General features: G+C 68.0%; 100 protein-coding genes and 1 pseudogene (1 of these 101 running past the window's edge). 49 read left to right on the forward strand and 52 right to left on the reverse strand.

Going from position 1 to position 115,343, the window contains the following annotated elements; all coding sequences use genetic code 11:
* Positions 1-63 precede the first annotated feature (63 nt).
* The 3 genes from N5095_RS17780 to N5095_RS17790 form a co-directional block, all read right to left on the reverse strand.
* The gene (locus N5095_RS17780; RefSeq protein ID WP_267624507.1) at positions 64-1,449 is read right to left on the reverse strand and encodes a polysaccharide deacetylase family protein; all 1,386 of its coding nucleotides are present in this window, start codon (positions 1,447-1,449) and stop codon (positions 64-66) included.
* A 629-nt stretch (positions 1,450-2,078) separates the two neighbouring features.
* Entirely contained in the window at positions 2,079-4,019 is a 1,941-nt protein-coding gene (locus tag N5095_RS17785) for a glycosyltransferase family protein (protein ID WP_267624508.1), read from the reverse strand.
* Between the two features lie 509 nt (positions 4,020-4,528).
* Entirely contained in the window at positions 4,529-4,723 is a 195-nt protein-coding gene (locus N5095_RS17790) for a hypothetical protein (protein ID WP_267624509.1), read from the reverse strand.
* A 259-nt stretch (positions 4,724-4,982) separates the two neighbouring features.
* On the opposite strand from N5095_RS17790, the gene N5095_RS17795 reads away from it, so the two are divergent.
* The gene (locus N5095_RS17795; protein WP_267624510.1) at positions 4,983-6,950 is read left to right on the forward strand and encodes a hypothetical protein; all 1,968 of its coding nucleotides are present in this window, start codon (positions 4,983-4,985) and stop codon (positions 6,948-6,950) included.
* A 212-nt stretch (positions 6,951-7,162) separates the two neighbouring features.
* On the opposite strand, the gene N5095_RS17800 is transcribed toward N5095_RS17795, so the two are convergent.
* Entirely contained in the window at positions 7,163-8,134 is a 972-nt protein-coding gene (locus N5095_RS17800; protein WP_267624511.1) for a DUF1616 domain-containing protein, read from the reverse strand.
* A gap of 902 nt (positions 8,135-9,036) precedes the next feature.
* On the opposite strand from N5095_RS17800, the gene N5095_RS17805 reads away from it, so the two are divergent.
* Positions 9,037-10,335, forward strand: coding sequence for an orc1/cdc6 family replication initiation protein (locus N5095_RS17805; protein ID WP_267624512.1), 1,299 nt, complete (start codon positions 9,037-9,039; stop codon positions 10,333-10,335).
* 502 nt (positions 10,336-10,837) lie between these two features.
* Here the strand turns inward: N5095_RS17805 and N5095_RS17810 are convergent.
* The 3 genes from N5095_RS17810 to N5095_RS17820 all read right to left on the reverse strand — a co-directional run bounded on the left by N5095_RS17810 (position 10,838) and on the right by N5095_RS17820 (position 12,940).
* Positions 10,838-11,260: a hypothetical protein gene (locus N5095_RS17810; RefSeq protein ID WP_267624513.1), complete on the reverse strand. Its 423-nt coding sequence runs from the start codon at positions 11,258-11,260 to the stop codon at positions 10,838-10,840.
* Positions 11,261-11,537: 277 nt separating this feature from the next.
* A complete protein-coding gene (locus N5095_RS17815; protein WP_267624514.1) occupies positions 11,538-12,146 on the reverse strand; it encodes a DUF8160 family protein in 609 nt (202 codons plus the stop codon).
* Positions 12,143-12,940, reverse strand: coding sequence for a ParA family protein (locus N5095_RS17820; RefSeq protein WP_267624515.1), 798 nt, complete (start codon positions 12,938-12,940; stop codon positions 12,143-12,145). The genes N5095_RS17815 and N5095_RS17820 overlap by 4 nt, the downstream gene beginning before the upstream one ends.
* A gap of 1,174 nt (positions 12,941-14,114) precedes the next feature.
* Here N5095_RS17820 and rpiA point away from each other — a divergent pair.
* The 4 genes from rpiA to N5095_RS17840 all read left to right on the forward strand — a co-directional run bounded on the left by rpiA (position 14,115) and on the right by N5095_RS17840 (position 19,566).
* Positions 14,115-14,987 (forward strand): ribose 5-phosphate isomerase A, encoded by an 873-nt coding sequence (gene rpiA, locus N5095_RS17825; protein WP_267624516.1) that lies wholly within the window; start codon positions 14,115-14,117, stop codon positions 14,985-14,987.
* 84 nt (positions 14,988-15,071) lie between these two features.
* Positions 15,072-16,115 carry a sensor histidine kinase gene (locus N5095_RS17830; protein WP_267624517.1) on the forward strand — a complete coding sequence of 348 codons (1,044 nt, stop codon included), beginning with the start codon at positions 15,072-15,074 and terminating at the stop codon, positions 16,113-16,115.
* A gap of 211 nt (positions 16,116-16,326) precedes the next feature.
* Positions 16,327-17,169 (forward strand): ferritin-like domain-containing protein, encoded by an 843-nt coding sequence (locus tag N5095_RS17835; protein WP_267624518.1) that lies wholly within the window; start codon positions 16,327-16,329, stop codon positions 17,167-17,169.
* A gap of 207 nt (positions 17,170-17,376) precedes the next feature.
* Positions 17,377-19,566, forward strand: a complete 2,190-nt coding sequence (locus N5095_RS17840) for a M14 family metallopeptidase (RefSeq protein WP_267624519.1) — start codon at positions 17,377-17,379, stop codon at positions 19,564-19,566.
* A 38-nt stretch (positions 19,567-19,604) separates the two neighbouring features.
* On the opposite strand, the gene N5095_RS17845 is transcribed toward N5095_RS17840, so the two are convergent.
* Positions 19,605-20,471 carry a fumarylacetoacetate hydrolase family protein gene (locus N5095_RS17845; RefSeq protein WP_267624520.1) on the reverse strand — a complete coding sequence of 289 codons (867 nt, stop codon included), beginning with the start codon at positions 20,469-20,471 and terminating at the stop codon, positions 19,605-19,607.
* Between the two features lie 361 nt (positions 20,472-20,832).
* On the opposite strand from N5095_RS17845, the gene xacF reads away from it, so the two are divergent.
* Positions 20,833-22,284, forward strand: coding sequence for a 2,5-dioxovalerate dehydrogenase (gene xacF / locus N5095_RS17850; protein ID WP_267624521.1), 1,452 nt, complete (start codon positions 20,833-20,835; stop codon positions 22,282-22,284).
* Between the two features lie 504 nt (positions 22,285-22,788).
* On the opposite strand, the gene N5095_RS17855 is transcribed toward xacF, so the two are convergent.
* The 3 genes from N5095_RS17855 to rdfA all read right to left on the reverse strand — a co-directional run bounded on the left by N5095_RS17855 (position 22,789) and on the right by rdfA (position 27,456).
* Entirely contained in the window at positions 22,789-24,453 is a 1,665-nt protein-coding gene (locus N5095_RS17855) for a PGF-CTERM sorting domain-containing protein (RefSeq protein WP_267624522.1), read from the reverse strand.
* Positions 24,454-24,816: 363 nt separating this feature from the next.
* On the reverse strand, positions 24,817-26,763 hold the full coding sequence (locus N5095_RS17860) for an archaea-specific SMC-related protein (RefSeq protein ID WP_267624523.1): 1,947 nt from the start codon (positions 26,761-26,763) through the stop codon (positions 24,817-24,819).
* Positions 26,764-26,814: 51 nt separating this feature from the next.
* Positions 26,815-27,456 carry a rod-determining factor RdfA gene (rdfA, locus tag N5095_RS17865; protein ID WP_267624524.1) on the reverse strand — a complete coding sequence of 214 codons (642 nt, stop codon included), beginning with the start codon at positions 27,454-27,456 and terminating at the stop codon, positions 26,815-26,817.
* Positions 27,457-27,730: 274 nt separating this feature from the next.
* Here rdfA and N5095_RS17870 point away from each other — a divergent pair, with 274 nt between their 5' ends.
* The 3 genes from N5095_RS17870 to glmS all read left to right on the forward strand — a co-directional run bounded on the left by N5095_RS17870 (position 27,731) and on the right by glmS (position 31,894).
* Positions 27,731-28,012: a PadR family transcriptional regulator gene (locus N5095_RS17870; RefSeq protein ID WP_267624525.1), complete on the forward strand. Its 282-nt coding sequence runs from the start codon at positions 27,731-27,733 to the stop codon at positions 28,010-28,012.
* Positions 28,013-28,798: 786 nt separating this feature from the next.
* Positions 28,799-29,374: a DUF7344 domain-containing protein gene (locus tag N5095_RS17875; protein WP_267624526.1), complete on the forward strand. Its 576-nt coding sequence runs from the start codon at positions 28,799-28,801 to the stop codon at positions 29,372-29,374.
* 702 nt (positions 29,375-30,076) lie between these two features.
* Entirely contained in the window at positions 30,077-31,894 is a 1,818-nt protein-coding gene (gene glmS, locus N5095_RS17880; RefSeq protein ID WP_267624527.1) for a glutamine--fructose-6-phosphate transaminase (isomerizing), read from the forward strand.
* 862 nt (positions 31,895-32,756) lie between these two features.
* Here glmS and N5095_RS17885 read toward each other — a convergent pair.
* The 3 genes from N5095_RS17885 to N5095_RS17895 all read right to left on the reverse strand — a co-directional run bounded on the left by N5095_RS17885 (position 32,757) and on the right by N5095_RS17895 (position 38,861).
* On the reverse strand, positions 32,757-35,651 hold the full coding sequence (locus N5095_RS17885; protein ID WP_267624528.1) for a CARDB domain-containing protein: 2,895 nt from the start codon (positions 35,649-35,651) through the stop codon (positions 32,757-32,759).
* 153 nt (positions 35,652-35,804) lie between these two features.
* The gene (locus tag N5095_RS17890) at positions 35,805-37,736 is read right to left on the reverse strand and encodes a hypothetical protein (protein ID WP_267624529.1); all 1,932 of its coding nucleotides are present in this window, start codon (positions 37,734-37,736) and stop codon (positions 35,805-35,807) included.
* A gap of 81 nt (positions 37,737-37,817) precedes the next feature.
* The gene (locus N5095_RS17895) at positions 37,818-38,861 is read right to left on the reverse strand and encodes a DUF1616 domain-containing protein (protein WP_267624530.1); all 1,044 of its coding nucleotides are present in this window, start codon (positions 38,859-38,861) and stop codon (positions 37,818-37,820) included.
* A 1,614-nt stretch (positions 38,862-40,475) separates the two neighbouring features.
* Between N5095_RS17895 and N5095_RS17900 the strand changes: the two genes are divergently transcribed.
* Positions 40,476-41,804 (forward strand): hypothetical protein, encoded by a 1,329-nt coding sequence (locus tag N5095_RS17900; RefSeq protein ID WP_267624531.1) that lies wholly within the window; start codon positions 40,476-40,478, stop codon positions 41,802-41,804.
* A 202-nt stretch (positions 41,805-42,006) separates the two neighbouring features.
* Here N5095_RS17900 and N5095_RS17905 read toward each other — a convergent pair whose 3' ends face one another.
* Positions 42,007-42,375 (reverse strand): hypothetical protein, encoded by a 369-nt coding sequence (locus N5095_RS17905; RefSeq protein ID WP_267624532.1) that lies wholly within the window; start codon positions 42,373-42,375, stop codon positions 42,007-42,009.
* A gap of 132 nt (positions 42,376-42,507) precedes the next feature.
* Positions 42,508-43,053, reverse strand: a complete 546-nt coding sequence (locus tag N5095_RS17910) for a hypothetical protein (protein WP_267624533.1) — start codon at positions 43,051-43,053, stop codon at positions 42,508-42,510.
* Between the two features lie 55 nt (positions 43,054-43,108).
* Here N5095_RS17910 and N5095_RS17915 point away from each other — a divergent pair, with 55 nt between their 5' ends.
* On the forward strand, positions 43,109-43,540 hold the full coding sequence (locus N5095_RS17915) for a hypothetical protein (RefSeq protein ID WP_267624534.1): 432 nt from the start codon (positions 43,109-43,111) through the stop codon (positions 43,538-43,540).
* A 133-nt stretch (positions 43,541-43,673) separates the two neighbouring features.
* A complete protein-coding gene (locus N5095_RS17920; RefSeq protein WP_267624535.1) occupies positions 43,674-43,826 on the forward strand; it encodes a DUF7563 family protein in 153 nt (50 codons plus the stop codon).
* Between the two features lie 324 nt (positions 43,827-44,150).
* Here the strand turns inward: N5095_RS17920 and N5095_RS17925 are convergent, their stop codons facing one another.
* Positions 44,151-45,776, reverse strand: coding sequence for an alkaline phosphatase family protein (locus N5095_RS17925; protein ID WP_267624536.1), 1,626 nt, complete (start codon positions 45,774-45,776; stop codon positions 44,151-44,153).
* 238 nt (positions 45,777-46,014) lie between these two features.
* Here N5095_RS17925 and wecB point away from each other — a divergent pair, with 238 nt between their 5' ends.
* The 8 genes and pseudogenes from wecB (at position 46,015) to N5095_RS17965 (ending at position 55,666) form a co-directional block, all read left to right on the forward strand.
* Entirely contained in the window at positions 46,015-47,079 is a 1,065-nt protein-coding gene (wecB, locus tag N5095_RS17930) for a non-hydrolyzing UDP-N-acetylglucosamine 2-epimerase (RefSeq protein ID WP_267624537.1), read from the forward strand.
* Positions 47,080-47,272: 193 nt separating this feature from the next.
* Positions 47,273-48,175, forward strand: coding sequence for a polysaccharide deacetylase family protein (locus N5095_RS17935; RefSeq protein WP_267624538.1), 903 nt, complete (start codon positions 47,273-47,275; stop codon positions 48,173-48,175).
* A gap of 195 nt (positions 48,176-48,370) precedes the next feature.
* Positions 48,371-49,348 (forward strand): glycosyltransferase, encoded by a 978-nt coding sequence (locus tag N5095_RS17940; RefSeq protein ID WP_390203514.1) that lies wholly within the window; start codon positions 48,371-48,373, stop codon positions 49,346-49,348.
* A gap of 263 nt (positions 49,349-49,611) precedes the next feature.
* Entirely contained in the window at positions 49,612-51,324 is a 1,713-nt protein-coding gene (locus tag N5095_RS17945) for an alkaline phosphatase family protein (RefSeq protein WP_267624540.1), read from the forward strand.
* A 325-nt stretch (positions 51,325-51,649) separates the two neighbouring features.
* Positions 51,650-52,654, forward strand: a complete 1,005-nt coding sequence (locus N5095_RS17950; RefSeq protein WP_267624541.1) for a GNAT family N-acetyltransferase — start codon at positions 51,650-51,652, stop codon at positions 52,652-52,654.
* 116 nt (positions 52,655-52,770) lie between these two features.
* Positions 52,771-53,064 carry a hypothetical protein gene (locus N5095_RS17955; RefSeq protein ID WP_267624542.1) on the forward strand — a complete coding sequence of 98 codons (294 nt, stop codon included), beginning with the start codon at positions 52,771-52,773 and terminating at the stop codon, positions 53,062-53,064.
* Between the two features lie 122 nt (positions 53,065-53,186).
* A pseudogene (locus N5095_RS17960) lies at positions 53,187-53,766 on the forward strand (IS6 family transposase).
* Positions 53,767-54,199: 433 nt separating this feature from the next.
* A complete protein-coding gene (locus tag N5095_RS17965) occupies positions 54,200-55,666 on the forward strand; it encodes an oligosaccharide flippase family protein (RefSeq protein ID WP_267624543.1) in 1,467 nt (488 codons plus the stop codon).
* Between the two features lie 755 nt (positions 55,667-56,421).
* Here N5095_RS17965 and N5095_RS17970 read toward each other — a convergent pair.
* A complete protein-coding gene (locus N5095_RS17970; protein ID WP_267624544.1) occupies positions 56,422-57,510 on the reverse strand; it encodes a DUF354 domain-containing protein in 1,089 nt (362 codons plus the stop codon).
* A gap of 197 nt (positions 57,511-57,707) precedes the next feature.
* Between N5095_RS17970 and N5095_RS17975 the strand changes: the two genes are divergently transcribed.
* A complete protein-coding gene (locus tag N5095_RS17975) occupies positions 57,708-58,277 on the forward strand; it encodes a metal-dependent hydrolase (RefSeq protein ID WP_267624545.1) in 570 nt (189 codons plus the stop codon).
* Positions 58,278-58,499: 222 nt separating this feature from the next.
* On the opposite strand, the gene N5095_RS17980 is transcribed toward N5095_RS17975, so the two are convergent.
* On the reverse strand, positions 58,500-59,633 hold the full coding sequence (locus N5095_RS17980; protein WP_267624546.1) for a glycosyltransferase family 2 protein: 1,134 nt from the start codon (positions 59,631-59,633) through the stop codon (positions 58,500-58,502).
* A 469-nt stretch (positions 59,634-60,102) separates the two neighbouring features.
* The gene (locus tag N5095_RS17985; RefSeq protein ID WP_267624547.1) at positions 60,103-60,684 is read right to left on the reverse strand and encodes an acyltransferase; all 582 of its coding nucleotides are present in this window, start codon (positions 60,682-60,684) and stop codon (positions 60,103-60,105) included.
* Between the two features lie 370 nt (positions 60,685-61,054).
* On the opposite strand from N5095_RS17985, the gene N5095_RS17990 reads away from it, so the two are divergent.
* Complete coding sequence (locus N5095_RS17990; protein ID WP_267624548.1) at positions 61,055-61,945, forward strand: hypothetical protein; 891 nt, start codon at positions 61,055-61,057, stop codon at positions 61,943-61,945.
* A gap of 258 nt (positions 61,946-62,203) precedes the next feature.
* Here N5095_RS17990 and N5095_RS17995 read toward each other — a convergent pair whose 3' ends face one another.
* From N5095_RS17995 to N5095_RS18015, 5 genes are all read right to left on the reverse strand, one after another.
* The gene (locus tag N5095_RS17995; protein WP_267624549.1) at positions 62,204-63,133 is read right to left on the reverse strand and encodes a DUF7537 family lipoprotein; all 930 of its coding nucleotides are present in this window, start codon (positions 63,131-63,133) and stop codon (positions 62,204-62,206) included.
* 152 nt (positions 63,134-63,285) lie between these two features.
* Positions 63,286-64,302 carry a GNAT family N-acetyltransferase gene (locus N5095_RS18000; RefSeq protein WP_267624550.1) on the reverse strand — a complete coding sequence of 339 codons (1,017 nt, stop codon included), beginning with the start codon at positions 64,300-64,302 and terminating at the stop codon, positions 63,286-63,288.
* Positions 64,303-64,466: 164 nt separating this feature from the next.
* Positions 64,467-65,987: a nucleotide sugar dehydrogenase gene (locus N5095_RS18005; protein WP_267624551.1), complete on the reverse strand. Its 1,521-nt coding sequence runs from the start codon at positions 65,985-65,987 to the stop codon at positions 64,467-64,469.
* Positions 65,981-66,991, reverse strand: coding sequence for a Gfo/Idh/MocA family protein (locus tag N5095_RS18010; RefSeq protein WP_267624552.1), 1,011 nt, complete (start codon positions 66,989-66,991; stop codon positions 65,981-65,983). The genes N5095_RS18005 and N5095_RS18010 overlap by 7 nt, the downstream gene beginning before the upstream one ends.
* Complete coding sequence (locus tag N5095_RS18015) at positions 66,984-68,207, reverse strand: DegT/DnrJ/EryC1/StrS family aminotransferase (protein WP_390203516.1); 1,224 nt, start codon at positions 68,205-68,207, stop codon at positions 66,984-66,986. The genes N5095_RS18010 and N5095_RS18015 overlap by 8 nt, the downstream gene beginning before the upstream one ends.
* Positions 68,208-68,434: 227 nt before the next feature.
* On the opposite strand from N5095_RS18015, the gene N5095_RS18020 reads away from it, so the two are divergent.
* Positions 68,435-68,989, forward strand: a complete 555-nt coding sequence (locus N5095_RS18020; RefSeq protein ID WP_267624554.1) for a DUF7344 domain-containing protein — start codon at positions 68,435-68,437, stop codon at positions 68,987-68,989.
* 640 nt (positions 68,990-69,629) lie between these two features.
* Here N5095_RS18020 and N5095_RS18025 read toward each other — a convergent pair.
* Entirely contained in the window at positions 69,630-69,905 is a 276-nt protein-coding gene (locus N5095_RS18025) for a PadR family transcriptional regulator (protein ID WP_267624555.1), read from the reverse strand.
* Positions 69,906-69,982: 77 nt separating this feature from the next.
* Entirely contained in the window at positions 69,983-70,477 is a 495-nt protein-coding gene (locus tag N5095_RS18030) for a winged helix-turn-helix domain-containing protein (RefSeq protein WP_267624556.1), read from the reverse strand.
* A gap of 457 nt (positions 70,478-70,934) precedes the next feature.
* On the opposite strand from N5095_RS18030, the gene N5095_RS18035 reads away from it, so the two are divergent.
* From N5095_RS18035 to N5095_RS18045, 3 genes are all read left to right on the forward strand, one after another.
* The gene (locus N5095_RS18035; protein ID WP_267624557.1) at positions 70,935-71,507 is read left to right on the forward strand and encodes a DUF7344 domain-containing protein; all 573 of its coding nucleotides are present in this window, start codon (positions 70,935-70,937) and stop codon (positions 71,505-71,507) included.
* Positions 71,508-71,585: 78 nt separating this feature from the next.
* On the forward strand, positions 71,586-72,176 hold the full coding sequence (locus tag N5095_RS18040; protein ID WP_267624558.1) for a hypothetical protein: 591 nt from the start codon (positions 71,586-71,588) through the stop codon (positions 72,174-72,176).
* Positions 72,177-72,442: 266 nt separating this feature from the next.
* Positions 72,443-72,955 (forward strand): DUF7344 domain-containing protein, encoded by a 513-nt coding sequence (locus tag N5095_RS18045; protein ID WP_267624559.1) that lies wholly within the window; start codon positions 72,443-72,445, stop codon positions 72,953-72,955.
* Between the two features lie 59 nt (positions 72,956-73,014).
* Here the strand turns inward: N5095_RS18045 and N5095_RS18050 are convergent, their stop codons facing one another.
* The 5 genes from N5095_RS18050 to N5095_RS18070 all read right to left on the reverse strand — a co-directional run bounded on the left by N5095_RS18050 (position 73,015) and on the right by N5095_RS18070 (position 78,904).
* Positions 73,015-73,233, reverse strand: a complete 219-nt coding sequence (locus N5095_RS18050) for a hypothetical protein (RefSeq protein WP_267624560.1) — start codon at positions 73,231-73,233, stop codon at positions 73,015-73,017.
* A 466-nt stretch (positions 73,234-73,699) separates the two neighbouring features.
* Positions 73,700-74,494 carry an SDR family NAD(P)-dependent oxidoreductase gene (locus N5095_RS18055; RefSeq protein WP_267624561.1) on the reverse strand — a complete coding sequence of 265 codons (795 nt, stop codon included), beginning with the start codon at positions 74,492-74,494 and terminating at the stop codon, positions 73,700-73,702.
* A gap of 535 nt (positions 74,495-75,029) precedes the next feature.
* Positions 75,030-75,911 carry an MBL fold metallo-hydrolase gene (locus N5095_RS18060; RefSeq protein WP_267624562.1) on the reverse strand — a complete coding sequence of 294 codons (882 nt, stop codon included), beginning with the start codon at positions 75,909-75,911 and terminating at the stop codon, positions 75,030-75,032.
* 81 nt (positions 75,912-75,992) lie between these two features.
* Entirely contained in the window at positions 75,993-77,150 is a 1,158-nt protein-coding gene (locus tag N5095_RS18065) for a hypothetical protein (RefSeq protein WP_267624563.1), read from the reverse strand.
* A gap of 386 nt (positions 77,151-77,536) precedes the next feature.
* The gene (locus N5095_RS18070; protein WP_267624564.1) at positions 77,537-78,904 is read right to left on the reverse strand and encodes a hypothetical protein; all 1,368 of its coding nucleotides are present in this window, start codon (positions 78,902-78,904) and stop codon (positions 77,537-77,539) included.
* A gap of 227 nt (positions 78,905-79,131) precedes the next feature.
* Between N5095_RS18070 and N5095_RS18075 the strand changes: the two genes are divergently transcribed.
* Complete coding sequence (locus tag N5095_RS18075; RefSeq protein WP_267624565.1) at positions 79,132-79,410, forward strand: hypothetical protein; 279 nt, start codon at positions 79,132-79,134, stop codon at positions 79,408-79,410.
* 45 nt (positions 79,411-79,455) lie between these two features.
* Here the strand turns inward: N5095_RS18075 and N5095_RS18080 are convergent, their stop codons facing one another.
* The 4 genes from N5095_RS18080 to N5095_RS18095 form a co-directional block, all read right to left on the reverse strand.
* The gene (locus tag N5095_RS18080) at positions 79,456-80,625 is read right to left on the reverse strand and encodes an enolase C-terminal domain-like protein (RefSeq protein WP_267624566.1); all 1,170 of its coding nucleotides are present in this window, start codon (positions 80,623-80,625) and stop codon (positions 79,456-79,458) included.
* 58 nt (positions 80,626-80,683) lie between these two features.
* Positions 80,684-81,733: a phosphotransferase family protein gene (locus tag N5095_RS18085; protein WP_267624567.1), complete on the reverse strand. Its 1,050-nt coding sequence runs from the start codon at positions 81,731-81,733 to the stop codon at positions 80,684-80,686.
* Positions 81,730-82,434 carry an HAD family hydrolase gene (locus N5095_RS18090; RefSeq protein WP_267624568.1) on the reverse strand — a complete coding sequence of 235 codons (705 nt, stop codon included), beginning with the start codon at positions 82,432-82,434 and terminating at the stop codon, positions 81,730-81,732. The genes N5095_RS18085 and N5095_RS18090 overlap by 4 nt, the downstream gene beginning before the upstream one ends.
* A gap of 105 nt (positions 82,435-82,539) precedes the next feature.
* Entirely contained in the window at positions 82,540-82,794 is a 255-nt protein-coding gene (locus N5095_RS18095; protein WP_464368999.1) for a DUF7999 family protein, read from the reverse strand.
* Between the two features lie 369 nt (positions 82,795-83,163).
* On the opposite strand from N5095_RS18095, the gene N5095_RS18100 reads away from it, so the two are divergent.
* The 3 genes from N5095_RS18100 (at position 83,164) to N5095_RS18110 (ending at position 86,947) form a co-directional block, all read left to right on the forward strand.
* A complete protein-coding gene (locus N5095_RS18100) occupies positions 83,164-84,981 on the forward strand; it encodes a polysaccharide deacetylase family protein (protein ID WP_267624570.1) in 1,818 nt (605 codons plus the stop codon).
* Positions 84,982-85,415: 434 nt separating this feature from the next.
* Positions 85,416-86,519: a pyruvate dehydrogenase (acetyl-transferring) E1 component subunit alpha gene (gene pdhA / locus N5095_RS18105; RefSeq protein WP_267624571.1), complete on the forward strand. Its 1,104-nt coding sequence runs from the start codon at positions 85,416-85,418 to the stop codon at positions 86,517-86,519.
* 47 nt (positions 86,520-86,566) lie between these two features.
* Positions 86,567-86,947 carry a PaaI family thioesterase gene (locus N5095_RS18110; RefSeq protein ID WP_267624572.1) on the forward strand — a complete coding sequence of 127 codons (381 nt, stop codon included), beginning with the start codon at positions 86,567-86,569 and terminating at the stop codon, positions 86,945-86,947.
* 272 nt (positions 86,948-87,219) lie between these two features.
* Here the strand turns inward: N5095_RS18110 and N5095_RS18115 are convergent, their stop codons facing one another.
* Entirely contained in the window at positions 87,220-88,242 is a 1,023-nt protein-coding gene (locus tag N5095_RS18115; protein WP_267624573.1) for an LLM class flavin-dependent oxidoreductase, read from the reverse strand.
* Positions 88,243-88,353: 111 nt separating this feature from the next.
* Between N5095_RS18115 and N5095_RS18120 the strand changes: the two genes are divergently transcribed.
* Positions 88,354-88,995 (forward strand): SOUL family heme-binding protein, encoded by a 642-nt coding sequence (locus N5095_RS18120; protein WP_267624574.1) that lies wholly within the window; start codon positions 88,354-88,356, stop codon positions 88,993-88,995.
* A gap of 43 nt (positions 88,996-89,038) precedes the next feature.
* On the opposite strand, the gene N5095_RS18125 is transcribed toward N5095_RS18120, so the two are convergent.
* Positions 89,039-90,289 (reverse strand): M24 family metallopeptidase, encoded by a 1,251-nt coding sequence (locus N5095_RS18125; RefSeq protein ID WP_267624676.1) that lies wholly within the window; start codon positions 90,287-90,289, stop codon positions 89,039-89,041.
* Positions 90,290-90,616: 327 nt separating this feature from the next.
* Here N5095_RS18125 and N5095_RS18130 point away from each other — a divergent pair, with 327 nt between their 5' ends.
* The 5 genes from N5095_RS18130 (at position 90,617) to N5095_RS18150 (ending at position 93,855) form a co-directional block, all read left to right on the forward strand.
* Positions 90,617-91,336, forward strand: a complete 720-nt coding sequence (locus N5095_RS18130; RefSeq protein WP_267624575.1) for an EthD domain-containing protein — start codon at positions 90,617-90,619, stop codon at positions 91,334-91,336.
* 10 nt (positions 91,337-91,346) lie between these two features.
* Positions 91,347-91,964 carry an HD domain-containing protein gene (locus tag N5095_RS18135; protein ID WP_267624576.1) on the forward strand — a complete coding sequence of 206 codons (618 nt, stop codon included), beginning with the start codon at positions 91,347-91,349 and terminating at the stop codon, positions 91,962-91,964.
* A 70-nt stretch (positions 91,965-92,034) separates the two neighbouring features.
* Entirely contained in the window at positions 92,035-92,433 is a 399-nt protein-coding gene (locus N5095_RS18140) for a cupin domain-containing protein (RefSeq protein WP_267624577.1), read from the forward strand.
* A gap of 64 nt (positions 92,434-92,497) precedes the next feature.
* The gene (locus N5095_RS18145) at positions 92,498-93,196 is read left to right on the forward strand and encodes an Ig-like domain-containing protein (protein ID WP_267624578.1); all 699 of its coding nucleotides are present in this window, start codon (positions 92,498-92,500) and stop codon (positions 93,194-93,196) included.
* Complete coding sequence (locus N5095_RS18150; protein ID WP_267624579.1) at positions 93,193-93,855, forward strand: Ig-like domain-containing protein; 663 nt, start codon at positions 93,193-93,195, stop codon at positions 93,853-93,855. The genes N5095_RS18145 and N5095_RS18150 overlap by 4 nt, the downstream gene beginning before the upstream one ends.
* Positions 93,856-93,879: 24 nt before the next feature.
* On the opposite strand, the gene N5095_RS18155 is transcribed toward N5095_RS18150, so the two are convergent.
* The 4 genes from N5095_RS18155 to N5095_RS18170 all read right to left on the reverse strand — a co-directional run bounded on the left by N5095_RS18155 (position 93,880) and on the right by N5095_RS18170 (position 97,650).
* Positions 93,880-94,845: an NAD-dependent epimerase/dehydratase family protein gene (locus N5095_RS18155; protein ID WP_267624580.1), complete on the reverse strand. Its 966-nt coding sequence runs from the start codon at positions 94,843-94,845 to the stop codon at positions 93,880-93,882.
* A 246-nt stretch (positions 94,846-95,091) separates the two neighbouring features.
* The gene (locus tag N5095_RS18160) at positions 95,092-95,454 is read right to left on the reverse strand and encodes a cupin domain-containing protein (RefSeq protein ID WP_267624581.1); all 363 of its coding nucleotides are present in this window, start codon (positions 95,452-95,454) and stop codon (positions 95,092-95,094) included.
* Between the two features lie 43 nt (positions 95,455-95,497).
* A complete protein-coding gene (locus N5095_RS18165) occupies positions 95,498-97,297 on the reverse strand; it encodes a thiamine pyrophosphate-binding protein (RefSeq protein WP_267624582.1) in 1,800 nt (599 codons plus the stop codon).
* Entirely contained in the window at positions 97,297-97,650 is a 354-nt protein-coding gene (locus N5095_RS18170; RefSeq protein ID WP_390203518.1) for an EthD family reductase, read from the reverse strand. Before N5095_RS18170 ends, N5095_RS18165 begins: the two co-directional genes overlap by 1 nt.
* 140 nt (positions 97,651-97,790) lie before the next feature.
* Between N5095_RS18170 and N5095_RS18175 the strand changes: the two genes are divergently transcribed.
* The 3 genes from N5095_RS18175 (at position 97,791) to N5095_RS18185 (ending at position 100,698) form a co-directional block, all read left to right on the forward strand.
* The gene (locus N5095_RS18175) at positions 97,791-98,621 is read left to right on the forward strand and encodes an IclR family transcriptional regulator (RefSeq protein ID WP_267624583.1); all 831 of its coding nucleotides are present in this window, start codon (positions 97,791-97,793) and stop codon (positions 98,619-98,621) included.
* Between the two features lie 271 nt (positions 98,622-98,892).
* Positions 98,893-99,585, forward strand: a complete 693-nt coding sequence (locus N5095_RS18180) for an alpha/beta fold hydrolase (protein WP_267624584.1) — start codon at positions 98,893-98,895, stop codon at positions 99,583-99,585.
* A 192-nt stretch (positions 99,586-99,777) separates the two neighbouring features.
* A complete protein-coding gene (locus N5095_RS18185) occupies positions 99,778-100,698 on the forward strand; it encodes a DUF7260 family protein (protein ID WP_267624585.1) in 921 nt (306 codons plus the stop codon).
* A 67-nt stretch (positions 100,699-100,765) separates the two neighbouring features.
* Here N5095_RS18185 and N5095_RS18190 read toward each other — a convergent pair whose 3' ends face one another.
* A complete protein-coding gene (locus N5095_RS18190) occupies positions 100,766-101,155 on the reverse strand; it encodes a DUF7344 domain-containing protein (RefSeq protein ID WP_267624586.1) in 390 nt (129 codons plus the stop codon).
* 221 nt (positions 101,156-101,376) lie between these two features.
* Here N5095_RS18190 and N5095_RS18195 point away from each other — a divergent pair, with 221 nt between their 5' ends.
* Both N5095_RS18195 and N5095_RS18200 read left to right on the forward strand, forming a co-directional pair.
* Positions 101,377-101,574 (forward strand): hypothetical protein, encoded by a 198-nt coding sequence (locus tag N5095_RS18195; RefSeq protein ID WP_267624587.1) that lies wholly within the window; start codon positions 101,377-101,379, stop codon positions 101,572-101,574.
* On the forward strand, positions 101,567-102,583 hold the full coding sequence (locus tag N5095_RS18200; RefSeq protein WP_267624588.1) for a transcription initiation factor IIB: 1,017 nt from the start codon (positions 101,567-101,569) through the stop codon (positions 102,581-102,583). The genes N5095_RS18195 and N5095_RS18200 overlap by 8 nt, the downstream gene beginning before the upstream one ends.
* 43 nt (positions 102,584-102,626) lie before the next feature.
* Here the strand turns inward: N5095_RS18200 and N5095_RS18205 are convergent, their stop codons facing one another.
* A complete protein-coding gene (locus N5095_RS18205; protein ID WP_267624589.1) occupies positions 102,627-103,283 on the reverse strand; it encodes a DUF7344 domain-containing protein in 657 nt (218 codons plus the stop codon).
* Between the two features lie 308 nt (positions 103,284-103,591).
* Here N5095_RS18205 and N5095_RS18210 point away from each other — a divergent pair, with 308 nt between their 5' ends.
* Together N5095_RS18210 and N5095_RS18215 are read left to right on the forward strand one after the other, a co-directional pair.
* Complete coding sequence (locus N5095_RS18210) at positions 103,592-104,053, forward strand: restriction endonuclease (RefSeq protein ID WP_267624590.1); 462 nt, start codon at positions 103,592-103,594, stop codon at positions 104,051-104,053.
* Positions 104,054-104,405: 352 nt separating this feature from the next.
* On the forward strand, positions 104,406-105,044 hold the full coding sequence (locus N5095_RS18215; protein WP_267624591.1) for a DUF6517 family protein: 639 nt from the start codon (positions 104,406-104,408) through the stop codon (positions 105,042-105,044).
* A gap of 20 nt (positions 105,045-105,064) precedes the next feature.
* On the opposite strand, the gene N5095_RS18220 is transcribed toward N5095_RS18215, so the two are convergent.
* The 5 genes from N5095_RS18220 to N5095_RS18240 all read right to left on the reverse strand — a co-directional run bounded on the left by N5095_RS18220 (position 105,065) and on the right by N5095_RS18240 (position 108,541).
* Positions 105,065-105,484, reverse strand: a complete 420-nt coding sequence (locus tag N5095_RS18220; protein ID WP_267624592.1) for a universal stress protein — start codon at positions 105,482-105,484, stop codon at positions 105,065-105,067.
* 159 nt (positions 105,485-105,643) lie between these two features.
* Positions 105,644-105,961 carry a MarR family transcriptional regulator gene (locus N5095_RS18225; protein WP_267624593.1) on the reverse strand — a complete coding sequence of 106 codons (318 nt, stop codon included), beginning with the start codon at positions 105,959-105,961 and terminating at the stop codon, positions 105,644-105,646.
* Positions 105,962-106,076: 115 nt separating this feature from the next.
* A complete protein-coding gene (locus N5095_RS18230; protein WP_267624594.1) occupies positions 106,077-106,820 on the reverse strand; it encodes a beta-ketoacyl-ACP reductase in 744 nt (247 codons plus the stop codon).
* A 316-nt stretch (positions 106,821-107,136) separates the two neighbouring features.
* Positions 107,137-107,619 (reverse strand): HTH domain-containing protein, encoded by a 483-nt coding sequence (locus N5095_RS18235; protein WP_267624595.1) that lies wholly within the window; start codon positions 107,617-107,619, stop codon positions 107,137-107,139.
* Positions 107,620-107,788: 169 nt separating this feature from the next.
* Positions 107,789-108,541: a MaoC family dehydratase gene (locus N5095_RS18240; RefSeq protein ID WP_267624596.1), complete on the reverse strand. Its 753-nt coding sequence runs from the start codon at positions 108,539-108,541 to the stop codon at positions 107,789-107,791.
* A 175-nt stretch (positions 108,542-108,716) separates the two neighbouring features.
* Between N5095_RS18240 and N5095_RS18245 the strand changes: the two genes are divergently transcribed.
* The 5 genes from N5095_RS18245 (at position 108,717) to N5095_RS18265 (ending at position 112,610) form a co-directional block, all read left to right on the forward strand.
* Positions 108,717-109,046, forward strand: a complete 330-nt coding sequence (locus N5095_RS18245; protein ID WP_267624597.1) for an AbrB/MazE/SpoVT family DNA-binding domain-containing protein — start codon at positions 108,717-108,719, stop codon at positions 109,044-109,046.
* Positions 109,039-109,521: a hypothetical protein gene (locus N5095_RS18250; protein WP_267624598.1), complete on the forward strand. Its 483-nt coding sequence runs from the start codon at positions 109,039-109,041 to the stop codon at positions 109,519-109,521. The genes N5095_RS18245 and N5095_RS18250 overlap by 8 nt, the downstream gene beginning before the upstream one ends.
* 123 nt (positions 109,522-109,644) lie before the next feature.
* Positions 109,645-110,202, forward strand: coding sequence for a poly(R)-hydroxyalkanoic acid synthase subunit PhaE (locus N5095_RS18255; protein WP_267624599.1), 558 nt, complete (start codon positions 109,645-109,647; stop codon positions 110,200-110,202).
* A gap of 1 nt (position 110,203) precedes the next feature.
* Entirely contained in the window at positions 110,204-111,739 is a 1,536-nt protein-coding gene (locus N5095_RS18260) for a PHA/PHB synthase family protein (protein WP_267624600.1), read from the forward strand.
* 49 nt (positions 111,740-111,788) lie between these two features.
* A complete protein-coding gene (locus N5095_RS18265) occupies positions 111,789-112,610 on the forward strand; it encodes an alpha/beta fold hydrolase (protein ID WP_267624601.1) in 822 nt (273 codons plus the stop codon).
* Between the two features lie 30 nt (positions 112,611-112,640).
* On the opposite strand, the gene N5095_RS18270 is transcribed toward N5095_RS18265, so the two are convergent.
* The 3 genes from N5095_RS18270 to N5095_RS18280 all read right to left on the reverse strand — a co-directional run.
* Entirely contained in the window at positions 112,641-113,063 is a 423-nt protein-coding gene (locus N5095_RS18270; RefSeq protein WP_267624602.1) for a universal stress protein, read from the reverse strand.
* 289 nt (positions 113,064-113,352) lie between these two features.
* Complete coding sequence (locus N5095_RS18275) at positions 113,353-114,168, reverse strand: IclR family transcriptional regulator (protein WP_267624603.1); 816 nt, start codon at positions 114,166-114,168, stop codon at positions 113,353-113,355.
* 236 nt (positions 114,169-114,404) lie between these two features.
* A protein-coding gene (locus N5095_RS18280; RefSeq protein WP_267624604.1) for a M20 family metallo-hydrolase crosses the window boundary here: on the reverse strand, positions 114,405-115,343 show its 3' portion. Its footprint extends 303 nt past the window's final position; only the last 939 of its 1,242 coding nucleotides appear in the window; the start codon falls outside the window, past its right edge — the gene reads right to left on this strand; its stop codon occupies positions 114,405-114,407.

Below are 115,343 nucleotides of genomic sequence, written 5' to 3' on the forward strand. Positions count from 1 at the left end.
GGTGGGTGGGTGGGGGTATAGGTGGGGGTGATACGAGGAGACAGCTACGGCGTGTCTGGCCGTTCAGACGCCGTCGAGGCGGGTGAGGTCCTTCGGCTGGGCGACCTCGACCTTCCCCTGGTCGACGTACTTCTGGACCCGCTTACACATGTTGCGGAACTCCGACTTCGTGTTGGTGAACTCGTCGCCGTCGTCCACGCCGTGCATGTAGATGGTGTAGAGGCCCTTGTACGCGGCCGCCTCCTTCAGCTGGTTCTCCACGGCGTCGGCCGTGTCCGGCCGGGAACGGTTGACGAACCCGCGGTTGAGGATGGCCGACTGCGAGAGCCCCTTCTCGCTCCCCTTGAACGCGAGGAAGCCGAAGTCGTGGTTCTGCTCGACGGTCTCGAGCAGCGAGCGGTCGACCTGCCCGCCGGGGTACATGAAGGAGTTCACCGGACCGAGCCCGCGCTCCTTGATGATGCGCTTCGAGTACTCCACCTTCTTCTTCTGGGCGGACGGGTCCATCCCGGCGAGGGCGGAGAAGTCGTTGCTGTGGCTCGCGAACTCCCAACCGGCGTTCTTCATCTCGTCGAGCTGGGACTGGTTGAGCCGACCGCTGTCGCCGATGGCGTCGGCGATGACCCCGACGGTCCCCTTGAAGCCGAACTCCTGCATCACCGGGAAGATGTCGGTGTACAGCGAGGGGGTGATGTCGTCGAAGGTGAACAGCACCTTCCCCTTCTTCGCCTGCTTGGGCGTAAACCGGAGGTCGTCGATGAGGTAGTCCGGCGCCGTCCCGTCGATGTTGTCGACGGTGATCATCATCGTCTCGGCTTTCAGCGTCGTCCCCGCGGCGTCGTTGATAGAGGGCTGGACGCGCAGCCAGCCGTCGGGGTGGCCCGGAACGGGGTTGATCTGCTGGATGAGCTTGATCTGTTTGTTGTCCGTGTCGCGCATCCAGATGCGCACGTTCGTCGGGCGCGGCTTGTTCACCTTGATGGCAAAGGAGATGTCCTTGTTCGTCAGGTCGATGGGCACCGGGAAGTCACGCCGGATGGTGCCGCCCGACCCCTTCACGTGGGCGGACTGCGAGCCCGTGTACACGTCCTCCGTCTCCGCGGTCAGCTCGACGCCGCTGTCGGGGGCCCAGGCACTGAGGTCCTCGAACTGGGCGGCCTGCTCCGTCATCGGCTCGTAGCCGCCGGGGAGCGAGCTCACGTCGACCTGCCCCTCGCCCGCACCGCCGGCCGTCTCGTTGCCCGACGCGGTCTCGTTACCGGCGGTGGCGTTCCCGGCGGTCGTCGACGACGACGTCGTCGCGGTCGTCGATGTGTTGTTCTCGGTTCCGGTCGTGTTCGCACTCTGTCCGGCGCTCCCGCCACAGCCGGCGAGGAGCGTGGCACCGGCGGCCCCCGCGCTGGCGAGGTACGCACGGCGCCGGAGCGTTCGGTTTCGGTCGGATGCCATCGTTGCCTTCCCCTCCCGTCGCCAGCCACCTTACTATACGTCCCATAAGCGCCTCTCGAACGCGTTTAGCACCGTGATAAGCCCGCTCGCGGCCGATTTCCGCGTTCACGCCGCGAACCCGACCGCTCCGCCGGCCTCGGCGGGTCGAACGGACGTGAAACGGCTGAAACCGTCGAGAGCCCCGTCGACGCGCCCCGAAACGCGTGAACGACCCACACGACGGGACGGGCGAATACGGAGACGGCAAGCGTCTCGGCGGCGTCTTCTCCACCGATGAAACGAAAGAAAGAGCGCCGCGGGGCGGTCAATCGGTCGTTCACACCCGGCCACGACACACCAGCGAGCGAATCGAGGCGACGAGCGGGGCTCGGTAACTGGTTCGACGAAGAGAGGTCCGATGACCGGTTCGGTGAGAGGAACCCGGTGACCGGTTCGGCGGGGAAATCCGGTGACCGGTTCGGCGGGTGCCGGGCCGCGGCCGGGTCGGCGTCCCACGGTGACCCGCCGGATGGGACGGCCGGCCACCTTCGAGAGCGACGACGAGAGGCGAGAACGACGACTCCGCGTGTCGGAGACGGGGAGCGAGAGGGGACGAGAGGTGCTCCGGCGGGCGAGGCTCCTACCCGGCGTTACACGGCGGTGTTCGAGCAGAGCATCACGTCACCGTTGGCGTACATGACGCTCTTGCCCTGACACATCACCTCGGGGGTGACGCGGTAGATGCGCGTCGCCTCCCCGTCGGGGTTCCCGTCGCCGAACACCGGAGCGCGGTCGGTCTGGTAGGTACGATACAGCACCCTGTCTTCCTGTGCGGTCCCTCCTTCGGGTACAGATGCCACTATGTAGTCGCTCTCGTCTTTCTCGTTCAACTGGATTGCCCACGGGTTGTCGACGCCGATGGGGTTGCTCGACGTGGGGTTCGCGTACTCGTCGGTGAACTGCCCGGCGGCGAGGTCCTGCTCGTCGAAGTTGTACTGCCCCTGGAGCGTGTCGACGACGGGGTCGTCGACCACCCCCTTCGGCGAGGCGACCATCACCATCGGGAACGCGTAGGTGAACACAAGCAGGAGGACGACGAACGCCGTCGGCGACAGCCCCCGGTTGAGGTAGTCGAAGCCGATGGCGGTGACGACCGCCATGATGGCGTAGAGGAAGGCGAACCAGCGCCCGGAGAGGAACGTCCCGACCCCGAGCACCGGCGGCAGGAGGGTGAACGCCGTCATCACGACGACGGCGGCGACGAGCGTCAACACGGCCTGCGTCGCCCGACCCTTGCGGAAGGCGTACAGACAGCCGACGGTCGTCCCGAAGAAAAAGAGCAGGAAGCCGATGGCGTCGAACTGCAGGAGTATCTCCTGGAACAGCGTCGGGGTGGGGCCGCCGGCGCCGCCGCCGGTCGGTCCGGAGAGGCTCACGTCGCCCTGGCGGACCGCGGAGTTGTAGAGGAACTCGAAGGCGGTGGCGAGAAACGACTTGCCGTAGTACGGCGTCAGACTCCACGTGAGCGTCAGCAACCCGAGGTTGAACGCGAAGTACCCCCCGAAGGGGACCGCCTCCACGTCGCCCGTGTGGAAGTTACGTGCGGCCGTGAGCTGTCGGTCGAGCAGCCCCGTCGAGATGATCAGCCGAGTGACCCAGCCGGCGCCGAGGAAGACGAGCAGGATGAACGCCGACACCTGGTGGGTGAGCGCCATCGCGAGGAAGAAAAACAGGAGGAGTCCGGTGTCGCGAAGCCCCGTCTCCTGCTGGAGGACGCGGACGATGAGGTAGAGGATGGCGAGGAAGAACGCGAGTCCGAGACTGGAGGGGATGAGATGCATGCCCCACCGGATGACACTGCCCGTGATGGTGAACAGCACTACCCCAAGGAGCGCCCAGCGGGTGGGGACGAGAATCTCGGCGGTGTAGTAGACGAACAGGACGGAGACGACCATCCCGACGCCGACGGTGAGGATGAGCGCGGTCCGTAGCGAGACGTCGCCGAGCATCGACATCGCCCCGATGAGCAGGTGGAACAGCGGGGCCATGACGTACTTGGTCGCCCCCATTCCGGACAGGGAGTTCGCCTCCAGCATCCCCTGGGTGAAGTTGGGGACGTGCTCCCAGACGTCGAGTCCGACGTACATCGGGGAGGTCAACACGGCCGAGAACCGGAGCGCGAAGCCGAGGGCGAGCGTCTGAAGCAGAATCACGCCGGCGTTGAGGTCCGCGTCGTCGGCGAACGCGACCTGCATCATGAGGAGAATCCCGGTCACCCCGCCGATGACGAGGACGGTCGGCGTCCGTGACCCCATCAGGTTCGCGACGACGAGCATCAGCCCCGAGCCGACGAGCACGAGACTCGGTAAGGCGTGGGTCGCCGTCGTCGGCAGCGTCAGCGGGTACGCCTCGCGAGTCTCGCCGCGCTGGCCGAGCAGGTAGGCGAGACTCGCCAGTCCGAGGACGACGGGAATCGTCTTCGCGTAGATGTGAGAGATGAACAGCGGCAGCGGGAGCAACGCCAGCGCCGCCACGAGGCCGAGCCCGGCGGCGACGCGGTCGAACTCCCGGAGATGTGAGGAGATGCCCATCCGTTCACCGCCCCCGAGTTCGAATCGGCGTCCGGGACCGAGTTTGGCTCCGGGGTCGGCTCCGGGTCCGGCAGCTCGTCAGGGTGTAAGGGCCGTCGCCCGGTCGACAGCTGGGTGTCCGTCGTGTCACACGTATCGCTCCTTATCCGACCCACGTCCCCGAGGCGCTTTGTTATTGACCGGGTAAGCTTCGAGCGTGCGAGCGACCGGCACGACCGGCGACGACGCCGGCACTCGCTTACTCCCGACCTAAATCCCGCCGTGTGCCGTGTCGAACTGGCGGTCTCGTCGCTGACCGTCGTGCCTCGTCACAGGCCGTCGGGCCTCGCCGTTCGCTACCGTGCCTCGTGTTTGTCACTGCGGCCCCACGAACTCCCGTAACCCGGCGACCGCCTGCGTCCGTCGGACGCTCACCGTCCGTCGAACGGCCGACCGTGGACCCGAGTCGAGAAGAGGAGCGTCGACGGCGGACTCGCCGCCGGCCGCCGGTTGGTCGTCCCGCCGATTCCTCACCGCATCTCGTCTATCGACACGAACGAATCCCGTTCTCCCGAGATCCAGCGCGTCCCGATTCTGCCGCGCTCGTGAATCACGACCTCGTTCGGCGCGAACCGCCCTTCGAGCGCCGGGTCCCGCGGATTGAAGCTGAATTCGAGCGTGCAGTCCGGCCAGTCGTCGCCTGCGTGGATGTTCTGGGTGGTCATCTCGGTCACCTCCGTCGTGGGTGGTGTCGGGGAGGGTGGCTCCTCCCTGCTGACGGCCTCCGCACGCCCCCATGCGTGCGAGGTCGGTGGTAGTTGTTCGTTGACGGGTCTTAACGCCTTCGGTGCGTGGTACCACGACTCCTCTGAAATCGTGATAATCTCCGAGTCGCCTCGGTCTCGAACAACGGAGCGAGCGTCAAAAACAGGTTCGGCCACCGTCACGACCGGCGATTTGTCGGAGCCGGGAACTGTCCGTCGAATGGGAGTCTTCCCCCCGTCGTCACAGTCTACTCCCGCGGTCGGAGCGGGAGTGGCCGGGACGGAGAGCGATGGAGAGTGGGTTCGGGCGGTCGACCGTCCTATACGACGAACGGCCCTGGACACCGAGCGGTGCCACGGGCCGCCGCGATTGTGCTACGAGGACGTGGTCGACGCGGTAGTGGACGCCGAGTTCGTGGTGGTGCTCGTCGCCGAGGTCGAGGTCGACGTGGCCGTCGTACTCGTCGTACTCGTCGTCGTGCTCGTCGTGGCTGTCGAGGTCGAAGCAGTCGTGGTCGAGGTCGTCGTGGAGTTCGGCGGCTCCGCCGTCGTGGATGTCGTGCTCGTCGTCGAGGTCGGCGTATCCGTCGTACTCGTCGTCGGGGTCGACGTGCTCGTGGTCGAAGTCGTGCTCGTCGTCGAGGTCGACGTACTCGTGGTGGTGCTCGTCGGCTCCGCGGTCGTGGTCGTCGTGCTCGTCGTCGACCCGTCGGCGCCGTCGTCGCGGTCGTCGTTCGAGTCGGCGCGGTCGTCGTTCGAGTCGGCGTCGTCGCGGTCGTCGTTCGAGTCGGCGTCGTCGCGGTCGTCGTTCGAGTCGGCGCGGTCGTCGTTCGAGTCGGCGTCGTCGCGGTCGTCGTCACCGTCCGAACCGCCGCCGTTGCCCCCGTTGGGCCGGTCCGCGGTCGTCTCGGCGGCCGTCGTCGGGGTGTTCGTCGCGTTCGCCGCGTTCGTTGCGGTGGTTTCTGCGGTCGTCGTGGCCGTGGTCGGCGTCCCGTTACCGGCCGCCGTGGTGGGTGTCGACCCGGCGGACGTACCCGTCACGGTCACGTCGGCCGGCGACGAGCCGTTCACCGCCGACTCGTTGGCGCTCCCGGAGGAGAGCCCGCCGATTCCGGGTACCCCGAGCGCGACGGCGACGCCGCCGACGAAAAAGAGGATTCCCACGAGGAAGAGCCCGAGCTGGAGCACGCCGCTGGCCTCGAACGACCCGCCTCCCGACGCCGACGAACCGAGTCCCCCCGCCGACGCACCGTCTCCCGCCGATTCGCTTCGTTCGGACATCGTAGTCTCGTCGCTTCGGTACCCATCGGACGGTCTTTATTACCCGGTCGGTAAGCGGACGACCGGGCCGCCGAAGCGTCCGGCGGCCGACCGGCGACAGTCGGAACGAGCGTCGTGTCGGTCCAGAGCGAGGACGCGCCCTCGGAGGGTCTCCTGGTGCTCGACGGCCGATGAACTGGGGCGAACGGTCGAAAACCGTTGCTTCGAGCGGGTCGCGATGGGGGTGTTCTCTGCTCGGTCGAGATGGAGGCATCTTCGGCTTAGTCGCGACGAGGTCGTCTCCGACTCGTCTCCGGACGGTCATCGAGTGGCTATCGAGTCGTCATCGAGTGGCTATCGAGTGGCTATCGGCTCGCTGTCGGCTGCTATCGAGCGCACGAAAAAATGCCGGGTATGGGTCGCTCAGTCAGTGACGGGTCGCCCGCCAGTTCTTCCCCGCGGCCACGATGAGCATGACCGCGAGGAAGCCGACGAGCAGCCACCCGCCGATGCCGGACGTCATGAACTCGGCGACCGCGCCGAGCACGTTGGCGCCGAATATCTGCCCGATTGCGAGCAGCAGGAGCGCGACCCCGAACACCGCGACGACCGCACGCACGATGGTCTCCGTGAACCATCCCGCGATCTCCTCGCCCAGGCTCGGTTGGCGCGAGTCCCGGGCGGTGCCGCCGTTGGCGTTCGCGTTCGCCGCCGTGTTCCGGGTCGTGTTCGCGTTCGCTCCCGTATTCGGCTGGCCGTTCGCCGACTGGGCCGACTGCGTTCCCTGACTGGTCTGCTGGTTCGGCTGCGCCTGTCCGTTCTGCTGGCCCGACTGCGTGTTCTGGGCCGTCCGTGGGGACTGCGCGTCACCGTTACGCTGACCGCCTGGGTTCTGACCCATGGCTCGCGGTACACGAAGCACCCGTAATACTATGCGTCGGTTAAGCCGGGCGAGGTGGCGTTCGCTACGGCGGTCAGCGCGCGGGTCGGAACGGAGTCGGCCGACGCGAAATTCGCCGGACGGCGGTCGATAAGGGGAGGATACAGACACCTGTCGTGGTCGTTTCGACGTTCCGTCGATGTACGACCGGAAGCTAGAAGCGAGCTACTGGACAGTCCGCTCGGATGGTCGGGAACGGCCTACTGGACGGTCACGTAGACCCGGAGCGTCCGGTACGCCTCCTCGGGGTTCGGGTTCTGTCCGGGGTCGCCCTGGTAGAGGTGGACTCGAAGGGTCTGGTTGCCGCCCGCCTCCGTGGGCGTTATCGACCGCTCGACGCGCTTGGTCTCGCCGGCGTCGACGGTCGTGCTGAAGCGGTCGACCTCCTCGCCGTCCAGGGTGACGACCGTCGTGTACGACGTGCGCTCCTCCTCGTGGTTACCGATGGCGACCCACAGCGGTGTCGACTCCCCCTGCTGGAACGTATCGGGTACCGCGCGGGTCGAGAGGTTCCCCTCCTCGGTCTCGCCGAGCACGGACAGCTCGGTGAACTCCTCGTCGCTCGCCGGCGGGACCACGACGGCGAAGCCGACACCGGCGAAGAACGTCAGTAGCGCGACCACCAGCGCGACGTTGAACAGCCGCTGGGTGCCGGTCGTCGGGACGAACGCCCCCGGACGACCGAACCGGCTGGTGTCGACCGTGAAGTACGGGACGGTGCGCCGTACCCACGTGATGGGTGTCAGCCCCCAGCGGGCGTCGACCGGCGCGGCCACGCGACGCACGTACGCGGTGAGGAGCAGGACGAACGTGACCGTGGCGACCGAGAGGAGAATCGGCAGTACGGTCAGGCCGAGCGTGTAGTTCATGACGAACGCGACGAGCGGGACGAGCCCGAGACTGACGACGAACGAGAGGACGAACCGTTCGATTCCGGCGAGTTCGACCGCCGACCCCGGGTCCGTCTCCGGGTCGCGCCGCCTCGGAAACAGCGTCGCCACGAGCGCGTACCCGGGCACGAAGACCACGAGCGGGAGGACGAGCGCGACGCGGAGCGGCTGTGCGAGGGGGTCGGGAACGGCCCCGAGCCCGTCGACGACGGCGAACGTCGCCACCCCCACCCACAGCGCCGCGAGGGAGAGGTCGCCCGTCCGGTGGAACCATCGCTTCACGATTGTCCCCCGCTTCGGCCTTCACGCGTAAAAACACTCCAGACGGTTTACGACCCTCCCTCCCCCGAACCGACACTTATGAGTCCGCTAAGTGCCGAACTCGGGAGTCATCGCCTCCCACGAACCGTGCTGACAGTCATCAGTCGATGAGGTGGTGGCGTCGCCGGGTACGGTCGTCGTCGGTACCCATCGAACGCTCGCCGACTCGGAGACGGGCCGGTTCGGCGAGCGCGACGGGGCCGAACACCCCACCGTGTCCGCTGTTCTGCGGAGTCCGAGGGTCCGATTTTCCGGGAACAGCGGACGGAGTGGAGTGTCTAATGAGCCATCCCACTCATATAGATTAGAGAACTTCCGGATCGGAACAGGACTTCGTCGGCTTTTCGAGGCGTCTCCGTAAGCCCGAATCGAGCCGCCACCGCCACGTCCGCTGTTCTGAACGGGCCGAACACACCCCCTCCACCTTGTCCGCAGTTCCGCTCCGAAGGTGGGGGTGGGGGTCTCGGGCGACGAGGAGTCGGACGGACCGGGAAGCCGAGCTCGAACCCCGTCGGTCGGCCCTGTACCGACGGGTGACGACGGTTTTAGAGCCGATAGAGGCGGGAGAGACGGCGGGAACGGTCCCCGGTCCGACTACTCCGTCTTCACTCCCGTCGTCGTCGTTCGTCTAGCGAACGCTAGTAGTAGTGTAGTACGTTGTCCCCCTGAGGAACGGAGACTAACAACAAGAAATTTTCCTTCCCAACAATACTCGCGCCATCTTCACCCCCCACCCCCTCTCTCGAGGGGAGAACAGCGGACGAGGTGGGGGGGGTGTGTCCGGCCCGTTCTTTATATACTCCGAGAACAGCGGACACTGCGGACGGGGTGGTTTTATTGTGGAGGTAAGTGAACGGGGGACGATGGCACTGTTCGAGCGCGACCACGACATCTACCGCGACCGTGATGCGCTCCGGGAGGACTACCAGCCCGAGGAGCTGGTGGGACGGGACGAGGAGCTCCAGACGTTTCAGGCGGCCCTCCAGCCGGTGATCAACGGGGAGCAACCGAACAACGTCTTCCTCTACGGGAAGACCGGGGTCGGGAAGACGGCGGCGACGCGTTTTCTCCTGCGACACCTCCGGGAGGACGCCGCGCAGTACGACGACATCGAACTCACCGTCGTCTTCCTCAACTGCGACGGGTTGACGAGTTCCTATCAGATCGCCACCAACCTCGTCAACCAGCTCCGGTCGGAGTCGAACCAGATCAGCACGACGGGGTACCCGCTCGCCTCGGTGTACGAGATGTTGTGGAGCGAACTCGAGACGGAGGGCGGAACCGTCCTCATCGTCCTCGACGAGATCGACCACGTCAACGACGACAGTATCCTCTATCAGCTCCCGCGGGCCCGGGCGAACGGGAAGGTCGAGGACGTGAAGATCGGTCTCATCGGCATCTCGAACGACTTCTCCTTTCGCGACGACCTCTCCCCGAAGGTGAAAAGCTCCCTCTGTGAACAGGAGATTCACTTCCCCGCCTACAACGCGATGAACCTCCGTGACATCCTCCAGCAGCGCGCCGAGGTGGCGTTCCACGAGGGCGTCCTCTCCTCCGAGGTCATCCCGCTGTGTGCCGCCTACGGTGCGAAGGACGCCGGTGACGCCCGGCAGTCGATAGACCTGTTGATGAAAGCCGGCGACCTCGCGCGGGACGAGGACACCGACCGAATCCTCGACGAACACGTCAACCGGGGTCGACGGGCGCTCGAACGCGGCCGCATCAAGGAGGGCATCCACGGGCTGACCGAGCACGGCCACCTCGTCCTCTACGCCGTCCTCACGCTCGACCAGGAGGGAGAGACCCCCGTTCGCTCGCGGGACGTCCGCCCGCGCTACACCCGCTTCGCCGAACTCGCGAACCGCGACCCGCTGGTCCCCCGACGGATGCGCGACCACTTGAGCGAACTCGCGATGTTGGGGATCATCTCGGTGACCGAGCGAAACGAGGGTCGCCGAGGCGGGACGTATCGGGAGTACGCCCTCGACATGGACGTGGACCTCATCCTCTCGGCGATGGAGGATACGGTCGAACTCGTCGGCGTCCACGGCTCCATCAGCGACCGGTACGACGAGGACGGTCTCGACGAGGAGGCGTCGCCCCGTCACGACTCCACACCCGGACCCACCCCCAACGACGGGCCGACGCTGGACGAGTTCTGAGGTCTCGTTTCTCGCCTCTCGTCTCCCCCTGTTCTTTCCTTCCTTCCTTGTCTCCATCCCGTCTCTTCCCTTCCTCCCTCCCTTTCCACGTCTTCCCTTCTTTCTAGTCTCCTCTCCTCTCCTGCCATCTCATCTCCGTCGCTCTGCCTTCCACTCGTCCCACCCTTCCCGGGTTCTCGTCCGAGCCGGTTCGGCTCGACGACCGACCAGTTCACTCGACGACGGCCGACACCACCGTGTCCGTCGTTATATTGTCATATACTCCGATATTCCCGTCGGAGCCATTTCGCTTCGCTCGAACTCGTATCAGGTAAAACGGCTATTTTGCGTTCGGACCGACGTAGCGCCGCCGAACACCACCATGTCCGCTGTTCCTCTCGGCAGAAAACGACTCTCGACTCCGGTTCCGAACGGAGTAGAACAGCGGACAAGGTGGTGCCCGTTTGGTCGGGTCGGGAGGGTCGGCCCGCCCGACCGGTTCCCGAAGCGCTCGAACCGCCGTTCAGTCCGATTCGTCCGTCTCGCTCGACTCGTTCCACACGTCCCACACCAGGTCGGCGAGGAGGTGGAAGTAGAGAACCAACGCGACGAACGCGGCGAGGAACGGGGCGACCGCCGCCAGCGCGCCGACGAGGAGACCACCGATGACGACGTGGCTCAGCAGGCGCCGAACGACGCCGACTTCGCCCTCCTCGAAGATTTCGCCCTGGTCGAGGAAGACGATTCGTGGGTCGCGAACGCACCGCCGGATGGCCTCCCAGTCGCCGGTGTTGATGCCCGCGACGAGGAAGTGGTCGAAGTCGATACCGACCCCGACGACTGCGGCGACGACGAGCAGGAGCCACCAGGGGTAGGGCGTCGTCGTCAGGCCGGCGACGGCGGCGGCGACGGCGACGGAGATCAGGAAGTGGTGTTTGGAGTACATCGGTGTGGTGTTAGCCGTGTCGACGTTCGGACGGCGAGTCTCGACGTTCGAACGGTGGACTTCGACGCTCGAACGGTGGATCCCGACGCTCGGATACCGACCGGGCGACGGCGTCGAGCGTCGTTTTTCCGGTTCCGACCCCGGGAACCGAACACCACCGTGTCCGCAGAAACACGTCTGCGACCGTCCACGGCGGTAGAGAGCCGACGACCCGTCCGTGTGAGTCGGGGTCCGGTGTTGACCTCTGGTCCTCGTACACCGACCGAGCGGAGGCCGCTCAGTGTTCGAGCGCTCCGAGCATCTCGCGTACGTCGTCCGCGTCGGACCCCTCCAGCCCCGACAGACCGTGTTCGACGAGGAGGGGGAAGAAGTGACGGTTCTTCTCGAAGTCGCGGTCGAACGCGTACTCGAACTCGGCTTTCAGGACGGTGTAGCGGTGTTCGACCTCCTTCTTCTGAGTTCGGGGGAGGTACATGTACGTCCCGACCTGTTCGTCCTTGACGCTCCCACCGCTCGATTCACTCGACCCGACCCCCGATTCGCTCGACTCGACCGCCGTCGTCTCCGAGTCGACCGCCGTCGCATCCGGGTCGACCGGCGCTTCGTCGACCACCTGGTCGTCGGTCGCCGACCCGTCGGCAGTCCCGTCGTCTGGCGTCGACACGTCCGGTGGCGACTCGTCTCGCACCGACTCGTCCGTCGGGCCGGCGCTCGCCGACTCGTCGGCGCCGTCGGCGCGTTCACGCTGTGCCTCCCGACGGCGACGGAGACGGTCGGCGCGGCTCTCGCGGAGTCCGGACGCCGACTCCGATCCGGTGGCGGGGTCCTCCCCCTCGACCGTCTCGGTGGCCTCGGCCGCCTCGACCGTCTCGCCGTCGTCGCTCACGCCGGCACCTCCGCGTCCGCGAAGCCGAACTGCTCGTCGAGGTCGGCGGCGACCGCGTCGAACACGGCCGCCATGTCGAGGTCGGGGCTGTACTCGACGACCGAGTGGCCGTCGGTGAACGCCCGTTGGAGGGCGACGCGCTTTCTGACCTCCCAGACGGGGATGTCGGGGAACGCCTGGTGGAACCACTCCATCATCTCCTTCGCCTCGTTGGTCTCCTCGACGCGGTTGGCGACGACACAGCGGTCGGTGATCTCGATCTCGTAGTCGAGTTCGAGGCTCTCGATGTGGTCGAAGAGGAGTTCGAGCGCCCGCTTGCTCGTGCTCTCGGCGAGTGCGGGGATGAGCACGTTGCGCGTCGCAAACAGCGCGTTGTCGGCGAGGTAGCCGAGGTGGGGCGGGCAGTCGACGACGACGTAGTCGTAGTCGTCCTCGACGTGCTCCAGCGCGAGCGAGAGCTGTTCGCCGCCGCGTCGGGCCAGCACGAGCTCCGGCTCGACGGCGGTCATGTCGATGTTGCTCGGGATGACGTCCATCTCCTCGTGTTCGACGACGAGGTCCGCGATGGTTTCGCGCTCCTCGGGGTCGGTGAGCACGTCGAACAGGCTCGGCGGCGGCGACTCGTACTCGTCGACGAGCCCCAGTCCCTCGGTCGCGTTCCCCTGCGGGTCGAGGTCGACGAACAACACGTCCCGGCCACGCGCGTTCAGCGCGCCGGCGACGTTGATCGCCACCGTGGTCTTGCCGACGCCCCCTTTCTGATTCGAGACACAGAGTTTGGCCGGTTCTGGCATACGAATGAGTTCGTCCGTCCGAACCGTCTTAAACGTTCGTCAGACGCTCGAGACGGCCGAATTCCGCCGTTTCTACCCGTTCTCGCCGGCGCGATGAAATCTCTCGCACAGCAGAACTGTAAAAACTCATTTTGCCGGACAACCTATCCAAACTAGTTTGTATGGACGTCTGCGCCGAACTACCGAGGCTGGTAGCACCCCCGAAGCCATCGGACCTCCGAGATCGGCCCGACCCGGGCCGGCCACACGCTCGAGACCGGCCCGAAGAGACTACTCGTCCAGGGGGAGCCTCGACGGTCGACTCCCATCCGACTCCTCCAGCTCGTCCGATTCGTCCGACCCACTCGACCCGTCAAATTCGTCTTGTCCGTCCGACTCGTCCAAACACGGTACCGGCGACGCTCGCTCACTGGTTCTATCGACCGCAGCACCACGGAAGTCGCTCGAGGCGTCCGGAAGGGAGCCGGAGCGACCCGTGGGAGCCGACGACGCGTCCCGACCGACCCGGCTCTCACGACCGAGCCGGTTCTCACGACCGAGCCGGTTCTCACGGCCGAACCGGTTCTATCGTCCAAACTGGTTCTGCCACTTTGACTAGTTTCTTCGTCTATACTAGTTTTGCCGTCAAAACCCGTTCTGCTGTCCAGGCCGGCTCTCTTCGTCCGGCCCCGTACCCGTTGCTCGATGCAGTCACCGTCGTCTTCGTTCGCTCGCGACTATCGTCGACACTCGAGAGCGAGAACAGGGCCGTAGAACCGGTGTGGGAGCGGTGGTGTGGTGGTGGTGGTGTGTCAGCGACTGTACGCGCTCCCGGCGGGACGCAAGCGGTCCGAAAACAAAAATGTTTCTCCAATCGCCGTTGTTGTCGCTTTGACGAGAATAGATTTAATCTGGTAGGGGGAGTAAAGACCACCTTGGACGCTCGAACGGCCGATTCTACGCTCGGGCGCGGTCGCGCGGTCCGACGGATCGACACACGAGTTGCCGCGTTGTGGCGGCGGTCTCCGGTCCGGTGCCGCCGGCGGGGCCAGTACCGTTATGCCCGCTCCTGTCGCCCCTTCGACCGTTCGGGGCGACCGTCGACCGTGGGCCGTCGGCCGCCGACCGTCGGACCCTCGCTCGCGCGGGCGGAGGTCGCTGGCCGACCGGTTCGGCGGACCCCGGGAGTCACACCATGGCGAAACAGTTCACCTACACGCACGGCGACGAGGAGATCAGCGTCTGGGCCGAGGACCGAACCGAGGTCGTCGAGAAGGCACGGGAGCGGCTCGACGAGGTCGGCGTCTCCCTCGGCGACGAGGAGTTGGACGACCACATCCGCGTCGTCCCCTCCCCGAAGCGCATCAAGAGCGACCCCGAGGACGTGCTGATGGAGATGCGAAAGCGCGGCGGACTGGAGGCCGCCGAGGTCGTGGAGAGCGGGATGGACGTCGGTCTCGGCACCGGGTCGACGACGGCGTGGGCCATCGCCGCCATCGGCTGGAAACTCGACGACGGGGAACTCGAGAACGTACGTGGGGTCGCCACCTCGCTCCAGAGCCACGACCTCGCCCGCGAACTCGGCATCCCACTGACGGACGTTGACGAGTTCGACTCCCTCGACGTGGCCATCGACGGGGCGGACCAGTGGGACCCGGACCATCCCCACGTCGTGAAGGGCGGGGGCGCCTCGCACGCGCGGGAGAAACTCATCGACTCGATGGCCGACCGCCTCGTCATCGCCACCGACGAGCAGAAGACGGCGACGCCGCTCTCGCATCCGGTTCCCCTGTCGGTGCTCCCCGAGTCCCGCAACGTCGCACAGGAGTGGGTCCGCGAGCAGGGTGGTGAACCCTCCCTCCGGTACGCGGAGGCGAAGGACGGCCCGCTGTTCACCGCGAACGGCAACCTCGTCGTCGACTGCGACTTCGGCGAGATGGACGACGTCGAGGGCCGCGCCACCGACCTCGCGCGCATCCCCGGCGCACAGGAACACGGGCTGTTCGTCGGGATGGTCGACGACGTGATCTACGGCACCGACGACGGCGTCGACAGCGTCTCGTTCTGAGCGCTCGGAGCCCGGTCCTAGGGGCGGTCCGCCACCCTTCGCCGACCCAAAAAGTTACTTTACTTGAATTTCTTGTTATAGTCAATGAACCTCGACCGACTACTCGTCTGTGGGTCGGTGAGTGTGACCGGGCTCGCACTCGCTGCGACCCCGGCGACGCGGCTGGTGACCCCCGGTGAGTCGGCACTGGGGCTCCTCATCGCGGGCATCGGCACGCTCGTCGCGCTCGTCGTCGCGGCCGCTGGCGGCCTGCTGTACCGGAGCGACGTGACGACGGGGAACGCGGCACGAATCGCGGGCTGGAACCTGCTGGGCGTCGTCGTGCTCGGGTCGGTCCTGGTGCTCGCGTCGTACTACGTCCCGGCGGCGGCTCCGACGTTCCTCGTCGCGACCGTCCTCGCCGTCAGCGCGTTCGCACACGTGCTCATCGGGTTCAACGACGTGCGGCGAATCCGCGCCGAGGAACTCGCCACGAAGACCGAGAAACTCGCGGTGCTCAACCGCCTGCTCCGGCACAACCTCCGGACCGAAGCACAGCTTATCGGCGGGTACGCCGACCTCGTCGTCGAGTCGGCGGGGGACGAGACGACGCGCGGACACGCCCTGACGGTCAAGTCCCACGCGGAGAAGCTCGGCCGGATGAACGACAACGTCAAGCAGATATTCTGGGCGCTCGACGCCGACGCCCCCGACCGCGAGACGATGGACGCCGAACTGCTCGTCGAGGGGGCCGTCGAGGAGGTCCGCGCCGACCACCCGGACGCGACGTTCAGTATCGACGCGTCGCCGGGCGTCGCCATCGACGGCGGACAGTACGTCCGCTCCGCGCTCGCCCACCTCGTCGAGAACGCGGTCGCCCACAACGACAGCGAGACGCCGCGCGTCCGCGTGAGCGTGACCGTCGAGGACGACGTGGTCGCCGTGGCGGTCCACGACAACGGGCCCGGCATCCCCGAGATGGAGCGGTCGGTCGTCGCCGGCGACAGCGAGATTACCCAACTCAACCACGGGCAGGGGCTCGGCCTCTGGGTCACGAAGTGGGTCGCACACGCCTACGACGGGGCGTTCGACGTCGAGGGCGACGAGGACGGGACGACGGCGACGCTCCGGCTCCGCAAGAGCGTCTGAGACGGCCCTCCCGGTGACGCTCACGCCTCGTCGTGGCCGTCGACCGCCCGGGAGAACGTACACGCTATCGATACTGAACTGAGAACGACACAGTCCTGGACGAGCGACCGTTTGTTGGCGGAATCAGGTGGGGATTTGGGTGGGAACTCGGACAATTGTTTTTCGGCTGTCACGCCACGCATCGCTCACACGCGACGGTGCGTGTCCCACCATGACTGACCCAGACTCCCCCCGACCGGACGAAACCCCCAAACAACTCTTCGCTCGCGTCTCCGAACAGCTGTCGCGCCGACAGATGATGGGCAACGCGGCCAAGGCCGGCGTCGGTGCGCTGGCGCTCGGTGGCCTCGGTGCCGGCACCGCGGCGGCCGGCGGCGACGGCGCGATGGGCGACGACGACGACACGACGAGCGACGACGGGACGGACGGCGAGAAGCCGATGGGCGACCCGTCGGTCGCCGACATCGTCAACTACGCGCTCTCGCTCGAACGGCTCGAGGCGACGTACTACAAGCAGGCGCTCGCCTCCAGCGGCGGAGCGTTCGACCAGCGCGACATCGAGTGTGGCGAGGTGTCGGCGGCGTTCGGCGTTCCGACGCTCCGCAACTCGACGTACCAGGAACTCGAGGACGTCCGCGACCACGAGCTATTCCACGTCGAGGCGCTGGAGGGCGTGCTGAAGAAGCTCGGCGCCGAGGACCGAGCCGCGACCAAGTTCCAGTTCCCCGACGGCGTCTACGACAGCCCCGAGAGCTTCGTGAGGTTCGCGGCGGTCGTCGAGGACCTCGGTGTCGCCGCCTACGCCGGTGCGGCCCCCGCGCTCGCGAAGGCCGAACTCGCGCTCGTCGACGGTGACACGAGCAAACTGCAGGTGACGCCCGCGGCGCTCGGTATCCACAGCATCGAGGCCCGCCACGCCAGCTTCCTCCGGACGCTGAACCGGCAGCGCCCGTGGGCGTTCGGCGAGGGCGTCGAACTCGCCGACCAGGCCATCGACGACCCGAAGACGATGGAGGCGGTTCTCGCGGTCGCCGGCGAGTACATCGTCGAGTAGCCCTCGGGTTCGTCGTTCGGCTCCCGACTCGTTCGGCTCCCGGCTCTTTTTCACCGCGCGAGCGGTCGTCGGCCGTTGCGTCGCTCCCGTCCGACGCGAGCGTCGGCCGCACGTCTGACGCGCCTTACCCGCCCGAAACTCGGCCGAGTTACCCCCCTGTTATAGAACTGTTAAGTTAGTTTCACAGAATGTCGTGTACAACGACTGATGACGGGGGACGACCGAAGTTCGGCTGGCGCGACGACGGGGCGACGTGGGTTTCTCAAGGCGACGGCTGCGCTCGGTGCCGGGGTCGCCGGGTTGGGCTCGACAGGGACGGCGGCGGCCGAGACGCGGGACTCGTACACGGTTCTCCACGGCACCGAACACGAGACCACGGTCCACTACTACGACTCGGGCGTCGAGGGGCCGACGACGATGGTCGTCGGCGGGGTACACGGCGACGAGCGCGCCGGCTACCGCGCCGCCGACGAGATCGCGAAGTGGGAGGTCGAAGCCGGCGAACTCGTCGTCCTCCCCCGGGCGAACGTCGCGGCCATCGCGGACGGCGCTCGTCCGTGGGGAGACGACGACCTCAACCGCCAGTTCCCGCCGAACGGTGCCGACTGTCGGAGCGAACTCGCCCACACCGTCTGGAAGGTCGTGCGCCACCACGACCCCGACTGGCTGTTCGACCTCCACAGCTCCCGGGGCATCTACGGCTCCGGCGACGGCGGCGTGGGGCAGGCGATGTTCCCGACCTGGACCGACCCCTCGCGTTCGACCGGCGAGAACGTCGTCCGCGACCTGAACGACCACTTCGACCTGAGCGGCGACATGCGCTACCGGATGGGCAACACCCTCGACGCCGACGAGCCGATGCTCGTCCACCGCGTCGCCGGCGTGCTCGACCGACCGGCGTTCATCTGCGAGACGACCGAGAAGGCGGACACCGTCGAGGAACAGGTCGACTGGCACCTGTACTCGGTCGAACACGCGATGCGCCAGTACGGCCAGCCCCGCCGGAACGAGAGCGACTGGTCGGTCGGCTCGGGCTCCGACGGGTCTGGCTCCGGCTCCGGCGCCACGACGACCCACGGGATGGCCGTGGTCGGCACGGGGAACGAGACGGAGTACGCCTTCACGGTCTCGGGGGGCATCACCCCCGGCGACAACGTCGAGAGCGACACCGGCGTCGAGAACGGTCGGGCCCACGGCTCCGTCGAGTGGCGTTCGGACAGCTTCGAGTACACCGGCGACATGGAGACGTTCACCGTCCTGAGCGGCGACACGAACGTCGACATCTGGATAGACGGCTCGAAGTACGCCGCGAGCGACTTCCCCGACGAGTCCTCGGGCTCCGGCGGCGAGGAGTCCGGGATGGCCGTGGTGGGCACGGGGGACGAGACGGAGTACGCCTTCACGGTCTCGGGCGGCATCGTCCCCGGCGACAACGTCGAGAGCGACACCGAGGTCGAGAACGGCCGCGCACACGGGTTCGTCGAGTGGCGTTCGGACAGCTTCCGCTTCACCGGCGAGATGGAGACGTTCACCGTCCTCGGCGGCGACGAGACCGTCGACATCTGGATAGAGGGGTCGAAGTACGCCGCGAGCGACTTCCCCGACGAGTCCTCGGGGTCGAGCGCGTCCGCGACCCCACTGCACGCCTCGACGGTCACCGTCGACCACACGTGGGACCGATACGGGCTCGACGCCGACCTCTCCGACCCCGTCGTGGTCGCGGACGCGGTCTCGTACGACAGCGGCCACCCCTGCCACGCCCGGCTCGACGACGTGGGCGGCTCCGGCTTCGACTGTCGGGTCGAGGAGTGGGACTACCTCAACGGGTGGCACCCCGCGGAGGCCGTCGGGAGCGTCGCGCTCGACGCCGGGAGCCACGACATCGGCGGGCTCCACGCGGCGGCCGGACGCCTCTCCGTCACCGACGGGTGGGGTTGGGTCGGCCTCGACGGGTTCTCGACCGCGCCCGTCGTCCTCACGACGGTCCAGACCGAGAACGACGGCCAGCCGGTCGTCGCCCGGACCCGCGGCCCGTGGGACAACGGGTTCGACGTGCGCCTGCAGGAGGAGGAGGGGCTCGGCGGCCACGGCGAGGAGACGGTCGGCTACCTCGCCGTCGAACCCGGCACCGGGAGCGTCGACGGCCGCGCCGTCGAGGCGGGCACCGCCCGCGCGAACCACGAGTGGACGCGCGTCGACTTCGAGACCGACTTCGCCGACCCGGTGTTCGTCGGCGGCGTCCAGTCCTACCACAGCGACGACCCCTGCGCGCTCCGGTACCGGAACCTCACGGGGTCGAGCGTCGAGGTGCTGGTCGAGGAGGAGCAGAGCGACAACAGCGAGACGTGGCACGCGACCGAGGACGTGGGCTACCTCGTCGTCGAGGGCGGGAACTGATTCGGTCACGAGCGCCGGGCGGAAGGGGCCCGCCCGACTCAGACCTGCGTCACGCCGTTCGACAGCGTCCCGACGTTCTCGATGTCGATGTCGACCGCGTCACCCTCCCGGAGCGTGAACTCCTCGGGGGGGACGACGGAGGTGCCCGTCAGCAGTACCGTCAGCTCCGGGAGGTCGTTGTGCCGGGTGAGGTAGGAGACGAGCTCCTCGGGCGAACGCGCGAGGTTCGAGGTGGAGGTCGACCCCTCGAACGCCGTCTCGCCGTCGCGCTCGATGGTCATCGACAGCTCGAGGTCGCGGGGGTCGCCGACGGTCTCGGGGGAGGCGACGCAGGGGCCGACCGAGCAACACCGGTCGTACACCTTCGCCTGCGGGAGGTAGAGCGGGTTCTGTCCCTCGATGTCGCGACTGCTCACGTCGTTGCCGACGGTGTAGCCGACGATTTCCCCCTCGTAGACGACGACGCCGAGTTCGGGCTCGGGCACGTCCCAGTCGGAGTCACCGCGGACGCCGACGGCCTCGCCGGGCCCCACCGTCCGGGAGGGGGTCGCCTTGAAGAATATCTCGGGGCGCTCGTTCGTGAACACGTCTTGGTAAATCTCCGGCCGGCCGCTCTCGGCCTCGCGGGCGTCGCTGCTCACCTCGTAGGTGACGCCGGCGGCCCACACCTCCTCGGCCACGACGGGGCGGTCGGGGTCGGAGACGGCGTCGTCGTCCAGCAGCGCCGCGTCGTCGAGCAGTCGGCCGGCGACCTCGTCGACGCCGACCTCGAGGGTCGCGGCCACCCGAGCGAGGTCGCGAAACGACTCGACGGAGCGCCGAGCGGTCGTCAGGTCGTACACCTTGCGTCCTTCGCGAGCGAGCAGTAACGGACCGGTCGCCGTCTCCGTTCGGTAGTAGCGCATACCCGGCGTTCGGCCGGCACGCACTAAGCTACGGTGGGGGACGCCACGAGACCCCGACAACAGCGGACGCGGTGGTGTCCGCCGGCGCGCTTCGGACCGGTCGCCGAGGCGGTCTCACGCGGACTCTGCCGCGACGAATCGGACATTTCACCGGGTCGAACCCGGGGTTACTGCGGACAAAGTGGTGTCGGGGGTGTGAGTGGTTTCGACACGCACGGCCACGAAACGGTTCACGACTGCGGTCAGCCGTCGAGAACCGATTTTCCGTCGTCCCGCGCCGGGCCCTGCCGGGAGGCGGGCGGCCGCCGGCGCATTGCGGTGGCCGAAAAGTCCCTATGTGGCGCGTCCGAACCACGCCCCGATGCCGGAGACATTCAAGAACTACATCGACGGCGAGTGGCGCGACTCCGAGACGGGCGACACCTTCGAGGTCTCGAACCCGGCCGACGACGCCGACGTCGTCGGCGAGTACCAGTTCTCCAGCGCCGCCGACGCGAACGGGGCGGTCGAGGCGGCCGCCGCGGCGCAGGACGAGTGGGCCGACACGGACGCCGGGACCCGCGGGACGTACCTCCGCGAGGTGGCGAAACACCTCGACGACCGTGAGGAGGAGCTCACCGAGTTGTTGGTCCGCGAGGAGGGGAAGACCCGAACCGAAGCGAACGGGGAGGTCAACCGGGCCATCGACATCTTCTACTACTACGCCGAGCGCGCGATGGACTACAACGGGGAGGTGCTGAACCCCACCGGGGGGAACCAGAACCTGTACTACGTGCGCGAGCCGATGGGCGTCGCCGGACTCGTCACGCCGTGGAACTACCCCATCGCCATCCCGGCGTGGAAGATGGCCCCCGCCCTCGCGACGGGGAACACCGTCGCCATCAAGCCCGCGAAGCGGACGCCGAACTCCGTCCGGGCCATCTTCGAGGCGTTCGACGAGGCCGGACTCCCGGACGGCGTCGTCAACATGGTCACCGGCTCCGGGAGCGAGGTCGGCAACGCAATCGTCGAGCACGAGCAGGTCGACTGCGTCTCCTTCACCGGGAGTCGGCAGGTCGGCGAGACCATCTACGAGCAGGCGACGGACGACCACAAGCGCATCCAGACCGAACTCGGCAGCAAGAACCCCTCGCTCGTCATGCCGAGCGCCGACGTCGCGGCGGCCGCAGAGACCGTCGGCGCCGGTGCCTTCGGCGTGACGGGTCAGGCCTGCACCGCCACCGAGCGCGTGCTCGTCCACGAGGAGGTGTACGACGAGTTCGTCGACCACCTCGTCGAGTACGCCGAGGGTCTCGAGGTCGGCCCCGGGCTCGACGACCCCGGGATGGGGCCGCACGTCTCCGAGGACCAACTGGAGACGACGCTCGACTACGTCGAACTCGGAGAGGAGGAGGGCGCCACGCTGGAGTACGGCGGCGAGCGCCTCGACGGCGACGAGTACGACGGCGGACACTTCGTCTCGCCGACGATCTTCACCGACGTCGAGTCGGACATGCGTATCATGCAGGAGGAGGTGTTCGGCCCGTTCGTCGGCGTCATGCCGGTCTCGGACCTCGACGAGGGAATCGAGCTCGCGAACGACGTGGAGTACGGCCTCTCGGCGGGCATCCTCTCGCAGGACCACACGGAGATCAACCGCTTCATCGACGAGGTCGACTTCGGAATCATCAAGCCCAACGCGAAGACCACCGGCCTCGACCTCCACGTCCCCTTCGGCGGGATGAACGCCTCCTCCTCGGAGACCTACCGCGAGCAGGGCGAGGAGGGGATGGACTACTTCACCATCATCAAGACCGTCTACGACAACTACTGAGGTCGGTCCGGTCGGTTCGGTCGACCTGACTCGGCTCCGCTTCGTTTCTCGTCTCCTGTCCCATCTCCGCTCTCGGGTTCGCTTCGAACTTCGCCATCCTTTCTGCTCCCGGTCCCTCCGGAACCGACCGTCCGCTCTCGGTCGGCCGACGCCCCCGCCGCCCGCTTCGGGGTATCGACTCCGCTCGACCGACCGCGGGTTCTCCCCTCGACCCACGAATTCGGTTGGACATCTGCTGTCGAGGCTTCGACTCGGAGCGGTTCGTGACTCGCCAATCGAATTAGGGACGAGAACGAGAGTCACCGACTGAGTCGACTATTCGTCGATGGTAGAAGTGTGTCGTCGCCCGCTGCCGGCGAGCGGCGTCCCGACCACGACTGTCACCGTCCGCTACTGTCCGAATCGTTCTGTGACGACGGCGCCGCCGCTCGGGGGTGTAGCGTTCGAAAGAATGGGAAGGGGTTGGTCGGGTCGTCGGTCGGCACCGCGGGGACCGTCGCCGAGTTATCGGCGTCGGGCCAGCAGCAGCGCGCTACCGGCGACCGCGAGCAGCGTCAGCACGAGGCCGAAGCCGGGCGACGTGGAGCTGGTGGTTCCGGACTCGCCACCGGACTCCGACTGCGTCTCGGTCTCGCCCTGGGCCGCGCCCTCGCTACCGTTGTCCGAGGAGGACGTGTCCTCCGAGGCGGTCGTCGTCTCCTCGTCGGAGGTTGTCGTCTCCTCCTCGTCGGAGGTCGTCGTCTCCTCGTCGGTCGTGGTCTCGTTGCCGGTCGTCTCGTTGCTCTCGGAGGCGTTGCCGCCGTCCTGCGAGCCGGCGCCGTCGCCGGAGAGACCGACCGCGAGCGTGGAGCCGGCCGGGGCCGTCGCGGTCATGGTGTACATGCCGTCACCCTCGCTGGTGACGTTCGCGTCGGCCTGCTCCCACGCGCCGTCCGTGTAGTACATCACCGAGACGTCGTCGGTCGAGGCACCGTCGAGGGCTTCCTCGGTCACGGTGAAGGTGACGTCAGCGGTCGTCACGTCGGCGTTCGACCCCTCCGCGCTGGTGGTGAGGTAGGCCCACGTCGGCATGTCCGGTGCGGACGTCCCGTTGGGCGCCTCGGCGGAGAGGCTGCTCGTCATCTGGAAGCTCAGGCTGTTTGAGGTGACGCCGACTCGGGCGTCCTGGAACTTCACGCCGTTCGTGCGCTCGCTCGGGAGTGCGAACGTCACCGTGCCGCCGTTGGGCGGGGGCACGATCTGCGCCGAGGACGAGGTGGCGGTCACCTGCTGTGCGCTCACGGCCTTCGCGTTGGGGCTGGAGCGCGTCGTCTGGCTGTCGCCGGAGCCGCCGGCCGGCGCGTCGTTGCCGTCGTCGCCGGTCTCCTCGTCGTCTTCGGTGGTCTCCTCGTCACCGCCGGTGTTCTCCTCGCCGCCCTCGTCCACAGGCTCACCACAGTTGGCACCCTGGTGGATCGTCACGTCGCTGTCCATGTCGAGCTCGACGGGCTCACCCTCGGGGGTGAGGAAGGTCCAGCTGTCGATGGTCGCGTTGATCTCGCTGCCGTAGTACGCGTCCTCGTTGAACGCGGGGGAGATCGTGACCGAGTTGAAGCCGTCGGCGTTCATGCCGCCGAGCGCACCGCCGTCGGTGCGCGTCTTGGCCCAGAGCCAGTCGGCCTGCGTCGACTCGAATCGGTCGTCGGGGGTGCTGCCGTACGCTTCGGCGTTGTCGTAGTAGTCGTCACGGACTTCCCACTCGAGCGCCGAGCCGTCGTAGCTCATGTCGAAGCTGACGGCGTTCTCGGCCGGGCTCTCGCCGAGCGCGTCGTGAACCATCACGAGGCTGGCGTCACCCTCGTGCTCGTACACGTACATGATGGAGCCCTGGGAGACCTGCTTGTCCTGGGTCCCGTACGAGCTGTAGTCGTTCGTCGAGACGGCGTACGCCGTGTTGTTCTCGTCGACCGGCGGCGTTCGGTACTCGTAGTGCTCGCTGACGTTCTCCTCGCTGTCGGCGAACGCCTGCACGTCCATACACTGCAGCTCGTCCGAACCGGCCGGGGTGTACTCGATGGAGTAGTCCCCGTTGCCCGCCTCCTGGGCGAGCCCGGTGCCGGCGAAGCCGGCGAACACGGACGTCACGAGGAGGGCCACCATCGCGATGGTCCCCACGCGGCGCGTACTCATGCTTCCTCCCGGACGGGCGCTCCCGTCCGAATCTGGGTCGATTCCTCCGTGCCGTACAGGGTGGCACGCGGTTCCACGGCGGTTGAGTTCGGGTTCATCGTTTCGACACTCCGATGTATTCCCCACTTCCGATGGTACCTGTATTGTTATACTCAGGCTTCCTAACTGGTATCGGCCCCCTACCGGTTCGCCAGCGTGTCTCCGCCGCGAACCGTGACCGGGGCGATTCGACCGATACTGTGGAATAATGACCTGTTTCTGTCGGTTGGGTGCCGTTACCACCCCCGTAGGAACGCCGGTAGACGTCGAACGCCGCCGCCGACGCTCCGAACCGGTGCTCCGACGTCGACCACCGACTCCGGCTCAGATCTCCGTGATGCGGCTGTAGTCGTCGTCGAGCGCTTGCGCGTCCTCTGGGAGGAGGGCGACGACGATGTTGGGTGCGTAGTCCTCGAAGTACTCCACGAGCGCCGCGATACGCGCCGAGTCGATGGCTTCCAGCGAGTCGAGCAGCATGAACGGCACCGTCTCGTACACCTCGTGGGCGAGGTAGCCGGCGAGGGCGAACACGAGTCCGGTCACCTCCCGTTCGGACTCGCTCAGATGTCGAATCGTGTCCTCGTACGCCGTCCCGTCGTCGCTGGTGCGGACGACGTGGAGGTCGAAGCGGGTGCGGTCGACGGTCCGGCGGCCCTCGCGGGCCTCCTCCTCGCGGCGTTCTATCCAGATTCGGTCGATGTTCCCGTAGCCGAGGATGGACAGGATGTCGTCCATGTGGTCGTTGAACCCGTCGATGGCCTCCCGTTCGAGGCGCTCGATGCGGGTGCGGAGCTCCTCGAGCTCCTCGGCGATTTCGCCGCGGCGTTCGCCCAACCGGTCGGCTTCGGCGTCGAGGGCTTCCAGCTCCTCGAGCTCCTCCTTTACCTCCGCCAGCTGGCCGGTGAGTCGACCGATATCGAACTGGAGGCTGTTGGCTTCGCGGTGACGTTCGAGGGTCTCGTCGTGGTCGTCGGCGTCCAGTTCGCCGACCTCGTCTTCGAGTTCGCCGATGGCGGTCTCGAGCTCCTCGACCTCGGCCTCGTGGCGCTCCAGTGCGGCCTCGCGCTCTTCGACCTCGGACTCGAGGGCGTCGACGCGCGATTCGAGATTCTCGCGACGCTCGCGCTGTTCTTTGAGCTCGCGGCGCTCGTCGGTCGCCGCCGAGAGCTGGTCGTCGATATCGGAACGGTCCCGTCGCTTCTCGCGCGCGAGCGCGCGAAGTCGATCGAGAAACGACTCGATGCGCGAGCGGTCGACCTCGGAGCCACAGGTCCAGCAGACGGTGTTCGACTCGCCGACCAGCTGGTCCGTCACTGTCCCGCCGTCGGAGGCGGGCTCGTCTTCGGCGAGCAGGTCGGCCAACTCGTCGTCGCCGGCGAGGGCGTCCTCGTTGAACTGGACGAGCGTCTGGAGCTTGTTCACCACGGCGTCACAGCGCCGGCGGCGCTCGCGGAGCTCCGAAATCTCGCGGTCGAGGGCGTCGATTCGGTCGTCGGGGGCGTCGGGGAGCGATTCGAGTTCCGTGCGTCGTCGGTTCAGCTCCGCGCGTGCGGTCTCGAGACTGTCACGTTCGGTCTCGACGTGCTCCTGGACGCGCTTGAGTGCGGACCGGCGTTCGTTGAGCGCGTCGAGAGACTCCTCGACGGCTTCGGCGCGCTCCTGGCTCCCGGCGGCGTCGGAGCGTTCGATGGCCGCCTCGACCTCCGCCAACTCGGCACGTTTCTCCTCGAGACGCGTCTCGACGTCGCTCCGGCGGCGTTCGAGCGCGGGAAGCCGGTCGCGCTCCGCCTCGATCTCCTCGAGACGCTCGTCGACCGAGCGTCGCTCGGCCCGGAGTAACTCTATCTCGGCGTTGATTTCGGAGGTGTCCACCGGACGCATGATGAGCTCGCGGAGGTTCTCCTCGCGAGCGACACCCCGCCGCGCCTCGTTCGACTCGAGCAGGAACGCGAACAGGTCGGCGAGCTCCGGGTCGTCGAGGTACGGGTCGCCGTCGAAGGCGACACCGTCCGGCGTCCGTCGGAGCCGACGGGTGTAGCGCTCCCCGTCCAGCCGGAGTTCGACGCTCCCCTCCTCCGCGTCACCTTTGAGCGAGGCGTTCTCGCTCCCGACTGCGGCCATGATGGACTGGAGAAACGAGGTCCGATTGGTGGCGTTCCGGCCGGCGAGCACCGTCACGCCGGGCGTGAGCGAGACGGTGGTGTCGTCGATTCCGCCGATTTTCCGGGCGGATATCTCGATTCCACCCGCCGACGGTCGGTCAGTCGACATCACCTTCCCTTGTGGACGGTCGGCGTATAAGTGTTGCAGTCGTCGGCCGTCTCAGTCCCGCTGACAGTCACATCCCCCTGCCTCGAAGAGGCTCCCGATCTCGTGGAACCGACCGCACTCCTCGCAGGCGACGCGCACGTCGACGTACACGTCGAACTCCTCGAGGTCGAGGGCGCCGTTGTCGCGGAGTCGCTCGAGGGTTCCGGCGGTCACCGTCTCGGTCCGGTTGCGGAGCGCGTACACCGTCGACGACCCGCGCTCGACGGTCGCCCCCTCGCCGGGGTCGTGACTCACGTCGAGACACTCGCGGAGGTGGGTGTGGATGGACTGGTGGGAGACGAAGTCACGCTCCACCCGCTCGACGTCGACGCCGTCGCGCTCGAGTCGCTTTCGGGCCTCGACCCGAGCGGCCTCGCTCGTCCCGTCGCCCGAGAGGAGGTCGTACAGGTTCTCGACCTCGCCGTGGAGCGTCTCGACGCCGGCGGCCCGAAGCGCGGCCTCGAGTACGCGTCTGTTGAGGTAGCGTTCGAGCTTCCGGAGGCTGTGCTTCTCCGTTCCCTCGCCCTGCCAGCGCGTCCGGAGCTCCCGGTCGACGTCGACGAGGTCGTATCGGTCGGCCACACGACCGACCTTGCAGTCGCAGGCGGCCCCGTTCGTGGCTCCGGCCGTCCCTGCGTGGTCTGCACCGTTCATCGTCTCCTTCCAAGGCGGTGTCTGTAATAAGTACTTCACCCGTATCCCGGCGAGTTTACAACAGTATCGGTGTAAATTCCACCACAGCCACGCGTACTCACGCCCTACCGGCCGGAAATAGGTCCCTGTGGTTGAATATACGCGCCATTGACCGATTTAAACAGCCGTCTAAACCCTCGGCCGACCGTTTCACTCCGGGGAAATTTCGTAGTTTCAGTGGGACGGACCCGTCTGACTATAACATCTTCCCGACTATATACCGGTCTGAAGCACGATGTTCGGACTTACCGGATTCCAGCGCGACCTGCTGTACGTAATCGCCGGCGCCGACCGCCCGTCGGGACAGACAATCAAGTCGGAGCTCGAAGGCGACCTCGGCGACGAGATCAACCACGGCCGACTCTACCCGAACCTCGACACGCTCGTCGACAGGGGGTTCGTCGAGAAGGGGACGATCGACCGGCGGACGAACTACTACGCCATCACCGACTCGGGCGAGGAACTCCTCCACGAGCGTCGCGAGTGGGAGGACGCCCGCCTCGACGGTGGGTTCTGACCGCCCGATTTCGTCCACCGACGCACGAGCGCCGCGACCTGCTTCTGTAGCCGATACTGGGTCCGCTGCTCTCGCGTACGTGGCGAGCCCGGTCCAAACTGTGTGGGGAGAACTACTACCACCGCTCCGGGTTAGGGTCGCCGTTCGACGACACCGACTCGGGACGTGAGCTCCGGTAACCTCCCGAGCGCCGCCCCACCCGACCACTGTTGCACGCGCTCGCGTGCGCCGGCGCGAGCGATGATGTCCCTCCGGCCGGAGGTGTTCCTTCCTCGACCTCCCCCGACCGGGAGTGTTCTCCTCGACCGGGCGTGTCTCACCGTCCCGACCGGCCGCGTCGTCGCGGGCGACGGACCCGCCACCGAAGGTCGACGCCGGGTCTGGGTCTCGCCGCGTCGGCGTAGACGGTCAGCCGGTAGCTCGACGCCGCCGTCGGCGGCGTCGCATGCGGTCTACGCCCGCCTCTCAGGCCGGCGACGGCGGTCGGGCTCGGGACGTCTCTGCGTCCTGTACAGCCCTCCCTACGGGGGGAGTACGCACCGCGTGCGGAAATCAGGCAGTCGATACCAACCGTTTCGCAACGGTTGAAACTCACGCGACGGATTTTTTCATTTTCTGCATCTGATAAGTGCGTTTATAGTCTCGGCAGACGCTCAGGTTAATTGGTGTGTCAGCTGTGCCAAGTAAGAGTACTACGTCGCGAGAGCGACAGAACGCAGAATCGGTGGTCGTCGTGAAGTTTGATACCCAGGCTCGTGGTGGGGCCGTCGACGGAGGGTCCGCGTAATGGCGGTCTCGCAGGTCGCGCAGGAGAGCGAGAGCCCGCTGCAGGCGGAACAGGAGTCGGAGCCGGAGGAGATGGAGCTCTCGAAGGACGAGATCTTCTACCTCCTGAAGAACCGCCGCCGTCGCGACATCGTGCGCTACCTGATGGACAACGACGGGACGGCGACGCTCTCGGAGCTCGCAGAGCACATCGCCGCGTGGGAGAACGACATCGAGGTGCAGGCGCTCAACTCGGGGCAGCGAAAGCGCGTGTACGTCGCGCTCTACCAGACCCACCTCCCGAAGCTCGCGGAGAACGGGATCATCGAGTACGAGCGCAACCGCGGTGACGTCGAACTGACCGAGAACGCGGAGCTCCTCAAGACGTACCTCGAGGACGACGAGTCGGAGCGCGACCCGTGGAGCAAGCGCTACGCGGCCCTGAGCGTGACCGGCGCGCTCTCGATCGGCCTGTTGACCGTCGGCGGCGTTTCGCTCGGCGTCAGCATGACGCAGTTCACGGTGCTGCTCACGGCGGCGTTCCTCGTGGCGTCCCTCGCACACACGTACGAGGCCCGCCTCGGTCTCGACCGGTAGAACTGGTCGAGCTTCGTTTCCTTCCCAACTTTCGAAACGTTCCACAGGATTCATAGGGGACGGACTCATACGCCGTAATAGGCTCCGCGCAATAGCCGTACCAGTTCGCGTGCCAGCAAACTGAGACCGCGATTGCGGGAGCCTAAACCCCCCTCCCACCGTGCTTCCTTCCGGAGTACCTTCGCCCGACGAGTGTCGACCGTCGCGTGTCGAGTGCGAGCCACCCGGACGACGGACGCTCTCCAACCGTCAGACGGTGTGGTGAGTTCGCTCTCGTCCGCACCTCACTCGTCTCGCGTCCCTTCTCTGCGACCCCACTCGTCTCGCATCCCTCCCCTGTGACCCCACTCGTCCCGCATTCCTCCTCTGTGACCCCATTCGTCCCGTCGCGCCCGCCGTCCGGTCTCGGCCCGGGTTCGAGGCCGTCGCTCGGCCCGGTACGCCCGCCGGACGAGGTTCGACCGGGGACAATCGGGTGGTAGGCCCTTCTTGCAGGCCGCAACCCGGTGCTAACTCTGCAACGGTCGGGGGGTAGGAGTCGGTGTCTCCCTCACAGGGGATGGATTACAATGCCGATAGGTCGTCTCTACGTCGATGTTCGAGCGGTACCGGACGACCTATGAACGACGAACGAACTTACCACGGAACGACGAACGGATCGCAGGTGCCCATCCGCGGTCGCGGTACGGACGGTGAGCGCTGATGTGCGGCATCATCGCGCGTATCGGTGACGGCGACGGCGTGGCCGAGCTGCTCGACGCGCTCGCCAACCTCGAATACCGCGGCTACGACTCAGCGGGCATCGCGGTGAAGGGGAGCGGCGCGTGCCGCCCGACCATCGCGAAGCGCGAGGGGGAGATTGCGAACCTCCGAGCCATCCTCGGCGACGGGGTCAGCGGCTCCATCGGCATCGGTCACACGCGCTGGTCGACCCACGGGGCGCCGTCGGACGCGAACGCCCACCCGCACGCGGACTGCACGGGTGAGGTCGCGGTCGTCCACAACGGCATCATCGAGAACTACGAGACCCTCCGCACGGAGCTCGAGTCTCGCGGGCACGCCTTCGAGAGCGAGACCGACACCGAGGTCGTCCCGCACCTCGTCGAGGAGTACCGCGAGGCCGGCTACGGCGCCGAAGCGTCCTTCCGACACGCCATCGCCGACCTCGAGGGGAGCTACGCCATCGCGATGATCGTCGAGGGCGAGGACGAGATTTACGCGACCCGCTCGGGGTCGCCCCTCGTGCTCGGCATCGACGCCGGGCGCTACTACCTCGCGAGCGACGTCCCCGCCTTCCTCGAGTTCACCGACGAGGTCGTCTACCTCGAGGACGGGCAGGTGGTCGTCGTCCGCGAGGACGGCTTCGAGGTCTCCGACGTCGACGGCAACGCGCTCCAGCCGACGGTCGAGACCGTCGAGTGGGACGCGGAGGACGCCGGCAAGGGCCGGTACAACCACTACATGCTGAAGGAGATCAACGAACAGCCCGAGGCGCTCCGCCAGACGCTCAACGGGCGCGTCGACCTCGAGAACGAGCGCGTCGAACTCGAGGAGTTCCCCGAGGGAGCCTTCGAGGGCGTCGACGAGGTCCACTTCGTCGCCTGTGGTACCTCTTACCACGCCGCGGTCTACGCGCGCCAGCTGTTCCACGACCGGGGCATCCCGGCGCAGGCGTTCTTCGCGAGCGAGTACGCGACCATCAACCCGCCGCTGGGCGAGAACACCCTCACCGTCGCGGTGACGCAGTCCGGCGAGACCGCCGACACCCTCTCCGCGCTCCGGCGCGCGGCGGGTAAGGGCGGGCGCACGCTCGCGGTGACGAACGTCGTCGGCTCGACGGCCGCCCGCGAGGCCGACGACGCGCTGTTCATCCGCGCCGGCCCGGAAATCGGCGTCGCAGCCACCAAGACGTTCTCCTCGCAGGTCGTCTCGCTCGCGATGCTGGCGGAGCGGATGGCCGAGGACCGCGGCGCCGAGCCTCGGGCCGACGCCGCCCGCTACCTGCAGGCGCTGTCGGACCTGCCGGACGCCATCGAGCAGGTGCTCGGTGACACCTCCGCCGAGCGCGTCGCGAGTGCGTACGCCGACAGTCTCAGTCACTTCTTCATCGGCCGCGGCACCGGTCACGCCGTGGCCCTCGAAGGCGCGCTGAAGTTCAAGGAGATCACCTACGAGCACGCCGAGGCGTTCGCCGCCGGCGAGCTGAAACACGGCCCGCTCGCGCTCGTCACGAGCGAGACGCCCGTGTTCGCCGTGCTATCGGGTGACTACGACGAGAAGACCTACGGCAACATGGAGGAGGTCAAGTCCCGCGGAGCGCCCGTCATCGCGCTCACCGACGCCCCCGAGTCGGTCAGCCGCGTCACCGACGACGTCATCACGATGCCGGAGACCCACGAGGACCTCAAGAGCCTCCTCGCCAACGTCCAGCTCCAGCTCCTGAGCTACCACGCCGCCTCCCTCCGGGGACGCGCCATCGACAAGCCGCGCAACCTCGCAAAGAGCGTCACCGTCGAGTAGGCACGTTCTCGGCACGGTCGTCCACACCACCTTTTCTCCCGTTTTCGCGTCGGCGAGCGCCGACTCCGGCCCCACCGGGACCGTCGTCTCGCCCTCGCTCCGCCCTCTCCGCCGACCGGCTTCGGTCGCGGGGCCTCTCGTAGCGATTCACACGGATGCGGTCGTCGACGACGACGTCGACCGTCGCTGCCGGCGGCCGTTGGGCCCACCTGCCGGCTCCCGGCGACCGCCCGACCGTGACCGCCCGCACCGGGAAGCGCCCCTCGGCTCCGGTCCGCCCGGTGTTCCCGGCCGAACCCCGGGCGACCGGCCGCCGGGGGAGCAGTCACCCGTCGCACGAGACGACTCCCGTCGCCCGGTGCGGGGCGACGCTCCGTCCCCGGCACGGGTTAGACACCCCGGGCGCACACTCGGCTCGTCGTCTCCGAAGGCACGAGGAGCCCCTCGACCACGGCTCGGTCGGCGGACGACCGGCGTCGACACGTCGGCCGCCGGCAGCCTCAGCCACTGACCGCCACCCCCCCGGCACTCACCCCTCTCACTGGCTCGGGTGGAGACGACAGCCACGGAGCGAGACCAGTCGCATCGTCGGCGGATGCGTTGTCAGCGACGCGCAGCTTCGGTCTGGTGGTGTGACGACGAAGACTGCCTGCACGTGTCGAATCAGCCCACACTCCCGGTGAGCTGTCGAACGCCTTCGAGCGAACACTGTGGAGGCACACCTGACGGGAGGAGAGACGAACACGCAGTCGGAACGAAGGGTGGCCGATAGTCGACGGGGTGAACGTGTCGACCCCTGGACGCGAACGGTCCTCGGCGAGTCGGGCGTCCACATCCGTCGACGGCTCGCGCCCGACTGCGCTCAGTCGCGCTCGTACACCAGCGTCACGACGACGACGATGGCGAGGAAGACCGCGAGACCGAGTCCGAGCAGCTGGTCGGTCGGCATCCCGTTCTCCGGCACCGACAGCGGGACGCCCTCCTGGTTCTCCTCGGTGGGCGGGTCTGCCGTCTCGACCGGCTCGCGCTCCGCCGTCGCCGGTGTCGTGGTCGTCCCGTCGGCGGTCCCCGTGGACGTCGTCGTGGTCGTTCCGGGGTCGGCCGCCGATGTCGCGGTCGTTCCGGGGTCGGTCGTCGTCGCGCCCGTCCCGGGAGCCACGTCGAGCGTCGTGCGCCGCGCGCCGACGCCGAGCTCGTGTGTTCCGGCGGATTCGAAGGTGTAGCTGAACGTCACGGTTCGCTCCTGTCCGCTGTCGACGTTGACGCGCTTCTCGTCGACGGTCTCGCCGTCGACCCAGAGGGGGAACGCGCGGGTGTGAGGCACGACGTCGGTGTTCGACACGGTGGCCTCGACCTCGACGGGGGTGCCGACCGTGGCGTTGGCCCGGTCGACGACGACGACGTCGCGGACGCCGAGTTCGCCGTCGCTGCTGACGCCGGCTCCGGACCCACCGCCGCCTCCACCGCCTCCACTGCCGCCACTACTGCTGCCGCCGCCACCGGTGCTACCACCGCTACTGCCGCCGCCACTACCGGAGGCGGACTGGACGGCGACCGACCGGTCTACGGAGTGGTTGTCGGTGGAGAGGACGACCACGTACTCGCCGGGACTGCGGTCTCCGACGCCGCTGTCGAGCGTGACGCGCTCGCGCTCGCCGGCGGGGAGCGTCAGCTCTCTACTGTCGACGACGTCGTCGCCGACGCGGAGCTCGACGGTCTGGGTTCCCTCGGCGTCGCCGGCGTTCTCGACCGTCGCCGCGACCGGCGCGTCGTCACCCGCCGTCACCTCCGTGGGGGCGTCGAGGTCGGAGAGCCGGAAGTCGGCTCGCGGTTCGGGCGCGGGCTCCTCGACGGTGAGGGTCGCGTCCGCGCTGTCGTTGTCGGTCCCGACCACGAGGTCGTGGTCACCGGGGTCGAGGTCGGTCGTGTCCAGGCCGAGCGTCACGGTCTCGGTCGCACCGGGGGCCAGCGTCACCTCGCGGCTGTCGACGACTTCGCCGTCGACGCGGAGTTCGACGGGCTGGGTGCCCTCGGACTCGCCGTCGTTCTCGACGGTCGCGCCGACGGTGACGGTGTCGCCCTGCGTCGCGGACGCCGGTGCGTCGAGCCCGGAGAGCCGGAAGTTCGCCGGGTCGGACTCGGGTGTCGCTATCGTCACCACCGTGCTCGTGATGTCGTCGTCGCTCGCGACCGCGAGCCCGTAGTCGCCGGGCGGCCGGCCGCTCGCGTCGAGTTCGAGCGTCACGGTCTCGCTCGTGCCGGGAGCCAACTCCACCTCTCGGCTGTCGATGATCGCACCGTTGATTCGGAGTTCGACGGTCTGGGTGTCCTCGCGCTCGCCGGTGTTCCCGACGGTCGCGGTGACGGCGGCGGTCTCCCCCTGCGTCACCGAGTCGGGGGCGTCGAGGCCCGAGACGGCGAAGAACGCCGGATCGAGCACCGGCGCGGGCTCCTCGACGGTGAGGGTCGTGCCCGCGCTGTCGTTGTCGGTCCCGACCACGAGGTCGTGGTCACCGGGGTCGAGGTCGGCCGTGGCGAGCTCGAATCCGACTGCCTCGCTCGCACCGGGGGCTAACTCCACCTCGCGACTGTCGACGACCTCGCCGTCGACGCGGAGTTCGACGGGCTGGGTGCCCTCGGACTCGCCGTCGTTCTCGACGGTCGCACCGACGGTGACGGTGTCGCCCTGCGTCGCGGACGCCGGTGCGTCGAGTCCGTCGAGCCGGAAGTCGGCGGGGGCGAGGTCGGATTCGGGCTCCTCGACCGTCAGTCGCGTGCTCGCGCTGTCGTTGTCGGTCGAGACGCGGACCTCGTGGTCGCCGGGGTCGAGGTCGGCGGTGTCGACTCCGAAGCTGACCGACTCGCTCGTGCCGGCGTCCAGGCCGACCTCGCGGCTGTCGACCACCTCGCCGTCGACGGCGAACTCGACGCTCTGAGCGCCCGCGCTCCCGCCGGCGTTCTCGACGGTCGCGGTGACGGTGGCGGTCTCCCCCTGCGTCACCGAGTCGGGGGCGTCGAGCCCGGAGAGCTCGAAGCTCGCGGGGTCGACCGGCTCGTCGGCGGCACACGGGCCGGGGGAGATGGTCACCGACTGGCTCAGGTCAAGCGTCCTGACGGTGGCACCGTCGCCGCTCAGCACGCGCCAGGTGGTGATGCGGTCGGACTCGTCCGTGTGGGGCCACGTCTCCCACCGGACGGACTGCTCGTTGAAGCCGGGCTGGATGGTGATCGCGTCGTACCCCTCGCCGACGCCGCGGACGGCGGCGCCGTCGTTGCGCCCCGGCGCCCACACCCACTCGATGTGGCTCCGGGAGCCGTCGTGCTCGAACACGTCGTCGCGACCTTCGTAGGTGTCGTCCTCGACCGCCCAGTCGGCACCGGCGGGGAGCCCGGCGAGGTCGAACGTGACCGTCCCGCCGCCGACGTCGTCCCCGCGCCGGTCGTGGAGCATGACGAGGCTCACGCCGTCGCTCCCGCGGTAGAAGTACAGGTTGCTCGTGGCGCTCGCCTGTTCGTCGCTCGTCCCGTACGAGCTGTAGTCGGGTTGGACGCGGTAGTCGTAGTACTCTTCGACCCGCTGGCTTCCGTCGCCGAGCGGGGTGACGGTCGTACACTGCTCCGCCTGCGTGACGGAGAACTCCTCGGCGGGCTGTGCGCTCGCGAGGTCGACGCCGGGCGTCAGCGCGACGAAGCCCGCGGGAACGAGCAACAGCCCGACGACGAAGAGTGTGAGATACCTGGTGGCACGGTCGGTCATAGTCGTAACTCGTCACTCCCTCGTTCGAGTAGTCGTATTGTTATGACACGGTTGCCGACCCGTAGGCGAACCATTGTATCTCCTCCCTCTCGAATCGGGGCGGTTCGACCGCCGTAGACGCCGGTTACCGGGGTCTCGACGGGTCGTCGGCGGTCAGTCCTGCGAGACGATGACCTGTCGCCCGTAGGTGAGCTCCACGTCGCCGTTCGTGTAGACGGTGGACGCCCGCGGGTTCGTCGGCGGAATCGCGCCGTAGACGGTGTACCACTTGCCGTCGTAGTTTATCATGTACCCCGCGTGCTTCGTGTGGGCGTACGGCCGGTCGACGAACAGGGCCGGTTCGTCCCAGGTGGCCGGTCGCTCCCCGTACTGGACCTGGTAGGGCCCCGACGGTCGCTCGAAGTACCGCTCCAGATACAGGCTGATGAACCAGTCGGCGTACACCGGGGTCTCGCCGGCGTAACGCGCGGTGTGGTCCATGGCGGCGACTTCGCCGTCGGTCGTCGAGATGCGGAACGCGCCGTTGGCGTCGTCCATCACCGGACCGTCGGCCGCCCCCGGGTAGTTCCACGCCATCAGGGCGGAGAACGGGGCGACGACGACGACGACGACGAGAACCGCGCGGAGGGCGTACCACTGCCCCGGTCGGTGGCCGCGTGCGACGGTCGAGACCAGCGCGACCAGCCCCGGTGCCGCCAGCATCACCAGGGGGACGTACATGAAGCTGAACCACCGGTACGGGAGGAGCGCGCTGATACCGATGAGCGGGAGGATGAACACGAAGAAGTTGATGACGACGACGACCCCACCGAACGCCATCGCGAGCCGAATCCCGTCTTCGGACGACCGGCGGACCCAGGAGACGACGCCGACGATGGCCAGACAGAAGAGGATGCCCAGCCCGAGGACGTGCAGGACGGAGAGGGAGTCGGAGCCCGTTATCACGTAGTCGGCCGACTGTGGCAGGACCGAGGCCGCCCGTTCGCCCTGCTCGAACGCCGACATCACGTTCCCCAGGACCACGGAGAAGAACGACTCCGAGGTGCCGCTGCTGCCGGGGTCTTTCGTCACCAGACTCTGCGCCATCCCGGCGAAGCCGAGGATGGCGATGAGACGGATGCGCCGGAGCTCGAGGCTCCCCTCCCAGAGGCTCCGGAAGACGAGGTACGAGGTGACCGTGACGGCCGTGATGAAGAGGCTGAGCTGGTGTGTCAGCACCAGCCCGGTCAACCCGATGACGAACGCCATCTGGTAGCTCCCCTCGTCGGAGTCGAGGTACCGAACCGTCGAGTACAGGATAACCGCGAACAGCACGAGGCCGACCGACGTCGTCACCGTGTGCGCGGCTAGGGCGATCGGCCGGTCGCTGGCGACGAACAGGAGGCTGCCGATGACGCCCATCTCGGGGCTCCAGGCGCGCCCGAGCAGGTCGTAGACGACCAACGCCGGGACGAGGAGGACGACGGCCGAGACGCCGATGAACGCGGCGTCGCGCGCCGAGATGCCGAGCGCGGAGGTCAACCCTGCCGTCCAGACGTGGTACAACGGGGCGTACCAGTACTTGGTCTCGGCGGCGGCGAGCGGCGCGAGCGTTCCGGTCGAGGCGATTTCGGCGGCCCACCGGTTGTGCAGCAGCGCGTCGATGCCGAGCTGGCTCGCGCTCGCGTAGTAGATTGTCCCGCGGTGGAACAGGCCGGTCAGGAGCACCAGCCCGAGCTGCTTCCGCGTGGAGCCGAGCGTCAGCACCGAGAGGCCGGCGAGCACGTAGAGGCCGACGGTGAGGAGATGGACGGGGAAGGTCCGGACGTATCCGGAGAGGACGAAGGCGCCGACCGTCGCGGTGAGAGTCAACATGTAGACGCTCCCGAACAGCTCCGGCGAGAGGATGGCACTGCGCGGGAGGGTCGCGGTCCGGTTCCCGACGGCCACCGCGAGCACTGCGCCGACGACGAGCAACGCCGGGAGGGTGAGAGTGTACGGGTTCGGAACGCGGGTCGCGATCACCGTCCCGACCGCGCCGACCACGAACACGAGCGCCGCGAGGTTTCGCGGCGTCTCGACGAACTTCCGTACCTGGTAGCTCATTGGTACACTCCTCCCTCGTGGGGTGCTTTGTTACGCGTCGCCTGCCCGTCGGCGGACCGTACAGCGGCGGACTCCGTCACGCTACGCACCCCCTTCGTCGACCGAGACCCACAGGTGGACCGACCGGTACGCGTTGTCTACGGTGGGGTCCGCCGGTGCGTCACCCTTGTAGAGGTGGAAGGTCAGCCGAAGCTGGTCCCCGGTCATGGTGGGTTCTACCGCGAACGCCTCCTGTAGCGTCCCGCCCGCGGGGACGCGCCGTTGGAACGTGCCCAGCTGCTCCTGCTCGGTCACCCTGGTCCGCTCGCCGTCGACGGTGACCCGCTCGAGTTCGGCGACGACGGTGTACTGCTGTTGGGTCCCCTCGTGGTTGTCGACGCCGACGTGAAGCGTCTCCTGCTGTCCGGCGGTCAGGTTCGTCGGATACCCCCCGGCGACGAGCTCGCCGCTCTCGTTCTCCGAGAGCAGATAGAGCTCGGTGTACGGTTCGTCCGCGGTCTGTGGCTGTCCGCTCATCGCGTATCCGACCGAGGCGGCCGCGACCAGGACCGTGAGTCCCAGGACGACCCGCGTCGCGGACTGGAAGGTGGAGCCGCTCGCCGGCATCGCCCTTCGTGCGGCGGCGACCCACCCGCCGAAGCTCGGGTCGAACCGTTCGCCGGCCGCGACGTTTCGCCGTCGGCTCACCGCGAGCAGAGCCAACGGGAGGCTCACTCCTGTGACGACCCCCATCACGACGGTCTCGTCGAGTCTGACGCCGGCGTGGAGAAGCAAGAGGAGGACGACCGGGACGGCGACGACGCTACACCCGACCGATAGGAGTAACCGCTCCGAGTACCGCGTCCCGCCCGAGGTGTCGCTCGAGACACCGAGTCCGGCCGACGGGTGCTCCGCGCGTTCGAACCCCGTCGGGAGCCGCCTCGGGAAGAGAAACGAGACGATCGCGTACCCCGGAACGACCAGCAGTGCCGGGATTCCGACCGCGAGCCGGAGCGGAAGCGGCGCTGCCAACACCACGGCCGCGTCGGCTACTAGGACGAGTAGGACGCCGACGAGGAGGTCGACTGACAGCGTCTTGTCGGTCTGTGCGCCCGCATTCGGTGAGTCGAGAGAGTTCTGTGACATTCTTGCTCCGGCGTAGTGGGGAGTCGTCTCCTCCCCCAATCTCTACCCCGAACTACGACCCAGAAGCCGCTTTGTTATTGCTCGGTTACCCCTCCATTAGGGCCGTAAGCGGCCTTCCGAGGGCGTGGCACCGACTCACACCCCCTCACCTGGGCGGGCCTTCGAGCCCGACCCGTCTTCGGACGGACGCGACGAGTCGAGCGACCGGGCCGTCGCGCTCATCCGCCCCCGGGCTCTCGACACGTATCATTTTTGACGTGGACGTTCGCGTGTCGATGTGTCTCGTATCGGCTGGCGTGGTAGTCATTCCCATCAGAAATCACGGGAGGCGTGGTAGTCACGCCCACCAGACATCAAAGTGTTTATACTGGTCCATCCAGACAGTGCCGGTGTTCGCAGTCGCCCCGGTCCGGCGGCGGTCCGCTTCCGCCGCGGGGCCGGCCGGGTGTGGGGGCACCCGGCGGGCGATCCGAGGTCGGGTCGCCGTTGGGCGAAGAGTCCCTACTCTGTCAGAAACCGCTGAGCGTCGCCCATGATGGGGTCCACCGTGAACTGCCCCCGTCTCAACGACGCATTTCCCACCGGCGGACGGCTGAAAACCCGCCTCTCGTCTGTAAAATCCGGTTTACTTCCGAAGTCCCTCTTCAATCCTGTATTAACTATCGATTAACTCAGCATTATCCTGATCGGTACACTTATATGTGGGTAGAAACAGGTGCCTCTTGCATGGCACGCGACGAGACGGCAAACGGTCCGAACAGCGAACAGTCACTCCTCGGTCGCCGATCGTATCTTCAGATGGCAGGGACAGCTGTTGCAGCCGCTGCGGGTGTGGGGGCATCCGGTTCGGCTAGCGCGGCATCGTACGATACGATCCAGGTCAATGCTGGTGAGACGCGCCGGATCAGAATTAGCAGCGGGGAAACATTTGAGAACAAGCTCATCGATATTTCCGCGAGTGGTGCGAACCTCTTCATTCGGGCAGTTGGGAAGAGTTGGACGATGCGGAATGTCGCCATCAAGGGCGACTACGCGATTCGAAACTCACCTATGATCCTCGCGAAGGATCTCGGTGGAGAATCGGTCATTGAGAATTGCTACTTTGTTGATGAGAATCCAGGGGATAAGGATACCTGCCTATTCGTTCATGCGGACCACGCAGGAGACCTACTAATCAAGAATTGCCACTTCGCGAACTGGACAGACAACGCTATCTACGGTAGCCCTCCCGGGAATCCGAACACTTCGTTCTACCGACCAAACGACGTCGGGCAAGGAGGGTCGATTCGCGTAGAAGACAGCTACTTTGAGAACAACCACGTTGCGAGCGTTCGGTTGGGAAGTGACTCTAGCTACGCGAAGAACTGTGTCGTCAACGGTGGACCCCACCGTGGATTCTGGAGCTACTACGAACACCAGACCTTCAAGGACTGCGACGCTACTGCGGGCAACCCCTTCGACGCCGGTGGCGGATCTCACGACTACATGAGGAGCGCTCGTGCTGAGTTACAGAATTGCCGTGGTGAGGGAAGCAACCGGGCTCGGGGCGGTGCAGCAATCATTGGCGACCCGATGAAATCGAATCCCCGTACCGAACCTCCCGCTGGCGTGCCGATGACGCCCGAGGAAGCGGCGAGCGGTGGCGGCCGCGACTCCTCGTCGTCCGGCTCGTCGACCGGCTCGGGCTCTTCGGACGACGGGAGCGACCTGTCGGGGACGGTCCTCGAGCTGATCGCCGACCAGGACGCGGAGAACGCGGAGTACACGTTCACGGTCGAGGGGTCGGTGTCGCCCCACACCGTCTCCGACAAAGTCGCCGCGGAGGACGCCGACTCGATTACCGAGAACGGCGACGGGACGGTCACGGTGTCGGGCGTCTCGGGGGCGGGCTACGGCGACGCGTTCCTCGTCGAGGGGAGTATCACCTCGATGGACCTCGACGCGAGTCTCTGGACCGTCCGCTACGGCGGCTCCGAGGTCGACCCGAACCAGTTCAACGAGTCCGATTCGGACTCGGACTCGGACTCGGCCGAGGGAGTCCTCGAGCTGATCGCCGACCAGGACGCGGAGAACGTCGAGTACACGTTCACGGTCGAGGGGTCGGTGTCGCCCCACACTGCCTCGGACAAAGTCGCCGCGGAGGACGAGGACTCGATTACCGAGAACGGCGACGGGACGGTCACGGTGTCGGGCGTCTCGGGCGTCGGCTACGGTGACGCGTTCTTCGTCGAAGGAACCATCACCTCGATGGACCTCGACGCGAGTCTCTGGACCGTCCGCTACGGCGGCTCCGAGGTCGACCCGAGCCAGTTCAACGAGTCCGATTCGGACTCGGCGCCGGCCCAGCAGGTCCTCGAGCTTATCGCCGACCTGGACGCCCGGAACGTGGAGTACACGTTCACGGTCGAGGGGTCGGTGTCGCCCCACACCGCCTCGGACAAGGTCGCCGCGGAGAGCGAGGACTCGATCACCGAGAACGGCGACGGGACAGTCACGGTGTCGGGCGTCTCGGGCGTCGGCTACGGCGACGCGTTCCTCGTCGAGGGGAGTATCACGTCAATGGACCTCGACGAGAGCGACTGGACCGTCCGCTACGGCGGCTCCGAGGTCGACCCGAACCAGTTCGGCGGTTCGTCCTCGGTCCCGGCGGAGGCGGAACTCGAGCTGATCGCCGGCGAGGACACTCGGAACGAGGAGTACCGGTTCACGGTCGACGGGTCGGTGTCGCCGGCGTCGCTCTCGGACCGCATCGCCGCGGAGAGCAGCGACACCGTCACCGAGAACGGCGACGGGACGGTCACGGTGTCGGGCGTCTCGGGTGCCGGCTACGGTGACGCCTTCATCGTCGAGGGGAGCATCACGTCGATGGACCTCGACGAGACCGCCTGGACCGTCCGCTACGGCGGCGTCGAGATGCGGCCGCAGGAAACGGTGTCGGCGTAACGAGCGTCTCGACTCCTTTCGGCTCTCTTCACCCGTTTCGGCTTCTCTTCGGACCGTTCGGCTCAGTGGCACGTCCCCGTTCTCCGCCTCTCCTTTCTCACCGGAGAGCGACACGCCGGACGCTACTGCGTGGTTCGCGTTCGTCACCCGTGGCGGCGTCCGTGTTCGGACTCGGCTGTCACCCGGGGAGTTTAGCTACCTGCTATGCCGCCGGCCGGTCGCGCACTCGACTGTACCCCGCTTCATAACAAAGGGTCTCGGGGGGGTAACTGTCCAGCGACCCGTACATGCACGAGAGGGGACCCAGATACGCCACAGTACTCGTCGCGTTACTCCTCGCCGTACCGGCTGCGATGCTGTTCGCCGCCCCGGCGGACCTGACCCGGGCGCAGGAGGCACCACCGAACGAGACGACGACGTCGACTCCGGACCCGACGGCGACGTCCACTGCAGAACCGACGGCGACGTCGACCCCGGAGCCGACGACGACGTCCACCGAAGACCCGACAGCGACGTCGACTCCGGACCGGACAGCGACGTCCACTGCGGAGTCGGGGTCGGTGACGGCCACCGACCTCGATGACGAGGAAGGGGACGAAGAGGACGAGGGCGGAGAAGACGGAGACGACCGAGAGGACGACGGGGACAGTGAGAACGGAGACGACGAAGCGGACGAGGAAGACGCCGGCGACGCTTCCGTCGCCTATTCACCACCGGGTGGGCAGACCCGACCGCTCCAGAGTTCCCCACCGACGTCGACATCGACGGCTTCGCCGACACCGACGTCGACTGCTTCGCCGACACCGACGTCGACTGCTTCGCCGACACCGTCGCCAACGCCGACCCCGACTCCGACATCGACGGCTTCGCCGACACCGTCGCCAACGCCGACCCCGACTCCGACATCGACGGCTTCGCCGACGTCGACCGCTTCGCCGACCCCGACGTCGTCGCCGACACCCTCGCCGACGGCGACCCCGACTCCGTCGTCGACCACTTCGTCGACGCCTTCGCCGACCCCGACGTCGACTGCTTCGCCGACACCGACAGCGTCACCGACAGCTTCGCCAACGTCGACAGCTTCGCCAACGTCGACAGCTTCGCCAACGTCGACGACGACATCGACATCGACCGCCTCGCCGACTCCGACGGCGACGGACGACCGACAGCCCGACCGGTCCGGTGACGGAGGTGGCGGTGGTGGCGGTGGTGGTGCCGCTCCGGACGATGACGGCGGGTTCGGTATCACGGACGTCTCTGTCGCCGAGACCGAACTGACCGTCGGCGACGAACTCAGGGTCCGCGTGACGGCGGAGAACACCGACGTCGTCCGTCACAGCCGCCAGTTCGACCTGGCAGTCGGGGGCCGGACGCTCGCGTCCACCCGCGTCTCCGCCGACGCCGGCGAGGAGCGAACGTTCGTGCTCTCCGGGGTCGTCGAGACCACCGGCGAACAGACCCTCGCCGTCGGCGCACAGCGCCGGACCATCGTCGTCCGCTCGCCGTCGGCCACCTCGACGGCGGCGACCGCGACGGACGCGGCGTCGTCGGGAACGCCGTCCAGCGCGACCGCGACGACGGAGAACGGTACCGACGTCGCGGCGCAGGCCGAGGAGGAGTCCGCGGTGGAGACGGCACAAGGGTCGATTCAACAGTCCGTCCCGACGCTCGGGCTGGGGCTGTTGGTCCTCTTCGGACTCGTCGCCGCCGCGACGTTCCTGTTCGACCGCCGCTGACCGTCCCGGGCGACACGCCGACGGGCGAACGCCGCATCGTCCGTCCCCTCCGGCCGTCGGCGGTCCGAGGTCGATTTTCGACCCGGAGTGCGAACCTCAACGTTTATGTATCGAAATCGGAACAGTACGGTCGATGCCGCACTGTCTCAACTGCGAATCTTTCGTCACGCAGCGCTACGTCGCGGTGTTCGAGCCGGACGGGTTCGAGAATCCGCGCGTCTGCCCGAACTGCGAGGATATCATCCGCGACGGCAACGACGTCCGCAAAGCGCGGTCGACGCGCTGAGCCGCCCGCGGCTCCGTGAAGCGCCCCGACGCTCGCGTCGCCGATGTCGTCCTCCCGAGCGCTCCGGGGACGTATCCTGGAGTGAGAACTATTTCGTCACGTAACGTGTTCTGACAGCCGCGCCATCGCGTCCATCGTGTTTTCGGTTCCCTCACGCGATGGCAGGTCCGGCCTCCGAGATGTTCGTGAGCGCACGTCCCCGGTGCGGCCGGGTCCGACCGCCGCGCTCGACGGGTCGGTGCGGTGGTGTCCGGCCACCTCGACGGCGGGGCGCCCGCGAGTGCGACGCGTCGACGACGTCGGCCGAGGCGGTTCCGGGACGGCCTACTCGAGGTAGCCCAGGTCGGCCAGCCGTTCCTCGACGGCGGCGTCGTCGGTCGCTTGCGCGGCGCGGGGTTCGTACTCGTCGTACTGTTTCGTCCCGACGTCGACGACGGGGGCGAGCGGGCGGCCGTCCATCGTCTCCGGGTACGCGATGCCGAACGTCGAGAGCACCGTCGAGGCCACGTCGTACAGGTGTGCGCCGGCGAGCGACGCGGTGGTGTCGACGCCCGGCCCGGTGAGCGAGACGATGCCGTCGAGCTTGTGGTTCCACGGCTCCATCGGCGTCGCCGAGAACGGCTCGTCGTGGAGCTGTGCGGAGAGCATCACGTCGAACTCGCGGGGGACGGTGACGATGTCGACCGCGTCCTCGGCGTACGGACCGTCGAAGTAGTCCTCGCGCGGGCCCACCTCGTCGAAGACCGGGGTGCCGTCAGGCGCGGTGAGCGCGCGCAGGTCCTCGATGAGCTCCTGGCGGAGGGGTTCGTACTCCGCCTCGCTCACGACGCCGTTCGGCTCGCGGCCGTCGAGGTTGATGCGGACGCCACACTCGATGCGGTCGCGCATGTACGCCTTCGAGTTCTGGAAGTCGACGCGCTCGCTGGCGGCGCGGACGAGCCCCGAGGGAGCGTGGGCGGCGACGACATCCGCGAGACCGACCCGTTTCAGCGCGCGGTGGATGCGCTGGCTCGTCAGGCCGACGGCGGCCCCGAGGGCGAGCGCACGCTCGGCCGGCGAGGGGCCGCCGTCGGCGCCGTCGTCCTCGGTCTTTCCGGACTTCCCGTTCTTCAGGGAGTCGTCGGCGATGGTCGACCAGGTCGGCATCCCCTCGCCACCCTTCGCGGTCTCGACGTAGCCGCGCTCTCGGAGGTAGTCGTTCATCCGGAACTCGTACCCCTCGTACTCGCCCATCCCGTGGTCCGAGACGATCATCACCGTCTCGGGCTCGCACTCCTCGAGCACCTTTCCGACCTGCTCATCGACGGCCTCGTAGACGGCGGCGACGACCTCGTCCTGGCCCGGGCACTCGTGGAAGACGGTGTCGGTCTGTTGGAACTGCAGGAAGCCGAAGTCGGGGTCGCGGGTGTCGGCGAGATAGCGGAACGCCTCCCCGCGCATCCGAATCAGCTCGCGGTAGGCGTCGACGTACCCCTGTGGGGTCTCCTCGTGGTCGCGGGCGTACACCCGATAGTCGCCGATGGCCTCGCGCACCTCGTCGAGGAGGTCGGCGGGATGGCAGTCGGGGTCCTCCGGGGCGGTGTAGCCGGGGATAATCGCGCCGGCGACGGCGGGCGGCGGGCTCGTCACCGGGGCGTTGACGACGACGCTCGACTTCCCGTGCTCGTCGAGAATCTCCCAGAGCGTCCGCTCGCGCACGTCGGTGGCGTTCACCACGTCCCAGTCGTAGCCGTCGAACTTCAGGAAGCTGAACACGCCGTGCTTGCCGGGGTTGACACCGGTGTACAGCGAGGGCCAGGCGCTCGGGGTCCACGGCGGAATCTGTGACTCCAGCGGGCCGGACACCCCGTCGTCGAGCAGACGCTCGATGTTGGGGAGCCGGCCCTCCTCGATCAGCGGCTCGAGGACCGACTCGCACGCCGCGTCGAGACCGAGTAACAGCGTCTCCATAGATGGGGTGACGGCGACGCCACCCTTTGTTATGGACCGATATCCGGCGACGCGCCGCTCGTCGGGGCCGAGCGTCGGCGGGACCCGCCGCCCTGAACTTTCCGCCGAAGTCGGGTGTAGCACCGACATACGGGCCGAAACCGCCGAATAACAAAGCCCGAACCCGACCCAGACGAGGTAAGGAGACGTCGACACCCATGATACAGACGCACACGGATACGGCGGCGGAGGACGGTCGATGAAGGTCCTGTCGGTCGTCGGTGCCCGACCACAGTTCATCAAGGCGTTCCCCGTCTCGCGAGCGCTCGCGGACGCGGGCCACGAGGAGGTGCTCGTCCACACCGGGCAGCACTACGACGAGGAGATGTCCGACGTGTTCTTCGAGGAACTCGGCATCCCCGAACCGGCGTACAACCTCGGCGTCGGCTCGGACGGCCACGTTCAGCAGACCGCCCGGATGATGACGGGGCTCGCCGACCTCGTCGAGGAGGAAGAGCCCGATTGCCTGCTCGTCTACGGCGACACCAACTCCACGCTCGCGGGCGCACTCGTCGCCGTCCAGACGAACCGCGGGCTCGTCCACGTCGAGGCCGGCCTGCGCTCGGGCAACCGCGACATGCCCGAGGAGACCAACCGGATTCTCACCGACCACGTCTCGGACGTGCTCTGTGCCCCGACCGCGGAGGCCGTCCGCAACCTCGAAGCGGAGGGGCTGGAGGAGCGAACCGTCAACACGGGCGACGTGATGTACGACGCGGCGCTGTGGGCGCGCGACCAGGCACGCGAGCACTCCGACGTGCTCGACCGGCTCGAACTCGACGACGGCGGGTACGTGCTCGCGACCGTCCACCGGGCCGCGAACACCGACGACCCCGCCCGCCTCGAGGCCATCCTCGAAGGGCTCGCCTCCGTCGACGAGCCGGTCGTCCTCCCGGCCCACCCCCGGACGAAGTCCCGGCTGGAGGAGTACGACCTCTGGGACCTCGCCACGGAGTACCTCCGGGTCGTCGAACCCGTCGGTTACCTCGACTTCGTCCGCCTGCTCGACGGCGCCGACCGCGTGGCCACCGACTCCGGCGGCGTCCAGAAGGAGGCGTTCTTCCTGCGGACGCCCTGCGTGACCCTCCGCGAGGAGACCGAGTGGGTCGAGACCGTCGAGGCCGGCGGCAACGTCCTCGTGGGTGCCGACACCGAGGCGATCGAGGCGGCCCTCGCACGCACCGACTGGTCGTACGGCGGGGGGGAGCCCTACGGCGACGGCAACGCCGCGGCGGCAGTCGCGGACTCGCTGTCCCGGCTGTAGCCGGTCCCTGTCCGGCACGAATTGCGAAATTTCCCTTCCGGGCGACCGTTTCGGTGCGGTGATGGTGGGGCATAACAATGGCCTCCTCATCCGTACGTCGAAGTCAGCGGGGAGACGACGTGCCCGCCCCGAGGGTCCCTCCGGACGTACCGACGCGGGTCCCGGCGCGCGTCGTCACCCAGACCACGAAACCATGTTCGACGACTACGACTTCGCGCTCTGTCTCACCCACGACGTCGACCGCGTCCGGAAGACGTTTCAGGGGCCGTACTACGCCCTGAAGCAGCCGGAACGGCGGGGGTACCACCTCCGTACGTCGCTCCCGGACCGGAACCCATATTGGCAGTTCGAGCGCATCATGGAACTCGAGGACGACCTCGGTGTCCGGTCGTCATTTTACTTCCTCCAGGAGCGGGAGCTGCTCCGTGAGATGGCCCCGAAAGAGTGGCTCACCCCCCGGAACTGGATGCTCCACCGGGGCATCTACGACGTCCGCGAACCGGCGATCGCCGAGGTCATCCGCGACCTCGACGCCGGCGGCTGGGAGGTCGGCCTCCACGGCTCGTACGGTTCGTACGACGACCGCGAGCGACTCGCCCACGAGAAGGCCGTCCTCGAGGACGTGCTCGGTCACCCCGTTCGCGGAATCCGTCAGCACCACCTTAACCTCACGGAGCCGCCGACGAGGACCTGGGAACATCACGCCGCGCTCGGCTTCGAGTACGACGCCAGCCTCGGCTCCAGCCGGACGTACGGGTTCGGAAACGGGTACGGACCCCTCCACCCGTTCGACGACGAGTTCACCGTCTTCCCGCTCACGCTCATGGAGGTCGCGATGCCGACCCCCGGCGACGAGCCCGAAGCCGCTTGGGCGGCCTGCGAGTCGTTGCTGCACGAGGCCCGCGACAACGGTGCCGTGATGACGGTGCTCTGGCACCCCCGGTACTTCAGCGAGCGCGACTTCCCCGGCTACGCCGACATGTACCGCCGGCTCATCGAACGGGCCCAGGAACTGAACGCGTGGGTCGGCCCCCTCGAGGAGGCGTACGACGCTCTCGCCGCACAGCCGGACGCCCTCGCACTCGCCGACGACTGATTCGAACTCGCCGCAGTCACCCCGGGTGTGTCGCCACCGACACCCCGGATGTGTCGACGCTGCCACCCCGAGCGCGCCGTCGGTCGGGCTCTCCATTCTCCCTCGAGGTTCCCCGAGAACCGCCGATTAGGCCTCGTAACGGGCGGTAGGCGCGGAATTACAATGGGAACGCCTGCGGAATCGACGGTCGATTGGATGCGCGTACTGAACCTCACGTCGAACCGGATGGCCCGGTTCTACGTCCAGCAAGTGGACGTCCTCGAACGACTCGGTGTCGACCAGACGACGCTGAGTCCGCCGGGCAGCGAGCACATACAGATGGACAGCGACGAGGCGCGGTCGCCGCTCGACTACGCGCGTTTCGTCCCGGAGGTGCTCGCCCATCTCGACGACGACTACGACCTGATCCACGCGAACTACGGACTCAGCGTGCCGCCGGCGCTGCTGCAGTCGAAGCTTCCGGTCGTCCTCTCGCTGTGGGGGTCGGACCTCATGGGCGAGTACGGCTGGCTCTGTAAGCGGCTCGCGAAGCGCTGTGACGCCGTCATCGTCATGTCGCAGGATATGGCGGACCAGCTTCCCTGTGACTCCTACGTCATCCCCCACGGCGTCAACTTCGACCGCTTCCGCCCGATTCCGCGCGAGGAGGCCCTCGAGACCGCCGGCTGGGACCCGGACGCCAAGAACGTCCTCTTCCCGTACCCGCCGAACCGCGAGGTGAAAGACTTCCCCAAGGCCGAGCGTGTCGTCGAGGCGGTCGACGACCTCCTCGACGAACCGGTCGAGATTCGGACGCTGTCGGGTGTCGCCCACGAGGACATGCCGTACTACTACAACGCGGCAGACGCGATGCTGATGACCTCGGTTCACGAGGGGTCGCCCAACTCGGTGAAGGAGGCGCTCGCCTGCAACACGCCCGTCGTCTCGGTCGACGTGGGCGACGTCCGCGAACGTCTCAGCGGCGTCGGCAACGCGGCGGTCTGTGACGCCGAAGCGGAGCTCGTCAGCCAGCTCGCGACGGTCCTCCGGAGCGGCGAGCGTTCGAACGGTCGAGAGGTGGTCCGCGAGCTGAGCCTCGAACACATGGGCCAGCGCATCCTCGATGTGTACGAGCAGGTTCTTGACCTCCCACGAAAAGACGCAGACCTCAACCGTCGAGTTAGCATCGTCTGAAGACGGATTCTTTCCCGGTATTCCCGTTACTGCTTTCGGTTCCGACCTCTCTTGACTCTCTTCATGATGTCACCAGTACGTTTCGAGCTCCGGTTGCTCACCGAAGCCGAGACTCAAAACTAGCCTTGCCAACCCTTTACCGACCGACGACCCACCGACATACCAGCTCGTAGCGGCCTCACGACACGAATTATTGGGAAGCGTACCGGAAGCGTCCGATTAACAAAGCAATATCCGAACACCTATTGGAACCGAAGAAATTCATGACCCGAGACCAAGAATCACGTGACGACGCAAGGACTTCACCGTCTTCTGCCGGCGGCGAGGGCCCAGTGAAGACCGTTATTGTCGGCTTCGACGCGCTCGATTTCCGCTATCTCGACGCGTTTTCAGACGAGCTTCCGAACTTCACCGAACTGCGTGGGGAAGGGGTCGAAGCTCCGCTGGAGTCCTCATTCCCCCCTTGGACTGGTAGCGCGTGGCCGTCGATGTACACTGGCGTCGACCCGAGTAGACACGGTGTCTACTCGTTTTTCAATCATGGCGGCACCTACCCTGATGAGGCGACACTGATTACGCGTAACGATGTCCGGGCCCCCGCACTCTGGAACTATCTCTCTGACCGCGGTGAGGAATCTGTCGTCCTGAACGTTCCAGTGACGCACCCCGCGGAGTCGTTTGAGGGCGTCCTCTTTCCGGGGTATCTCGCGTCTGAGAACGAGGCGAGTTTTCCACCCGAAGCCCGCGGTGACCTCGATAGAGCTCTCGGCGAGCCGTATCGCATCTACGCCGAGCACGAGACCTCGAAGGACCTCGAAAAGAAGGTAGACAGCTACGTAAGTCTGGTTAAGCAGCGTGGTCGGGCAGCGGCGAACGTCCTTGGAGAGTACGACTGGAGTGTCGCGTTCGTTCAGTTCCAGAAGACCGACACGGTGTTCCACAGCTCCCCTAACGAGATGGATCACCGGCGCGTCTACCGTGCTGCGGACGACGCTCTCGGTGCAATCCGCTCGACTGTCGGAGACGACGTGAACGTCATCGTTTGTTCGGACCATGGGATGCGCCCCCTTGACGGACACCAAATCTATCTCAATGAAATCCTCGCACGCGAGGGGTTCGTTGAGATGACCGCGAGTACAAGCGGCGCTTCGCTCCCGGACGCAAAGTCACGATTGGTTGATGGTGAGGAACCAGACGCTAAGGATAACTCCACCAAGGAGTCGGGACTGCCCGAGCGGGCCGCTTCGGCCCTGGTTGCCGGTCTCAACGCTGTTAATCTCTCCCCGGGTAAACTCTACGTAACGTCGCAGCGACTGGGGGTCGACTCCCTCGTCGACCGGTTCGTACCGCAATCGGTCGTCGACTCAGCTGACCGGGGCGTCGACTGGCGGAGGTCAGTTGCGTACTGTTGTTCGGGGTCGGAACTCGGTGTCCGGATCAATCTGCAGGACCGAGAACCAGACGGTGTCGTTTCGAAGAGTGAATACGAATCTGTTCGGGACGATTTGATCGAACTTCTCCAAGGGCTCGAAACCCCCGATGGCGACCCAGTATTTGAGTGGGTCGCCCGCCGCGAAGAGGTATACGACGGACCTTACACCAACGGCGCCGCAGACGTGCTGTTCATGCCGAAAGACATGAATAACGTCATCATGACTCGCACCATCGGAACAACGTTTTCGGACACTGCCGCGTACGGACACGATGTCACCGGAGCGTTTATCGCGAGTGGCCCGGCCTTCGAAGGCGTTGCACTTGATTCGCTCTCGCTGCTTGATGTCGCACCGATAGCGCTCGCAGCGGCGGGTCACCCGGTTCCGACCTCGATGACTGGAAGTGTCCCCGACGGACTACTCAGCTATCCGGTTAAGCGGGAGAAGTACGGATCCGTTTCGTACGGTTCCGATTCGGATGTCTCGCCGTCCGACGACACCGACGCCGTCGAAGATCGTCTGGCGGACCTAGGATATATCTGACGCTACCGACACTCCGAGGTAGCGCCCATCCACGCCGTTGCTTCGCCGAAAACACGCTTCTTCCTTCTTCTTGGACACAATGAGGTTCCCGTGGCCCCAGTTGTTCTGATATCAACAAATAGTCCAGTTGCTTAGCAGTGTCTCTGAGAACAGATGGAAAGTCAATACTATTCGGTTTCATCTGGCTCGTGCCAGTAACTACAACTATGTTATTTTTGATTCATTCAGTGTTTCCGATGATGTTTCGCTGGGACTACTCCCGATGGTCGACAGCGTAACGGGTGGAAAACAAAGGTCCACTCGGGGGTAGTCTCGACAAGACGAAATGAGGGTCGAAACAGTCGACATGTCCGAGTACGGTGACCTCCTCCCCAACTCGGGGGTCGAACCGTTCCACAAGCCCGCGTTCCTGCGCGCGGCCGCGAGACACACGGCGGCGGAGCTCGAGCTCTGTGCCGGATACAAAGGTGACCAGGCGGTCGCGCTGCTCCCACTGTTCGTGCAGGAGCGCTCCTTCGGCCGGACGGTGTTCTCGCCGCCGCCGTCACTGCTGATTCCGCACATGGGCCCGATCATGATGCCAACCAGTCCGAAGCCGCGCAAACAGGAGCGCGTCAACAGCAAGTTCACCGAGGCCGTGGTCGAGACGTACGCCGGCGACGACGCCGGCCCGCTCGACCTCTTCCGGATGATCGCCGGGCCCGCGTACGACGACCCGCGTCCCTTCCGCTGGGCCGGCTTCGACGTGGAGAGCTCCTTCACGTACCGGCTGGACCTCGACGTCCCGAACCTGGACACGCTCCAGAAGGACTTCTCCAGCAGCCTGCGCCGGGAGATTCGCTCCGCGGAGGACCTCGGCGTCACCGTCGACGTCGAGGGCATCGAGGGGACGCGCGACATCTTCGAGGACGTGACCGCCCGCTACGCCGAGCAGGACGAGCCGTTCGGCCCCACCTGGCCGTACGTCCGCGACGTGGCGAAGTCGATGGGCGAGGACGCCCGCTCGTTCGTCGTTCGTGACCCCGACGGGAACTATCTCAGCGGTATCCACGTCCTGTACGGGGACGAGACGATGTACTTCTGGCTCGGAGGCTCCCGCGGGGACTACGAGGGAACCAGCGTCAACAGTTACCTCCACTGGAAGATCATCGAGGACGCCTACGAGAACCGCGAGGGGGTCACGAAGTACGACCTCGTCGGCGCCAACACCGAGCGCCTCTGTGAGTACAAGTCAAAGTTCGCGGCGGACCTCACGCCGTACTACACGATCGAGTCGGGCGGCGTCCCGATGGCGCTCGCGAAGCGCGCCTACCAGCTGGTCGTGAAGTAGCGTCGAGCGGCAGAACGCCCACCGTCGCACACTCGCCTCCGGTACCGTCTCTCTTAGCGGACCGTGACAGTCACGGTCGCAAAGTATTTGTGTTGTCCTCCGCTCGACACACGTGCATGGCACGCGAGCGGACGGCAGACGATTCGACGACGGAGAGTGGCGACGCTTCGGGGGGAGCGTCGCTGCTCGACCGGGAGTCGTACCGACAGCTAGCGAACACCGCGGTGGGGACAGTCGTCATGACTGGTGATGAGATGCCGGTTGACGCGACCGACAATATAAGCACTCCGCGGGAGACTTCCAACCGCAACGCACCCCCGGTGACGACTAACATTACCGGTTTGAATGTCGCGCTGTCGGCTAAGGGGGCACGCGAGAATGGCTACGAGGAATGTGATTCGTTCATCTAAAAGGTGGGTCGCGTTAGGTCGTGTTTAGTTAAGCGTGAAAAGTGAGGCGGCGTGATTCCTTGGTACTCTATGCCAGAAACCAGTCGCTTCGCCGGTACTATCGGTTAGATGACACATGGTTTGTGGAACGAGAGCGGACCCGAGTGGGCGATGAAACTCGGTATTCAATCGCATGTAACGGGCCTCTCGTTGTCGAATACCGTCTCCTTACTCGAATACGTGGGTGTCGAGCGGTCTCGAAAGGCGGTTCATAACTGGGTTCAGAAGGCAGATCGACAACCGGCCGATTGAAGATACCCGAATTACGTCGCGCTCAACGAGACGGTGATTCGGATCAATTCCCAGCAATACTGGCTGTACGCTGCCTGTGACCCCGCAACAAACCAGTTACTCCTTGTCCGGCTGTTTCCAACTACGACGACTTCAGCGACGCAGATTTTCCTCGCTGAATTGCGCGAGAAACACTCCATCGAATCTGCCCTGTTTCTGGTCGATGGTACTCAGCACCTCCAAACTGCGCTTTCCCGAGCTGGGCTCCGATTTCATCCTGAACGACATGGAAATCGGAATAGCCTCGAACGGATTTTTGGCGAACTGAAACGCCAAACGTCTTCGTCTTCGAACTGCTTCAGCCACGTTTTCCCTGAAATCGCTGAAAACTGGCTCCAAGCGTTCGCTGCCTGGCTCAATGCTCCAACCTAAATACGACCCGTTCGGATCACGCCGTACCGAATGCCCGATCTAATCGCCGGTGGTGAACGCCGTGTTCATCGTAGTTCCTTAGTGGCGTTTTCAAGAGCAGTCTTGCGCCGAGAATCGATACAGTCATACGATACGACCTATCAATAGTATAAATATATTAATTACGAATGGATTGGATTGTGGTAAAAGTACTGGGGCGAACATACCACTACCACGTCCGCTTCTGGAGTCAATAGACATATTGGTGTATCCAGCTAACCTGTGGCGTCTCCCGGTAATCGGCGCCAAACAAAGCCGTCACGAGGCGCATTCCGGAACGAATGGAGGATTCACGGACACAGTTCGTAGTGACATGTCGTGACACGTGTCGACAAGCCGTCGATGCTGTCCGGTCCGAGCTTCCGCTCCGACCGATGACGAGCGAGGGCCGTGTATGAACCTCAAGGAGCGTATCTCGGAAGGCGTAAAGGCGTCGTTTGTTGCACAGGTCGTGTACGCGCTGGGAACCGGCGCGCTGATGATTATCCTCGCACGCTATCTCCTTACACCCGACGAGTACGGCCTACTCTACTTTGCGCTCTCGATCCTCGGGGTCGCACAGTTGGTCGCAACATTGGGCCTGCCGAAGGCCGGAGCGAAGTACCTCAACGAGTACCTGGAGACGGATCCGGGACAGATTCCGCATATCCTGCGGCGGACGCTAACTTATACCTTAGCAGTGACCAGTGTCGTCTGTCTCGCCTTAGTGACTCTCTCCGGACCGGTCGCGACACGTCTCGGCCACGGGGAGATCGTTCCGTTTCTCGTCGCCGGGGCGGCGTACGTCCTTTTTGCCGGTCTAGACATGTCCGTTAGACTCGCATTTCAAGGAATCAATAAACTCACATGGGCGGCGGTAGTGAAGAGCGTGTCTGCCGTCGCTCGGCTCGTCTTCGCCGTCGCTTTTGTGCTCATGGGGTTCGACGCACTCGGAGCTCTGTTCGGGTACATTGTCGGGTTCGCTCTCGGCGTAGCTGTCGGCCTATGGATCCTCTACTCCCGGTTCTACCGGACGTACGATACAGCTACCCCTGACCCTAGCCTCTCGAAGAAGATCGTCAGCTACAGCTTACCGCTATCCGTAATGAATGGGGCCGAGCTACTTGACAAGCAAGTCGACTCCATCCTTATAGGTTTTCTCATGAACCCCACCGCAGTCGGGTTCTACGTACTAGGCAAGCAGATCGTTGACTTCGCGTCGATACCCGCTGTTTCCCTTGGTGCGACCGTCGCACCAGCACTCGGGACGGAGAAGGCAGGCAACCGAATGCAGCAGGCCGCACGGCTGTACGAGCAGTCATTTGTTCATATGCTATTGCTGTACGTCCCTGCGGGTGTTGGACTGTTTCTGGTCGCTGAGCCGACAGTTCGGTATGTATTCGGCTCTGAGTACCTCGGAGCGGTCCCCGTGCTTCAGATATTTAGTGTGTGGCTCGTCATCCTCGGCGTAGCGAAGGTGACGACGAATCCGCTTGATTACCTCGGATTGGCTGGAGCACGGGCCCGTATCCGCGGTGCAATGGCTGTGTCGAATTTCGTCCTGAATCTGATTCTTATCCCGCGAATCGGGGTTGCGGGTGCAGCGCTGGCGACAGTCGTCACGACGGGAATCTACGTCGCTACCTGTGTCTACTTCATGCACCGGGAGCTCTCGCTCAACCTCGATTATCTCGTGAAACGGGGAGTACTCGTCTGCGCTGTCGGCGTCGCGATGGGTATCGGCGTATCGATCGCTGTCCCTTATGTCTCGGGACTACTCACCCTTGCCGCCGTCATCGGCGTCGGCGTTGTTATCTGGGCGACGACCGCGACCGCCAGCGGCGCACTCGACGTCAAGCGCGTGATGGCGCTACTCTCCTGACACGGCGGCTCTACTGTCTCGGCCCCGCCTCCCTTCTGCACCGTCGTCGACCGGTTCTCGACCGCCACCGCGAGCCGGTGCTCCCGAGTGGTACGTCCTCGCTCCGGCGGTCTGTCTCGGAGATGTCGTGACCTCCGCGCCGGTAGCCCTTCGGCCCCGACTACGCGTCCGCCGGGGCCGCCGACGTCTCCTTCGGTCGCGGCGAAGCGCTGCCTTCGACGACGGCCCGCCGTACCCAGCTCAGAGACCTCCTCTCTCCTCCTCTCCCCCACACCCCCTCTCCTCCTCTCCGACCGCGCCCTCTCGACCCCGCGCCGCTCGCCGAGCGCCGTGCCCCCGTCACGGCCCACCCCCTTCGCCTCGGTCTGCCTCCTCGCTGTGGTCACCCTGGTCACCCTGGTCGCCGTGGCTCCGGGGCGGGGGACCGTGACCGGCACTCGCCACGCGGCTCGCGTGCTTGGCGGTCACCGATAGCGACCACCGTCGGCCTCTCGGGCCGTTCGAGTCGTGGAGGCGCCCGGACCGTACAGTGGGCTCCGCCGCCGACCGACGGCGTCACGGTCACTCGGGAATCGAGAGACGGCCGGCTTCGGGTGAACCTCCCGACGGAGGCCACGGGCCGCCGACGAAGCGCGAGGGTGGCCGGCCCGCTCCCGGCGTCTCCGCTCCGCGTCGGGTCCAAAGGCGGTTCGAGAAGGAAGAGAGGGAAGAAAAGAGAAGAAAAAGGACGGAAGGAGAACGGCGCCGAAGTCGCTTCAGACGCCGGTGCCGCTCGCGTCCACGCGCTCGATGGTCTGCACGCCGCGAAGGTCGTCCACGTGGGTCGCCACGTCGAGCAGCACCTCGGTGAGGTTCACCTTGTCGGCGACGTACTCGTCGCGCTTCGCGCGCCAGGCCGCCTTCACGTCGTCGTCCCGGGCGATTTCGAGCGCCTTCGCCGTGGCGTCGTCGAACTCCGCGATGTTGTAGATGAGGTCGTGGTTCTCCAACTCGACGAAGTTCCCCATGTCGTCGGCGCCGACGAAGGAGTTCGAGCGGACGGCGGGCGTCCCGAGCAGGGCCGCCTCGGTGACCATCGTCTGGGTGTCGGCGACGAGGAGGTGGGCCTCGGCGAGCGCGTCGTGCAGCAGCGCGGGGTGGAGGTCGAACTCGCGGGCGTCGATGCCCTCGAAGTCCATATCCCCCTTCTCGTCGGAGACGAGCACGGTGACGTGTTCGGAGAGCTGTTCGATGAGTTCGCGGCGGCGCTTCGGCGTGAAGCCGGCGTGGCCTACGTCGTGGTGGGAGCCGAAGGCGTTCAGTCGGAGGATGGCGTACTTCTCGTCGGGGCCGACGCCGAGCAGGTCGCGGATGTCGTCGCGGGCCTCGAAGACGTCGGGGTGGAGGTAGGCGTTCTCCTTGAACCCGTTGAACCGGTAGTGTTTCGGGCCGAGGTTGGCGCCGAACGCGGCGGGCGTCAGGAAGGCACTGGCGAAGGGCTTCGAGATGGCGTGGTCGAGCGTCGTCGGCTCGGAGTCACAGACGAGCACGACCGGCGTCCGGGAGAGCGCGCCCGCGTGGGCCGCGTAGGCGCCGTAGCCGAAGATGACGTCGGGGTCGAACCGGCGGGTATGTTTCGCGATGTTGAAGTAATGCTTCGGCAGCTCGCGGAACAGCGAGAACTTCGTCGTCTCGCACTTCCCGTAGATCTCGTAGGGGAGCTCGTAGTAGTCGAGCAGCGCCTCGGTGCAGCCGTAGTCGCGGCCCATGACGAGCACCTCGTGGCCCTGTTCCTGCAGCCCACGCACCATATGCTTGTAGAGGTGGACGTGCGCCGGCGTGTTGGTGAACACCTGGTATCGCATCTGGAATCCGATACGTCCTCCCGTTACCTTAGTAAACGCGCCCTACCGACCGGAACCGGTGGTCGTCCCGTGTCGCCTACCACCACGGACGTGGGCGCATCTCACACGGCGATAGCCGGCGAACGGGCGAGTGTGCGAAGGGGGGCCAACCGGTACGTGCTCGCTAACAAAGCGTCGGCGGACCCAACCCCACGCCAATGTGGCCATGGGAACACGTCGCCGTCGGGTACATCGCGTACTCGTTGCTCTCGAGAACCGTCGTCGCGCGTCGTCCCGGCGTCCCCGAACTGTTCGCGGTGCTTCTCGGGTCGCTCGGACCGGATCTCATCGACAAACCGCTCGCCTGGGGACTGGGGGTGCTCCCCGGGGGTTACTCCCTGGGCCACTCGGTGTTCTTCGCCGTCCCGCTCGCGCTCGCCGCGGTCGGTGTCGCGGCGCTCGCGGGTCGGGGGTCGACCGGGGTCGCCTTCGGGCTCTCGTATCTCCTCCACCTGCCGGCCGACGTGTACTACTTCGTCGTCTTCGGCGACCCGCCCGCCTACGGTATCCTGTTCTGGCCGCTCGTCCCCGCCGCTGGCGGCTCGATACGCGGCGACCTCCTGAGTGAGGCACTGCGGTACTTCACTACCTTCCTCGCGGACGTCACGACGCCCGAGGCGGTGCCGTTCCTCGTCGGCGAAGCGCTCCTGCTCGCGACGGCCGCGTTCCTCCTCTGGCGAGACACCGCGGCCCGCCGCCGCGGCCGGCCCGAGGCGACGACCCGCTGACCGCCGGTCGACCCTTCCGTCTCTTCTTCCGACTCGTTTCGGTCCAGCGGTCGCCTCTAGCGCCTCGGCGTTACGACGGGAACGGGACGAAGTGCCGGAAAGCTGGTCCGCGGTGGCACTCGAGCTCGACGGCGTCGGGCGTGTCGGAGCGAGAAGAGAACAGCGAGCGGCAGGTGTGTCGGGCGCCGTCCGTGGTGAAGGTGACCGTGTCGACGGTGGAGACTACGGCTCTTCGCGACCGCCGTCGTGGCGGATGTCCATCGGCTCGCCGCCGTCGGCCTCGGCGACCGCGGGCTCCGAGTCGGGGTCGGCGTCGAAGGAGCGCACGGACGCGGCGTCGGCGGCGGCCGCAGCGTCGGCCGGGGTCGTCAGGTCGGCCGGCTCGCGCTCGACCGTGGTGCGCTCTGCGTCGCCGGTTCCGACGTCGAAGAGGAGGCCGGCGAGCAGCGAGACGAGGCTCGCGACGACCAGCTTGGGGACGCCCGCGTCGAACTCGCGGTTCGCGACCGACCGGACCGCCCCGACGACGGCGGCGACACCGCCGAGGACACCCAGCGCGTAGCCCAGCGCGGACGGGTGCGGCAGGAGGGAGGCCGACTTGCGTCGCTGTCGGTAGACGAAGTTGCGAAGCAGCAGCTTCGAGAGGTTCGGGACGAACGACCCGTACCGGATGCCGCTCTGTTCGTTGCCGTACTCGGCGGGCATCCGCACGTCGGCGACGACCCGGCCGTCGACGTTGAGCTTGGCGAGCACGTCGTTGAGGACGCCGTAGCGTTCGTACAGGTCCTCGACCGGCAGGGCCTCCAGCGTCTCGCGGTTGATCGCGGTGTAGCCGTTCTGGGAGTCGGTGACGCTCCAGTAGCCGGTCGAGAGCCGGGTCAGGTTCGTCAGCAGCGAGTTCCCGAACCAGCGCCAGGTCGACATCCGACCTCGGTCGCTCTTGTCGGTCAGGCGGTTCCCCTTGGCGTAGTCGGCGCCGCCGGTCGTCACCGCCTCGATGAGCAGGGGCATCCGCTCGGGGTTCATCTGGCCGTCGCCGTCGACACAGACGACCACGTCCAACCCGTCCTCCAGCGCACGGCGGTACCCCGTCTTCAGACCGCCGCCGACCCCTCGGTTCCGCTCGTGGCGGATGGGCTCCACCACGGGGTCGAAGGCGGCCGTCCCGTCCGCTCTGCGTCGTTCGTTCTCCCGGTTCGCGTGGTCGACGATCTCGTCCCACGTGCCGTCCTCCGAGCGGTCGTCGATGACGTAGGCTCGGTCGACGTACGCCGGCAGGGTGTCGATGACCCCGCCGACGAACCCTTCCTCGTTGTACGCCTTCACCACGACGCCGATTGTTTTTCCGTCGTACATAGCACCAGTCAGTCTTCGAATCGACGGTCGGCGCTTCGGGGCATTGTTATGCGTCGGCTGTCGGCCGCCTGTCCGCCCGTACGCCCTCCTTACCGGCGGTCACGTCTCCCCTCGACGCGTCCCCCGCTCGCCTCATTCCCTCTCCGTTCCCCCGGGTCAGCTCTCCGGCCGTCCGCCCGTCGCGGCCCGTCCCGTTCGGCTTCGTTTCGCCCGTTCGGCTGTGTTCTGCCCCGTTCGGTGCTGACCGCTCCCGTCCGAGTTCGCGTCACCCGTCGGTGGTCGCGCTCCCGGATGAGCAGAGGAACCGAGGAGTCAGACAGTCGAGTGAATCGAGAGAACCGGGAGAATCGCGAGAACCACGGGGAACCAACGGGTCGGGAGAAGCAGGCGGACGGGAGAACCCCGGAGAGTCGACCGAGTCGGATCGGCCGCATCCGGCCGTAGCGGCCCGGTTCGACTCCCTCGACGACTAGTCGAGGAGGTTCGGGCCCCGAAGCTCCTCGGGGAGCTCGCGAATCTGTGCGGGGACGCCGACGGCCAGCGACCCCGGCGGCACGTCCTCGATGACGACGGCGCCGGCGGCGACGAACGACCCCTCGCCGACCGTGACGCCGGGGAGGATGGTCGCGTTCGCGCCGATACTCACGTCGTCCTCGAGGGTGGGCCCCACGAGGTCGACCTCCTGTCGGATGGGGTAGGGGTCGTTCGTCAGGACGGCTCGAGGCCCGACGAACACGCGGTCGCCGATTTTCGTGTAGCTCGGGACGTACACCCCGGTCTGGAGGCTGACGTTGTCGCCGATCTCCGTCCAGCCGTCGATGACGGTGTTGGTGCCGACGACCACGTCGTCGCCGATGACGGTGTGCTCGCGGATGAGCACGTTGTGGCCGGTTGTCAGCCCGCGACCGATGGTCACGTCCGTGTAGACGATAGAGCCGGCGCGGATGGTCGAATCCTCGCCGACGACCGTCGGCTCCTCGTCGTCGTCGCCGTGCGGGTGGTCGAGCGTGACGCCTTCGGTCTCGCGGGCCCGCTCCTCGGCCTCGCTCATCTGCGGCCTCCCACTCGCGGCGTCTCGCCACCGTCTGTGCGGCTCGTCGGGTCGGTCTCCCACGACATACCCGCCACTTCCCAGCACACCGGGTTTGTTATTCGCGGCCTGTCCGTCGGGTTACCGGGGAACCCCCACCCTCACCCGCCGAAATCGGCGGTCAACGAACTATTAACTGCCCGTTCAGCCGAGAAACATAACGTTCTTACACGCCGAATTCGTGCTCGTCAGCCCGTCCCACGACTTCTTTACCATCGCGCCGACTGTCTTTTGATGGTCATTCAATCGTCAAGAAATATTTAATGTCCGTTTGTTTTACCACGGTTTCGAGCGGAAGATATATTAAGGCAAGTTCTTATTTACGGGTTGCATGGCACGCGATTGGACGGCTGACGAGCGACTCGCAGCGAACGGAACGGGGGACTCACGAACACCACTCGACCGCCGCAGCTACCTGCGTCTGTCCGCGGGCGTAGCTGCCGGCGCGACGATGGGGGTCGGAACGGTGTCTGCGAGCGGCGACGGCGACGTCGTCGACGTGACCGACGCCGGTGTAGATTCGAGTGGTGAGACCGCGATAGACGGCCGACTCTCCGAGCTGGCCGCCGACGGTACTCGACTCCTGTTCCCGGCAGGTACGTACCGGGTCGACGACCTGACGCTCCGGAACTACGAGGGACTGGAGCTCGTCGCCCCGTCGGGTGCGACGCTTCTGTTCTCGAACGGGCCGAACAGCGGCCTCTCGCTGGTCGACTGCACCGACTTCGCCGTGGAAGGGTTCGCGACGGACACCGCCGTCTCCCGCGTCGAGGCGGCCGCCGCGGAGACCGACGACCCGGTGAACACCGTCGAGTTCGCGGTCGACGACCACGACTACGCGACCTACTGGTTCACCGTCGACGGCGACGTCTGGCGCCAGCAGACCGACGCGGCGGCGGCCCAGCCGTCCGCCGACGTCTCCGGCCCGAGCGCGGAGGGGGCGCTCGACGCCGGCGTCGTCACCTACGAGTACACGGGCGCCATCTCCGACTTCGGCCTGCTGGGCGACGCAACCGTGACGGTCAACGGACGGACGGTCGACGACTCGGTCGTCGGCCGCCGGCGCCGTCCGACGACGCTGACGGTCGAAGACGACGCGGCGCACGAACTCGACGTCGCCGGCGACGTGACGTCGCCGACCGACGGCAGCTACCGATTCAGCGGAACGCTCTCCTCGCTCCGGGTCTCCGAGGAGACGACCGTCGAACTGACGCGCGTCTGAAGCCAGTCGTGCGCCGGTCGGGTACGCCGCGACGGTCCCAGTGCGGGTACGACGCGGCCGACGCGTCCCGCGCGGGCGACCCGAATCGACAGTCGCCACACTCGACCGACCTCGACCGCCGACGGCTGGGGGGTTGTCGGCGGTCGCGTCGGCCGGTTCGGCGGCTCACGTCGCTCCGCCGTCGTGGCGGCGGCGACGCGGACGTTCCGGGCCGTGCTGGGGGGCACCAGCCCGGCAGTCTCGTTCTCGACCGCGATTCTACGTCGAACCCTGGCGCCCGTCGGTGAGCGTCGCGTTCGCGGAGACCCCGTCGGTCGCGGCCGCCGCCTCGGCCTCGTCGAGCCACGCGGGCGACCGGACCCCGGTGTCGTCGACGTCGCTCAGCGACAGCGACATCCGCATCGTCGTCGCCCGCTCGCCGTCGAACGTGACCCGCAGGTCGAACGCGCGTATCGTCCCGTCCGGCGTCACGCGGAGGGTGGAGCGGAACGCGGAGACTTCGCCGAAGACGGTCGTCTCGCCGTTCTCTCCCGACAGGCCCATCGCCGACGGGTCGAAGGCGGCCGGCCCCGTGGCGACGAGCACCGCGACCGGTTCCCCGCCGGAGCGGTCGACCGACTCGACTGTGTACGTCGTGTTGGTGACCGCGTTCCGGAGCCCCGACGGCGTCGCAGCGTCGTTCGCGTCGGGAACGACCGGGTTCTCGCCCTCCGACGGCTCGTCGGAGACGCCGTAGCTCGGCGGTGACGCGGCCGGCCCGGCGACGCTGAACCGACGGTAGGTGACGTTCTCGGCGACGAACCAGGTAACGCTCGACAGCGGTGACGACTGCTCGACCAGGTACCGCCCCTCGGCGCGGTCGACCCGGACGGTTCCGGTCGTGTTCATGCTCGGGGGGACCGCGGAGTCGTTGCCCGCTACCGACATCTCGGAGGTCCGGCGTGCGGTGAACGAGTCCGCCGCCTCGAGGCCGTCCGCGTGCCTCGCCCAGAGCCCCTCTGAGTCGACCTCCGCCCCCAGCCCCGCGTAGGGCTCCGGCGTCGGTGTCGGCGTCGCCGCGGTCGTCGGCCCCGCCGCTGCCGTCCCCTCGCCGGCGACCCCCTCTGTGGTCACCCCGGCCGACCCCGCACAGCCGGCGACGAGGGTGAGCAGTGCGAGCACGCACGCGACTCCGAGCCGTCCATCCATGACTCGAGGTTCCGCCGAAGAAGTATAAAATAACGTTACTGTTCGCCGCTACAACCATCGGCTACCGTCGGTGCCGGCTCACGACCGCCGCCGGCCGGCGCTCACCGACGAACGCCGAGCGCGGCGCTTCGCACGCCGCGCTCGATACAGCGTTACTTCCCCGCCGAGAACCGCTTGTAGAGGGCGGCGCCGGCCTTCACCACGGGTCCGCCGCGCTCGAGGTTGTGGTAGGCCACCAGTCGCGGGCCGAACTTGGATTTGTACTCGTTCAGGCGCTTGGTGTTGGCGCCGACCATGTCGTACTGCGTGCGGTCGCGCTCGACGGCGTCGGTCATGATGTGCCAGTCGAGCAGGTCGTTCGCGGGCACGTCCACGTCGAAGCGGACGCTCCCCTGCCAGCGGTAGACGGTGTCGCCGTCGTCGAGGGTGATCATCCCGCCGGCGAACTCGTCGTCGGCGTAGATTTCGACCGGTCGGACGTGCTCGGGGAGGCGCTCGACGAGGTCGACGACGAAGTCCTCACAGAGCATGTACTCCTTGTCCTGCTCGCCGTAGCGCTCCTCGACCCGGTTGCGGATGCGCTTTGCGGCGTCCACGTCGCCCTCGTAAGTGACGATCTCGTAGGCGTCCGCGTCGGTGTTGGTGACGTTACGCCGGGCGTCGCTGGAGAACTCGGCGAGCATCGCGTCGTGGTCCTCGTCGAGGTCGACCCGGTAGGTGTAGCCGGGGGTCGCCTCAAAGCCGGCCCAGCGGTACGGCCGGAGGTCGTCGTAGCCGACGGGCGTCGTGACGTGCGTGTACCGCGGGTCCAACTCGGCGTCGATCCAGTCGAGCGCGCCGTCGACGAACCGGCCGTGCTGTTTCTCCGCCTTTCGGCGCTTCATCTTCTCGAAGTTGAGGAGCGCGGGTCCGAGGTAGGTGACCAGCAGGCGCGGCGGCGGCGAGAACACCGTCGTCACGCCGGCGGTCGTCTTCTCGAAGACGGGGAAGATTCCGACCGTCTCCTGGCCCTTCTTCCCGACGAGCGTGTGGAGCTCGGTTCCGGAGTGGTCGGCCAACGTTTCGAGGGCCTCGATGCGATGAAAGACGGTCCCGTGTGGCGAGCGGTCGACGTAGCTGTTCCACCGTTCGAGGTCGGCGTCGTCTGCGTGAGTGACTTCGATTCCCATGTGTTCGTGTCGTGTCTCCCGTCCCCGGCCGCCGACCGGGCACCGTGGTCGGCGGCGGTTCTGTTCGTTGCTTACCACAGCGGTTCACCTCATTGTAATCGGTGCGCTACCGGACGGAAGGCTTCGGTTAGAAGGGTTATGCGGGTGCTATCCGGCGGCGTCGGCTACCGGCTCGACCCGGAGCCGTCTCCCGATTCCGGGCCGCGGCCGCCCTCGCTCCCGGCTCCCGACTCGCTTCGCTCGCCGGGACCGCCGTCGGTCCGCATCGTGGTGGCGTCCGCACCCGTCGCCTGCGCCGCGTCGGCGCGCCGGGCCCGCCCGAGTTCGTACACGCGGTGGTCCGTGCCGTCGAGGTCGAGCGTCCGGCGTCCGTCGACGACGACGAGGTCGTCGAGCGCGCTCCAGTCGAGCGCGTCGAACTCCTCGTGGTGGGTGACCATCACCGCGGCGTCGTAGTCGCCGTCCGCGACCTCGTCGAGGTCGACCGCCGTCGCGCCGTACTCGCTCGGGTCGACCATCGGGTCGACCGCGTACACCTCGGCGCCGGCCGCTTTGAGCCCCTCGATGATGGGGATGGCCGGCGAGGCGCGGGTCTCCTTGACGCCGGGTCGGTAGGTGACCCCGAGGACGAGCACGCGCGCGCCGTCTGCGTCGACGCCCTCGGCTCCGAGTTCGGCCGTCAACTGGTCGACGGTGTACCCGGGCATCCCGTCGTTCACCTCGCGGGCGGTTCGAAGCAGCGGGGTGTCCCGCTCGACCCGCGACATGACGAAGTAGGGGTACCACGGGATGCAGTGGCCGCCGACGCCGGGACCGGGGTCGTGAATCTCACAGAACGGTTGGGTGTTCGCCACGTCGATGGCCTCGACCACGTCGATACCGAGGTCGTCGGCGAGCGTCGCCAGCTCGTTCGCGAGCGCGATGTTCACGTCGCGGTACAGCCCCTCGAACAGCTTCACGGACTCCGCGGTCGTCGCGTCGGAGACGACGAGGATGTCGTTCGAGTTGATCTCCCCGTAGATGAGCTCACAGACGGCCGCGGCCTCGGCGTCGACGCCGCCGACGACCTTCGGGTAGGCGCCGCCGATGTCCTGCAGGGCGCGCCCGCTGGAGGTGCGCTCGGGACAGAACGCGACGCCGAACTCGTCCTCGTCGAGCCCGCTGAGTTCGGCCAGCCGCGGCCGGACGTAGTCGGCGGACGTACGCGGGGGCACGGTGCACTCGACGATGACCTGGTCACCCGGCTTCAGGCCGGTGGCGACGTCCTCGACGACCGCCTCGAGGATGGAGAGGTCCGGCTCCTTCTCGTCGGTGATGGGCGTCGGGACGATGACGACGTGGACGCGCGCCTCGGCGGCGGCCTCCTGCAGGTCGGTCGTCGCCCGGAGCGCGCCGGCCTCGACGCGTTCGGCGATGAGTTCGGGCAGGTCGGGTTCGTTGTCGACGTGACACTCGCCGGCGTTGACCGACTCCACCACGTCGGGGTTCACGTCGACGCCGATGACGTTGTTCGACGCCTCGCTGTAGGCCGCCGCGAGCGGCAGGCCCATCTTCCCCAGGCCGTAGACGGCGACCGGGACGCGCCCGCCGGTGAACGCCTCGCGGCGGTCCGCCGGACGCAGGTCGCTGCCGTAGAGGCCGACCGTGTCGGCCTCGGTCTCGACACCTGTGGCCGCGTCTACCACTCGGCCACCTCCTCCATCCCCTCGACGTCGTCCAACTCCGGCGACGGCTGCGACGTGGCCTTGACGGCCTCGTCGATGCGGATGGCGACTTCGAGGGCGCGGATGGCGTCCTCGGCGGTGACGACCGGCTGGCGGTCGCCCGTCGCCGCGTCGACGAACGCCCGCAGTTCGCGCTTGAGGGGTTCGCCGCTCTCGACCATCGGCGTCTCGACGACGCTCTCGTGGCGGTAGCGCATCTCGTTTTCCTTCTCGACGTACTCGGGGAACGAGCTACGGTGAATCTCCAGGGACTGGTTCGTGTAGTCCACGTCCACGAGGCAGTCCTCGGCGGTGACGTTCATGGTGCGCACCTTCTTCTGGGTGATGCGGCTCGCGGTCAGGCGGCCGATGACGCCGTTCTCGAAGCGCAGCAGCGCGGTGGCGTGCTGGCCGTCGTGGGTGCCGGTCGCGGCCACGAAGTCGAGCTCGCTGTCGACGAGCGACAGCAGGATGTCGATGTCGTGGATCATCAGGTCCAACACGACGCTGTCGTCGATCTGCCGGTCGATGGGCGGACCCAGTCGCTGTGCGTCGACCGCTTTGATGCCGAGGTCCGGCGAGAGGTCGGTCAGCCCCTGCACCGCCGGGTTGAACCGCTCGATGTGGCCGACCTGAATCATCACGCCGGCCTCCTCGGCCTCGCGCACGAGTTCGCGGCCGACCTCGGGGTCGTCGACGAACGGCTTCTCGACGAGCACGTCGACGCCCGCCTCGATACACGAGCGCACGAGCGGGGCGTGGAACTGCGTCGGCACCGCGACGGTGACCACGTCGGCGACGGAGAGCAGGTCCTCGGCCTCCAGCGACTCGGTGTCGAACTCCTCGGCCACCGAGGCGGCGGCCTCCCGGTCCTTGTCGGAGACGCCGACCAGTTCGACGCCGGCGAGCTCGCCGTAGACGCGCGCGTGGTTCCGACCCATGCGGCCGACCCCGATGACGCCTGCCTTCACGGTCGCCTCAGACATCGGCGGTCACCTCCGTGGCCGCGCGGACGGCGTCCGCGACGGCCTCGACCTCCTCCTCGGTGAGTGCCGGATGCACCGGTAGCGACAGCGTCTCCTCGGCGGCCCGGTCGGCCTCGGGGCAGTCGCCACCGAACTCGCCGTCGAGGTACGCCGGCTGGCGGTTGATCGGTTTGGGGTAGTACACCCCGCTCCCGACCCCGCGCTCCTCGAGGGCGGCCTGGAGCGCCTCGCGGTCGTCCGTCCGGACCGTGTACTGGTGGTACACGTGCGTGTACCCCTCGGGTTCCACGGGCGTCTCGACGGGGGCGTCTTCGAGTCGCTCCGTGAGCCGGGCGGCGTTCTGCCGTCGGCGCTCGTTGAACCGGGGGAGCTTCTCGAGCTGTGCGCGGCCGATGGCGGCGGCGATGCTCGTCATTCGGAAGTTGTGTCCGAGGGAGGCGTGCTCGTAGCCGCCTCCGGGGCCGCTCTCGCGGCCGTGGTTGATGTAGCTCGCGGCGGCGGCGGCGACGGCCTCGTCGTCGGTGACGACCATCCCGCCCTCGCCCGTGGTCATGTTCTTCGTCGGGTAGAAGGAGAAACAGGCGGCGTCGCCGAAGGAGCCGACGCGCCGGCCGTCGATTTCGGCCCCGTGGGCCTGGCAGGCGTCCTCGACGACCTTGAGGTCGTACTGTTCGGCCAGCTCCACGATGCGCGGCATGTCGGCCGCGAGCCCGTAGAGGTGGACCGGGACGACCGCCGTCACGTCGTCGCGCTCCGCGAGGAGCGCCTCGAGCGCGTCGGGGTCGACGTTGTACGTCTCGGGGTCGATATCTACGAACACGGGCGTCGCACCCGCGAGGCGGATGGCGTTCGCGCTCGCGACGAAGGAGAACGGCGAGGTGACCACCACGTCCCCCTCGCCGACACCCACCGCCTCGAGCGCCGCGTGGAGCGCGGTCGTCCCGTTCGAGGTGGCGACCCCGTGGGCGACCCCGCAGTAGGCGGCGAACTCCTCCTCGAACGAGCGCACCTCCGGCCCGTCCGCGAGCATCCCGCTCTCCAACACCGCATCGACGGCGTCCCGCTCCGCCTGGCCGATTTCGGGCGAGGCGATGTCGATCATGCGTCGTTCCCCCCCGTCGTTCGCGCACCGTTCGGCACCACGCTCGCTCCCCGGCGCCGGCTGTGGGCTCCGTGAGCGTCCATCTGGAGACGGTCGGTGACCGCTCCGTCCGATTGGCGGTTCATGTAGGACTCTGTGAGTAAAGTGTCGGCTGTAGGGCTTTGTTATCCGTCACCTTCCCGAGGAGTATGGAACGCCTTCCCGACGATACCGCCTCGTATCGCTCCATACGACGCACCTTCTAGCCGGGTAGCGAGCGGTTAGCAAAGGCCGGTACTAGTGAAAGGGTAAACCATGGTTGCGGGACGGAGCACACACGGCGAAACGGAAGTGGTGTCGGGATGAGCCGCGGCATCCGAGGAACGAACGACGTATCGCGAGCGGACCTGTTCGACTCGCTCTGTAACGTCCGTCGTCTCCACATCCTCGACTATCTCTCGGAGCGGGGCCCGAAGGCCGAGCTCGGCACGCTCGTCGAGCACGTCGCGGCCGCCGAGTACGAGAAGGAGGCGTCGGCGGTCAGCCGGTCGGAGCGTCGACGGGTGTACGTCTCGTTGTATCAGACACATCTCCCGAAACTCGAAGAGCAGGGGCTCGTCGAGTGGGACCGGGACGACAACGAGATCACGCTCGTCGCACGAGGGTCGGTTGACGCCGTCCTGGACACCGACGAGCCGGCGGCGGCCACCCCGTGGCACCGCTACTACCTCGCGCTCGCGGTCGCCAGCGGGCTCCTGTTCGCGCTCGTCCTCGGCGGGGTCCGCCCGTTCTCGACGGTCGCCCCGCAACACTACGCGCTCGTGTTCGTGTTCGCGTTCCTCGTGCTCTCGGTCACTCAGTGGGCCAGCGGTCACCCCTCGACCGCTCGCCTGGGCGAGCGTCTCATCCCGAAGTAGCACGGCATCACCGAGCCGACGAACCGGGACCCGCCGACCGCCGACCCGTCCCCCCTCTTCCTGCCCCGGGCGCGACCCCGTGGGGGCTGACCACCGCCCGGAGAGCCACCAGTTTCACCACCGTTCGGCGTTCGCTCGCTCCGTCGAGCTCCGTCGAGCGCGCGCCCACGCGTCCGCGCGCCGAATCACTCCGTTCACTCCCCCGCCCCCGACTCCGCCGCTGTCGACGACCCGTCCTCGCGAACCGTCGGATCGCGAGGACGGGCGCTCGACCGCATCGACACCGACTACCGGGAGCCGCAGCTCTCCACACGAGCCGTGGGCGCCGGACCCCGACGAGCGCCGTCACGCCCGCGCGCTGGCGCGCCCGACCGCTCCCAGTCTCTCTGCCGTTCGTCCCGGACCGCAGGTCTTAGTTGTCCCCTCCAGGGTAGGACACCGCCCGTCGGGCGTCGCCGTCAGGTCACACGTGACTGTCGTGTGTACGGGGTCGCCAGCGCGGACGACGGCGTCGGCTCCCGGGGGATGAAACGTATCGGTCGAGAACGAGTACGCGTGTGTCGAGAACGAGTACGCGTGTAGTGAGACGATTCGGTCGTCGCGTGGCTGTTCGGTCGCCGTGTGCCTGCGAGCGCGTCGGTTACAGGTCGACGTACCGGTTCTCCCAGTCCCGCCGGTCCCGCAACTGCGACAGGCCACTCTCCGTGATGTCGTAGAAGTTGGTCCGCCGGTCGATCTCACCCTTCTCGACGAGGCTCCGATTGACGAGCGTGTCGAGGTTTGGATACAACCGTCCGTGGTTGATCTCGTTGGGGTAGTACTTCTCCAGCTCCTCTTTGATGTCCTGTCCGGACGGCTGGTCGGCGCCAGCGATCACGTACAGGAGATCCCGTTGAAATCCGGTTAGTTCGAACATCGACCCTCTATCGAACCCTGAAGAGAAGCAACCTATTTGTTATCTGTACCATACGTCCTCGGAGAACGAATTATGGACTACCTGAACTTCGAGTCGGTGAACCCATCGAGCCAGCGCGAGGTGAGGTCCTCGACGACTTCCTCGGTGAGCGACAGCTTGACCGTGAGCTCTCTGCCGTCGAGGCTCGTCTCCACGTCGTCGAAGGGGAGTTTCTCGAGGAGGGCGACCACCGCGGAGGTGACCTGCCCGTACTCGTGGGGCTCCACGACGCACTCCCCCTCGTCGAAGCTCACGTCGAAGTGTTCGAAGGTGGCTTCGTACACCTTGGTCTGTTTCGAGTCCCCGTCGAAGGCGACGCGCTCGTCGAGCAGGCCGAGGTCGAGCAGGTGGTTGATGCGACGGTAGACGGTGCTCGGCGAGGCGTCACTCCGACGCGTGAGCTCTTTCGAACTGACGGGCCCCTCGCTGGCGGCCGCGAGGATGGCGCGCGAGTGCTCGTCGCCGAGCACGTCGAGCAGTTCCTCGGTCGTCCCCTCCTCTCTAGCCGGCATGTCGGTGATTTCGGATGACATGATGGTGTTCTCCCTTGCGGCAGCCGTCCCGAGGTCGATGTCCGGGACCGAAACGCGGTGGTCGGCCCGGTGGACCGTGACGAACCGCGGCCCCTCGTCGGTGTTCGGTCGCGTCCGCTCACGTAAGCGACTTCTGACTCCGGTCCGTCACCGGCAATCAGTCGTTGGCACCGGCGTCGCGGACACTCGCTCTGCCGTCGTATCTATTTCAACTATCCAGTACTTAAGTACTGCGTGAATAGTGGTTCGCAACGTCCTACTCCGGAGACAGTGCAGACCGTTCACGTCCGTTATCGCGCGGCTGGTGACGCCACGAGCCGATTTTCGGTCTTCGGTGAGTTCCCGGGTATCGACCCGACAGCGCGTCGAATCCGTCGAGTAAAGCCAGTGTTACGCGCTCGTCGGCGACGTGAACGATGAGTAACGGTCCGCCCGCTTTACCCCGCGGTGGGCCCCGATGGTTGACGACATGTCACACGGCCGGTCGGCGAGTGCGGAGGTCGGCGGCGGTGACGGGTCGGCGCCCGCGCGGCTCTCGCCGTCCAACGTGTTCCACGTCCTGCAGAACGGACGGCGCCGGGCGACGCTCCGTCACCTCGCGGACCGGGGGGAGTCGGTCGAAATCGGCGCACTAGCCGAGCACGTGGCTGCGGTCGAGGAGGGGTGTACGCCCGAGAACGTTTCGGCGGACGCACGCCGACGGGTGTACGTCTCGCTTCACCAGACCCACCTCGGGACGCTGTCGGAGCGCGGTATCGCGCGGTACGAACGCGGCACCGTCACGCCCGGGCCGGCGCTCGACCAGTTCGAGCCGTACCTGTTCGAGAGGCGGCGACTCCCCTGGAAGCAGTTCGTCCGGATCGGCGGGCTCGGCTGGGTGATGGGGACGCTCGTGACCCTCACTACCGCCCGCTACCTCCCTCTCTCGACGGTAGCTGTCCTCTCACTTCTCGTCGGCGTCGGCGCCGCCGCGGCGACACGGGTCACACGGCTCGTCCGTACGTCGACCGAGCCGACCGGAGAGCGGTGACAAGCTATCAAGAATGGGACCGATTCGCGAGACCGTCGATTTAAGACCACAGCCGGCGACGAGTGTTACGAGCACGGTATGAGTTCAGACAGCCTCCGACGCGTAGTCGGGTCTCTCCTCTCCGGGCATCTCCTCTCGCGGTCGCCGGATTCGAATGTGAACGGGGACGCCGGCGCCGCCGACGGCGTAACGGACAGCGCGAACGACGGGACCGTTCGAGCGGAGCGTTCGAGCGTGACGGCGAACGGCGACGACGCGCCGACCGACCGCATCTCCGTCGATCGGCTCGCGGCCGAGGTGGCCTCACACGTCGACGGTTCGACGGACGACGCCGTCCTCCGCGAGAGCATCGGACTGTTCCTGAGACAGAGCCTCTCCAGCCGGGAGCACGCACCGGAGGTAGAGCTCGACGAGGCGAGCGACACCGTCGTGATGCGGGGTACGGACCTCGTGCTCCGACACGACCCGTCCCCCATCAGCGGGTGGAACTGGCGTCGGTACTATTCGCTCGTCTCGCTGGTGGGTGTCAATCTCCTGTTGCTCAACCGACTCGACGGGCCCCTGTCGGCGCTGTTCGACGCGACCAGCGTCCTGCTCCTCACCTTCGTCCTCCTCTTCGTCGGCTCGGTTTACCAGGGGTATCTCCGGCAGGGACGGGCGTTGACGTAACCTCGCGGTTCTTGTCGGACGGTCCGTGGTCGTTCGAGCGTGGACGCACGACGAAGACACGGTCCTCGCCCCCGGAAAGCGCGTGTTTCGACCCGTGAATCCTGGGTTTCCACGTTCGGACTCGGCGGCGTTCTCCCGGCGGGCTGCTGATAAACGACTTCGATTCCCAAGCCCAACCGCTATGCCGTGAGATAGCTAGAGTCTCCACTGGTGGGCGCCACGCGAACGCGCGATGGGGCCGAACAAGACGGAGTTTCGCCCCGCTCATGTCACAAAACCCAAGCATAGAACGAACACTCGAGGAAGCAACGATATTTCACATCCTCGGAAACGACCGACGCCGGGAGGTCATCCTCCAAGCGACGCAGAACGGCACGGTGAGCGTCTCCGAGCTCGCACAGCACATCGCGGAGAAGGAAGCGTCCGGCGAGACGACGGCCGACGAGCTGTACAAGAGCGTCTACGTGTCGCTCCAACAGACCCACCTGCCGAAGCTCTCCGAGAAGGAGGTCGTGGACTACGACTCCGAGACGAAGACAATCCGCCCGGGAGCACGTCTCGACGAGGTGGAGGTGTACATCAACCGCGGCCGACTCCGGGGGAGTGGGTTCTCGGTTCCCTTCGCCGTCAGCGTCGTCGGGCTGGTGGTGACGGTCGGGGTCGTGCTCGGTCTCCCCGGTCTCGCACAGTTCGACGTCGGTCTCTGGGGGATTCTCGTCCTCCTGTTGGTCGTCGTCAGCCTCGCCGTCACCCCGGCACGCCTTCAGCGACTGCTGTGATGGCTTTACAGCTGTAATAACATAAAGTAAAGAGACTATTTAGAAACCCAACCTGTAGTTTACTCGGTCTCGAACTCCTCAACGTCGGGGAGGTCGGCCACATTCCGGTCGACGCCGACGTACTCGGCGTCCTCGACGGCGGTCCGGAACGCGTCGACGGACGGGTACTCGCGCACACACAGCACCCGGCCTTCGGCGGTTTCGAACACGATCTCGCGGGAGCCGTCCGCGTGTCGATACTCGTCCCCGCGGTCGACCCCCTCCTCGCTATCACCCATACGGCAGTCGGTTTGGCGGTCTGGGTATTAAAACGGCGGGGCCGGAGGTGACTCGACCGGCGCGTACGGACGGTCCGCTCGTGGGTCGCCGCACCTGCCGAGCGGTGACAGCCGCCGACCGCGTGGCGTGGCTCCCCGACACCGGGTGTCGCGGCGCTCGACGGTGCTCGAGTCCCGGGAGAACGGTGGGGGAACGGGAGAAGGTCCGGGTGTGTCAGACGCCCCCGTCTCTACGGACGGCCCAGAGCCGCTTTGTTACTCGTCACGTACGCACGACGCCGTTCGGCCCGAGGTCGTCCCCGCCGTCCCGGTCGTCGGGCGCCCCGGACGCGACACGGCGGGTCGGTGCGACGGCCGCCCCTTCTCGCCGCTAGGTCGCGGTTTCGAGAGCTGTCGAGGGGCTCCTCGGTGCGGCCGCGGCGTCCCGTGACCGCCCGACCGGCCGGGTGTCGAGGGCTCCTCGCTCTCAGATGGCCGTCCAGCCGCCGTCGACGTAGAACAGCTCCCCCGTCACGTAGCCGGCGTCCTCGCTCGCGAGGAAGAGCGTGGGACCGGCGCAGTCCTCGGGGAACCCGGCGCGCCCGAGCGGGACGGGTTTGATGAACCCCTCGCCGCCCTCGCCGGCCATCCGCTGGGCTTCCTCGGACCACCCCTCCTCGAACTCCGTGGCGATCTGGCCGGGGGCGACGGCGTTCACCCGGACCCCGTACTCGGCGAGTTCGAGGGCGGCGCCCCGGGTGAGCATCTTGATGGCGCCCTTCGTCGCGTCGTACTGCACCTGGTCGTGCTGGGCGTCCTCCGAGGAGATGGAGGCGACGTTGACGACGTTCCCCTCGACGCCGCGCTCGATCATGTCGTTCGCGGCGACCTGCGTGCCGAAGAACATCCCCCGGACGTTGACGCCGTAGAGCTTGTCGAGGGCGTCGGGCGACACCGTCCGGAAATCCTCGGGGTGCTGGACGGCGGCGTTGTTCACGAGCACGTCGACGCCGCCGTACTCCCGCGCTTCGGTCATCAGGTTCTCGATGTCGTTGTAGTTCGAGAGGTCCGTCTCGACGTAGGCGGCGTCGCCGCCGGCCTCCTCGATTAGCTCGTGGGTGGTCAGCTCGGCGTCCTCGGCCTTCGGGTCCTCGCTGTGGTCGGCGACGAGGACGGTCGCGCCCGCCTCGCCGAACCGCGTGGCGATGGCGCGTCCGATGCCGCTCGACGCGCCCGTCACGATGACCGTGTCGCCGTCGAAGTCGAACCTTGTTGAACCCATCTCGCCTCGGAGTGCACCCGTGAGCGGGTTACGCCTGACGGCCACCGACGACCGTCGACGGGAGCGTGCCGACGTCGGCGGCCGACACGATTAAATAGTGTGCCGTGGTAACATGTGTCGAGTCTCGGGTCGAGAGGCTCCGGCGTGAACCAGCGCCGATTTCCCGGGTGACGAACCGCGAGCGCACCACGAAGCCCCCATGCCTGCAGGCTTCGGACCGACGATGCAGCCCTTTTCGTCGGGGGCTTTTTGACGAACCCCTCACCGAGTCACAGCGAACGTCCGGAGTCACGGGTGTCTGCGGAGCTCCCCGGCCGCGATAACCACGGCAGCGTCCGGACCGTCCGTCGTATCCCCGTCCGTGCATCCGGTCCCGGGACGTCCGATACTCCGCCGTTCGTCGCAGGATACCGTCGTTCTCGTCCCCGTCCACTGCCCCCGAAACTGGTGCTCCGACGGTGACGTTTCACCCGTCGAACCGTCCTTCGGAACCGAACGCTCAGGGCACACCCGGTGCCGAATGGTTCCGTTCGACCTACTCCTCCCGCTCGTGCTCCCTGAGGTCCTTCGGCCGAACCACCCCCGGTCGACCCACCTCCAAGCGGTCGCCGATTCGGATCACCTCCGTCACACGCGGATACTCGTAGGACGCGAGGTCCTCGTGGAGGCTCTTGGGGTCCGCGCCCACCCCCTTCCACATGTCCCAGTGCACGGGCGCGAACCGCTCCAGTCCGAGTTGGTTCACCGCCTCCGCAATCCCCGCGCCGTCGTTGTACCACGTCGTGACCTGCGTCTCGGTCGGGTCGGCTTCGGTCTCGACGATCTTCCCCGTCGTGCCGAACGGGAGCACGCCGAGGTCGAGGTCGAACTCGTCGGCCACGTCTGCGAAGCCGTCCCACGGGCGCGTGTCGCCGCCGGCGAAGAACGTCCCGGAGTCGTGTTCGACGACGTACGTCACGGGCTCGACCGCGTCGGGGTCGTTCGCCCCGCGGACGTGGACCGTCAGGTCGCCGACCTCGAACGCGTCGCCCGGAGCGACCGTGTGCTTCCGGTCGTCGCTCACGTCCACGTCGCCGTCGTAGTCCGCGTCGGTGTACGACGCCTCGGGCGCGTAGAGGTCGGCCCCGAGGTCGTCGACCAGCGGGGCGAACGACGGCGGATGCATGTGGTCGATGTGTTCGTGGGTGACGAGAACGGCGTCGCAGTCGGTGGCGTCCGCCGGGTCCATCGGCACCGGAATCATCCGGACGATACGCGGCGGGTTCCCGTCGCCGAAGTACGGGTCGAGATACAGCGTCGCCTCCGCGGTGCGCAGGACGTACCCGTTGCAGCCGAGATACCAGACGGAGAGCCCCTCCGGTTCGCTCGCCTCTACCTCCCCGCGGACGAACCAGTCGCCCCAGGTGGCGTGTACCATGGGGGCGCTTCTCGGGGGTCGGGCAAAAAAGGACTCGCCGACGGCGATGCCGGAGAGGAGGTCGCTGTCGGTGACGCGCGGTCAGGCGCCGGCGTCGACCCGACCCGTCGGGATGCCGGTCCACGCCGGTGGCGTGGCGGCGCCGAACCAGTTGTCCGCCACGTCGACGACGGTCGCGTCCCGGCCGACGGCGTCGACGACCACGGCGTCGCCCGGCCGCCCCGGCCCCACGGGAGCGACCGCGTGGGCGAACCAGTTGTGGTCGACCCGTGAGCGAGTGAGGGGGACGCCGCGGACGACCACCGCCGACACCGGGCGGCCGTCGGCGCCGTAGGTCGCACGGAAGACGTTGTGGTGGACGTCGAGGTACCGGCCGGCCTGCCGGCCGAGCGCCGGGTGGACCTCCTCGCCGCGGTGCATGTCGACGACGTGTGCGTACGTCCGCGGCCCGAAGTAGCTGTTCAACAGCTCGTACCCCGCGTCACGGGCGCCGATACAGGCGACCGCGTGCCGGTTGCCGTCGGCGTAGAGAAACTGCAACAGCGCCTCGCCGTGGCGGACGACGACCCCGTAGCCCAACCCCGAGAGCGCGTTGTCGAGGAGCTGACAGTGGTGGACGTGCGTCCCGGACACCGTCCCGTCGCGGCCGACTTCGACGCCGGCGTGGCCCCACCCGCGGAGCAGACACCGGTCGACCTCGACCCGGCTCCCGACGACCCCGGCGCCGGCCGACTCCAGACGCCAGTCGTACGCCGTCGGTCCCGACAGTGGCCCCTCGATTCGGAGTCCCGTCAGTCGGCTTCCCGCTTCGAGTCGGAGCAGCGGGCGGGGGGAACGTCGCGTGAAGAGGCGGGCGCCCGGCCGTCCGCTCCCGCGGTCGGAGGCGAGCACACAACGACGGGGGAGGCGGAGTCCCCGCTCCGCCGTACAGTCGACCTCGCAGTCGCCGTCGACCCAGAGGGTCTCGCCCGGTCGGAGCGCCCCGAGGGCCTCGCCGAGCGACCGCCCGTCACCGGGCTGGAGAACGTCGTCCGCGTCGTCCTGGCCGACCGACCCCCCGACCGGCCACACGCGGCCCCACAGTGGGCGGACCGAACCGGGCGGTCCCTGCAGTCGGCGCCCGCTCGTCCCGCCCACCCCGCCGACCCCGGGCAGGTCGCCGGCGCTCACCACACCGCCGCTCCGGCCGCGTCCGACGAGACCGACACCGACGACGCCGAGGAACCGACGCCTGTCCATGCTTCTCCTCGGCGCGGAGCACGCTTCACGACGGCGTAACCCCCCCGAAGCCACCCGGTGGAAACCACCCGGAGGGAATCGGCTTTCCAGCGCGTCACCCGCCTACCGACGGGGAGCCGACGCATCGACGGCGGGACGGGTCACCCGGTCGGTCGAGGGAGGGGTTTCGGCGGGTCGACGGCGCCGACCGCCCGCACCGCGGCCGTTACCGGTCGGCGACGAGGTGAGCCGACCCACCGGGGCTACCAGCCGGTGACCACGCTACGTCGCTCTCACGGCTCCACGCGGGGGGAACCACCGTACCGAGGTTACCCGCCCCGACGAAACCGCCGTATCGAGGGGCGGCGACGACACCACCCGTCGTACTGAGGCTAGGTTCTGAGGTATCAGGCGGGTGTGGTCAGCGCGTTGGGGGGTCTGCGGCCGCCGAAGCGGTTGCCGTCGACGGCCACGTCCGCCGCCCGGAGGTCCGGCACGGAGAAGTAGAACGCGTCGCCCGGGGCGCCGACCCCCGTCGGCGACGCCTCGTGGGCGAACCAGTTGTCGACGACTCGGGCACCCTCGACGGGTCGGCCGCGGACGAACACGGCCGTCTGGGGCTCGCCGGTGGTCACCCGCCGCGTCGCGCGGAAGACGTTGTGGTGAACGTCGAGGTACCGGCCGGCCTGCGAGCCGCCGCGGCGCCCCGACTCGTCGCCGCTGTGCATGTCGACGGACTGGAGCACCGTCCGCGGGCCGAACACGTTGTACCGCGCCTCGTAGCCCGCGTCGGCGTACCCCGAGCAGGCGACCCCGTGGCGGTTGTCGTCGAGGTAGTTGTGCTGGAACAGCGCCTCGCCGTGGAACAGCGCGGCGCCGTAGCCTAGGTCGGTCATGAGGTTGTCGACGAGGTCACAGCCGTGGACGTGCGCGCCCGACACCGGCCCGTCGCGGCCGATTTCGACGCCGGCGTGGCCCCAGCCGCGCAGGACACAGCGGTCGACTTCGACGCCGTCGCCGACGACCGCGACGCCGGTCCCTTCCCGGCGCCACGAGTAGGGGCCGAAGCTCGTCCGCGGCCCCTCGACTCGGAGCCCCGTCAGTCGGCTCCCATCGTCGAGACGGAACAGCGGGGCCGGGTCGTCCTCGACGACGATACGCGCGCCCGCGCCACCCGACCCGCCAGACTCGCTCGGTTCGCCCGAGCCGTCCGACTCGCCCGGTTCGCCCGCCAGGCTCGACCCGTCCGGCTCGACCGGCCCACCCGACGCGAGGGTCACGCCGGGCGGAACGCCCAGCCCCTCGTAGCCGGTCAGGTCGAGCGTCAGGTCGGCCGGGAGACGGACCACGTCTCCCGGACGGGCGCTCCGGAGGGCGACGACGAGGTCGGTCGCGGTGTCGACGACGACGCCCTCGCCGGGGTCGCGCGGGCCGACCGGCCACGACTCGTCGGCGTCGACGAGCGACTCGGGGTCGACGACACTGCGCACGCCGACGCTCGGGAACGCGTCGAGCACGTCCGGGAGCGGGTACGCGTATCCGGGGTCTACGTCGGCTCGGTTCGCTCCACCCGACTCCGCGGTGTCGACGCGTTCGGTGTCGTCGTCGCCGGCGGCGCCGCTGTCGGCGCTCGCGCCGTCGGAGGGGCGGTCGGCTCGCGACCCGTTCGGGGCGGCGGTCGTCTCTCGGTTCGATATCTCGCCTCGCGGCGGCGACCGACCGGCACAGCCGGCGACGCCCGCACCGAGGAGGGCGAGGAGGCGGCGTCGTCGCACGCGCCCGCCTTTCGGGACCGGGGTGAAAGGAAATTGTACGGTACCGTGACTGTACGCTCGCGCTACTGGACGGGCGGGGCGAGCCTTCCGGCGGTAGGCCGCCCACCGCACGCCGTAAGCGGTCGTTTTCGTCCGGCCGAGGGGGACTCGGGAGCGAGGAGGGTCGTCGCGGTCCGGCGGCGTCGGCCGGTTCGCTGAAGCCGGCCGGTCGTGTATGCCGGGACGCAATGTCAGCCGACTCCGACGAGGCACGCTTCGAGGTGTATCTCCACCCGGCGGAGGGTGGCCCGGAACTCGACTCTCCGCTCACGACCGACTACATCCACTACTACGAGTCCGGCGTCTGGCTCGACCACGCCGACGGCCAGGCGTTCTTCCCCTACGGGGAGGTCCGGACCATCGTCGACCACGAAGAGGAGATGGGCGAGTACGCCGGCCGCGACGAGGGTGTGGAAGGCGAAGCGGAAGCCGAGGACGAGGTGGCCGAGGAAGACGACGAGGAGTAGCGACGAACGGTCGTCGTGCCGGTATCGGCGGCCGAGAGACGGTCGCTACTCGTACACGCGGCCGCCGTTGCGGTTATTCTGGATGTAGTCCCAGTCGTACTCGACGCCGAGGCCCGGTCCGTCGGGGACGGGGACGGTGCCGTCGTCGTCGATTGAGTCGAGTTGGTCGTCGTAGTCGCCGGCGTACACCGGCGCCGTCGTGTTCTCGCAGTCGGGGTGGACCAGCGCCATCTCGTAGTAGTTCGCGTTGCGGATGGCGGCGATGACGTGGCGCTGGGCCGGGCCGGGCGAGTGAACCTCCACGTCGAGGCCGTGGCCCTCGGCGACGTGGGCGATCTTCATCGCGCCGGTGATGCCGGCGTCGTACTCGGGGTCGGCGCGAACGAAGTCGGTGGCGTCGTTGTCGATGAAGTCCGTATGGCTCTCCAGTCCACGAACGTGCTCGGTCTGCAGCAGCGGCGTGTCGATGTTCTCGCGGAGCTTCCGGTGGGCGTGCTGGGAGATGCCGCCGTCGCGGTAGGGGTCCTCGTACCAGTAGAACTCCTGTCTATCACACTCCCGACCGACCTGCAGCGCGTCGGCGAACGTCTCGTACTCGCAGGCGGGGTCTATCATCAGGTCCAGCTCGTCGCCGACGCGCTCGCCGACGGCCCGGACCGTCTCCACCTCGCGGTCGATGTCGCGGGCGACGTCGCTGCCGCCCCAGCCGTGTATCTTGAACCCGCCGTACCCCATGTCGGCACACTGCTCGGCGAAGTCGGCGTACGCCTCCGGACCGTCGAGACCGCCGTTGTCGTCGGCGTGGTACGTCGAGGCGTACGTCGGGAGTCGAGTGCGGTAGCTGCCGAGCAGTTCGTGGATGGGGGCGTCGTAGTGCTTGCCCGCGAGGTCCCACAGCGCGATGTCGACCGGGCCCATCCCCATCCGGTCGTACTTCCGGAGGCCGCGTTTGATCTCGCTCCAGTGGCGCTCCCGTCGGAGGGGGTCGCGGCCGATGAGGTAGTCCGCGATTTCGTGGAACTCGGCGAACGCGGGGGAGTTGCCGCCGACGAACCGGCCGGTGACGTCCTCGTTCGTGTGGACTTCGATGGCGAACAGTCGCCGTTCGGTCGTCGACCCCGGCTCGTAGACGAGGTTGAACCCCTCGTCCTTCCCGACGTCGTCCAGGGGGTAGGAGAACTCGGTCGTCTCGATGCGCGTAATTTCGAGCGACATGTGCGGGGAGACTCCCGTCGCCGACGTAAGTGTACGGGGACCTGACGGTCCCGCCAGGCTACAGCCACCGGCTCATCGCCTCGCGGTGGAACGCCACGGCGTCGTCGCCGTCGACCTCCGGGTACAGGGGTCGGGTCACGACACCTCGCCCGTCGACGGCCGACCTGACGACCGCGACGAGCCGGTAGACCGCCGGGACCTCGGGGTAGTCGCGGTGCTCGCGGTACCCCTCGCGGAACGCCTCACGCAGACGGTCACGCTCCCCGGGGACGTACCAGTCCGCGACGAGGTGTTCGACCTTCGCGACCGCGAGCCCGGGGTCGGCCGCGAGCGGACCGTCCCAGTCGAGAAACGCCGTAACCTCGCCGCCGGCGACGAGGGCGTTCCCCGGCCGGAGGTCCCACGGGTAGAGCCGCGACGGCGGTCGGCTCGGGAGCTCCGCCCCGTCCACCGCCGTCACGACGGCATCCCGGAGGTCGTCGAACGGTGCCGGGAGCGCCCTCGCGCCCGCCCGCGCGTACGTGTCGAACCACGTCCGCCACTCGGTCTCGGTCGCCTGCCCGTCCGCCCCGTCCGCCCGCCACCTCCGCTCGCCCACCGCGTCGTCGTGGACGGTGACCGGACCGTACCCCTCGAAGTCGAACGCTTCGTGGAGCTCTGCGAGCGACCGTCCGAACACGGCGGCGATGCGACGCCGGGCCTCGGCGTCGAGGTCGACGAACCGTTCGTGGAGGTCCTCGCCGGGGACGCGTTCGAGGACGACGTACTGCCGGGCAGGCTCGTCCCCTCGGCTCTCGCTCGGGGCCGTCTCCGCCGGTGGGTCCGCGGCCGAGAGCCACCCTTCGGCGAGCACGCGCGGCACCGGAATCGAGGTGCGCTCGCGGACGCCCCGAAGCAGCGTCGCCGCGGTACGGAGGTCGGCTCCGTCCCCGGCCCCGACTTGCACGACGACGCTCTCCCCGTCGGCGAACGTCACGAGGGCGGTCGACTTGGTGTTGCCGCGGGCGGCCGGCCGCGTCGCCACCGCCTCGCGGTCCGGGAACTCGCGGGCGAGGACGGCGAGGGTCTGGGCGTCGGGTCGGCCGTCCCACCGCCGCTCGCCGGTCATCCGTCCGGCCCGCCCACCCCGAGCGCGTCGCCGAGGTCGTTCAGGTGTCGCAGGACGTAGTCCGGGCGGTCGTCGTCGGGGTCCGGGCGGCCGTCCCCGTCCCCGTCCGTCCCGCCGACGTACCACGCGGCCCGGAGCCCGGCCGCTCTCGCGCCGGCGACGTCGTACTCGAATGAGTCGCCGACGTGGAGCGCCGCGACGGGGTCGACGCCGAGAGCGTCGAGCGCGCGGTCGAACGGCTCGCGGTGGGGTTTCCGCCGGGGGAGGTCGCCGGCGAACACGACCGCGTCGAAGGCGTCGCCGAGGTCCAGCGCCGTCAGTTTCGTCGCCTGCCGGTGCTCGGGACCGTTCGTCACGAGGCCGACCGGACCGTTCTCGCGCGCCGACGAGAGCGCTGCCGGAGCGCCGGGGAGCACGGAGACGGCGGTGTTGTCGACGGTCGCGAGAAAGCCGTCGGCCAGGGCGTCGGCGTCGACGGTGTGGCCGTGGTGGTCGGCGACGGCGGCGAACCCTCGGGCGAGGTAGGTCGCCTCGTCGTTCGGCGTGGGCGGGCCGTCGAGCGACGCCCACAGCTCGTCGGGCCGGCCGAACGGTTCGACGCCGGCGGCCTCGAACGCGCCGCGGTAGAGGGTCTCGCCGGATTGGTCGCCCCGACAGAGCGTTCCGTCGAGGTCGAAGAGGACGGCGTCGAAGTCACTCACGGGCGTAGTACGTCTCCTGACGGCAAAAACGTCGTACGACGGCCGCGGCTGGCGGGTAGGTCGGTGGGCGCCGTTCGACAGCTCCCGGTCGTCGCCCCCGCTGGTTCAGCGGTTCGACGGCAGGCCGGTGACACGCCAGCAGTTGCCGCGGCCGCCGACTCGCTCGAGTTCGAGGGGGACGCTCGCTCCGGCCGGGAGCTGTGCGAGCGTCTCCTTCAGGTCGCCGTCCGCGTACTCGACGACGTGTCTGGTGTCGTTGGTCGCCGTCGCCTCGACGGTCATCGCACCGTGGTCGTTCATCGATCGGACGACGGATACCGTCGTGGGTTCGATCCGCGCTTTGGATTGGGTCTGCATCATGGTGTTCTCCTCCCGTTCCGGTCGCCCCCTGTCCCCCGGCGCCGACGACGTGCTGCCTACGTCGCCGGCGGGGCGCCCGGCGTCGATTCCGATTACGAGAGCATGGTTATGAACCTCGCGACCGTTGGCACCGATTTCAAGCGCGACTGACATCTAAATGGCTGATTAACCGTCGATTCGGCGGCTGTCGGGTTTGCTACCTCGTGAACGTTCGTGAAGAAACGGCTGTGGCGCGCGCCGAGAACTCCGGACGCGGTGGTGTCCGGTCGGCGCGGTTGGGGGTGGCGACGGGGTTGCGTTCGGCGTCGGTCTCCCGTTTCTATTGATTCGATGTCATTTACAATACGGCTACGGGCTGACAGACAGGGAGTGACCGGACCACGTGACTGGGCGACACGCTGGGGGTTCGTAGCTGGCCTAGCCGGCGCCGCGGTGGTGGGCAAGGGCGGTGCAGCACACGGGCTCCCGGAGGATGCGGATTCGAACGGGATGCTCGTTTTCACGTACGACGACGGACACGACGACGATTACACGAAGCTCTACCAGGGGGCTCATCGGCCGGAGGGGGCGCCGGCCTGCACGGCGGTGGTCACGAACCGTATCGGCATCGACGACTTCCTGAGCGGCGAACAGCTGCGTGAGATGCAGGACGAAGGCGGTTGGGGAGTCCTCTCACACACGCATCGGCATCGGTGGCTGGCTCCAGTCGACCTCACACGGGACGCCCGAGCCGGAGATACGCGGCTCTACACGGAGACGTGGCAGCACGGTAAACTCTCCGGAGACCCGATCGAGGTCACCGACGGGGCTCGAAGCGAGGTCGTCCGCGTGGCGGGTGCGGACAGAGACGTGCCGTTCGTCGAGCTTCGGGAGCCACTCCAGAACGACTACCGGGTCGCCGACGGCGCGTACGAGCGGTACGACCCCTCGTTCGTCGACGCGACGTTCGCCGAGTCGCGACAGACGCTGCGGCGGGCGTTCGGTCCGGGCGCGGGGAACCACCTCGTGCTCCCGTACAGCCAGTACGGCCCCTCGACGCGGGGCCTCGTCGGGGAGCACTTCGTCGGTGTCACCGACGCGGGCTCACACGCCGCGTACGACGTCAAGGGACTGAACCCCGTCGACCGCATCGAGCTCCCGAACCTGTCGCGGGAGTACTTCTCCGAGCGACGGATGACCGACGCGCAACTCGGTGCGTGGCTCGACGAACTCGCGGCCCGCGACGCGCTCGGTATCCTCGGGAGCCACTCGTGGGACGAGACGCTCCCGGTGGAGCGGGTTCGGTGGACGATTCGGCAGGCGAGGGCCCGTGGAATAGATATCGTCACGCTCTCGGAGGCGCTCTCGCGACTGGGGCTGATGACGGGGGAATCGGCGCCGTCGACAACCGAGACGAAGACGCCCGAGACGACGACGACCAGGACGACCGGAACGACGGAGACGACGACCGGGACGCCCGAGACGACGGAGACGACGACGCCCGAGACGACGGCGGGGTCGTCTTCGCCGGCGACCGTCACTTCGGAGCCGACGACGTCCCCGGAGACGCCGGCCAGCGAGGAAGAAGACACGAAGCCGGACGACGACGGGTCGGACGGCCGCGGAGCCAGCGGTGGTGGCGGTGGCGGTGTCGACGTGAGCCAAGAGGGAGGACTCGGCATCCGGAACGTCGACGTCGCGAACACGACGCTGCTGGTCGGCGACGAGGTTCTCGTTACGGTCACCGTCTCCAACACGGACGTCATCCCTCGCTCTCGGACGTTCGAGCTGACGCTCGGCGGGACCGCTCTCGACGCCGAACGCGTCTTCGCCGACAGCGGCGAGGAGCGGACGTTCGAACTCGCCGGTCGGGTCACCTCGCCGGGCGAGTACGAGCTAGCCGTCGGCGCTCAGACGACGACCGTTCTCGTCGAGGGGCGCGACGACCCGACCTCCCAGGTCACGACCGAACTCACACCGACGCCGACCACGGTCCGTCCCTCCCCGAGCGCGACGACCGAGCGGGTGGCGGAGGCGGGACTCCAGGACGCGACGGAGCCGGGGACGGCCTCGGACGAGCGGAGCATCACCACCCGAGACGGCGACGCACTCTCCCTTCCGCTCGAGATACTCGCCGTCGTCGTCGGACTCGGGAGCGCGGCGGCGTACCTCTTCTCTCGTCGGGGCGGGGACGGTCCGGAGGAGTAGCGGGTCGGTGCCGGGGAGGGGGACCGCTCTTCTCACCCCGCCTCGTTCCGATTAGTCACCGATACTCCGGTTGGACCGACGTATCGTAGCGCCATTTAAATACCGCGCCGAACGTCGTGCGACGGAATCCCACACAATAGTTAATACATATCCGCCTGCAAATGTTGCCATGGACGCCGTCAGTCCGACCGACGTCCGCACCGTACGCAGGGGAGCGCGAGAATCCCACGCATCGGTACTGGGGACAGGACTGGCGACGGCTCGGGGACCGACACCGAGTGCGGCAGGGGACGGCGGTCGACGGACCCGGACCGAGGGAGCGCCGTGAACGGCCCTCGCCCGCGGTGACAGTGCCAGACACCGGTCCGCGAACGCGGCGGCGCCGCGCCTCGCGGTCCGAGAGCCACAGCCACAGACACCTGGACCGACCCACCATGAGCGTACTCGACGACGGACCCGACGAATCGCCCTCGATCAGCTACCTCGACGGGGAGGGGCTCCCGACCGAGACCCCCATCGACGTCGACGACGAGACGCTCCTCGGCGTCTACAAGCACATGCGGCTGGCTCGCCGGTTCGACGAGCGGGCGCTCTCCTGGCAGCGTCAGGGGCGAATCGCGACGTACGCCCCGATGCGTGGACAGGAGGCCGCACAGGTCGCGAGCGCCTACGCCCTCGACCGCGAGGACTGGCTCTTCCCGACCTACCGGGACCACATCGCGAAGGTCGTCCACGGGATGGAGCTCTCCCAGCTTCTGACGACGCTGCGCGGCGTCGGCGACGGGTACGCCGTTTCGGAGGGTGTCAACGTCATGCCGGAGTACATCCCTATCGCCACCCAACTCCCACACGCGGTCGGCATGGGGATGGCCTCGAACTACCGGGACGACGACCGGGTCGTCCTCGCCTACCACGGCGACGGCGCGACCAGCGAGGGGGACTTCCACGAGGGACTGAACTTCGCGGGCGTGTTCGACGCGCCCGTCGTGTTCTTCTGCAACAACAACCAGTGGGCCATCTCCGTCCCGCGCGAACGCCAGACAGCGGCGCCGACCATCGCGCAGAAAGCACAGGCCTACGGCTTCGAGGGTGTCCGCGTCGACGGGACCGACCCCATCGCCGTCTACGCGGCCACCCGTGACGCCGTCGAGAAGGCGCGGAACCCCGGTCCCGGTGAAGCCCGCCCGACGCTCATCGAGGCGGTTCAGTACCGACTCGGCGCCCACACCACCGCCGACGACCCCTCTGTCTACCGGGACGGCGTCCCCGAGGAGTGGGCCGAGAAGGACCCGCTCCCGCGCTTCGAGACGTTCCTCCGGGAGACCGGCCGGCTCGACGACGAGCTGGACGACGCCATCCGCGGCTGGGCCGAGACGGAGGTCGCCGAGGCCATCGAGGCGGCCGAGACCGCCACCGACTCGCCGGCGGACCTCTTCGAGCACATGTACGACGAACTGCCGGCCGCCCAGCAGGAGCAGCTCGCCGAACTGCAGGCGCTCGTCGAGGAGTACGGCGAAGACGCGCTGACGCGCGAGTAGAGCCGTCGCGCGCCGGTTTTTAAGTGAGAGCCGCTCGACCCCCGAGCATGGACATCGAGGAGTTCTTCGAGACGATGCCGTTCGCCGACCTCGTCGGCGTCGAACTGACGAGCGTCGAGGACGGCCACGCGGAGGGTCGCGTCGAGATGCGCGAGGAGCTCTCCTGGAACGCCGACCGGCAGATGGCCCACGGCGGCGTCACGTTCACCCTCGCGGACACCGTCGGCGGCGCCGCGCTCGTCTCGGTAGTCGACCAGCCGGTACCGACCATCGACATGCGTATCGACTACCTCAGCGCCGGCACCGGCGACCTCACCGCCGAGGCCGACGTGGTCCGAGTCGGCGGCGACGTGGGCGTCGTCGACGTCTCGGTGTACGTCGACGACGAACACGCCGCCGAGGCCCGCGGTGTGTACAAGACGGGGTAATCGGGTACGACCGAGGCCACTGTTTGTTCAGGGAACGTGAGTGATGGGGCGGTGACCACGGCCCTCGGAAGCCCCACCCACGATGGTTGGCTGGGCCGGTCGTCGTCACTCCTCTCGAACGCGAACCTTCTTGTCCGAAAACGGAACCACGGCCTCGTGTGTCCTGACCCGGGCGCGAGGTCGGCTTCGGCGGGTGTGCGGCGCGCCGCCTCGTGATATCCGACGCCACGCGCCGCCTGCTCGCCCCTTTAGGACCGCACCGAGCGACCGTCCTATCGCACCTCGGGGGCGACCTCCGCTCCCAGTCGCTCCACGCAGTCGACCATCCGGTCCGTGCCGACGCCGGGGAAGTACGTGCGGAAGACGAAGTGCACGTCCTCGTCGTCGACGCCGGCGTCGGCGAGCGCCTCGCGGTACTCGTCGAGCCCCGCGACCACCTCCTCCGGCGTGCCGAATATCGCCTGCTCCTTCAGTTCGGCCTTCCGTTCGTCGTCGAGTTCCTCGACCGCCTCGCCGGAGAATATCTCGGCGTACCGACGCTGGAGGTAGAAGTAGCCGTCTCTCATCGCCTCCCACGCCTCGTCCTCGGAGTCGCCGACGAACCCGTGCTGGAGCACGTAGTACGTGAAGTCGCCGTCGAGGCCCTCCTCCTCGCGCACGTTCCGAATGTCGGCGGCGCGCTTGCGGACGCCGTCGACCGAGAGCGCCGAGGGCGCACACCAGGCGTCGGCCTCGCGGGCGGCCCGGCGGACGGCGGGTCTGGCGGAGCCGCCGAGCATGATCGGCACCTCGCCGTCTGGTTTCGGCGTCACCGACGTGTCGGCCGAGATTGCGTGGAACTCGCTGTCGTAGTCGAGCGGGCCTGCGGACCACGCGCCGCGGAGCACCGACACCGTGTCGGCGAGGCGTTCCGCCCGCTCCTCCCGCGGGACGCCGAACTCCGCGAACTCCCGGGGGTTGGAGCCGATGGCGAGTCCGAGCGTCAGGCGTCCGTCGGACAGGAGGTCGACCGTCGCGGCGTCCTCCGCGAGGCGGACGGCGTCGTACAGCGGCGCGAGCGCGATGCAGGAGCCGATCTCGATCTCCTCCGTCGCGGCGGCCAGCGCGCCGAGCGCCGGCATCGTCCCCGAGAGGTAGCCGTCGTCGAGGAAGTGGTGCTCCGAGACCCACGCGCTGTCGAGACCGGCGTCCTCGATGGCGTCGGCGAGCGTGAGCATCTCGTCGTACAGGTCGCTCGTCGGTCGGTCGTCGTCCGGGCGTCGCTGACAGGTGAACAGCCCCGTCCCGATGTCCATGGTCGACCGTCCGGTGGCTCCGGCTTAGTCCTTCCTCCGCGGGGCCGCCCCCGGCAGTCGCAACGTTCGCCGACGCGCGACTTTTTGCCCTCGCCGCCCCTCTCTGTGGCCATGCGAACAGTCACGAAAGCGGCGGTCGTCGCCCTCGGTGCGGTCGGTGTCTGGTCGGCGTACCGGACCTACTCCGACCGGCAGACGGAGTCGGTCGACTACGAGGTCGTCGACCACCTCGGTCGGGTCGAACTCCGGCGCTATCCCGACACCGTCGTCGTCGAGACGACGGCCTCGGGCGACGGCACCGCCTTCCGGCGCCTGTTCCGATACATCGCCGGCGACAACGTCGTCGACGAGGAGATTTCGATGACGACGCCGGTCGCGACGGAGTCGACGGAGGCGGCCGAGGACGGTTCGACCGAGATACCCATGACGACGCCGGTCGCGACGGAGTCGGCGGAGTCGGGCGTTCGGATGCAGTTCTTCCTCCCGAAGCACTACACCGCCGAGTCGGCGCCGAAGCCGACCGACGACTCGGTGACGGTGCGGGCGATTCCCGGCCGGACGGTCGCGGTCCTCCCGTTCACGTGGTACGCGACGGACCGCCGCGTCGAGAAGAAGACCCGCGACCTGCTCGCGACGCTGACCGAACACGGCGTCTCGCCGACCGGCGAGCCGTTCGTCATGCAGTACGAGGGGCCGGGGACGCCGCCGTTCATGCGTCGCAACGAGGTCGCCGTCGAGGTACCGACTCGCTGACCGACTCGAACGAGCCGACGCGGGGTGGGTCGACCCGGCCGATTCAGTAGTCGATTCGCGTGATTTCCTCCACCGGCCACTGGCTCAGCACCTCGACGCCGTTCTCGCGGACGACGACCATCTCCTCCACCCTGACGCCCTGCCGGCCGGCCGGCTCCTGTGTCTCGACGGCCATCGTCATCCCCTCCTCGATTTCGATGGGGTGGTCGGGGGAGAGCCCGCGCCAGACGAGGGGAACTTCGTACAACTGGAGCCCCAGCCCGTGTGCCCAGTGATTCGTCGTCAGCTGCCAGTGTTCGTCCGCGTCGTAGAAGTCGGCGTGTTCGCCCTCCATATCCGGGAACCCCCGGGCGATGTCGTCCGTGGTGGCCCCCGGCTCGATTCGTTCGAGTACGTCGTAGAGGTTGTCGCGGGCGGTCTCGTAGGCGTCTCGCTGCTCCTGCGTAGGTTCGCCCATCGAGAACGTCCGGTAGTAACACGAGCGGTAGCCGAGGTAGCCGATGTTGTAGAAGTCGGCGTAGACGAGGTCACCCGGTCGAATCATTCGGTCGGTGGTGTTCGCCTGATGCTTCGGCCAGGTGTTCGGTCCCGAGGTGAGGTAGCCGCCCTGGGCCATCGCCCCGTGACGCCACAGTTCGCGGACGGCGTCGCCCCACACCTCGGACTCGCGCTTCCCGGGTTCGGCTTCGTTCTTGATGGCCTGGAACCCGGCTTCGCAGATGGCGGCCACCTGCCGGAGACACTCGATTTCGTCGCGCGTCTTCGTCTTGCGGGCGTCCTCCATCACCGCGGCACACTCGGCGGGGCGGAGGTCGACCCCCTGTGATTCGAGCGCGTCGTGGAGGCCGGCGTGGCCCACGTCGATGCCGACCGGTTCCTTCGCGTACCCGTACTCCTCCAGGGCCGAAGCGACACCTTCGGCCATGGTCTCGAGGAGGAACTCCCGGGCGGAGTCGCGCCCGGACGCGCGCGGGACGTTTCCGAGCGCGGGGCAGGCGTACCGAACGTCGGCAAGCCACGGGCAGTTGAACCGCTGGTTGGAGGCGTGGTCGGCGGTGTCCCAGTGGACGACCTGCCCGTCTTCGAGCAGGAGGGAGTAGTGGTCCGCGCCGCTTCCGCCGGTCATCGCGAGGCCGGTGACGTACCGGATGTTCGGGTCGTCGAGGAGGAGCATCGCGCCGAGGCCCGCCTCGTCCATGCGTTCGAGCGCGCGCTCGCGGCGCTCCTCGCGCAGGCGTTTCACGTCGATGCGCTCCTCCCAGTCGACGGCCATCGTCCCGCGGGTACCCTCCATGAACGACCGCTCGTACAGCGACATGGGTTCGGCTTCTTGTGGGTGTGTAATGAATGTACGCCGTAATTCGGTTTCGTCGTCCCGGGTGTCGTCTTGTGAGTTGCGCTTGCCGACGCTTCCGACACGGCCGGAGTGACCTTCGGAAGCGCCCGGCCCCTTTCGGAACCCCCCGACGGCTGTTCGGTGTTCGTCGTCGCCGCGGGGCGTTCTAGGGACGAACCAACACCACCGTGTCCGCAGAAAAACCGCACGAGGGCGCCGGAGCCGACGGCCGCCGTTCGTGTCGCCCTCGGGTTTTATGCTCGGCCGCGACCAGCCTCAGAGCGGATGTACAAGCACGTCGCGCTACTGGTACGTAAACCGGGGATGAGCCACGAGGAGTTCGTCGACTACTGGCAGACGAACCACACGCCCATCGCCCGGGAGATAGAGGCCGTCGTCAAGTACGCGACGGTCCAGCCGGTCACCCCCGAAGCCGCGGAGTTCGACGGGCTCGCCGAGCTGTACTTCGAGGACCTGGACGCCCTGCACGCCGCTCTCGGCTCCGACGGGAACCGCGACTACGACCCGGCGAAGGGGAAAGCGAAGGAAGCGCGCGAGGACGTGGACAACTTCCTCGACATCGAGAGCCGACCGCGGTTCATCGGCGAGGTCGTAACTCAGAAAGACGAGGTCGACGGCGACACCGACGGCCTCTACAAGCACTCGGCGTTCCTCGTCCGCAAAGAGGGGATGAGCCACGAGGAGTTCGTCGACCACTGGCAGAACGAGCACACGCCCATCGCTCGGGAGATTGAGGGCGTCGTCAAGTACGACACCGTTCTCCCGGTCGACGCACCCCACGCCGAGTTCGACGGCATCGCGGAACTGTACTTCGAGGACCTGGACGCGCTGCACGACGCACTCGGGTCGGAGGGCTCCCGCGATTACGACCCGGCGAAGGGGAAGGCCAAGGAGGCCAGAGAGGACGTGAACAACTTCCTCGCCATCGACGAGCGCCCCCGATTCATCGGTCGTGAAACCGTCCAGAAGGACGAGACGCGGTGATTCCGCGCCGATGAGCGACACCGACTCCGACTCGGACCCCGTCGCCGCCTACCGCGAGCAGGTCGAGGCCGCCTTCCCGGAACTCGCCGACGTCGAGGACGAGACGTTGCGCGAGCAGGTCGTCGAGGCGTGGTGTCTCGGCCTCGACCGCGGGGGGTGGCGAGACGTCGAGGACATCCCCTACGCGTGGAACATCGACGAGGTGAGCAACGTCGAGCACGTTCGGGGGGTGACCCGCATCGCCATCCGTATCGCCGAAGAACAGCGCGAGTTCCACGGCGCCGACCCGGACCTCGACACCGTTCGGGCCGCCTGCCTACTCCACGACGTGGGAAAGTGCTACGAGTACGTCGCCCACGTCGACGCCGACCTCGTGGACCCGGACCCCGAGTACGCGACCGAGGAGGTGCCCCACTCCATGTCGGGGTACGCACTGGCCCACGAGGTGGGCTGTCCGCTCGCGGTCCAGCGGGCCATCCCGCACTTCATCGGCGAGATTCCGAAGCGCACGCTCGAAGCCGAACTCGTGACGAGCGCGAACTCGGCGTCCTCGAACGCCATCACACAGGCGACGATGGGTCTCTCGCTGAAGGAGTGGGTGAAGAAGTACTCACAGACACAGGAGTAGGCGGTCGTCGGCGCGGTCGAGGTCACGACGGCCACCCGGCTTCTTCTCGCCCGCGTCCGAAAGCCAGTCGATGGCAGAGTCACCCGAGACGCCGACGAAGCTCAACCTGAACAGCGTCGAAGCCCGCGACCTCGACGAGTTCGACCCCCGACTGAAGGCCGTCGGCTACGAACTCCGACCCGAGGAGATGCGCCCGTCCGTCTGGCAGTTCGACCCCGACGAGCGGATGAACCGTCACTACCACGAGGAGCAGGAGGAACTGTACCACGTCCTCTCCGGGCGGTTCGTCCTCGAACTCGGGGAGAGCGGCGAAGAAGAGATGGAACTTGAGGCCGGCGACGTGACCGTCGTCGCTCCCGAGACGGTCCGGCAACTTCGGTGCGTCGAGCCAGGCGAGGTGTTCGTCGTGGGGGCGCCGCCGGTGAAAGACGACGGCGTGGTTCTGGAGCACGCCGGCGGGGGAGAGTAGTCGAGAGCCGACTACGGAGACGACAGGGGAGAAGACATTTATCGGGTGCCGGAAGTGGGGCCGTATGCACTCCCGCCGCGACGCCCTCCACGCGCTCGCTGTGACCGCCGGCGCCGGCGCTCTCACCGGTCTCGCCGGCTGTGCCGGTGACGCGCCCGCCGGTTCGGGGCCGGGGTCGACGACCGCGTCGGCGCCGACCACCGAGTCGACGACGACCCACTCGACCGACGCGCCTGCACCGACTACGACGACGAGCCGTTCGGCGACCGCCGAACCGTCGTCGCCGACCGACCTCGTCGTCACGGAGACCGCTCCGGCGGGCGCCCCATCGCCGCCGAGCGGGGTGGCGACCGGCGACGCTCCCGACGGTCCGGTCGTGGCGTCGCTCGCGGTCACCGGCCCCGACAGTCGGGACCTCCTCGACGGCAACCCACCGCACTCGCTGTGGGTGGTGAACGCGACGGACCGGCCCCGGGACGTGTCGTTCCGGCTCTCGACGCGCGGGGAGCCGGTCGTCGAGCGGACGGCGACGTTCCCGTCCGGCGGCCGGGCGTTCCTCGAACTCCGGGCGCCGGCGAGCTACGAGGTCGCCGTCGAGTCGGCGGGGAACGCGCTTCGGGAGGCTATCGACGAGTCGTGGTTCGACTGCAACCGCTCGTCGTCGACGGTCGCGGTCGGACCGGATGACGTCGAGATGGAGAGCGTCTCGACGATGCTCGAGTGCGTGTCCGTGACGCCCGACGGGCGGATAGGTGGGCGATGACGCGCCGGTCGCCTCGGCCACCTCTGCCGGTTCGCGCGACCCGCCGGTCGCTGCTCCGCGGCGTCGGCCTCGCGACCGTCGCCGGTCTCGGCGGCTGTCTCACCGCGCGCCGGCTGTCGGTCGAACACGGTCTCGTCGGCGCCGACGACCTCCTCGTGACCGAGATTTCCGAACCCGAAGGGTTGCCGATGCTCCCACCCGGTGTGGACGACGGTAAGGGCGGCGGCGACGGCGACGCCGAGGGCGAGGACGGTGTCGGCGGCGTCGACGGCCGCCCCGAGGGTCCCGTGGTCGCGTCGCTCGCGGTGGCGGGTCCCGACGGCCGGAGCCTCCTCGGCGACGACCCGCCACATTCGCTGTGGGTCGTCAACGCCGCGGGCGAGGCGCGCGCGGTCACCGCCCGGCTCTCGACCGGCGGGGAGTCGGTCGTCGAGCGGACGGCGACGTTCCCGGCCGGCGGCCGGGCGTTCCTCGAACTCCGGGTGCCGGCGAGCTACGAGTTCGTCGTCCGGTCCGGCGGTTCGGAGCGCCGCGAGGACGTGGCCGAGTCGTGGTTCGACTGCAACAGTTCCTCGCAGGTGGTCGTCGTCACCGGGGACGGTATCGAAGCGGCCGGCGTCTCGACGCAGATGGGCTGTCCGTCGCTCCCGTGGGTGTGACCCGTTTCGAGTGCGCGGCGTGACTCAGACCGGGTCCATCCCGGCGTCCCGTCTGAGGGTGTTGACGTACTGGCGGAAGCCGCTCTCGAGGTCGTATTCGGGGTCGTAGCCGAGGTCTTCCCGGGCGGCGGTCATGTCCAGCTTCTGGGTCCACGGGAGTTCGCCCTCGTCGCTGACGGTGAGGTCGGCGTCGGGCATGATTTTCCGCATCGCCTCGACGGCCTCGCGGATGGTGGCGAGTTCGCCGCGGACGTTGTAGATTCGCTTCGAGAGGCGGTTCTCGTCGGTGAACGCCGCGCGGCGGAACGCCTGGGCGATGTCGGCGACGTGCTGCCAGTCGACGTGTTGGTCGCCGTACTCGACGGCGAACGACTCCCCCATCGCGGGTTTCTCGACGATGTTCGCGAGGAACGCCGACCCGCCCGTCTCGCGGTAGGCGCCGTAGGCGACCGTCGGGCGCAGGCCGACGTGGGAGACGTCGTGGTCCTCGAAGTACACCCGCGCCTGGTGTTCGTTGTACTCCTTCGTCGCGCCGTACAGCGTGTCGGGGTAGACGAGGTCCTCCTCGTCGACCCACCAGTCGCCGCCGTCGTCGTAGTTCGTCGGGGGGGCGTAGACGGCCGCCGAGGAGGCCCACGCGACGCGCTCGACCTGGTCGTCGAGGATACGCGCGGCCTCGAACACGTTGTTCGTCCCCTGGATGTTCACGTCCTGGGCGAGTCGAGGATTCTCGCGGGCGGTGGTCGTGAGGAGCGCGGCGAGGTGGACGACGTGGGTCGCGCCGGTCTCCCGAATCGCGCGAAGCACGTCCGTCGGGTCGCTCACGTCGCCGCGGCGAATCGTCACATCGTCTTCGACGTCCAGTTTCTCGAGGATGCGGGGGTCGGTCGAGAGGTCGTAGGCGACCACGTCGTGGCCCGCCTCGACGAGGTCCGCCGCGGTGTACGAGCCGATGAAACCGGTCCCGCCGGTGACTAGAACCGTTGCCATACCGGACGGGCGGGCGATTCGATGAAAAAGGTTTCCCGTTATCGTTCGTGTGGTTCTCGGCTGCAGTCGAGTTCGCGGTTACTCGCGGAGCCGATACTGTCGTACTATCGGCCCCTTTCGGAGCTCCACCCACCGCGCCGTGCCACACCCTCCCCAGCCGACTCCGTCGCTCCCATCGGTCGCTCGGTCGTCCCTCGCACGCCGCTGCCTCGCCGACGAGACGGCTCGCCAGCGCGCGCCACTTCTCTACTCCAACTCGCGAACCTCGCTCGCCAACTCGCTCTCGACGCCACCGGTGTTCTCCGTGCCCGAGGGTTCGAACAATAACATCTCCGCCGTCGGCTCCGCCACGGGGCGGTGCTCCACACTACGCGGCACCACCAGCAGTTCACCCGCCTCCAGCACTACGTCGTCGGCCTCGCGGAACTCGATGCGGAGGCGACCGTCGGTCACCAGAAACATCTCGTCCGCGTCCTCGTGCTCGTGCCAGACGAACTCGCCCTCAGCCTTCGCGAGCTTCACTTCCTGGCCGTTCAACGCGCCCGCCAGCCGCGGCGACCAGGGTTCGTCGAACGAATCGAAGGCGTCGTCGAGGGTCACTTTCTCCACGGAACCGACGAGGCACCCCACGGAGAAGAGCCTGCCCGCCGCCCTACTCGTGAAGCCCGCCCACCTCGTCGTAGAACGACGAGGAGAGCGTCGCCGCCATGTCCTGTTCGCGGTCGATGCGGACGTCGACGACGACGGGGTGGTCCGCGGCCTTCCCGTCCGACAGCGCGTCGCCGAGGGCGTCGGGGTCGTCGACGCGGATGCCCTCCGCGCCGAACCCCTCGGCCACCCTGACGAAGTCGGTGTCGTGGAACTCGACGCCGGCGATGTCTCCCTCCTCGCCCTGCATCTGACGCACCATCCCGAGGCTGGTGTCGTTGAGCACGACGAACGTCGGCGCGACGCCGTACTCGACGGCCGTCTCGACGGCGGTCATCGTCATCGCGAACCCGCCGTCGCCGGCGACCGCCAGCACGTCCTTCTCGGTCGCCATCGCGGCGGAGACGGCGGCAGGGTTCGCCCACCCCATCCCGCCGACGCCGCCGGAACCGAAGTAGGTTCGAACCGCGGGCGTCTGGAGGTAGTTCAGCAGCCAGAAACGGTTGTTCCCGGAGTCGGCCGTCACCAGGGTGTCCTCGTCGACGACGGCCTCTATCTCCTTCACGGCGCGCTGGGGGAGGATGGGACTCGCGTCCGACTCGCACTCGGGCGCCGAGAACGACTCCCGGGCCTCGGCGGCGCGTTCGGCGGCCCAGCCGGTCGGCTCCCGTCGACCAGCCGCCGCGAGGTCCGAGAGCGTCTCCGCGGCGTCGCCGATCAGTCCCACGTCGGCGGGGTACACCCAGCCCGCGTTCCGGGTGTCGATGTCGGCGTGGATAATCGTCTGCTCGTCGGGCCGGATGAACGAGGGCGACTGCCAGTTCGTGTCCATCGGGTTGAGCCGACAGCCGACCACGAGGAGGGCGTCGGCCTCGCTGACGACCTGATTCGCCCCCTCGTGCCCGAACGAGCCGATGACGCCCGCCGCCCGCGCGTCGGTCTCCGGGAACGTCGACTTCCCGAGGTACGAGGTGACGACGGCGGCGTCGTACGCCTCCGCGACGGCGGCGAGTTCGTCGTAGGCCTGCGCCGCGTGAACTCCGTCGGAGCGCCGCTCCGACGAGCCCCCGCTCGCTGCGTCGCCGGCGGTACTACCGCCGGCTGCAAGCGGGACCTTCGGTCCCGACCCGCTCGCGTGGACGCCGTTTCCGGCGATTATCACGGGTCGCTCCGCGTTCTCCAGCACCTCGACCGCGGCGGCGACGTCCTCGGCGGTCGGGCGCGACTGCCAGGTTCGGGTCTGCTCCCGGGCGTCCCAGACGGGCGGCGTCGACTCCTCGGGGAACGCCTCGACGACGGCGTTGCCGTCGAGGACGACGGCCGTCGGCCCTGGACGCCCGGCGACGGCGTGTTTGAACGCGAGTTGGACCGAGCGCAGGGTCTCGGTGGGCGTGCGCGGGAACCAGTGTTCCTTCGTCACGCCGTCCAGAACTTTGGGAAGCGAGAGCCCGCCGTAGTCGCCGCGGGCCTGCTGGTACGGCGCCAGCGTCGAGTAGTCCCCGCGTTCGCTGGCCTCGGTGAGGACGACCATCGGCGAGGAGGCGAGCGAGGCCTCCATCTGGCCGATGAGCCCCAGGCTGCCTATCCAGGGTCCCTGTCCGGAGAGGACGCCGGGTTGCCCCGTCAGGCGGCCGTGGACCTCGGCCATCACGCTCGCCTCGCGCTCGTCGCGCGGGCGCACGAGGTCGACCTCGGAGTCGGGCAGGTGGTCGAACAGCTCGATGACGCGCCCGCCGGGGTAGCCGAAGACGCGCTCGACGCCGAGCTCCTCGAGTGTCTCGACGATGGCTTCGGCGGTGTGCATCAGTTCGGCCCGTCCGTCCCGTCGGCGTCGCTTCCGGTCTCGTCCAGTTGGACCGTCTCCTCCAGGTACAGCGTCGGCCCCTCGTCCCCGTCGACGAACTCCGCGGCGTCGGCCATCACCTGCTGGCCGATTTCGCTGTCGAACGCGGCCTTCAGCGCCGCCATGTCGTCGAAGTAGAGTTCGACCACGCCGTCGTACGCCGACCGCTCGGGGTCCGTCGGTACCGACGTGGTGTACTTCCGGAGTCCGGGCAGCTGGCGCGCGAGTTCGGCGTGCGGTCCCTCCCAGCGCTCGACGAACGCCTCGTGGGTGAGGTCGTCCCGCCGGACGAGCAGGTTCACCATCTTCATCATCGTCCGTGGCATCCGGCGGGCACACCTTCGCTCTGTCGGTGGGTTCGACCGCGTCGCGACGCGGTTCGGCCGGCGTCTCCGTCACCACTCGTTGCCGTAACTCGAACAACAATTAAGTGGTCGCCGCGGGCAGAACCTACATGGACGACTCTGCTTCCGGCGGCTCCACGGACCGGTCGGCCGACACGGCCGGCGACGGGACGGAGCCGCGACCCGTGACGACCACCGCGACTTCGTTCGAGGTTCTCGAACAACTCCGGACGAGCGACGACCCCCTCGGTCCGGCCGCGTTGGGCCGCCGGCTCGACCTCGCGCGGAGTACGGTCCACCGCCACCTCGCCACGCTGGAACGGTTGGGGGCCGTCGTCCGCGCCGGGGACGACCGTCGCGACGGCTACCGCGTCGGGCTTCGACTGCTCGACTTCGGGCTGGGGGCCCGCGAGGCTCATCGACTCTACCCCCTCGCTGCCCCGAAGGTGGACGAACTCGCCGAGGAGACCGGCGAGAAGGTGTGGTGTATCGTCCCAGAGGGGTCCCGGAGCGTCCACCTCTACGGCGCCGCCGGACGCCGCTCGGTCCGCACCGGTGTCCGGGAGGGGTCTCGGGGGTACCTCCACCAGCACGCCGCCGGGAAGGCGATTCTCGCACACCTCCCCGCGGACAGGGTCCGAGAAATCGTCGACACCGAGGGACTACCGGCGCAGACGCCGGAGACGGTCACCGACGAGTCGGAGCTGTTCGAGCAGCTCGAACGAATTCGCGAGCGGGGGTACGCGTTCAACCGCGAGGAGTCGGTGCCGGGACTGCACGCTGTCGGCGCTCCGGTCCGCGACGAGTCCGGCGTGGCGGTCGGCGCCATCAGCGTCTCCGGCCCGGCGAACCGACTGAAGGGTGAGCGCCTCCACGAGGCGCTGCCCGACCTCCTGCTCGGTGCCACCAACGAGGTCGAAATCAACCTCTCACACGGGTAGGACCCGACTCTCGTCCCCGTTCGCGGCGCCCCGTTCGAACGGTCGGCCCGGTTCGAGTGGTTCGAGCGCTTCGGGCTGTCACGTAGTTCGAGGAGTTCGAACGCCTGCCGGACTTTACGAGCGTAATCGTGTAACGGCCGGCCGGGGCTCGGAGCGGTGGGCGGACTACACCGATGGGCGTGTCGACACGCGTGGCAGTCGCTACGCGATACGCCGGACGGCGGGTACCCCGACACGTGGAACCAAGTCGCCGACGCGAGTAGGCGTCGCCATGCAGTTCGACGCCTTCGGCGACCCGGACGACACGCCCCTCCTCTTCCCGCTCGGGTGGGGGAACCGCCCCGACCACGAGAACGTCGCGTGGCTCGTCGACCGCCTCGTCGACGCCGGCTACCACGTCCACACGGCGACGATTCCGACGACGGTCACCGACTTCGAGCGGGCGTACCTGCGGCCCGTCGCGCGCTACGCCGACGCGAACCCGCCGGCCGCGCTGCTCTCACACAGCACGGGCGGGCTCATCGCCGCCCACCTCGACCGGGCGGTCCCCCGCGTCTACCTCAGCCCGTGGTGGGGCATCGCGGGCGGCACCGGCGGCCTGCGAGGGCTCCTCCTCCGACTTCCGACCGCCCGGTCGGTGCTCCCGGTGCCGACCGACGGCGACGCCATCGGCGACCTCGCGACCGACCGGCAGCTCCGGGAGGGGCCGGACGGTATCGCGCCGGCGTTCCTCCGGACAGTCCACGAGGCACAGAAGCGCCTGCCGCCGCTCCGCGAGGACAGCGTCGTGTTCTGTACGCTCACCGACCAGGTAGTGAGCGTGCGCGCCATCGGCGAACGGACGCCCGCCTCCCGAGTCCGGGTGTACGACGGCGGCCACGAGTTCTTCTCCTCGTCGGGGCGCGGTGCGGTCGCCGACCGGGTAATCGACGCGCTCTCGCGGTCGGACCCCGGGGCGGTCTGACGGGCCGATGCGTTCGAAATCGGCGTCTTCGACGGGTCAGCCCCGGATGCCGAGCGGGCGAACTGGTTCGACCGTCTCGGATGTACAAACCGTCTCAACTAGTTCGTCTGTCACAACCTGACACGGCGGCCGAGGGTTCTTTTCCGGACGGACACAACTGTTATCAGGTATCACGACACACCTGCATGCACTATGGGAGGAACGAACTCTGTCGGGAAGATTCCAACCGGCCCCGACGCGGCGGCGGACGGCTGTCGCATCGTGGGCGACTGCGCCGGCTGGGACCCTGCGGCGCTACTCGCGGTCCTCTTCTGGACGGGCGTGCTCTGTGTCCTCGTCTTCGGTTCGCTCTCGTACGTGCCGAGCGCCCGGTCCCTGCTCTCGAACGAGCGCGAGACCACCCGACGCGAGCGGGACGCCTTCGAGGCGTTCGCCGACCGCGTCGGGGGGCTCTCCGTTCGGGCGCCGACCGCCGTCGCCGCCGGGCCACAGACGCTCGTCGGCGTCGGCGACGCTGGGGGCGGCGACGGCGGACTGGAACAGGTCCGGCGGGCGTACCGCGAGACCGTGATGTCGATGGCGCACTACGACGAGGAGTACGGGGAGTCACTCGAGACCAACATGGCCGCCGAGTTCTCCGAGGAGCTGGCGGCGGTGGTCGCGACCGGACCCGCGTTCAGCCCGCAGGTCCAACAGGCGCTGGTGGCTGGCTCACACGAGGCCGGCAACGAACGGGACGCGTTCCTGCGGACGCTCGACGCGGAGGCCGAGGAGGTGTGTGACGCCCAGTCGATTCTCTCGCGGACCGACCGAAAGTGCGCCGAGATTCGCTCGCGCCACCTCGAGCTGTCGTCGTACGCCGAACTGCGGGAGGCGTGGGAGAAGCTGGACGAACTGGAGGCGGCGTGCGAGCGCTGTCTCGCCGACCGACAGTCGTCGATTCACGACGGCTACACGCTCGGCTTCCGGGCGGGCGACAGCGAGACGTTCCACTCGTACCTCTACCGGTCGCTCGACGTGTCGTACCCGGTGCTCGCCGACGGCGCGAACGTCCTTGAGTCGCTCCGGGAGACCCGGCGACAGGTGACGGCGGCGGCGTCGAGCCGCGTGTAGAAACGTCCTCGTCGGTTCTCTCTCTCTCTCTCTCGCTCTTCGATTCTTTCTGTTCTCGTCGTCCGCTTCAGACGAGACGTTGCGCGATGCGCCCGTCGACGGCGACGAACACGCCGTCCTCGCGGTCGAGGGAGACGATGTCGTCCGCGTCCAGGGCGGGCAGGTGGTGCTCGTAGAGGTCGGCGACGACCCGGTCGAACCGCTCCTCGGTCACCTTCGGGGGCGGGAGGTCGGCCTCCTGCGAGGCGACGCGGCGCGCGAGGTCGTCCAACTCCAGCGTCGGTCCGGCGGCGGCGAGCACGTCGAGGGTCGCCCGCCGGCGGGCGTCCGCGAGGTGGCCGCTCAGGGCGGCCGGCGGACCGGCGTCGGTCGCCGAGTCGGTCGGCTCGTTCGGGTCGACGGGGTCGGTCGTCTCCTCTGCGGCTGCGGTCGTGTCGGGGCTGTGATTGTCGAGCATCTGATTGGCTCTGTGGGGGCGAACGGCATAGGCGGTCTTCCAAAAGAGATAGGCACGCCCGCTCGGGGTGGCCGCCGGCACCGGACGCCCCGCCCACGAACGACCTAATTCGACGGCCCCGGTCGCGGCGGCCGGCCGCGGAACCTGTGACGGCCGACCGTCCGACCGTCCCTCCGAAGCCGCCACAAGCCCTTTCGGTGGCCCGCTGTTACCCGACGACGATGCCGGAATGCCACCCAGTAGCTACGCGTGCCGTCTCGTTCGGTGTCGCCGACGCGCCGAACCGCACGACCGACCAGGACGGCGGGAGCGCCGCCACACGGACCGTCGAACGCCGCGGCGCGCTCGCCGTCGCCGACGCCTCGAAGTCCGAACCCGGAGCCGAACCGGTCGCCGACGGAGGTGTCGACGATGAGTGAGTCCGTCCGCGAGCGAGGCGGGCGGGCGGACCGCTCGGAGCCCGAACGGGCCGACCGAGCGGACGCGGACCACCCGGGTCGGACGGCGGGGACCGAGGAGACGACCGACGCCGCCGGCGTCGACCCCGAGGACCTCGACCCGGACGAACTCACGCGGACGGCCGAGGGCGAACTCGTCCACGAGGAGACCGGACTCGTCGTCGACGAGGACCGGGTCGACCGCGGGCCGGAGTGGCGCGCGTTCGACCAGTCCGAGCGCGACTCGAAGTCCCGGGTCGGCAGTCCGCTGACGAAGGCGCGCCACGACGAGGGGCTGACGACGGAAATCGGCTGGCGCGACGAGGACGCGAACGGACGGGCGCTCTCCCAGGAGAAGCGCCGCCGGATGCAACGTCTGCGAACGTGGCAGGACCGGATTCGAACGCAGGACGCCGGCGAGCGAAACCTCCAGTTCGCGCTGGGCGAGGTCGCTCGGATGTGTTCGGCGCTCGGCGTCCCCGACGGCGTCAGGGAGATGGCCGCGGTCGTCTACCGGCGGGCGCTCGACGAGGACCTCATCCGGGGGCGCTCCATCGAAGCGATGGCGACCGCCGCGCTGTACGCCGCCTGCCGCGAACAGGGCGTCCCGCGGAGCCTCGACGAGTTGGGGAACGCCTCCCGCGTCGGCCGCGACGAGGTCGGCCGGGCGTACCGCTACGTCTCACAGGAGTTGGGACTGGAGGTCGCGCCCGCCGACCCGGCGGACTACGTCCCCCGCTACTGCTCCGAACTGGACCTGAGCGAGACGGTCGTCCGGACCGCGGAGGAGCTCGTCGGCGCCGCCGCCGAGGAGGGGCTCCACGCCGGGAAGTCGCCGACGGGGTACGCCGCGGGCGCGGTGTACCTCGCGTCGATGCTGTGTGACGAGAAGCGCACCCAGAACGAGGTCGCCGAGGTCGCCGACGTGACCGAGGTGACGGTGCGAAACGGCTACCAGGAGCAGCTCCAGGTGGCCGACGGCGTCGCCTGAACGGTCCGACCGTGGGGGAGCGTGCGACCGAAGTAGCGCGCTCTCAGAAGCGGGAGCGCCGCGAGTCGCCGAGGAGGCCGCGAGCCAGCCGGGCGACCCCGGCGGCGACGAGTCCGACTCCGACGAGGAGCGGGGTGGCGGCCGCGAGGCGGGCTCGCGTCGTCTCGGGGAGCGCCCGCAGGGCGCCCGACAGGAGTACCGAGAGGAGGCCAGCCCCCACCAGCACGCCACCCGATGGGCCGTCGGTCCCTCGGTCGCCGGCCCTCTCCTCGGTCGGTGTCCCGTCGTCGGTCCGTCTCCCGTCGCCGACTGTGGCTTCCCCCTCGGTCGTCGTCCCGCCCGGGTGCAGGTAGGGTTCGACCGTCGACACCGGGAGCGCGAGGCGGACGGTCTCGCCCTCGCGCACCCACGCGACGAACCCGTCGTCGACGAGCCTCGGGAGGTGCTGGTGTCTGAGCGCCGTCTCGACGCGCCGGCGCTCCTCGGACGTCACGTCCTCGACCGGCTTCCCCGCCTCCGCGGCGACGACGGTGTCGGCTACGTCGTCGACGTCGACCTCGTCGCCGCCGAGAAGCCGGTCGAGGACGCGTCGCCGGCGGCTGTGACTGAGCACCCCGTACAGCGTATCCAGGGGCACGTCGTCTCCGTCGATGTCGTCTCGGTCGTCGTCCGGCCTCCGGCCTCCGTCGGTCTGGCTCATGTTCCACCCGTCGAGCCGGTATCAGATAACTATTGTAAGAATAATGACTACATGGGTCGCCCAGAGGCGGGCACAGGCGGCGCCAGAAGCGGAACCGGCGGTCTCGACGTGCCGCCCTCCACCCCACGACCGCGAACCGCCGGTCACTCGGTGTCCCCGACCACCCCTGGACAGGCGCGAGCGGCGCGTCGACGCGTCCCTCACGTTTCCCCGACCGTACGTCGGGGTGGAGCCCGACCGGTCGGTCGGGTTCGCTTCGCCCCCGAATCCGCCACAAGTATCAAGTAGTACGAAAGTAATGATATCTTATGCACGCAGGGGAGTTCCGCAACTGGGCGAACGGGGTGACGCCGTCGGAGTTCGAGGCGGCGGTGCGCGAGATTCACGAAGCGGCCGGCTGGGACGTCGAGCCGGCGAGCGAGACGGCGACCGGTATCGACTACCACCTCACCCGGCCGCGACGGTATCGGGTGGTGTCGGTGCGACGCTGGAGCGGCCGCGAGTCGACGGCGGCCGGGTCGGCGGCGGTCCAGCGGGTCGCGGGCGCGGCGCTCGAACACGGGGCCTCGGAGGCGGCGGTCGTCTCGAGCGGCCCGTGTTCGGTGGAGGCGCGCACCACCGCCCGACGAATCACGCAGCAGAGCGCCCTCGACGCGGAGGCGGTCTCCGTCGACGACCTCCACGACTTCGTCCGACAGGAGGGTCTCGAAGCCGTCGTCGCCGACTACGAGCCGTCCTCGGGCATCGAGACCGCCGGCGCCTTCGACTGAGCGACACGTCCGCCCGTCGGCCCGCGGTGCCACGACGGCGCGACGAGGCGGCCGGTTCGTCCGGTGAGACTGCCGACCGGGCCACCATCCGGCTGTAAATAGGGGATTGTCCGGCTCCCGACGCGTCCCGAGCACTCCGTAGCCGATTACAGTACTACTGGTGTAATTCAACGCTCGTTTCGGCGACGACACCGCCGCCACTCCGAGTAATCCAATATTTCCACGGAGAAACGGCGGTGGAATACGACCGAGTCGGTGTGGACTCGCGCCACGACGGGGGTCCCAGAGGCGTTCCGGGCCGGACCCGTCACCCCGCCGGTAGGGTATTGGTCCCGCTCCCGCCAACACACGTATGGAGTCAGACCGGCGGTGGCCGACCGTCCCCGAGACGACACTCGAGGCGGGCGGCTGGGAGCTGTACGACCGACGCGAGGAGTCGCTGTTCCGCTCGCCGACGGCGCGCGTCGACGGCTACACCCTCGTCTACGAGGACGACGCGTTGCGGGAGGCGGTTCGCGGCGCCACGGACGGGGCGCTCGACCGGCCGTGGCGCTTCGTCTTTCTCACGCGGCTCTCGTTCACCCCGCCGCTGGCTCCCGGCGTCGGCCCCGCGACCTGGCTTCCGACGATTCGACGCGAGGCCCGACGGGCCTTCGCGGACGACCTCGAGGAACGGGGATTCGTCGACGTGACCCGGGCGCGCGGGTCGTCGTTCGACGCCGGGGGGCGCCCGTCCGGCCTCGGCGGGCGTCGGCCGGACCGTTTCACTGCCACACACGTCGTCGAGCGCGGGGGGGAGCGGACGCCGGTTCGGGTCGAGGCGTGGCTGACCGTGGCGGTCGAGCGCGGGTCGTTCCGGCTCGCCGGCGGCGCCTACCCCGCCCGCGACTTCGACCAGGTGTTCACCGACGCCGAACGGGCGCCGCTCCCGTCGCTCGACGCCGAGCGGTTCCGGCGCGAACTGTTCGAGCTACTCCGGGACGACGACTGAGGTCGGCCCCGGCTCGGCGCTCACGCGACGAGCACCGGCCGGTCGACGCTCCGGAGCACGCGGTCGGCGACGCTGCCGAGCCGACCCGGTCGTCGGTGGCTCTGTCCCTGGAACCCGACGACGACGAGGTCGGCGTCGACGGCGTCAGCGTGGGCGACGATTTCGTCGGCGGGGTCGCCGTGACAGACCCGGGGTTCGACGGCGACGCCAATGTTGTCGGCGCGGTCCATCAGCTCCTCCAACAGGTCGTGACCGCGGGCCTCCAACTCGTCGACGACGAGTTCGGTGCTGCTCAGCGCCGGCTCGCCGTAGCGGTGGGTGTCGACGACGTGGATGGCGTGAATCGCCGCGTCGAAGCGTTCTGCGAGCTCGAAGGCGTGTTCGACTGCCCGATTCGACGGGTCGCTCCCGTCGACCGGGACGAGGATGGTATCGTACATCGGTGGCCTCCGGGGGAGAGTCGGTGGGGCGAGGCCATAACCGTCGACGCTGGTTCTCGAAGGTGAAGAACGAGGACGGCGAGAAACGGCGTGTGGCCCGACCGGCTGTCGTCGGGTCGTGGAACGGCCCGGCGGGCGAGAAGTCGGCCGGCCACTCGATCAGTCGGCCGTGCCGGCCGCCCCGGCGCCGCCGAACGCATCCTCGGCGGGCACGTAGCGGTCGTCCTCGCGGCGGAGCAGCCCGCGGTCGAGGAGGGTCCGAAGGTGCGGGAACAGCGAGAGCTTCGTCAGGCGTAGCGACTCGGCGAGCTCTTCGGCGCTGCAGGCGCCGCGCTGGCGGACGTAGAGGTAGACGAGCTTCGCCTCCGCCGAGCTGACGCCGCCCGGGAGCGTCTCGGGGACGGCGGGCGCGTTCGAGTGGCTGTCGTCGGTCGATTCACGGGTCGTCGGGGTCGTGGTGGATTGCTGAGCGTTCATGATGGGTCGGGTTATCGGCGGCAGTCGGTCGGCGAGTCGGTGCGAGTCGGGCCTCGGGTCGAGTCGAGGACGGGTGCGAAGCGGTAGGCCGGTCGACGGGCGTGTCGGTCCCCCACTACCACTCCATCCCCCCGTTGATGCCGAGCACCTGCCCGGTCATGTAGCTCGACTCGGGGCCGGCGAGGAACGCGACCATCCCGGAGATGTCCTCGACCTCCGCGAAGCGGTCGAGCGGGATGCGCTGTCTGATCTTCCCCTGGACCTCCTCGCTCACTTCGGCGAGCATGTCCGTCTGGGTGAAGCCGGGGGCGACGCAGTTGACCGTCGCCTCGCTCTTCGCGAGCTCGAGGGCGAGCGTCCGGGTGAACCCGAACAGGCCGCTCTTGGTCGTCGCGTAGTTGGCCTGGCCGTAGTTCCCCTGTTGGCCGACGACGCTGGAGATGTTGATGATGCGGCCCCCGTCGGACTCCTTGATGTCGTCGTAGAACACCTTGGTGCAGTTGAACACGCCGCCGAGGTTCACGTCCATCACGCGGTCCCACTCCTCGCGGGTCATGTTCTTGAACGTCCGGTCGACGGTGATGCCGGCGTTGTTGACGAGCACGTCGACGGGACCGAAGGCGTCGTGGATGCGCTCGCGCATCCCCTCGACCTCCTCGCGGTCGGTCACGTCGGCCTGGACCGCGATGGCGGTGCCGCCGGCCGCCTCGATTCGGTCGACGACGTCGTACGCCTCCCCCTCCGAGGAGCGGTAGTTGACCACGACGTTCAGGCCGTCCTCGGCGAGCCGTTCGGCGATGCCGCTCCCGATTCCTCTCGAGGCGCCGGTGACGACGCACGTCCGGGTGTTTGATGACATGGTTGTGTGCTCGGCAGCGGCGGGCGCTCGGCCGTCGGAACACGGGCGGACGCTTCCTCGCGGCGCTCGTGGGAACTCCGTTCCTCCCTTCCCGACCGGGGGCTCTCGTCCCGACCGCTGCCGTTGGCGAAGCGATTGTCGATTTCGGTTAAGAGGATTGCCCTAATACCGCCTAAAACAACTCTAAGGAAATGCCGGCTTGTGCGGTATCAATCCAGGGCTAGTCGTGACAGTAATGCACGCTCCGGGGTCGTCGAACAGTCACACCCCGAACCGGGGCTGTCGGGAACGTCGCGAAAAGGGTGGGTGGCGGACGTTACGGAACCGGGGCGCCGACCGTCGTCGGGACGCCCTCCGACTCGAGTCGGTCCAGACACTCCGTCACCGAGCAGGCGCCGTCCCCGCTCCCGCAGGGGTAGAGGCGGTGGAGTTCGTCGTCGCGGTACACGGCGAGGCAGGCGACCGGGAGCGTGAGGACCTCGTACTCCTCGTCGGTCATCACCGACTCGACCGTCCGGCGCTGGAAGAGCGGGTCGAGCGACGTTCCCGTCCGCGCCGCCCACGTCTCGAACTCCTCGACGCGGTCGAGGACCGAACGGTAGTAGGGGGTGCCCTCGAGCGGCCCGCCGAGGCGAATCTCGCGCCCCCAGACCACGACGTCGTACTCGTCGAGGGCGCCCTCCCGTTCGAGCGCCGACAGCCGTTCGACGACGCGCTGTCGCGGCCGCTCCGCACCCGGTTCCGGGTCCGCACGCAAGAACAGCGTGACGGACCGTTCCGAAGACGTATCAGTGTCCATGACTGGCTTAACCCTCCCGTGTTACTGGGTACCAGAACAGATGCGATTGAAGCGTATTAATTCCTCGTGCTACTGGCAACGGCGGGACCCGTCCGCCGCTCGTCGCGGTCGCGGGCGCCGCCGTCGGCGCCATCGCTGTGGTCGTCGCCGTCCTCGTCGCCGTCCCCGACTACCCGGCTTCGGGGTCGACGAGGACGACCGCCTCGCCCTCGATGACCGGTCGCTCCTCCGCGTCGAAGACGTCCGTCGACAGCTTGTACCGGGCGTCGCCCAGGTCCTCGTCGACCGTGACGACGGCGGTCAGCCGCCCACCGATGTCGACCGGGCGGAGGAAGCGGACGTCCTGGGAGACGTAGATGGTGAGCCCCGGGAGCCGGGCGAGCGCGGCGCTGATGAGCCCGGAGACGAGGGTACCGTGGACGATTCGCCGGCCGAAGCGGGTCCCCTCCGCGAACTCGTCGTCGAGGTGGAGCGGGTTCGTGTCCCCGCTCGCGCGGGCGAACGCGAGGACGTCGGCCTCGTCGACCGGCTTCGAGAACCGGACGCTGTCGCCGACCGCGACGGCGTCCTCGTCGTCGAGGTCGTACTCTACGTCCCAACCCGCCTCCTCGTCGCCCGCGAGGTGGGCCGCCTTCGTCGTCGCCGACATCGCGACCGACCCGGACGGGTCGACGGAGTCCGGCGACGCCGTCCCCGCTCCCGTCCCGTCCCCGTTCGTCTCCGTGCTGTCGACCCCCGACTCGGCGGACGCCGTGGCACCGTCGGCGTCGGTCGACGTACCGGCGCCGTCGAAGCCGTAGGCGGCGAGCACCGCCCGGTTCGCTTCGAGGACGCCGTTGGTCATGTGTCCCGTCGCTCGGGCCCACGTCTCCGTGGTGGTCCGCAGCCATCGCGCGTAGGGGGTCGTGCTCCCACCGTTCATACTCCCCCCACTGGCCGCCCCTCGTATCCCTCTTGCGGTGCTCTCCGGCTCACGCCGCCCGCGAACCGGCCGCCGTCCCCGCTCGAACCGTGTGAAGCCATCTGCTGTCTTTTGTCACCACTCGTTGGTAACGAGGGGAAGGGTTATGTGTCTGTGGGTCCACGTTCGGGACGAGATGAGCGACGAACGCGACGCACCGAACTGGCCGCCGGCCATGTTCGCAGAGCGGATGCAGCAGGCGGGCGAGGAGTTCACCGACCGACAGCTCGAGCTGTTCGAACGTATGATGGGCGGCGGTCGCCGCTCCGGGAACGCGTTCTCGGACCTCGGTTCGATGGGTTCGATGAGCTTCGGCACGGCGGTGTTCAAGACGCGCGTCCAGAGCGGCGGCCGAATCAGCATCCCCGACGCCGAGCGCGAGGCGCTCGACATCGAGGAGGGTGACCTGGTGCAGACGTTCGTCGTCCCCATCAAGCGCAACCGCGAGAGTGATTCCGATGAGTGACCACGACACCCCCAGCACGACCGACCCGTTCACGAGCTTCTTCGACGCACAGCGCCGCGCCGTTGAGCAGAGTCAGCGTCTCTTCCACCAGAGCGTCGAGTTCCAGCGCCGCTCGATGCGAACGATGGCCGACGGCATGGAGGCGAGTCAGTCCCTCCAGAAGAAGAGCACGGACGTGACCCGGACGGCCGTCGAGGCGTACCTCGACGCCATGGAGGCGAGCGTCCCGATGGGTGCGCCGATGTTCGAGAGCATGCACGCGGTCGTCCGCGGGCAGTTCGAGGCGTCGAACGACATCTCCGACCAGACCTGGGACGCGATGCGCGCCGGGATGGAAGACGGTGTCGAGACCTACGACGATCTGCTCGAGGACTACCTCGCCGCCGTCGACGACTCCGTCGAGGCGTTCGTCGGCACGCTCGACGAGTTCGACGCGAGCCGCGAGGGCCACGGCCACGCCCCCGCCGACGACTGAGCCGCCGAAGCGACCGACGACCGTCCCGACGTCGGCGGACCGTCGGCCGGGCGGCCGATGCGGACGCGCCGAGCACGTCGGGGCGGACAACTTTCATATTCACGCTACTACAACACCATCCAAATGTCCGAACAGAACTACGATGCGTCACCGGGGGACCAGTGGAGCTCGTTCGTCGAGGAGTCGAACCGCGCGTTCGCCGACGCGTTCGAGCGGAACGTCGAAGCCCAGAGCCGGTTCGTCGACGCCTGGCTCGACGCCGTCGAGGAGTCGACGGAGAACACGAGCGAGATGACCGAGGAGGGACTCGACGGGTACGCGAAGGCCTACGAGGTCTGGATGACCGCCTCGGAGGACGTCCTGGAGCGCGTCGCCGACGCGTTCGAGGGCGAGGAGGTCGCCGTCGAGGACTTCCGCGACATCTGGCTCAACGCCGCCAACGAGTCGTTCAAGGAAGTGATGAGCACCTCCGCGTTCGCCGCGATGACGGGCCAGCGCCTGGAGGAGACCCTGCAGCTCCAGCAGGAACTCGACGAGAGCGCCGAGGCGACGCTCCACACCCTGGGATTCGCCACCGAGGGCGACGTCCAGGAGGTCGGCAAGCGACTCGTCGAGTTGGAGCGGCGCCAGCACGCCATCGAGTCGAAGCTCGACCGCGTCATCGACGCGATGGAGGACTGAGATGAACCCGTTCGTCCAGGCGCTCGACCTCCAGCGCCAGGGCCTCCAGCGGGCCGCGGGGCTGGCCGAGAAGGCCGGGAGCCTCCCCGAGCGCCCCGCCGAGATGGCGAGCGTCGACGTGGGCCAGACGCCGAGTGAGGTCGTCTACGAGGAGAACAAGCTCAAACTCCTCCACTACGAATCCCGCACCGAAGAGCAGTACGACGTCCCCATCCTCATCACCTACGCGCTCATCAACAAGCCGTTCGTGCTCGACCTCCAGCCCGACCGGAGCGTCGTCCGCACGCTGCTCGACCAGGGGTTCGACGTGTACATGATCGACTGGGGGGAGCCCTCGACGCTCGACGTCCACCTCACGCTCGACGACTACGTCAACCGCTACATCGACAACTGCGTCGACGTGGTGCGCGAGCGCTCCGGGCAGGACGCCATCAACGTGCTCGGCTACTGCATGGGCGGGACGATGAGCGCGATGTACGCCTCGCTCCACCCCGAGAAGGTGCGCAACCTCGCGCTGATGGCCGCCGGGCTCTGTTTCACCGGCGGCGGCGGCCTGCTCGAACTCTGGGGCGAAGAGGAGTACTACTCCCCCGAGGCGGTGACGGAGACGTTCGGCAACGTCCCCGCGGAGTTCCTCGACGTGGGGTTCGCGCTGATGGACCCCGTCGACAACTTCGTCACGAAGTACGTCCGGCTGTACGACAACGTCGAGAACGACGAGTTCACCGAGAACTTCGCCCGGATGGAGCGCTGGCTGAGCGAGGGCATCGACGTCGCCGGCGCGACCTACCGGCAGTTCCTCGAGGACATCTACCAGGAGAACAAGCTGGCGAACAACGAACTCGAACTGGACGGGAAGCGCGTCGACCTCGGGAACATCGACATGCCCGTCCTCCAGATCGTCGGCGAGTACGACCACCTCATCCCGCCGGAGGCCAGCACCCCGTTCAACGAACTCGTCGGCAGCGACGACGTGGAGACGTTCGAGTTCCCGACCGGCCACATCGGCCTGTCGGTCTCCTCGAAGTCCCACGCACAGCTCTGGCCGCAGGTGTGTGACTGGTTCGCCGAGCGCTCCGGCGCCGACGTCGAGGGCGACGGGGAGCACGAGGCCGAGGACGGCGCCGAAGCGAGCCTCGAAGCCGAGGTCGAGACCGTCGAGGACGCCGACGACGTGTCCGAGGCGGCCGACCCCGGCGAGATGGCCGCCGAGGAGGAGGTCGTCGAACGGGCGACCGAAGGCGAGAGTGAGACGGAGAGCGGGGGCGAGACCGACGCCGACCTCGACGACTACGCCGAAGGCGACGTCGACGAGACGGACCTCGAGGTCGTGAAGGGCATCGGCGACTCCTACGCGACCCGCCTCCGCGAGGCCGACGTGGTCGACGTGGCGGCGCTCGCACAGGCCGACCCGGCCGCGCTCGCCGAGACCATCGACGTTTCCGAGGACCGGGTCCGCGCGTGGGTCGAGGACGCGAGGACACGCACCGGACGCGCCGACGCCGAGGGCCACGACGGCAACGAACACGACGAGTAGTCGGCGCCGGCCGAACCGTTCACGTCCCTCCGACTCGCTTCTCCTCTCGATGGCTACGTTACCCGTCGACGGCGGGACACTCTGGTACGAAGAACGCGGCGAGGGCGTCCCGCTCGTGTTCGTCCACGGCGGCTGGTCGAACGGGGACGCCTGGCGCGCACAACTCCGGCACTTCGCCGACTCGCACCGGGTCGTCACGCTGGACCTGCGAGGGCACGGTCGGACCGGCGCCACCGACCGCGCGTCCTACTCCGTCGAGCTGTTCACCGAAGACCTCCGACGCCTGCTCACCCACCTCGACGCGACGCGCCCGGTGCTTTGTGGCATCTCGCTCGGCTCGATGGTCGTCCAGGAGTACCTCGCCCGGCACCCCGAGTCCGTCCGTGGAGCGGTGTTCGCGGGGGCGATACAGTCGATGCCCCCCGTCGCGCTCCCGGCCGGGGTGAAGCCGTTCCTGTCGCCGCTGCCGGCGCTGTCGCTGTCGCTCTCGACGACCGGGCCGCGAACGACGTTCCGGACCATGCTCGCCTCGATTCGGACCGCGACGGGCGGCCCGTGGCTCTCGCTCGACCCGGCCGTCCGCGCCCGGGCGATGGACGCCGTCGGCGACGTCTCCCACGAGGAGTTCCTGAAGGTCTTCGACGCGCTGTACGACTACGAATCGTCGGCGCTGTCGGGCGTCGAGACCCCGGCGCTCGTCGTCCACGGGGCGTCGGAGGCGGCTCCCGTCAAGCGCCAGAGCGCACGTCTCGCGGCGGCGGTGGCGGACGGCGACCCGACGTCGATTCCGGCGGCGGCACACCTCGTCAACGAGGACAACCCTCGGGCCTTCAACACGGTCTGTGAGGAGTTCTTCGGGCGACTCGACTGACCTCGGCGCGTGGACCCCTGCATAGGCCCCTCAGACTGTGAGGACCGGCACCTCCGACACCTCGGACACCTCGTCGACACAGCCCATGAGGTGTGGCCGGCGTTCGGGCACCATCCCGTGGTGGCCCATCACGATGACGTCGATGTCGTGTTCGCGGGCGTAGTGCAGGATGACTTCGCAGGGGTCCCCCCGGATACAGGCCGGGAGGGCCTCCAGTCCCTGAGCACGCGCCTGCGCGACGACCTCGCCGAGAAACGTCTCCGCCCCCTGTTCGACCGTCTCGAGGTACAGCTCGTCGCTGCTGAGCGCCGGCGTCGTCCCGTGAACCCGTTCGTCGACCACGTACAGGGCGTGGAGGGTCGCGCCGTGCTCCGCCGCCAGGTCGAGTGCGTGGTCGACGCCGCGCTGTGCGCCTTTGCTCCCGTCCGTCGGAATCAGGATGGACTCGTACATCGCTCTCGGGAGAGGGGAGGCCCCCGACCAGCATTAAACCGCCACCCCGTCCCCTCAGGCAGGTGAGGGGACGGCCCGGAGCGCGCCGACCGAAACGGCAGAAATCGGGGATTGTCGGCGTGCCGCGCCGGCGCTCCCGCCGCCGGTTCCCCGCAGGTCCGTGGTCCCTCTACCCGAGGTCGAGGTTCGAAGGGCGCTCCGGTCGTCCGTAACAGAACGTTTCCGCCCACCGTTTCGACCGTCCCTCTCCGTTCCGCCCCGCTTTACAGGCGTATTGGTGTAATTGGCGTCAGTCGAACGTGGGGAGTTCGGTCGCCGTGTCGGCCATGTTGACGTTCACCTCGATGACGTTGGCGGCGTTCGTCACGTGTTCGACGACGGAGTCGTGGTACTCCGGTTCGCGCATCCGGTTGACGGGGCCGGACACCGACACCGAGCCGAGGATTCGGCCCGTCGCGTCGCGGACGGGGGCGCCGACCGCCTGGAGCCCCTTGACCTCCTCCTCGTCGTTCGTCGAGTAGCCGCGCTCGCGGACGCGCTCCAGGTCGTCGAACAGCGCGTCGCGGTCGGTGATGGTGTGCTCGGTCTTCCGCTCCAGTCCGTAGCGGTCGATAATCCGGTGGACGCGCTCTTCGGGGAGGTGGGCGAGAATCGCCTTCCCCGTCGCGGAGAAGTGGAGGAAGTCCGGACGCTGGAGCTTCGAGGTCTGGTAGTCGCTGCCGACGGCCTTCTCGCCGCGCACCTTGTAGAGGTTCACGCTCAGCCCGTGTTGCTCGGTCGCGAGGTGGGCGTACTCCCCCGTTTCCTCGGCGAGTCCCTCCAGTTCGCGCTTCCCGTGTCGGTACAGCTGGTGGCGGTTCCGGACGTACTCCCCGAGCAGGAGGAACCCGAGGCTCAGCTCGTAGGTGTGGCCGTCCTTGACGACGAAGCGCTCCTCCCGGAGCGTCGTGAGGTGGCTGTAGACGGCGCTCTTCGACATCCCCAGTCGCTCCGCGAGTTCGGTGACGCCGGCGCCGTCTAGTTCTTCCAGCGCGCGCACGACGTCGAAGGCGTGCTGGACCGTGGTGAGGGTGCGCGCCTCCGCCGGCGGGTCGCGGTCGGTCATACGCGGACTTTGCGTGCGCGGCACAAAGGCGTTTGCTATGCGCGAACGTCTTTGACCGGCGCTACACCGCCAACCGCCGAGGCTCTGCGTGGTTCGTATTCTACGCTCCGTGAAAGCGTCACTTTCGAGGCTCGAATCCGGCGTCGAGACGTCACGTCCGATACCAAGTCGTTCGCGAGGTGAGAACAGAGCGGTAGGGCGCTCAGAGAGAGAGGAAATCGTGGCGAGCGTCCGGTTCAGTCCGAGGCGAGTTCGGCGACGGCGCCGGCGAGCACCTCGGCCGCGGCCGCACAGTCGGCCCAGTCGGTCCACTCACGGGGCGTGTGAGAGAGTCCGTCGCGGGAGGGGGCGAAGAGGAGGCCGGCGTCGGTGGCGTTCGCGAAGTGCATCGTGTCGTGGGCGGCGCCGGAGTGGAGGTCGGCCGTGTCGATTCCCCGGTCCGCACCCGCGACGTGGAACGCCTCCCGGACGCGGTCGCTCATCGGCACCGGTCGGCGGTCCCACGGCCGGTCGAGGCTCGTCTCGACGCCGCGCTCGCGTTCGAGACGGTCGAGGCTGTCGCGGGCGGCGGCGACGATGGTCTCTACGGAGTCGTACTCCACGTCCCGCACGTCGACGGTGAGGTCGACCCGGCCGGGGATGACGTTCGGCGCGTTCGGTGCGGCCTCGACGTGGCCGACGGTGCCGACCGCCGACGCGGACGACTCGGTGCGAGCCTCCGCGGCGCGCTCCACGTCGAGGACGAACTCGCTGGCGGCGGCGAGCGCGTCGGTCCGGCCGCCCATCGGCGTCGTTCCGGCGTGGTCCGCTTCCCCGCCGATTTCGACGGCACACCGGGTCAGCCCCGTGATACTGGTGACGACCCCCGCCGGGACGCCGGCTGTCTCCAGTCGCTCCCCCTGTTCGATGTGGAGTTCGAGCCAGGCGTCCCACTCGCTCGCGTCGACGACCCCGTCGCCCTGGTAGCCGATGCCGGCGAGCGCCTCTTCGAGGGTCTCTCCGTCGTCTTCGAGCGACAGCGCGGCTTCGAGCGACATGTCGCCGGCGGCGACCGAGCTGCCGACCAGCCCGCCGCCGAAGCGCTGGCCCTCCTCCTCGGTGAGGTTCACGACCTCCACCGGCCGGGCGAGGTCGGCGCCGTCCTCTTTCAGCGCACGGACCGCTTCGAGGGCAGC

It is taken from the genome of Halobium salinum, from assembly GCF_026586625.1.
Lineage (GTDB): Archaea > Halobacteriota > Halobacteria > Halobacteriales > Haloferacaceae > Halobium > Halobium salinum.

Coding starts and splice junctions, on each gene's coding strand:
- rpiA (WP_267624516.1), top strand. CDS start 14,115: ATGGCGAAACAGTTCACCTACACGCACGGCGACGAGGAGATCAGCGTC.
- N5095_RS18240 (WP_267624596.1), bottom strand. CDS start 108,541: ATGAACGGTGGGAGCACGACCCCCTACGCGCGATGGCTGCGGACCACC.
- N5095_RS17795 (WP_267624510.1), top strand. CDS start 4,983: ATGGGAGTCTTCCCCCCGTCGTCACAGTCTACTCCCGCGGTCGGAGCG.
- N5095_RS18155 (WP_267624580.1), bottom strand. CDS start 94,845: ATGGCAACGGTTCTAGTCACCGGCGGGACCGGTTTCATCGGCTCGTAC.
- N5095_RS18255 (WP_267624599.1), top strand. CDS start 109,645: ATGTCCGAACAGAACTACGATGCGTCACCGGGGGACCAGTGGAGCTCG.
- N5095_RS18210 (WP_267624590.1), top strand. CDS start 103,592: ATGCACGCAGGGGAGTTCCGCAACTGGGCGAACGGGGTGACGCCGTCG.
- N5095_RS18145 (WP_267624578.1), top strand. CDS start 92,498: ATGCACTCCCGCCGCGACGCCCTCCACGCGCTCGCTGTGACCGCCGGC.
- N5095_RS18130 (WP_267624575.1), top strand. CDS start 90,617: ATGTACAAGCACGTCGCGCTACTGGTACGTAAACCGGGGATGAGCCAC.
- N5095_RS18200 (WP_267624588.1), top strand. CDS start 101,567: ATGAGTGAGTCCGTCCGCGAGCGAGGCGGGCGGGCGGACCGCTCGGAG.
- N5095_RS18215 (WP_267624591.1), top strand. CDS start 104,406: ATGGAGTCAGACCGGCGGTGGCCGACCGTCCCCGAGACGACACTCGAG.
- N5095_RS17785 (WP_267624508.1), bottom strand. CDS start 4,019: ATGGGCATCTCCTCACATCTCCGGGAGTTCGACCGCGTCGCCGCCGGG.
- N5095_RS18045 (WP_267624559.1), top strand. CDS start 72,443: ATGTCACAAAACCCAAGCATAGAACGAACACTCGAGGAAGCAACGATA.
- N5095_RS17965 (WP_267624543.1), top strand. CDS start 54,200: ATGAACCTCAAGGAGCGTATCTCGGAAGGCGTAAAGGCGTCGTTTGTT.
- N5095_RS18150 (WP_267624579.1), top strand. CDS start 93,193: ATGACGCGCCGGTCGCCTCGGCCACCTCTGCCGGTTCGCGCGACCCGC.
- N5095_RS18110 (WP_267624572.1), top strand. CDS start 86,567: ATGGACATCGAGGAGTTCTTCGAGACGATGCCGTTCGCCGACCTCGTC.
- N5095_RS17950 (WP_267624541.1), top strand. CDS start 51,650: ATGAGGGTCGAAACAGTCGACATGTCCGAGTACGGTGACCTCCTCCCC.
- N5095_RS17935 (WP_267624538.1), top strand. CDS start 47,273: ATGTTCGACGACTACGACTTCGCGCTCTGTCTCACCCACGACGTCGAC.
- N5095_RS18230 (WP_267624594.1), bottom strand. CDS start 106,820: ATGTCATCAAACACCCGGACGTGCGTCGTCACCGGCGCCTCGAGAGGA.
- N5095_RS17890 (WP_267624529.1), bottom strand. CDS start 37,736: ATGAGCTACCAGGTACGGAAGTTCGTCGAGACGCCGCGAAACCTCGCG.
- N5095_RS17990 (WP_267624548.1), top strand. CDS start 61,055: ATGGCACGCGATTGGACGGCTGACGAGCGACTCGCAGCGAACGGAACG.
- N5095_RS18220 (WP_267624592.1), bottom strand. CDS start 105,484: ATGTACGATACCATCCTCGTCCCGGTCGACGGGAGCGACCCGTCGAAT.
- N5095_RS18235 (WP_267624595.1), bottom strand. CDS start 107,619: ATGGACACTGATACGTCTTCGGAACGGTCCGTCACGCTGTTCTTGCGT.
- N5095_RS17970 (WP_267624544.1), bottom strand. CDS start 57,510: ATGCGATACCAGGTGTTCACCAACACGCCGGCGCACGTCCACCTCTAC.
- N5095_RS17895 (WP_267624530.1), bottom strand. CDS start 38,861: ATGTCACAGAACTCTCTCGACTCACCGAATGCGGGCGCACAGACCGAC.
- N5095_RS17945 (WP_267624540.1), top strand. CDS start 49,612: ATGACCCGAGACCAAGAATCACGTGACGACGCAAGGACTTCACCGTCT.
- N5095_RS18125 (WP_267624676.1), bottom strand. CDS start 90,289: ATGGAGGGTACCCGCGGGACGATGGCCGTCGACTGGGAGGAGCGCATC.
- N5095_RS17995 (WP_267624549.1), bottom strand. CDS start 63,133: ATGGATGGACGGCTCGGAGTCGCGTGCGTGCTCGCACTGCTCACCCTC.
- N5095_RS17855 (WP_267624522.1), bottom strand. CDS start 24,453: ATGAGTACGCGCCGCGTGGGGACCATCGCGATGGTGGCCCTCCTCGTG.
- N5095_RS18025 (WP_267624555.1), bottom strand. CDS start 69,905: ATGTTCGAACTAACCGGATTTCAACGGGATCTCCTGTACGTGATCGCT.
- N5095_RS17925 (WP_267624536.1), bottom strand. CDS start 45,776: ATGGAGACGCTGTTACTCGGTCTCGACGCGGCGTGCGAGTCGGTCCTC.
- N5095_RS17780 (WP_267624507.1), bottom strand. CDS start 1,449: ATGGCATCCGACCGAAACCGAACGCTCCGGCGCCGTGCGTACCTCGCC.
- N5095_RS17920 (WP_267624535.1), top strand. CDS start 43,674: ATGCCGCACTGTCTCAACTGCGAATCTTTCGTCACGCAGCGCTACGTC.
- N5095_RS18085 (WP_267624567.1), bottom strand. CDS start 81,733: ATGACCGGCGAGCGGCGGTGGGACGGCCGACCCGACGCCCAGACCCTC.
- N5095_RS17820 (WP_267624515.1), bottom strand. CDS start 12,940: ATGCCAGAACCGGCCAAACTCTGTGTCTCGAATCAGAAAGGGGGCGTC.
- N5095_RS18060 (WP_267624562.1), bottom strand. CDS start 75,911: ATGGTACACGCCACCTGGGGCGACTGGTTCGTCCGCGGGGAGGTAGAG.
- N5095_RS17835 (WP_267624518.1), top strand. CDS start 16,327: ATGACTGACCCAGACTCCCCCCGACCGGACGAAACCCCCAAACAACTC.
- N5095_RS18055 (WP_267624561.1), bottom strand. CDS start 74,494: ATGGGTTCAACAAGGTTCGACTTCGACGGCGACACGGTCATCGTGACG.
- pdhA (WP_267624571.1), top strand. CDS start 85,416: ATGAGCGTACTCGACGACGGACCCGACGAATCGCCCTCGATCAGCTAC.
- N5095_RS17955 (WP_267624542.1), top strand. CDS start 52,771: ATGGCACGCGAGCGGACGGCAGACGATTCGACGACGGAGAGTGGCGAC.
- N5095_RS18050 (WP_267624560.1), bottom strand. CDS start 73,233: ATGGGTGATAGCGAGGAGGGGGTCGACCGCGGGGACGAGTATCGACAC.
- N5095_RS17870 (WP_267624525.1), top strand. CDS start 27,731: ATGTTCGGACTTACCGGATTCCAGCGCGACCTGCTGTACGTAATCGCC.
- N5095_RS17790 (WP_267624509.1), bottom strand. CDS start 4,723: ATGACCACCCAGAACATCCACGCAGGCGACGACTGGCCGGACTGCACG.
- N5095_RS18095 (WP_464368999.1), bottom strand. CDS start 82,794: ATGATGCAGACCCAATCCAAAGCGCGGATCGAACCCACGACGGTATCC.
- N5095_RS18075 (WP_267624565.1), top strand. CDS start 79,132: ATGTCAGCCGACTCCGACGAGGCACGCTTCGAGGTGTATCTCCACCCG.
- N5095_RS18080 (WP_267624566.1), bottom strand. CDS start 80,625: ATGTCGCTCGAAATTACGCGCATCGAGACGACCGAGTTCTCCTACCCC.
- N5095_RS17845 (WP_267624520.1), bottom strand. CDS start 20,471: ATGCGCTACTACCGAACGGAGACGGCGACCGGTCCGTTACTGCTCGCT.
- N5095_RS18260 (WP_267624600.1), top strand. CDS start 110,204: ATGAACCCGTTCGTCCAGGCGCTCGACCTCCAGCGCCAGGGCCTCCAG.
- N5095_RS18170 (WP_390203518.1), bottom strand. CDS start 97,650: ATGATGAAGATGGTGAACCTGCTCGTCCGGCGGGACGACCTCACCCAC.
- N5095_RS18250 (WP_267624598.1), top strand. CDS start 109,039: ATGAGTGACCACGACACCCCCAGCACGACCGACCCGTTCACGAGCTTC.
- N5095_RS18035 (WP_267624557.1), top strand. CDS start 70,935: ATGGTTGACGACATGTCACACGGCCGGTCGGCGAGTGCGGAGGTCGGC.
- rdfA (WP_267624524.1), bottom strand. CDS start 27,456: ATGAACGGTGCAGACCACGCAGGGACGGCCGGAGCCACGAACGGGGCC.
- N5095_RS17980 (WP_267624546.1), bottom strand. CDS start 59,633: ATGTACGACGGAAAAACAATCGGCGTCGTGGTGAAGGCGTACAACGAG.
- N5095_RS17885 (WP_267624528.1), bottom strand. CDS start 35,651: ATGACCGACCGTGCCACCAGGTATCTCACACTCTTCGTCGTCGGGCTG.
- N5095_RS17805 (WP_267624512.1), top strand. CDS start 9,037: ATGGCACTGTTCGAGCGCGACCACGACATCTACCGCGACCGTGATGCG.
- N5095_RS17830 (WP_267624517.1), top strand. CDS start 15,072: ATGAACCTCGACCGACTACTCGTCTGTGGGTCGGTGAGTGTGACCGGG.
- N5095_RS18000 (WP_267624550.1), bottom strand. CDS start 64,302: ATGGGAATCGAAGTCACTCACGCAGACGACGCCGACCTCGAACGGTGG.
- N5095_RS18205 (WP_267624589.1), bottom strand. CDS start 103,283: ATGAGCCAGACCGACGGAGGCCGGAGGCCGGACGACGACCGAGACGAC.
- N5095_RS18185 (WP_267624585.1), top strand. CDS start 99,778: ATGGGAGGAACGAACTCTGTCGGGAAGATTCCAACCGGCCCCGACGCG.
- N5095_RS18115 (WP_267624573.1), bottom strand. CDS start 88,242: ATGGACATCGGGACGGGGCTGTTCACCTGTCAGCGACGCCCGGACGAC.
- N5095_RS18180 (WP_267624584.1), top strand. CDS start 98,893: ATGCAGTTCGACGCCTTCGGCGACCCGGACGACACGCCCCTCCTCTTC.
- N5095_RS17900 (WP_267624531.1), top strand. CDS start 40,476: ATGACGCCCGAGGAAGCGGCGAGCGGTGGCGGCCGCGACTCCTCGTCG.
- N5095_RS17985 (WP_267624547.1), bottom strand. CDS start 60,684: ATGAGCGAGGCCGAGGAGCGGGCCCGCGAGACCGAAGGCGTCACGCTC.
- N5095_RS17860 (WP_267624523.1), bottom strand. CDS start 26,763: ATGTCGACTGACCGACCGTCGGCGGGTGGAATCGAGATATCCGCCCGG.
- N5095_RS17975 (WP_267624545.1), top strand. CDS start 57,708: ATGTGGCCATGGGAACACGTCGCCGTCGGGTACATCGCGTACTCGTTG.
- N5095_RS17840 (WP_267624519.1), top strand. CDS start 17,377: ATGACGGGGGACGACCGAAGTTCGGCTGGCGCGACGACGGGGCGACGT.
- N5095_RS18225 (WP_267624593.1), bottom strand. CDS start 105,961: ATGAACGCTCAGCAATCCACCACGACCCCGACGACCCGTGAATCGACC.
- glmS (WP_267624527.1), top strand. CDS start 30,077: ATGTGCGGCATCATCGCGCGTATCGGTGACGGCGACGGCGTGGCCGAG.
- N5095_RS18265 (WP_267624601.1), top strand. CDS start 111,789: ATGGCTACGTTACCCGTCGACGGCGGGACACTCTGGTACGAAGAACGC.
- N5095_RS18195 (WP_267624587.1), top strand. CDS start 101,377: ATGCCGGAATGCCACCCAGTAGCTACGCGTGCCGTCTCGTTCGGTGTC.
- N5095_RS18030 (WP_267624556.1), bottom strand. CDS start 70,477: ATGTCATCCGAAATCACCGACATGCCGGCTAGAGAGGAGGGGACGACC.
- N5095_RS18020 (WP_267624554.1), top strand. CDS start 68,435: ATGAGCCGCGGCATCCGAGGAACGAACGACGTATCGCGAGCGGACCTG.
- N5095_RS18245 (WP_267624597.1), top strand. CDS start 108,717: ATGAGCGACGAACGCGACGCACCGAACTGGCCGCCGGCCATGTTCGCA.
- N5095_RS18040 (WP_267624558.1), top strand. CDS start 71,586: ATGAGTTCAGACAGCCTCCGACGCGTAGTCGGGTCTCTCCTCTCCGGG.
- xacF (WP_267624521.1), top strand. CDS start 20,833: ATGCCGGAGACATTCAAGAACTACATCGACGGCGAGTGGCGCGACTCC.
- N5095_RS18190 (WP_267624586.1), bottom strand. CDS start 101,155: ATGCTCGACAATCACAGCCCCGACACGACCGCAGCCGCAGAGGAGACG.
- N5095_RS18140 (WP_267624577.1), top strand. CDS start 92,035: ATGGCAGAGTCACCCGAGACGCCGACGAAGCTCAACCTGAACAGCGTC.
- wecB (WP_267624537.1), top strand. CDS start 46,015: ATGAAGGTCCTGTCGGTCGTCGGTGCCCGACCACAGTTCATCAAGGCG.
- N5095_RS18275 (WP_267624603.1), bottom strand. CDS start 114,168: ATGACCGACCGCGACCCGCCGGCGGAGGCGCGCACCCTCACCACGGTC.
- N5095_RS18065 (WP_267624563.1), bottom strand. CDS start 77,150: ATGGACAGGCGTCGGTTCCTCGGCGTCGTCGGTGTCGGTCTCGTCGGA.
- N5095_RS18165 (WP_267624582.1), bottom strand. CDS start 97,297: ATGCACACCGCCGAAGCCATCGTCGAGACACTCGAGGAGCTCGGCGTC.
- N5095_RS18175 (WP_267624583.1), top strand. CDS start 97,791: ATGGACGACTCTGCTTCCGGCGGCTCCACGGACCGGTCGGCCGACACG.
- N5095_RS18270 (WP_267624602.1), bottom strand. CDS start 113,063: ATGTACGAGTCCATCCTGATTCCGACGGACGGGAGCAAAGGCGCACAG.
- N5095_RS18010 (WP_267624552.1), bottom strand. CDS start 66,991: ATGTCTGAGGCGACCGTGAAGGCAGGCGTCATCGGGGTCGGCCGCATG.
- N5095_RS18120 (WP_267624574.1), top strand. CDS start 88,354: ATGCGAACAGTCACGAAAGCGGCGGTCGTCGCCCTCGGTGCGGTCGGT.
- N5095_RS17940 (WP_390203514.1), top strand. CDS start 48,371: ATGCGCGTACTGAACCTCACGTCGAACCGGATGGCCCGGTTCTACGTC.
- N5095_RS17875 (WP_267624526.1), top strand. CDS start 28,799: ATGGCGGTCTCGCAGGTCGCGCAGGAGAGCGAGAGCCCGCTGCAGGCG.
- N5095_RS17810 (WP_267624513.1), bottom strand. CDS start 11,260: ATGTACTCCAAACACCACTTCCTGATCTCCGTCGCCGTCGCCGCCGCC.
- N5095_RS18135 (WP_267624576.1), top strand. CDS start 91,347: ATGAGCGACACCGACTCCGACTCGGACCCCGTCGCCGCCTACCGCGAG.